93 protein-coding genes, 1 pseudogene and 1 riboswitch are annotated in these 101,543 nt (G+C 68.9%); of the genes and pseudogenes, 39 read left to right on the plus strand and 55 right to left on the minus strand.

Annotated features, from left to right (window positions below):
- Positions 1-29 precede the first annotated feature (29 nt).
- From ACODRX_RS14045 to ACODRX_RS14085, 9 genes are all read right to left on the minus strand, one after another.
- A complete protein-coding gene (locus tag ACODRX_RS14045) occupies positions 30-1,136 on the minus strand; it encodes a magnesium chelatase ATPase subunit I (protein ID WP_488872139.1) in 1,107 nt (368 codons plus the stop codon).
- Positions 1,133-4,942 (minus strand): cobaltochelatase subunit CobN, encoded by a 3,810-nt coding sequence (gene cobN / locus ACODRX_RS14050; protein WP_488872140.1) that lies wholly within the window; start codon positions 4,940-4,942, stop codon positions 1,133-1,135. The genes ACODRX_RS14045 and cobN overlap by 4 nt, the downstream gene beginning before the upstream one ends.
- 8 nt (positions 4,943-4,950) lie before the next feature.
- A complete protein-coding gene (gene cobW, locus ACODRX_RS14055; RefSeq protein WP_488872141.1) occupies positions 4,951-6,006 on the minus strand; it encodes a cobalamin biosynthesis protein CobW in 1,056 nt (351 codons plus the stop codon).
- Positions 6,007-6,108: 102 nt separating this feature from the next.
- Positions 6,109-6,879, minus strand: a complete 771-nt coding sequence (locus tag ACODRX_RS14060) for a CbiX/SirB N-terminal domain-containing protein (RefSeq protein ID WP_488872142.1) — start codon at positions 6,877-6,879, stop codon at positions 6,109-6,111.
- Positions 6,872-7,642: an ABC transporter ATP-binding protein gene (locus ACODRX_RS14065; RefSeq protein WP_488872229.1), complete on the minus strand. Its 771-nt coding sequence runs from the start codon at positions 7,640-7,642 to the stop codon at positions 6,872-6,874. Before ACODRX_RS14065 ends, ACODRX_RS14060 begins: the two co-directional genes overlap by 8 nt.
- Positions 7,639-8,676: a FecCD family ABC transporter permease gene (locus ACODRX_RS14070; protein WP_488872143.1), complete on the minus strand. Its 1,038-nt coding sequence runs from the start codon at positions 8,674-8,676 to the stop codon at positions 7,639-7,641. Before ACODRX_RS14070 ends, ACODRX_RS14065 begins: the two co-directional genes overlap by 4 nt.
- Positions 8,673-9,635: an ABC transporter substrate-binding protein gene (locus ACODRX_RS14075; protein ID WP_488872144.1), complete on the minus strand. Its 963-nt coding sequence runs from the start codon at positions 9,633-9,635 to the stop codon at positions 8,673-8,675. The genes ACODRX_RS14070 and ACODRX_RS14075 overlap by 4 nt, the downstream gene beginning before the upstream one ends.
- A 41-nt stretch (positions 9,636-9,676) precedes the next feature.
- On the minus strand, positions 9,677-11,731 hold the full coding sequence (locus tag ACODRX_RS14080; protein ID WP_488872145.1) for a TonB-dependent receptor: 2,055 nt from the start codon (positions 11,729-11,731) through the stop codon (positions 9,677-9,679).
- 250 nt (positions 11,732-11,981) lie between these two features.
- Positions 11,982-12,238: riboswitch (cobalamin riboswitch) on the minus strand.
- An 89-nt stretch (positions 12,239-12,327) separates the two neighbouring features.
- Positions 12,328-13,113 carry an IclR family transcriptional regulator domain-containing protein gene (locus ACODRX_RS14085; RefSeq protein WP_488872146.1) on the minus strand — a complete coding sequence of 262 codons (786 nt, stop codon included), beginning with the start codon at positions 13,111-13,113 and terminating at the stop codon, positions 12,328-12,330.
- 135 nt (positions 13,114-13,248) lie between these two features.
- Here ACODRX_RS14085 and ACODRX_RS14090 point away from each other — a divergent pair, with 135 nt between their 5' ends.
- The 3 genes from ACODRX_RS14090 to ACODRX_RS14100 are packed head-to-tail and all read left to right on the plus strand — an operon-like array spanning position 13,249 to position 16,039.
- Entirely contained in the window at positions 13,249-14,094 is an 846-nt protein-coding gene (locus ACODRX_RS14090) for a TauD/TfdA dioxygenase family protein (RefSeq protein ID WP_488872147.1), read from the plus strand.
- Positions 14,095-14,104: 10 nt separating this feature from the next.
- Positions 14,105-15,016 (plus strand): alpha/beta fold hydrolase, encoded by a 912-nt coding sequence (locus ACODRX_RS14095; protein ID WP_488872148.1) that lies wholly within the window; start codon positions 14,105-14,107, stop codon positions 15,014-15,016.
- 45 nt (positions 15,017-15,061) lie between these two features.
- Positions 15,062-16,039 (plus strand): tripartite tricarboxylate transporter substrate binding protein, encoded by a 978-nt coding sequence (locus tag ACODRX_RS14100; RefSeq protein ID WP_488872149.1) that lies wholly within the window; start codon positions 15,062-15,064, stop codon positions 16,037-16,039.
- On the opposite strand, the gene ACODRX_RS14105 is transcribed toward ACODRX_RS14100, so the two are convergent.
- The 12 genes from ACODRX_RS14105 to ACODRX_RS14160 form a co-directional block, all read right to left on the minus strand.
- Entirely contained in the window at positions 16,029-16,625 is a 597-nt protein-coding gene (locus ACODRX_RS14105; RefSeq protein WP_488872150.1) for a peroxidase-related enzyme, read from the minus strand. The two genes, ACODRX_RS14100 and ACODRX_RS14105, sit on opposite strands and share 11 nt — an antisense overlap.
- Positions 16,622-17,140, minus strand: coding sequence for a CMD domain protein (locus ACODRX_RS14110; protein WP_488872151.1), 519 nt, complete (start codon positions 17,138-17,140; stop codon positions 16,622-16,624). Before ACODRX_RS14110 ends, ACODRX_RS14105 begins: the two co-directional genes overlap by 4 nt.
- Positions 17,141-17,179: 39 nt before the next feature.
- Complete coding sequence (locus ACODRX_RS14115; protein WP_488872230.1) at positions 17,180-18,472, minus strand: acyl-CoA thioester hydrolase/BAAT C-terminal domain-containing protein; 1,293 nt, start codon at positions 18,470-18,472, stop codon at positions 17,180-17,182.
- Positions 18,472-20,040 (minus strand): ABC transporter substrate-binding protein, encoded by a 1,569-nt coding sequence (locus ACODRX_RS14120; RefSeq protein ID WP_488872152.1) that lies wholly within the window; start codon positions 20,038-20,040, stop codon positions 18,472-18,474. The genes ACODRX_RS14115 and ACODRX_RS14120 overlap by 1 nt, the downstream gene beginning before the upstream one ends.
- A 107-nt stretch (positions 20,041-20,147) precedes the next feature.
- Positions 20,148-21,143 (minus strand): ABC transporter ATP-binding protein, encoded by a 996-nt coding sequence (locus tag ACODRX_RS14125; RefSeq protein ID WP_488872153.1) that lies wholly within the window; start codon positions 21,141-21,143, stop codon positions 20,148-20,150.
- Complete coding sequence (locus ACODRX_RS14130) at positions 21,140-22,114, minus strand: ABC transporter ATP-binding protein (RefSeq protein WP_488872154.1); 975 nt, start codon at positions 22,112-22,114, stop codon at positions 21,140-21,142. The genes ACODRX_RS14125 and ACODRX_RS14130 overlap by 4 nt, the downstream gene beginning before the upstream one ends.
- Entirely contained in the window at positions 22,111-23,010 is a 900-nt protein-coding gene (locus ACODRX_RS14135) for an ABC transporter permease (protein WP_488872155.1), read from the minus strand. The genes ACODRX_RS14130 and ACODRX_RS14135 overlap by 4 nt, the downstream gene beginning before the upstream one ends.
- Positions 23,007-23,981, minus strand: coding sequence for an ABC transporter permease (locus ACODRX_RS14140; RefSeq protein ID WP_488872156.1), 975 nt, complete (start codon positions 23,979-23,981; stop codon positions 23,007-23,009). The genes ACODRX_RS14135 and ACODRX_RS14140 overlap by 4 nt, the downstream gene beginning before the upstream one ends.
- Entirely contained in the window at positions 23,978-25,435 is a 1,458-nt protein-coding gene (locus ACODRX_RS14145; RefSeq protein ID WP_488872157.1) for a SidA/IucD/PvdA family monooxygenase, read from the minus strand. Before ACODRX_RS14145 ends, ACODRX_RS14140 begins: the two co-directional genes overlap by 4 nt.
- On the minus strand, positions 25,432-26,445 hold the full coding sequence (locus ACODRX_RS14150) for a LysR family transcriptional regulator (protein WP_488872158.1): 1,014 nt from the start codon (positions 26,443-26,445) through the stop codon (positions 25,432-25,434). The genes ACODRX_RS14145 and ACODRX_RS14150 overlap by 4 nt, the downstream gene beginning before the upstream one ends.
- Positions 26,446-26,679: 234 nt before the next feature.
- Positions 26,680-27,714, minus strand: coding sequence for an MBL fold metallo-hydrolase (locus ACODRX_RS14155; protein WP_488872159.1), 1,035 nt, complete (start codon positions 27,712-27,714; stop codon positions 26,680-26,682).
- A 69-nt stretch (positions 27,715-27,783) separates the two neighbouring features.
- A complete protein-coding gene (locus ACODRX_RS14160) occupies positions 27,784-28,389 on the minus strand; it encodes a TIGR00645 family protein (RefSeq protein ID WP_488872160.1) in 606 nt (201 codons plus the stop codon).
- 171 nt (positions 28,390-28,560) lie between these two features.
- On the opposite strand from ACODRX_RS14160, the gene ACODRX_RS14165 reads away from it, so the two are divergent.
- The 3 genes from ACODRX_RS14165 (at position 28,561) to ACODRX_RS14175 (ending at position 31,245) form a co-directional block, all read left to right on the plus strand.
- The gene (locus tag ACODRX_RS14165) at positions 28,561-30,018 is read left to right on the plus strand and encodes a sensor histidine kinase (RefSeq protein WP_488872161.1); all 1,458 of its coding nucleotides are present in this window, start codon (positions 28,561-28,563) and stop codon (positions 30,016-30,018) included.
- A complete protein-coding gene (locus tag ACODRX_RS14170) occupies positions 30,015-30,665 on the plus strand; it encodes a response regulator transcription factor (RefSeq protein WP_488872162.1) in 651 nt (216 codons plus the stop codon). Before ACODRX_RS14165 ends, ACODRX_RS14170 begins: the two co-directional genes overlap by 4 nt.
- Before the next feature lie 91 nt (positions 30,666-30,756).
- A complete protein-coding gene (locus tag ACODRX_RS14175) occupies positions 30,757-31,245 on the plus strand; it encodes a GlcG/HbpS family heme-binding protein (protein ID WP_488872163.1) in 489 nt (162 codons plus the stop codon).
- A 51-nt stretch (positions 31,246-31,296) separates the two neighbouring features.
- Here ACODRX_RS14175 and ACODRX_RS14180 read toward each other — a convergent pair whose 3' ends face one another.
- Both ACODRX_RS14180 and ACODRX_RS14185 read right to left on the minus strand, forming a co-directional pair.
- Entirely contained in the window at positions 31,297-32,694 is a 1,398-nt protein-coding gene (locus ACODRX_RS14180) for an amidohydrolase (RefSeq protein ID WP_488872164.1), read from the minus strand.
- Between the two features lie 113 nt (positions 32,695-32,807).
- Positions 32,808-33,590 carry an IclR family transcriptional regulator gene (locus tag ACODRX_RS14185; RefSeq protein WP_488872165.1) on the minus strand — a complete coding sequence of 261 codons (783 nt, stop codon included), beginning with the start codon at positions 33,588-33,590 and terminating at the stop codon, positions 32,808-32,810.
- 199 nt (positions 33,591-33,789) lie between these two features.
- Between ACODRX_RS14185 and ACODRX_RS14190 the strand changes: the two genes are divergently transcribed.
- Genes ACODRX_RS14190 through ACODRX_RS14210 form a run of 5 tightly spaced genes read left to right on the plus strand, consistent with a single transcriptional unit; the run spans position 33,790 to position 38,861 of the window.
- A complete protein-coding gene (locus ACODRX_RS14190) occupies positions 33,790-34,797 on the plus strand; it encodes an amidohydrolase family protein (protein WP_488872166.1) in 1,008 nt (335 codons plus the stop codon).
- Between the two features lie 39 nt (positions 34,798-34,836).
- Entirely contained in the window at positions 34,837-35,817 is a 981-nt protein-coding gene (locus ACODRX_RS14195; protein ID WP_488872167.1) for a Bug family tripartite tricarboxylate transporter substrate binding protein, read from the plus strand.
- A 19-nt stretch (positions 35,818-35,836) separates the two neighbouring features.
- The gene (locus ACODRX_RS14200; protein ID WP_488872168.1) at positions 35,837-36,802 is read left to right on the plus strand and encodes a Bug family tripartite tricarboxylate transporter substrate binding protein; all 966 of its coding nucleotides are present in this window, start codon (positions 35,837-35,839) and stop codon (positions 36,800-36,802) included.
- Positions 36,803-36,804: 2 nt separating this feature from the next.
- Positions 36,805-38,007, plus strand: coding sequence for a CaiB/BaiF CoA transferase family protein (locus ACODRX_RS14205; RefSeq protein ID WP_488872169.1), 1,203 nt, complete (start codon positions 36,805-36,807; stop codon positions 38,005-38,007).
- Positions 38,004-38,861, plus strand: a complete 858-nt coding sequence (locus tag ACODRX_RS14210; RefSeq protein ID WP_488872170.1) for a citryl-CoA lyase — start codon at positions 38,004-38,006, stop codon at positions 38,859-38,861. The genes ACODRX_RS14205 and ACODRX_RS14210 overlap by 4 nt, the downstream gene beginning before the upstream one ends.
- Here the strand turns inward: ACODRX_RS14210 and serS are convergent.
- The 3 genes from serS to ACODRX_RS14225 form a co-directional block, all read right to left on the minus strand.
- Complete coding sequence (gene serS, locus ACODRX_RS14215) at positions 38,851-40,167, minus strand: serine--tRNA ligase (protein ID WP_488872171.1); 1,317 nt, start codon at positions 40,165-40,167, stop codon at positions 38,851-38,853. The two genes, ACODRX_RS14210 and serS, sit on opposite strands and share 11 nt — an antisense overlap.
- A gap of 122 nt (positions 40,168-40,289) precedes the next feature.
- Positions 40,290-41,273, minus strand: coding sequence for a 4-hydroxy-3-methylbut-2-enyl diphosphate reductase (gene ispH, locus ACODRX_RS14220; RefSeq protein WP_488872172.1), 984 nt, complete (start codon positions 41,271-41,273; stop codon positions 40,290-40,292).
- Positions 41,270-41,767: an FKBP-type peptidyl-prolyl cis-trans isomerase gene (locus tag ACODRX_RS14225; protein WP_488872173.1), complete on the minus strand. Its 498-nt coding sequence runs from the start codon at positions 41,765-41,767 to the stop codon at positions 41,270-41,272. Before ACODRX_RS14225 ends, ispH begins: the two co-directional genes overlap by 4 nt.
- Positions 41,768-41,852: 85 nt before the next feature.
- Here ACODRX_RS14225 and radC point away from each other — a divergent pair, with 85 nt between their 5' ends.
- Together radC and ACODRX_RS14235 are read left to right on the plus strand one after the other, a co-directional pair.
- Positions 41,853-42,548, plus strand: coding sequence for a RadC family protein (gene radC, locus ACODRX_RS14230; protein WP_488872174.1), 696 nt, complete (start codon positions 41,853-41,855; stop codon positions 42,546-42,548).
- Positions 42,545-43,189 (plus strand): annotated as a pseudogene (locus ACODRX_RS14235) (Smr/MutS family protein); the annotation flags it as partial. The gene radC and the pseudogene ACODRX_RS14235, both read left to right, overlap by 4 nt.
- A 213-nt stretch (positions 43,190-43,402) precedes the next feature.
- Here the strand turns inward: ACODRX_RS14235 and ACODRX_RS14240 are convergent.
- The 7 genes from ACODRX_RS14240 to pilM form a co-directional block, all read right to left on the minus strand.
- Entirely contained in the window at positions 43,403-43,930 is a 528-nt protein-coding gene (locus ACODRX_RS14240) for a shikimate kinase (protein ID WP_488872175.1), read from the minus strand.
- A gap of 104 nt (positions 43,931-44,034) precedes the next feature.
- Positions 44,035-44,376: an addiction module antidote protein gene (locus tag ACODRX_RS14245; RefSeq protein ID WP_488872176.1), complete on the minus strand. Its 342-nt coding sequence runs from the start codon at positions 44,374-44,376 to the stop codon at positions 44,035-44,037.
- A complete protein-coding gene (locus ACODRX_RS14250) occupies positions 44,373-44,702 on the minus strand; it encodes a type II toxin-antitoxin system RelE/ParE family toxin (RefSeq protein WP_488872177.1) in 330 nt (109 codons plus the stop codon). Before ACODRX_RS14250 ends, ACODRX_RS14245 begins: the two co-directional genes overlap by 4 nt.
- A 111-nt stretch (positions 44,703-44,813) precedes the next feature.
- A complete protein-coding gene (locus ACODRX_RS14255; protein ID WP_488872178.1) occupies positions 44,814-46,898 on the minus strand; it encodes a type IV pilus secretin PilQ in 2,085 nt (694 codons plus the stop codon).
- On the minus strand, positions 46,895-47,986 hold the full coding sequence (locus tag ACODRX_RS14260) for a pilus assembly protein PilP (protein ID WP_488872179.1): 1,092 nt from the start codon (positions 47,984-47,986) through the stop codon (positions 46,895-46,897). Before ACODRX_RS14260 ends, ACODRX_RS14255 begins: the two co-directional genes overlap by 4 nt.
- Positions 47,979-48,572, minus strand: coding sequence for a PilN domain-containing protein (locus ACODRX_RS14265; protein WP_488872180.1), 594 nt, complete (start codon positions 48,570-48,572; stop codon positions 47,979-47,981). Before ACODRX_RS14265 ends, ACODRX_RS14260 begins: the two co-directional genes overlap by 8 nt.
- Positions 48,569-49,639, minus strand: a complete 1,071-nt coding sequence (gene pilM / locus ACODRX_RS14270; protein ID WP_488872181.1) for a type IV pilus assembly protein PilM — start codon at positions 49,637-49,639, stop codon at positions 48,569-48,571. The genes ACODRX_RS14265 and pilM overlap by 4 nt, the downstream gene beginning before the upstream one ends.
- Positions 49,640-49,859: 220 nt before the next feature.
- Here pilM and ACODRX_RS14275 point away from each other — a divergent pair, with 220 nt between their 5' ends.
- Complete coding sequence (locus ACODRX_RS14275) at positions 49,860-52,220, plus strand: penicillin-binding protein 1A (RefSeq protein WP_488872182.1); 2,361 nt, start codon at positions 49,860-49,862, stop codon at positions 52,218-52,220.
- 70 nt (positions 52,221-52,290) lie between these two features.
- Here ACODRX_RS14275 and cyaY read toward each other — a convergent pair whose 3' ends face one another.
- Positions 52,291-52,623, minus strand: a complete 333-nt coding sequence (gene cyaY, locus ACODRX_RS14280; RefSeq protein ID WP_488872183.1) for an iron donor protein CyaY — start codon at positions 52,621-52,623, stop codon at positions 52,291-52,293.
- Between the two features lie 36 nt (positions 52,624-52,659).
- Between cyaY and lptM the strand changes: the two genes are divergently transcribed.
- Complete coding sequence (gene lptM, locus ACODRX_RS14285; RefSeq protein WP_488872184.1) at positions 52,660-52,833, plus strand: LPS translocon maturation chaperone LptM; 174 nt, start codon at positions 52,660-52,662, stop codon at positions 52,831-52,833.
- Between the two features lie 14 nt (positions 52,834-52,847).
- Here the strand turns inward: lptM and msrQ are convergent, their stop codons facing one another.
- The 10 genes from msrQ to ACODRX_RS14335 all read right to left on the minus strand — a co-directional run bounded on the left by msrQ (position 52,848) and on the right by ACODRX_RS14335 (position 63,507).
- Positions 52,848-53,447 (minus strand): protein-methionine-sulfoxide reductase heme-binding subunit MsrQ, encoded by a 600-nt coding sequence (msrQ, locus tag ACODRX_RS14290; RefSeq protein WP_488872231.1) that lies wholly within the window; start codon positions 53,445-53,447, stop codon positions 52,848-52,850.
- A 68-nt stretch (positions 53,448-53,515) separates the two neighbouring features.
- Positions 53,516-54,490 carry a protein-methionine-sulfoxide reductase catalytic subunit MsrP gene (gene msrP, locus ACODRX_RS14295; RefSeq protein ID WP_488872185.1) on the minus strand — a complete coding sequence of 325 codons (975 nt, stop codon included), beginning with the start codon at positions 54,488-54,490 and terminating at the stop codon, positions 53,516-53,518.
- Positions 54,491-54,846: 356 nt separating this feature from the next.
- A complete protein-coding gene (locus tag ACODRX_RS14300) occupies positions 54,847-56,613 on the minus strand; it encodes a family 2A encapsulin nanocompartment cargo protein cysteine desulfurase (RefSeq protein ID WP_488872186.1) in 1,767 nt (588 codons plus the stop codon).
- A gap of 9 nt (positions 56,614-56,622) precedes the next feature.
- Complete coding sequence (locus ACODRX_RS14305) at positions 56,623-57,570, minus strand: family 2A encapsulin nanocompartment shell protein (RefSeq protein ID WP_488872187.1); 948 nt, start codon at positions 57,568-57,570, stop codon at positions 56,623-56,625.
- Between the two features lie 33 nt (positions 57,571-57,603).
- Positions 57,604-58,548 (minus strand): serine O-acetyltransferase EpsC, encoded by a 945-nt coding sequence (epsC, locus tag ACODRX_RS14310; RefSeq protein WP_488872188.1) that lies wholly within the window; start codon positions 58,546-58,548, stop codon positions 57,604-57,606.
- Between the two features lie 15 nt (positions 58,549-58,563).
- On the minus strand, positions 58,564-59,043 hold the full coding sequence (locus tag ACODRX_RS14315; RefSeq protein WP_488872189.1) for a rhodanese-like domain-containing protein: 480 nt from the start codon (positions 59,041-59,043) through the stop codon (positions 58,564-58,566).
- Positions 59,044-59,205: 162 nt separating this feature from the next.
- Positions 59,206-59,985 (minus strand): amino acid ABC transporter ATP-binding protein, encoded by a 780-nt coding sequence (locus ACODRX_RS14320; protein ID WP_488872190.1) that lies wholly within the window; start codon positions 59,983-59,985, stop codon positions 59,206-59,208.
- The gene (locus ACODRX_RS14325; protein ID WP_488872191.1) at positions 59,966-60,619 is read right to left on the minus strand and encodes an amino acid ABC transporter permease; all 654 of its coding nucleotides are present in this window, start codon (positions 60,617-60,619) and stop codon (positions 59,966-59,968) included. Before ACODRX_RS14325 ends, ACODRX_RS14320 begins: the two co-directional genes overlap by 20 nt.
- Positions 60,620-60,689: 70 nt before the next feature.
- Positions 60,690-61,493, minus strand: a complete 804-nt coding sequence (locus ACODRX_RS14330; RefSeq protein WP_488872192.1) for an amino acid ABC transporter substrate-binding protein — start codon at positions 61,491-61,493, stop codon at positions 60,690-60,692.
- Positions 61,494-61,611: 118 nt separating this feature from the next.
- Complete coding sequence (locus ACODRX_RS14335; RefSeq protein ID WP_488872193.1) at positions 61,612-63,507, minus strand: serine hydrolase domain-containing protein; 1,896 nt, start codon at positions 63,505-63,507, stop codon at positions 61,612-61,614.
- 142 nt (positions 63,508-63,649) lie between these two features.
- Between ACODRX_RS14335 and ACODRX_RS14340 the strand changes: the two genes are divergently transcribed.
- Positions 63,650-64,063 (plus strand): DUF3293 domain-containing protein, encoded by a 414-nt coding sequence (locus tag ACODRX_RS14340; protein ID WP_488872194.1) that lies wholly within the window; start codon positions 63,650-63,652, stop codon positions 64,061-64,063.
- Between the two features lie 94 nt (positions 64,064-64,157).
- On the opposite strand, the gene ACODRX_RS14345 is transcribed toward ACODRX_RS14340, so the two are convergent.
- The 4 genes from ACODRX_RS14345 to ACODRX_RS14360 all read right to left on the minus strand — a co-directional run bounded on the left by ACODRX_RS14345 (position 64,158) and on the right by ACODRX_RS14360 (position 72,545).
- The gene (locus ACODRX_RS14345; RefSeq protein WP_488872195.1) at positions 64,158-65,633 is read right to left on the minus strand and encodes a glutamate synthase subunit beta; all 1,476 of its coding nucleotides are present in this window, start codon (positions 65,631-65,633) and stop codon (positions 64,158-64,160) included.
- 72 nt (positions 65,634-65,705) lie between these two features.
- On the minus strand, positions 65,706-70,484 hold the full coding sequence (locus ACODRX_RS14350; protein WP_488872196.1) for a glutamate synthase-related protein: 4,779 nt from the start codon (positions 70,482-70,484) through the stop codon (positions 65,706-65,708).
- 183 nt (positions 70,485-70,667) lie between these two features.
- The gene (locus ACODRX_RS14355) at positions 70,668-71,369 is read right to left on the minus strand and encodes a transposase (RefSeq protein ID WP_488872197.1); all 702 of its coding nucleotides are present in this window, start codon (positions 71,367-71,369) and stop codon (positions 70,668-70,670) included.
- Between the two features lie 114 nt (positions 71,370-71,483).
- A complete protein-coding gene (locus tag ACODRX_RS14360; RefSeq protein ID WP_488872198.1) occupies positions 71,484-72,545 on the minus strand; it encodes a porin in 1,062 nt (353 codons plus the stop codon).
- Between the two features lie 312 nt (positions 72,546-72,857).
- On the opposite strand from ACODRX_RS14360, the gene coq7 reads away from it, so the two are divergent.
- On the plus strand, positions 72,858-73,478 hold the full coding sequence (gene coq7, locus ACODRX_RS14365) for a 2-polyprenyl-3-methyl-6-methoxy-1,4-benzoquinone monooxygenase (protein WP_488872199.1): 621 nt from the start codon (positions 72,858-72,860) through the stop codon (positions 73,476-73,478).
- Between the two features lie 5 nt (positions 73,479-73,483).
- Here coq7 and ACODRX_RS14370 read toward each other — a convergent pair whose 3' ends face one another.
- Complete coding sequence (locus ACODRX_RS14370; RefSeq protein WP_488872200.1) at positions 73,484-73,933, minus strand: OsmC family protein; 450 nt, start codon at positions 73,931-73,933, stop codon at positions 73,484-73,486.
- A 296-nt stretch (positions 73,934-74,229) separates the two neighbouring features.
- Here ACODRX_RS14370 and ilvA point away from each other — a divergent pair, with 296 nt between their 5' ends.
- From ilvA to ACODRX_RS14385, 3 genes are read left to right on the plus strand one after another with little or no spacing between them, the layout of a single operon-like run.
- A complete protein-coding gene (gene ilvA, locus ACODRX_RS14375) occupies positions 74,230-75,807 on the plus strand; it encodes a threonine ammonia-lyase, biosynthetic (protein ID WP_488872201.1) in 1,578 nt (525 codons plus the stop codon).
- 21 nt (positions 75,808-75,828) lie between these two features.
- The gene (locus ACODRX_RS14380; RefSeq protein WP_488872202.1) at positions 75,829-76,662 is read left to right on the plus strand and encodes an adenosylcobinamide-GDP ribazoletransferase; all 834 of its coding nucleotides are present in this window, start codon (positions 75,829-75,831) and stop codon (positions 76,660-76,662) included.
- The gene (locus ACODRX_RS14385) at positions 76,659-77,249 is read left to right on the plus strand and encodes a histidine phosphatase family protein (RefSeq protein ID WP_488872203.1); all 591 of its coding nucleotides are present in this window, start codon (positions 76,659-76,661) and stop codon (positions 77,247-77,249) included. The genes ACODRX_RS14380 and ACODRX_RS14385 overlap by 4 nt, the downstream gene beginning before the upstream one ends.
- Here the strand turns inward: ACODRX_RS14385 and ACODRX_RS14390 are convergent.
- Complete coding sequence (locus ACODRX_RS14390) at positions 77,236-77,823, minus strand: type II secretion system protein N (RefSeq protein WP_488872204.1); 588 nt, start codon at positions 77,821-77,823, stop codon at positions 77,236-77,238. The genes ACODRX_RS14385 and ACODRX_RS14390 overlap by 14 nt on opposite strands.
- Positions 77,824-77,874: 51 nt before the next feature.
- Between ACODRX_RS14390 and gspG the strand changes: the two genes are divergently transcribed.
- The 15 genes from gspG to ACODRX_RS14465 all read left to right on the plus strand — a co-directional run bounded on the left by gspG (position 77,875) and on the right by ACODRX_RS14465 (position 90,608).
- Positions 77,875-78,315, plus strand: a complete 441-nt coding sequence (gene gspG, locus ACODRX_RS14395) for a type II secretion system major pseudopilin GspG (protein ID WP_488872205.1) — start codon at positions 77,875-77,877, stop codon at positions 78,313-78,315.
- Between the two features lies 1 nt (position 78,316).
- On the plus strand, positions 78,317-78,751 hold the full coding sequence (locus ACODRX_RS14400; protein ID WP_488872206.1) for a prepilin-type N-terminal cleavage/methylation domain-containing protein: 435 nt from the start codon (positions 78,317-78,319) through the stop codon (positions 78,749-78,751).
- Positions 78,752-78,762: 11 nt separating this feature from the next.
- Positions 78,763-79,128 carry a type II secretion system minor pseudopilin GspI gene (gspI, locus tag ACODRX_RS14405; RefSeq protein WP_488872207.1) on the plus strand — a complete coding sequence of 122 codons (366 nt, stop codon included), beginning with the start codon at positions 78,763-78,765 and terminating at the stop codon, positions 79,126-79,128.
- A gap of 12 nt (positions 79,129-79,140) precedes the next feature.
- Positions 79,141-79,836, plus strand: a complete 696-nt coding sequence (locus ACODRX_RS14410; RefSeq protein ID WP_488872208.1) for a PulJ/GspJ family protein — start codon at positions 79,141-79,143, stop codon at positions 79,834-79,836.
- Complete coding sequence (gene gspK / locus ACODRX_RS14415) at positions 79,833-80,825, plus strand: type II secretion system minor pseudopilin GspK (protein ID WP_488872209.1); 993 nt, start codon at positions 79,833-79,835, stop codon at positions 80,823-80,825. Before ACODRX_RS14410 ends, gspK begins: the two co-directional genes overlap by 4 nt.
- A gap of 58 nt (positions 80,826-80,883) precedes the next feature.
- Positions 80,884-82,113: a type II secretion system protein GspL gene (gspL, locus tag ACODRX_RS14420; protein WP_488872210.1), complete on the plus strand. Its 1,230-nt coding sequence runs from the start codon at positions 80,884-80,886 to the stop codon at positions 82,111-82,113.
- Positions 82,110-82,685 (plus strand): type II secretion system protein M, encoded by a 576-nt coding sequence (locus ACODRX_RS14425; protein ID WP_488872211.1) that lies wholly within the window; start codon positions 82,110-82,112, stop codon positions 82,683-82,685. Before gspL ends, ACODRX_RS14425 begins: the two co-directional genes overlap by 4 nt.
- A 7-nt stretch (positions 82,686-82,692) precedes the next feature.
- Positions 82,693-83,505: a type II secretion system protein N gene (locus ACODRX_RS14430; protein ID WP_488872212.1), complete on the plus strand. Its 813-nt coding sequence runs from the start codon at positions 82,693-82,695 to the stop codon at positions 83,503-83,505.
- Positions 83,506-83,507: 2 nt separating this feature from the next.
- Positions 83,508-85,847, plus strand: coding sequence for a type II secretion system secretin GspD (gene gspD / locus ACODRX_RS14435; protein ID WP_488872213.1), 2,340 nt, complete (start codon positions 83,508-83,510; stop codon positions 85,845-85,847).
- Between the two features lie 93 nt (positions 85,848-85,940).
- Positions 85,941-86,375, plus strand: a complete 435-nt coding sequence (locus tag ACODRX_RS14440) for a putative toxin-antitoxin system toxin component, PIN family (RefSeq protein WP_488872214.1) — start codon at positions 85,941-85,943, stop codon at positions 86,373-86,375.
- Positions 86,372-86,608, plus strand: a complete 237-nt coding sequence (locus tag ACODRX_RS14445; RefSeq protein ID WP_488872215.1) for a DUF6290 family protein — start codon at positions 86,372-86,374, stop codon at positions 86,606-86,608. Before ACODRX_RS14440 ends, ACODRX_RS14445 begins: the two co-directional genes overlap by 4 nt.
- A gap of 142 nt (positions 86,609-86,750) precedes the next feature.
- The gene (locus tag ACODRX_RS14450) at positions 86,751-88,112 is read left to right on the plus strand and encodes a GspE/PulE family protein (protein ID WP_488872216.1); all 1,362 of its coding nucleotides are present in this window, start codon (positions 86,751-86,753) and stop codon (positions 88,110-88,112) included.
- A 43-nt stretch (positions 88,113-88,155) separates the two neighbouring features.
- Positions 88,156-89,160 (plus strand): LLM class flavin-dependent oxidoreductase, encoded by a 1,005-nt coding sequence (locus ACODRX_RS14455; protein WP_488872217.1) that lies wholly within the window; start codon positions 88,156-88,158, stop codon positions 89,158-89,160.
- A gap of 4 nt (positions 89,161-89,164) precedes the next feature.
- Complete coding sequence (locus tag ACODRX_RS14460) at positions 89,165-89,854, plus strand: helix-turn-helix transcriptional regulator (protein ID WP_488872218.1); 690 nt, start codon at positions 89,165-89,167, stop codon at positions 89,852-89,854.
- 118 nt (positions 89,855-89,972) lie between these two features.
- Complete coding sequence (locus ACODRX_RS14465) at positions 89,973-90,608, plus strand: glutathione S-transferase family protein (RefSeq protein ID WP_488872219.1); 636 nt, start codon at positions 89,973-89,975, stop codon at positions 90,606-90,608.
- 12 nt (positions 90,609-90,620) lie between these two features.
- Here ACODRX_RS14465 and ccsB read toward each other — a convergent pair whose 3' ends face one another.
- The 3 genes from ccsB to ACODRX_RS14480 form a co-directional block, all read right to left on the minus strand.
- Positions 90,621-91,994, minus strand: a complete 1,374-nt coding sequence (gene ccsB, locus ACODRX_RS14470) for a c-type cytochrome biogenesis protein CcsB (protein WP_488872220.1) — start codon at positions 91,992-91,994, stop codon at positions 90,621-90,623.
- Entirely contained in the window at positions 91,994-94,150 is a 2,157-nt protein-coding gene (locus tag ACODRX_RS14475; protein WP_488872221.1) for a cytochrome c biogenesis protein ResB, read from the minus strand. Before ACODRX_RS14475 ends, ccsB begins: the two co-directional genes overlap by 1 nt.
- 107 nt (positions 94,151-94,257) lie before the next feature.
- A complete protein-coding gene (locus tag ACODRX_RS14480; protein WP_488872222.1) occupies positions 94,258-94,890 on the minus strand; it encodes a c-type cytochrome in 633 nt (210 codons plus the stop codon).
- Positions 94,891-94,975: 85 nt separating this feature from the next.
- Here ACODRX_RS14480 and yihA point away from each other — a divergent pair, with 85 nt between their 5' ends.
- The gene (gene yihA, locus ACODRX_RS14485) at positions 94,976-95,680 is read left to right on the plus strand and encodes a ribosome biogenesis GTP-binding protein YihA/YsxC (protein ID WP_488872223.1); all 705 of its coding nucleotides are present in this window, start codon (positions 94,976-94,978) and stop codon (positions 95,678-95,680) included.
- Positions 95,681-95,774: 94 nt separating this feature from the next.
- Here yihA and ACODRX_RS14490 read toward each other — a convergent pair whose 3' ends face one another.
- Together ACODRX_RS14490 and ACODRX_RS14495 are read right to left on the minus strand one after the other, a co-directional pair.
- Entirely contained in the window at positions 95,775-96,650 is an 876-nt protein-coding gene (locus ACODRX_RS14490) for a lysophospholipid acyltransferase family protein (RefSeq protein ID WP_488872224.1), read from the minus strand.
- On the minus strand, positions 96,647-97,486 hold the full coding sequence (locus tag ACODRX_RS14495; protein ID WP_488872225.1) for a lysophospholipid acyltransferase family protein: 840 nt from the start codon (positions 97,484-97,486) through the stop codon (positions 96,647-96,649). Before ACODRX_RS14495 ends, ACODRX_RS14490 begins: the two co-directional genes overlap by 4 nt.
- A 128-nt stretch (positions 97,487-97,614) precedes the next feature.
- On the opposite strand from ACODRX_RS14495, the gene metK reads away from it, so the two are divergent.
- The 3 genes from metK to ACODRX_RS14510 all read left to right on the plus strand — a co-directional run bounded on the left by metK (position 97,615) and on the right by ACODRX_RS14510 (position 101,330).
- On the plus strand, positions 97,615-98,799 hold the full coding sequence (gene metK, locus ACODRX_RS14500) for a methionine adenosyltransferase (RefSeq protein ID WP_488872226.1): 1,185 nt from the start codon (positions 97,615-97,617) through the stop codon (positions 98,797-98,799).
- A 223-nt stretch (positions 98,800-99,022) separates the two neighbouring features.
- A complete protein-coding gene (locus tag ACODRX_RS14505; protein ID WP_488872227.1) occupies positions 99,023-101,107 on the plus strand; it encodes a carbon starvation CstA family protein in 2,085 nt (694 codons plus the stop codon).
- A 10-nt stretch (positions 101,108-101,117) separates the two neighbouring features.
- A complete protein-coding gene (locus ACODRX_RS14510) occupies positions 101,118-101,330 on the plus strand; it encodes a YbdD/YjiX family protein (protein ID WP_488872228.1) in 213 nt (70 codons plus the stop codon).
- Positions 101,331-101,543: the final 213 nt, after the last annotated feature.

A 101,543-nucleotide genomic window follows, 5' to 3' on the forward strand; every position in this document is an offset into this window, starting at 1 on the left:
CCCCCGGCCGGGGCGGTGGGCCGATGGCCTCAGCGCGGCAGGCCGGGGGCGCGGGCTTTTTTTGCGGCCAGGGCCTCCATCGCGGCCTGCGCCAGGGCATCGGCCTGCGCCGCCGCCACCGGCGCGCTGGCCATGGGCTGCGGCTGGCCCCAGCCGGCGGGCGGCTGCTCCATGCCCTGGGCCGGAGCACCGGCCGGGCTGCAGCCGGCGCCGGGCTCCGGCAAAGGCGCCGATGGTGCTGGCGGCGGAGGTGGCGCCTGGGCCTGCTCGGCCTCGCCGGGTGCCTGGGTTGCGCGGTGCAGCAGCACCAGCGGGGCGACCTCGGCCACATGCTGCGTGCCAATGGCCTCGCTGCCCTCCCAGGCGGCCAGTGCACGCGCCGCGCGCAGCATCACCAGGTCGGCACGCAGGCCGTCCACCCGGGCCTCTATGCATTGCCGCGCCACCGCGTCGTGCACGGCATCGCTCCAGGGCAGCTGGCCGGCATCGGCACAGCGCTCACGCGCTTGCCGCAGGCGCTCGGCCATGCGGGCCTGCTCCCCTGCATGGGCCAGCAGAAAGCCGGCCGGGTCGAGATCGAAGCGCAGCCGCGCGCGCACGATGGCGCTGCGCAGCGCCGGCTCCTGCGCGTTGGCGAGCTGCACGCACAGGCCCAGCCGGTCCAGCAGCTGCGGGCGCAGCATGCCTTCCTCGGGGTTCATGGTGCCGATCAGCACGAAGCGCGCCGCATGACTGTGCGAGATGCCGTCGCGCTCCACGCGGTTCACGCCCGAGGCGGCCACGTCCAGCAGCACATCGACGATGGCGTCGGGCAGCAGGTTGATCTCATCGACGTAGAGCACGCCCCCATGCGCCTTGGCGACGATGCCGGGCGCGAAGGCCAGCTCGTGGCCCGCGAGCGCCTTGGCCAGGTCGAGGCTGCCGGCCACATGCTCGATGGATGCGCCCAGCGGCAGCGTAACGAACGGCGCGGGCGCGAGCACATCGGCCAGCGCGCGCGCCGCGGTGGATTTGGCGGTGCCGCGCGGGCCCTGGATGAGCACGCCGCCCAGCGCGGGCTCGATGGCGGCCAGCAGCAGCGCCTGTACCAATTGCGGCTGGCCCTGGATGGCCGCGAGCGGGAATGTCGGTGTCATTGCGGCGTTCGTCCTTCCATGAATTCCTCGTGCTCCAGCATCTGCGCCAGCAGCGTATCGTGCAGCGCGCCGGGCTGCTGCCACATGCCGCGGTCGATGGCCTCGAGCAGCCGGGCCACGATGTCGCCCAGGGCCCGGGGGTTGTGCTCGCGCAGGAAATGGCGCACGGCATCATCGCGCACATAGGCCTCGGTGACCAGCGCATAGTGCGTGTCGGACACGAGCTGCGTGGTGGCGTCGAAGCCGAACAGGTAGTCCACCGTGGCCGCCATCTCGAACCCGCCCTTGTAGCCATGGCGCATCGCGCCGGCGATCCACTTGGGGTTGGTGACGCGTGCGCGCACCACGCGGCCGATCTCTTCGGCCAGCGAGCGTATTTTGGCCGACTGCGGGTTGCCATGGTCGCCATGGTAGACGGCCGGTTCACCGCCGCCCAGGTGGCGCACCGCGGCCACCATGCCGCCCTGGTGCTGGTAGTACTCGCTGGAGTCGAGCAGGTCGTGCTCGCGGCTGTCCTGGTTCTGCAACACCACGTTGAGCGCCTGCATGCGCTGCTCCAGGGCCTGGCGCGCGGGCACGCCGTCGGCCTGGCGGCCGTAGGCAAACGCCCCCCAGTGCAGGTAGTGGCGCGCCAGGTCGCCGGCATCGCTCCACTGGCCCGAGCGCAGCAGCTCGTGCATGCTGGCGCCATAGCTGCCCGGCGGCGCGCCAAACACGCGCCACAGCGCCTGCTCGCGGGCCTGCTGTGGCGCCATGCCCTGCCGCGCCCAGGCGGCGGCATCGCGCAGCACGCGGGCGCGGATGGGGTTGTCGCCGGCATCCTCGTCCTGCTCGGCCACCGCGCGCACCGCGGCATCGAACATCTGCACCACGCCGGGAAACGCGTCGCGGAAAAAACCGCTGATGCGCAGCGTCACATCCACGCGCGGGCGGCGCAGGCCCACGCTGGGGATGACCTCGAAGTCCACCACGCGCTGGCTGCCCGGCGCCCACCTGGGGCGCACGCCCAGCAGCGCGAAGGCCTGGGCGATGTCGTCGCCGCCGGTGCGCATGGTGGCGGTGCCCCAGACCGAGATGCCGATGGCCGCCGGGTACTCGCCGTGCTCTTGCAGATAGCGCGCGATCAGCCGCTCGCTGGCCTGCTGGCCCAGCGCCCAGGCGGTCTGCGTGGGGATGGCGCGCGTGTCCACGGTGTAGAAATTGCGCCCGGTGGGCAGGGTGTCGCAGCGCCCGCGCGAGGGCGAGCCGCTGGGGCCCGGCGGCACGAAGCGCCCTTGCAGCGCGCGCGAGAACTGGCGCAGCTCTTCGCCGCCGCTGGCGTCGAGCGCGGGCGCGATCTGCTCGCGGATGCGCTGCAGCACCTGCCGCGTGCCGGCCCAGCCGCTGGCGATCCCGGGCTCGGCCAGCACGCGCAGCGCCAGCAGCTCCAGCCGCTCGCGGGTATCGCCGCCATGGCGCCAGGGGCCAGCGTCGATGTCGGCCAGCGCCTGCGGGCGCGGGCCGCTCCAGGCGGCGGCCGGGTCCATGTCGAGCGGGTTCCAGTCGCAGCCCGGCAGCAGGTCGGCGGCCAGCGCGTTCAACAGGCCCAGCTCGCCCACGGCCGGGTAGCGCGCCAGCGCCAGCAAGGTGCTGTCGCGCAGCCCGCCCGCGGGCGAGCTGCCGAAGATGTGCAGGCCGTCGCGGATCTGGGTTTCCTTGAGCTCGCACAGATAGGCATCGATGCGCTCCAGGATCTGCGCGTCCTGCGAGCGCCCGGCCTCCAGGCCCAGCTCGCGCAGCAGGTCCTGGTCCTTGGCGCAATCGAGGATCTGGCGGCGCAGCAGCGCGGCGCGGCGCAGATCCACCAGCAGCGCCTCGTAGTATTCGTCCACCAGCCGCTCCAGCTCCTGCATGGGGCCGTGGTTCTCGGCGCGCGCAAGCGGCGGCATCAGGTGGTCGATGATCACCGCCTGGCTGCGCCGCTTGGCCTGCGCGCCTTCGCCAGGGTCGTTGACGATGAAGGGGTAGACATGCGGCAGCGGCCCCAGGATGGCATCGGGCCAGCACTGCCGCGACAGCGCCAGGCTCTTGCCCGGCAGCCATTCGAGGTTGCCGTGCTTGCCCACGTGCACCACGGCATCGACGGCGAATACGTCGCGCAGCCAGAAGTAGAAGGCCAGGTAGTGGTGCGGCGGCACCAGCTCGGCGTCGTGGTACTGGGCGTAGTCGTTGCGGCCATCGAGGGAGCGCGCCGGCTGTATGCCAACGAAGACGTTGCCCAGCCGCAGCCCGGCCACCATGAACCAGCCTTCGCGCAGCATCGGGTCCTGCTCGGGCGCGCCCCACCGGGCGCCGATCGCCTCGGCCATGCCCGCCGGCAGCTGGGCCAGGCGCTGGCGGTAGGCCTGCAGCGAATAGCCTTGGCTGGCGGCGCGCAGCGGCCATTGCGCGGGGTCGTTGGCAATGCCCTGCTGCAGCCGCTGCATCAGCGCCTGGCCGTCGGCGGGGCGCTGGGCGGCGTCGCCCAGGCTCCAGCCGTCGTACTCCAGTTGCCCCAGCAGCGCGATCACCGAGGCCGGCGTATCCAGGCCTACGCCGCTGCCCATGCGCGCCTCGCTGCCGGGGTAGTTGGCCAGCACCAGCGCGGCGCGCTTGGCGGCCGCCGGCTTGCTGCGCAGCACGCACCAGCGCCGGGCCAGCTCGGCGATCCAGCGCACCCGGTCGGGCTCGGCCTGGTAGGCGACCACGTCGGTCTGCGTCAGCTCGCAGCGGTGCGCCAGGCCCTTGAAGCTCATGGCGCGCGTCATGATGCGGCCGTCCATCTCGGGCAGCACCACCTGCATCGCGATGTCGCGCGGGCGCAGGCCCTGGGTGTCGGCCAGCCAGTCGTCGCGGTTGGCGCCGCTGGCAATCACCTGCAGCACCGGCACATCGCCGGCCAGCGCCTCGGTGTCGCCGCCGGCGCGCGCATGCTCGCCCAGCGCGGCAAAGGCCGTGGTGTTGAGGATGAGCTGCACCCGGTGCGCCGCGCACAGCGCGCGCAGCGTCTGCAGGCACAGCGCATCCTTGAGCGATTCCAGCGCCAGCGGTAGCGGATTCAGGCCCTCGGCGAGCAGCGCCTCGGCCATGGCGTCGAAGGCCTCGGTGTTGGCCGCCAGCAGATGCGAGCGGTAGAACACCAGCATCACCACCGGCGCACCGGGCTGCCAGCGCGCCTGCAGGTCATCGAGGCCGGGGATGCGATCCGCGGACCCACTCCCCCAGGCCAGCGGCACATGCACGGCCACCGGCGGCAGCACGCGCACCGGCGCGCCTTCCACGGCCTGGCCCAGCCCCCAGGCGGCTGCCATGCGCAGAAACTCGCGCGCGTTGGCCAGGCCGCCGGCGCGCAGGTATTGCCACAGCGCGCGGCTGTGCGCGGGCGCCAGCGTGCCCTTGGCCAGCAGCTCGGCGTCTTCGTGGCTGTCGCCCGAGAACAGCGCCAGCTTCTGCCCCCGCTGCAGCGCCAGCCTGCGCAGCTGCTCTATGCCGTAGGGCCAGGCCGACTCGGCCCCCAGGTGATCGACGATGACCAGCCGGGCGTGCTGCAGCACCTCGTCGATGTACAGATCCAGCGACGCGCTCTGGCGCAGGTGCAGCAGGTTGGCCAGGCGCAGCGTGGGGGCATGGGGCTCGGCCTGGCGCCACAGCCGGTAGGCATCGGCCAGCAGCGACAGCGTGGTGTCGGCCGAGCTGAGCACCACCATCTCGGCGGGCGTCTGGTCGAGCCGGGTGATGATGCTGTCGTCTTCGACAAAGCCGCCGGGGCGGGTGCTGAGCAGGTGCATAACACGCTCTAGGCTTCCGCCACGGCCAGCGCCGCGCGCAGCGCCGCCGCGTCCAGCCCCTTGCCGATGAACACCAGCCGCGTGGCCTGGGGCTCGCCGTCTTTCCAGGCGCGGTCGAAGTAGGCGTCGAAGCGCCGCCCCACGCCCTGCACCAGCAGCCGCATCTTCTTGCCCGGCAAGGCGGCGAAGCCCTTGACGCGCAGCACCGCGTGCTGCTGCACGATGGCCTGCAGCGCCTGCATCAGGCGCTCGCGCTCCACCGCGCCCAGGTCGATGAAGAGCGAGTCGAATTCGTCATGGTCGTGGTCTTCATCATGGTCGTGGTTGGAGTGCCGCTGGTCGATATGCGCCTCGGCCGCGCGCTGCTGGCCCAGCAGCACGGCCAGCGGCACGCTGCCCTGCACCGCCTCGACCATCTTGACCGACGCCGGCACCTCTTCGGCCACCAGCGCGCGCACCTGGGCCAGCGCATCCGGATTCACCAGATCCGCCTTGGACAGCACCACCAGATCGGCGGCCGAGAGCTGGTCCTCGAACAGCTCGTGCAGGCTGGCCTCGTGGTCGAGGTTGGGGTCGGCCTGGCGCTGCTCGGCCACCGCCTGCGGGTCGTGGGCGAACTGCCCGGCCGCGGCGGCGGGCGTGTCGACCACGGTCACCACCGAATCCACGGTGAACACACTGGCGATCTCGGGCCACTGGAAGGCCTGCACCAGCGGCTTGGGCAGGGCCAGGCCGCTGGTCTCGATCAGCAGCACGTCGATGTCGGCGCGCCGCTCGGCCAGCGCCTTCATCACCGGAAAGAATTCTTCCTGCACCGTGCAGCACATGCAGCCGTTGGCCAGCTCGTAGATCCGGCCCTCGGGCGCATCGGCGCCGCCCTCTTCCTTGCAGCCGATGGCGCAGGTCCTGAGGATTTCGCCGTCGATGCCGAGCTCGCCGAATTCGTTGACGATGACGGCCACCCGCAGCCCCCGGGCCTGCTCAAGGATGTGGCGCATCAGCGTGGTCTTGCCGCTGCCCAAAAAGCCGGTGACGATGGTGGCGGGGATCTTGGTGGTTTGCATGAGGTGTTCTCTGTTGGTTGAAAATCAATAGCTACCAGCGCTTTTCAGCAAACGTTTTCCAATACATTTGTATATAAAACATTGCAATACAAGCGCTAGCAGCTATTCTTTTTGCGGTATGCGATCGGGTCCATGCACGCGCAGCGCGGCGTCGACCTCGCGCTGCAGCACATGCCGCACCAGCGTCTGGCGGATGCCTTCGGCATCGAGCGGCCCATACCACACGCCTTCGGGGTAGACGATCATCAGCGGCCCATGGTTGCACGGGTACTGGCAGCTGGTCTGCAGCGGGCGCACGCGCCGCTTGAGCTCGGGCGTGTCGTTGATGGCGCCGGTGAGCGCCGGCCACAGCGCCAGCGAGCCCACCGCCGCGCAGCGCGGGCCGGTGCACCACAGCGCATGGTGGCTGTGCTCGGGCACGCTGGACCAGCCCTTGGGATCGTGCTGCCAGTCGTCGTCGCCAACCACGCTGGGCACATCGGGCTGCCGCGCCAGCGCGGCGCGCACGGCATCGGCCAGCAGCCCGGCCAGCGGCACGGCCTGCGACAGCGGCTCGGCGAAGAACAGGCGCGGGCAGGCGGCGCCGCGCCCGGCCCGCCAGCGCATCGCCACCTTGTGCAGCCAGCGGCGCAGCGCGGCCTCGTCGGGCAGCATCAGCGGCACGATGGCGATGCGGCGCGCGCCGGCATCGGCGCAGGCGCTCAGCGCGGCGGGCAGATCGGGCTGCCAGCGGTCGACAAAGGCGGGCCGCACCTGCGCCGAGAGCTGCGTGGCAAGCCGCTCGGCCAGCCCCGCCAGCTCGGCGGTGGTGGAGCGCGCGACGCCGCCGCGCCCGAGCAGCACGACGGCGGTAGCGGATTCGCAATCAGTCATGGTCGATCCAATAGGCGATGCGCGGCCGCCCGGTGGCCGGATGGGCATCGACCGCGGCATGCACGCCGAAGACGCCGTGTATGGCCTCGGGCGTGAGCACTTCGCGCGGCGTGCCGCTGGCCACCAGCGCGCCCGCTTGCATCAGGTACAGCCGATCGCAGAACTGCGCGGCGATGTTCAGCTCGTGCAGCACCACGAGCACGGTGAGGCCCAGGCCACGCACCAGGCGCATCAGCTCCAGCTGGTAGCGCACGTCCAGGTGGTTGGTGGGCTCGTCGAGGAACAGCAGGCGCGGCTGCTGCGCCAGCGCCCGCGCCAGCAGCACGCGCTGGCGCTCGCCGCCGGAGAGCGTGGCCATGCCCTGCTGCGCCAGGCCCGCAGCGCCCACGCGCTCCAGGCTTTGCAGCACGATGCGCCGATCCTGCGCGCTGTCGGCGGCGAAGCGGCCCTGGTGCGGCAGCCGGCCCAGCGTCACCGCCTCGCGCACCGTGCTGTCGAAGGCCGGCGCGCTGTTCTGGGCCAGCACCGCGGCCTGCTGCGCGAAGGCGCGCGCGTCCATGCACCAGATGTCCCGGCCCTCGAACCAGACCTGGCCGCGCTGCGGCGCCAGCACGCGGTAGAGCAGGCGCAGCAGCGTGGATTTGCCGCAGCCGTTGGGGCCGATCAGGCCAACGCATTCACCCGCCCGCACGCTGAGCGCCGCATCGCGCACGATAGGCCGCCCGCCGGCGGCAAAGCACAGCGCTTGTGCCTGCAGCATCAGCCCTCCTCGCGCGCGGCGCCGCGCCACAGCATGGCGATGAAGAACGGCCCGCCGACAAAGGCGGTGATGACGCCGACCGGGATCTCCATCGGCGCGAACCAGGTGCGCGCCGCGCCATCGACCAGCACCAGGAAGAGCGCGCCCATCAGCGCCGCCACCGGCAGCACGCGCCGGTGGTCGCTGCCCACCAGCATGCGGGTGACATGCGGAATCACCAGCCCGACGAAGCCGATCGCGCCGCTGACCGCCACCATGGTGCCGGTGAGCAGCGACACCACCACGAACAGCTGCCGGCGCAGCCGCTCGGCCGCCACGCCCAGCGTGGCCGCGGCTTCGTCGCCCGCGAGCAGCGCATTGAGCGGCCGCGCCTGCGCCAGCAGCCAGGCCATGCCCGCCAGCAGCAGTGCGGCGGGCAGGCCGAGCGCGGGCCACTGCGTGCCCGCGAGGCTGCCCATGATCCAGACCAGCAGCGCATTCGCCAGGTCGCGCTGGCCGCTGGCGAGCATGATCAGGCTGGTGAGCCCGGTGCACATATAGCCCACCGCCACGCCGCTCAGGATCAGCCGCGCCGCCGGTATGCGCCCGCGCTGCTGCGCCAGCAGATAGACCAGCACGGTGGCCGCCAGCGCGCCGATGAACGCCCCCGCCGCGATCGCATACAGCCCCGCTGCCGCGAACACGCCCCAGGCCAGCACCGACACCGCGCCCACCGAGGCGCCCGACGACACGCCCAGCATGTACGGATCGGCCAACGGATTGCGCACCATGGCCTGCATCACCACGCCGACGATGGCCAGCCCCGCGCCCACCAGCGCCGCCATCAGCACGCGCGGCAGGCGGATCATCCAGACGATCTGGTACTGCGCCAGCGCGCGGTCCGGCTCCGCGGCCAGGCCCGCCAGCTGCAGCAGCTGCGCGCGCACGACGGCCCAGACCTGCCCCATGCCCAGCTGCGCCGAGCCCCAGCCCACGCCGGCCAGCACCGCCAGCGCCAGCAGCGCGAGCAGCACCAGCCCCCAGGGCAGCGCCTTCATGGCTCGAAGCGCACCGGCGTGATGCCGATGTGCCGCTGCGGGTGCAGCGCGGCCGCCAGGCGCTGGGCGGTCTCCACATTGCGCGGGCCGGGCGTGGCCTCGGCATAGCTCATCACGAAAAAGCGCCGGTTGCGGATGGCGCTCACCGCCTGCAACTCCGGTTTGCGCAGCAGGAAATCGATCTTGCCCTGGGCGCTGGGCTGGCCGTAGTCGATGATGACGATCCACTCGGGGTCGCGCAGCACCACATCCTCCCAGTTGCCCTTGGGCCAGTTGCTGGCGATGTCGTCGAAGATATTGCGCGCGCCCGCCGCCTCCATCATGGCCTGGGGCATGCCGTAGCGGCCGACGGTGGTGGGCGCCTTCTCGCCGCTGTCGAACACGAACACGCGCGGCGTGTGGCTGCTGCCCGCCATCTGCCGGCGCAACCCGGCCAGATCATCGCGCAGCCGCTGGATGCGCGGCGCCGCCTGCTGCTGCACGCCGAAGATGCGGGCCACGTTGTCCAGGTCGGTGAAGCTGTCTTCCATCGCCACGCTGGCGCGCTTTTGCACGCGGATGCACGACTCGGTCAGCACGTACGAGGCGATGCCGTAGCGCGCCAGCAGCTCGGGCGTGACGCCGCCCGGGCGAAAGCCGTAGCTCCAGCCGCCGAACACGAAGTCGGCGCGCGCGGCGACGATGTTCTCCAGGTTCATCTCGCGCGACAGATTGGGCACGCGCGCCAGCACCGGCGCCAGCTGCGGGCTGGCCTCCTTGCTGGCATAGACGCCCGAATAGCCTACCAGCTTGTGCGCCAGGCCGAGGAACAGGAACATCTCGGTGATGTTCACATCGTGCGTGATCGCGCGCTGCGGCACGCGCTCGTAGGTCTGCGGCTGGCCACAGACGTTCAGCGTCACCGGCTGCGCCGCGGCGGCCGCCAGGCGGGGCGCGGCGCATAGGACGACAGATAGCACGGCACACGCCGTCAGCAACCCCGGGGTGGCGCGGCGCATGCTCAAAAGCGCGTCTGCGCCATCAGCTCGACGCGGCGGCCCGCGCCCAGCAGCCACTGGTTGTTGTAGGCCGCGCCCGCGTAGACGCGATTGCCCAGGTTGCGGCCGATCAGGCTCAGCGTGGTCTGCGGGCTCAGGCTCCAGCCCAGCACCGCATCGAACACGGTATAGCCGGGCATGCGCTTGGCGGCGCTGTTGGCATTGTCGCCAAAGCGCGCGCCCACGTAGCGCAGGCCCAGCGAGGCGCGCCAGTCGCCCGCGCGGTAGTGGCCCCAGAGATTGGCCGTCACCTTGGGCACGTTGGCCGGGCGGTTGCCGGCGCGGTCGGCGCCGCCGGCCTCGATCAGCTCGTCGAACCTGGCCTTGGTGTAGGCCGCATTGGCCTCCAGGCGCAAGGACCTGCCCAGGTTGTAGGCGCCGCTCAGCTCCAGCCCGCGCGAGGACTGCTTGCCGCCCTGGATGGACAGCGCGGAGTTGTTCGGGTCGCGCGTGATGATGTCATCCTTGGCGATGTGGAACAGCGCGGCCGTCCACTCGCCGCGGCCGCCGGCCAGCTGCTGCTTGAAGCCGACCTCCTGCTGCCGGCCCTGGCTGAGCGTGAAGCCGGTCTGCGAGGCGGCGATCGACAGCAGGCTGGTCACCGGGTCGTGCCCGGTGGTCATCTGCGCGTAGACGCTGGCATGCTCGCCCAGCTTGCGCGTCAGGCCCAGGCGCCACGAGGTGCCGTTCAGATCCTTGTCGAAGCCCGCGCTGCTGAGCAGATCCAGGCGCGAGAACCGGTACCAGTCGCGCCGGATGCCGGCCATCAGCAGCCACTGCTCGCCGATCTTCCAGGCATCCTCGATGAACAGCGCGTTCTGCCGCAGCTCGGACGCCATGCGCGGCAGGTAGGGATCGGGGCTGATCCACGAGCCCAGCACCGGATCGAAGGCCGAGACGGTGGAGCTGCCGCTGTACGGCGAATTGCTGGAGTTGCGAAACCGCGCCTGCGACGCGTCCCAGCCCAGCGCCACCTGGTGCGCGCCGCCCTTCCAGTCGAGCGCCAGGCGGTTGCCGTTTTGCTGCAGCGCATGGCCGATCTCCAGGTAGTCCGAGCGCGCCACCGTGCCCGCGGCGGGGTCGTAGCGGTAATCCTCGATGTTCTTCCAGTGCCGGTCGGCGACGAAGTGGTAGAGCTCGTCGCGCACGGTCAGCGCATCGTTCACCTGCCAGCTGGCCTTGGCCTTGAAGCGGCGGTCGCGGTAGTGGACATCGCTGTCTTCGGTGTTGTAGCCGATGCCGATCAGCTCGCGCGCCAGGCGGCCGTTGGCCACCGGCGTGCCGAAATAGCGCGACGGCGCCTGGTTGCTGATGTCGGCCGTCAGGTCCAGCGTGAAGTCGCTGCGCGGCTGCCAGCGCAGCGCGCTCATCAGCTTGCCGCTTCGGGCATCGTCGAGCGCGCGCTGGCCATCGGTGTGCGCGCCATAGGCGTCGAGCCGGTAGGTCAGCGTATCGCTGAGCGCGCCGGTGGTGCCCAGGCCAATGCGCGCGGTGCCGTGGTTGCCGCCCGAGACCATCAGCTCGGTGGCGCGCTCGCGGCTGGGCTGCTTGCGGATCGCGTTGACCGTGGCGCCCATGCTGCCGCTGCCATACATCAGCGAGGCCGGGCCGCGCAGCACCTCGAAGCGCTCGTAGCCCCAGGTGTCCGCCGGATAGTTGATCGTGCCGGAGCCCACGCCCAGCGAGATGCCGTCCTCGGCCACGCCGACCGAGTTCACACCATAAAAGCCCCGGCTGGCGAACGACAGGCCGCCGTTGCCCGGCGTTGCCGCCGCCGACAGGCCGACGGTGCGGGTGACCGCATCCACCGCGCCGCGGTCGGCGCGCTCGTCGATCTGCTCGGCCGACACGCCGCTGACGCTGGCCGGCAGCTCCAGCACCGGCACGTCCAGCCGGGTGGCGCTGGTGGCGCGGCGCGCGCTATCGAGCGGCGGCGGCGCATCGCGGCTGTCGCTGACCACCACCTCGGGCAGGGTCTGCTGCGCCAGCACCACGGCCGGGCACAACAACAGGTTCAAGGCCGCGCAGCGCGCGGCATGGGGAAGAAGAGAAGCAGGCTTACGAACGCAGCGCATATCCACACCAGATGCAACTGCCTGAAGCGATGGCCACGGCAACAGCCGGACCAGGCGATGGCCACGGCATCGGCCGGGCCAGGCGATGGCCACGGCACCAGCCGCGCCAGGCGATGGCCGCCGCGGCGGCCTTCGCCAAGATCGCCATCCGCACCCCGCAGACAGTTGGAAGCGAGCACCCCCTGGGGGAGCGCTCCGAGATCATCGGCGGGCCGGTCTCCGGGCTCGCAGGCGGCTCGCTGAACGAGCCCCCACCCCACCTTCCCGGGCGGCGCATGGTGTTCGAGCTGGGATCGAATGCGCCTGCCCAGTGGTCGCGGGCGCGCTCGGCGCCTCCCTGGGGTGTTTTCCTGCATACCGTTGCGGGGGCAGCCAAGGCTTGGACCTTGTTCCCGTTTCACCCGCCGCGAACCCATGTCCACGGCAGGCACCTTCCGATACGAAGCACGCCCAGCCTGCAGCAGGCGGGGCGCGCGCGGCGGATTTTAGCAGCTGCTCACACGGCTTGGCCAACGGGAAACATGCCGGCGCGGTCCAGCTCAGCCCAGCGACTCGGTGATCGGCCGCAACGCCTGCGCGCACTCCAGCAGCGCCGGCATGATGCGCTGCTCGATCTCGGCCGTCGACCATGGCTCGCCGATCGAGGTCACGTTCAGCCCCAGCGCGCCGGAACCGGTGGCCCCCGGCAATGCAATCGCGACGCCGAACAGGCCGTTGACCAGCTCCGAGTTCACGAAGCTCCAGCCCCGCGCGCGGATCTGCGCGAGCTCCCGGGCCAGTTCGCGCCTTTCGGTGACGGTTCGCCGCGCCAGCTGCGACATTGCGCCCTGCGGCAAATGCGCCTGCAGCTGGTCTGCGGGCAGCTGCGCGAGCAGCACCCGGCCCAGCGAATGCGCATAGGCCGGCAGTCGGTCGCCCGCGCGCAAGTCCAGCTTGATCGGCCGATCCGCCTCCACGCGCTCGACGAACAGCACGTCGCTGTCGCAAAGCACGCCCAAGGCAGCGCCCACGCCCAGGCTGCGCGAGAGATTGCGCAGATGCGGTTTGGCCGCCCCCGCCAGCCCGAGCGAGCGGAAATAGCGGTAGCCCAGCTCAATGCACCGCGGCGCCAGCATGAACTGGCGCTCGCTTTGATGCAGATAGCCCAGCTCCACCAGCGTCAGCAGGATGCGCCTCGAAGCTGGCCGGGTGACGCCGAGCAGCTCCGCGGCCGACTGGATCGTGACGCTGTGCGTCTCCTCGTCGAAGGCCTCCATCAGCCGCAGCCCGTTGGCGAGGGCATCGAGGAATTCCTTCTTTCCTTCGGGCTCCGCAGCAGCGGGCATGGGGTTGTTTGGCATCTCTTCCTTGGTGGTGGCAACGACTGCGCCAAGGATAAATGCTCCGGGTAGTGACATGGCAGGAGATTTGATCTACATTAAATAGCGAACATATGTTCGCCAATTAAAGGAGACAACAGCATGCAGATATCCCCGCTTTCGCAGCGATTCGGCGTGGCCATCAGCGGCATCGATCTGGAGCAGCCGCTGGATGACACCGAGTTTTCCCGGCTGCACGAGATCTTCGTGGACAGCAAACTGGTGTGCTTCAAGGACCAGTCGCTGTCCGCCAGGGGACAGATCGAGTTCAGCCGCCGCTTCGGGCCGCTGGAAGTGCACCTGCTCACCCAGTACAACCATCCGGACCATCCGGAGATCTTCCGCCTGTCGAACCGGGTGGTCGATGGCAAGCCCATGGGCATAGCGGACGGCGGCTCCTACTGGCATTCCGACTTCGCCTTCCAGGAGCAGCCCGCCAAGGCGACCATCCTGAACGCACAGGAAATCCCGCCCGAAGGCGGCGACACGCTTTTCGTGGACATGGAGGCCGCCTACGAGGCCTTGTCTCCCGAGTGGAAGCAGCGCCTGGACGGCCTGCGCGCGGTGCACCGCTACCGCCGCAAGCCCGCCACCGACGGCCAGAGCACCAGCGTCGTGCTGAACGAAGCGCAAAAGGCGCAGACGCCGGACGTGGTGCATCCGCTGATCCGCACCAACCCCGACACCGGCCGCAAGTCGATCTTTGCGCACAAGGGCATGACCGCAGAGATCGTCGGCCTGCCAATCCAGCAGAGCGAGGAAATCCTGGACTTTCTGTTCGAACACACGCTGCAGCCGCAATTCCGCTACGACTTCCGTTGGAGCCCCGGCGATGTGGTGATGTGGGACAACCGCTCCACCATGCACAGCGCCACCACGCGCCACCTGCCGCCCGGGCAGCACCGCTCGCTGTACCGCACCACGGTGCGGGGCGAGCGCCCGGTCTGAGGCCGCCCAGGTGGACGCCACCCGCGTGCTGAGCGCACACACCAAGCTGGACGGCTTTCGCCTGGCGGATGGGCAGGCGGTCAGCCTGGCCCTGGCCTATACCCGATGCGGGCCGCGCGCCGCCCCCGCCTATCTGCTGCTGCATGGCTATACCGGCAGCCATTTCGCCCTGGCCGCGCATCCGGGCGCGGCAGATGCCGGCTGGGCCAGCCCCTGGGCAGGCGATGCCAAGGCGCTGGACACCACGCAGGTGCAAATCATCACCGTGAACCTGCCCGGCTCTTCCTACGGATCGCGGTGGCATGGCGCGGAGCATGGCCACGCCTCGGTGCGCGGCATGGCCGCCGCCATCGCCGCGCTGCTCGACCAGCTGGGCATCGGCGCTCTCGCAGGAGCGATCGGCTATTCCTTTGGCGGCTATGTGGCCCTGCAGCTCAAGGCGGACCATCCCCATCGGGTCAAGCGCGTGCTCGGCCTGTGCACCGCGCCCAGGGGCCGCGGCAGCGCCGGCGAGCTGCCCGCGCTACGCGCCCTCGTGCAGCCCAGCCAGCGCGCGGCCTTCCGGCTGGGCGTGCTGCAGCGCTCGGGCCTGAAGGAATGGGTGCGCGACCAGGGCGCTGCAGCACGGCAGGCCGAATACGGCCGCGTGCAGCAATGGGCGCAGGAGTTCAGCGCCGATTCGCTGTGGCGCCTGCGGGCCGCGGCGATTGGCTTCGACGTGGGCGACTGCCCTGCCGGCGCCACGCTGCTGTATGCGTCTTCCGACACCTTGTTCCCACCACCGCCGCCGCCGCACGGCAAGCCCATGCATGTGGTGCACACCCCGTACGGCCATCAGGCCCTGCTCTACCAGCCCGGGCCCTGGATCGCCCCGATCCGGTCATGGCTGCGGCAGGAGCCGCTCCCGACAAGCATCTGCTGATGCATCGGCCGCAAGCCGTTGCCCCAGCCACCAGAAAGAGACAATATGACATTCCCACGCCGAACCCTGATCCGCGCGCTGCTCGCCGCCGCTGTGGCCGCCCCGCTGCCCAACGCCGCCATGGCCGAGTCCACGAAATGGCCCAGCCGCCCGGTGCGGCTCATCGTCGCCTACCCGCCCGGTGGCGCCACCGACATCCAGGCCCGCGTCGTCGGCCAGTACCTGTCGGACAAATGGAAGCGGCCTGTGATCGTCGAGAACAAGCCCGGCGGCAACACCGTCATCGCCACCGAGACGGTCAGCAAGTCCCCGCCTGACGGGCATACGCTGCTGCTGACCGCCATGCCGTTCATGCTCAATGGCTTCTTGATGGACAAGCTACCCTACAGCCCCGCCAAGGACTTCATCCCGGTCACCGCGCTGACCACGATCTCCAACATCCTCGTCGCCGCGCCCGGCCTGGGCGTCAAGAACGTACGGGAATTGATCGCCAAGGCCAAGGCATCGCCCGGCGCGATCTCGTTTGCATCCACCGGCACCGCGACCTCGACCCACCTGTCCGGCGAACTGTTTTCCAAGGCCGCAGGCGTGCAGCTGATGCATGTGCCCTACAAGGGCAGCGCCGCCGCGCAGCAGGATCTGCTGTCGGGCCGCGTGGACATCATGTTCGACAACGGCGTGCTGCAGCAGATCAAGGCGGGGCGCGTGGTGCCGCTGGCGGTGACCTCGTCGCAGCGCCTGCCCTGGCTGCCCGAGGTACCCACCGTGGCGGAGCAGGGCCTGCCCGGCTTTGAGGCCTCGGCCTGGTACGGCATCTTCGTGCCGGCGGGAACCCCCGGGGAGATCGTGCACCAGCTCGCGGCCGATATCATCGAAGCCGTGCGCAGCCCCGGCCTCCAACCCAAGTGGGAGTCGATCGGCGCCACCGCGGGCGGCGGCACCCCCGAGGAATTTGCCCGCTACCTGGCCAAGGACACCGAGCGCTGGGGCCAGCTGATCCGGGAGCGCAATATCAGGTATTGACCGGCGCCGCAAACACCGGCTCGCCCAGGTTCAGCATCAGCCGGTTGGCCCAGGCGAAGATCGCGTCGGAATGCAGCAGGTCGAGGATCTCGGCCTCGTTCAGGCCCACGTCCTTGAGCGCCTGGATGTCTTGCGCGCCCAGCCCGGCGGGCTGCTCGGTGAGCTTGATCGAGAAGCGCGCAATGGCGCGCTCGCGCTCGCTGGTGCCGGCGGTGGCCGGGTTGTCGAAGACCTGGGCCACCACGTCGGTGCGCTTGGCCAGCTGCTCGAAGCGCTGCGCATGCACCGAGCCGCAGTACACGCAGCCGTTGACGCGCGAGACCACGGTGGCGCCCAGCTCGCGCTCGGCGCGCGGCAGGCCGCCGGGCGCATACATGATGGCGTTGTAGGCGGTGGAGCGCTGGCGCAGGATCTCGGGCTGATGCGCCAGGAAGCGGTAGTAGTCCGAGGTCTTGGCCTTGGGGTGGCTTTCCTCCAGGATGGCGATCTGCTCGGGCGTGGCCTGGGCCACGTCGATCACGTCCAGCCAGGCCTTCCATTCCAGCGTCTCGTTGGTGAAGCCGTTCACTTCGATGATGATGCTCATGCTGCCTCCTCCAGTGCTTTCATGGCCTTGAGGCCGGCCACCAGGCGCACCTGGTACGACAGGAAGGCGATCAGCTGCGACAGCGCCACCACCGCCGGCGTGCTGAGGCCCGCGGCGGGCAGCGCCTTGAGGGCGGACTCGTCGCCTTCGACCGGCTTTTCGATCAGCTTGCGCGTGAATTCCAGCATCGCGGCCAGGCGCGGCTCCGCGGCCTTGCCGGATTCGGCGGCCGCGATCTGCGCGGCATCGGCGCCGGCGGCCTGCAGGCGCTCGCGGTAGTGTGCGGCCAGCTCGGGCGCCGGCGTGAGCTGGCAGGCGTGCAGCGCCACCTGCAGGCGCTCCTGCAGCGACAGGCCCTGCAGGCCGGGGGCGAACAAGGCCTCGTAGCTGCCCTGCGTGGCCGCGGCCACCTTGTCGCGCTGGTGGCGCACGGCGTAGGTATTGCTGCCGGGGCTGAGGCCGGCGATGCGGTCGATCAGGTCTTGATCGGGTTGGTAGCTGAATGCTTCTGCCATGGGGGCGTCTCCTGCTGGATGGAAGGCGAATGGGTACGTTCAGCCCCGCGCGGCCACGGCGTTGCGCAGGAACTGCAGCACGCCGGCCCACGACTGCTCGTCGGCGCGCGCGTTGTCCGCCGCATGGCCGCCGCTGGTGCTGACCTTGCCCGACACCGGATGCGCGTAGACGAGCTGGGTGGTCGGCACGTAGGGAAAGAGGATGGAGTGGCCGGCGTTCTCGAAATCGAGCCACTGCACCGCGTGCGGGTGCCGCGCCTCGGCCAGCCGGTCGCGCACGATGCGCGAGTAGATGCTCGACGGCCAGGAGCCATCGTCGGTGGCGGACAGCAGCATCACCGGGCCCTGGATGGCTTCGACGCGGATGCGCGCCCGCGCCAGCGCCTCGGGATCCTGCAGCGCGGTGCGCATGGCGCGGTCGTGGCGGCGCGGCTCGGGGCCGTCGTCGTACGGCGCCCAGCTGGCGCTGCGGTTGTTCTCCCACAGGTGGGTGAGCGGCTTGCCGCCGAGCAGCCAGGTCGGGCCTTCGCGGCCGATCTTCGGGTCGCAGGCGTTCTGGCCGCTGTGCACGAAGGCGCTGGGCACATAGGCCACGACGGCGGAGACTTCCTGCGCAAAGCTCGCGCCCAGCAGCAGCGCCAGTTCGCCACCGCGCGACTGGCCGCTCACGGCGACGAAGCCGTGCAGCGGCTGCAGCTCGCGGCGCATCCAGCGCAGGCCTTGCTGGAAATACTCCAGCGGCGTGTTCGAGATGTAGTCGGACAGGCCGGGCGCCTTGAAATACGCCAGCGCCAGCGCGGCAAAGCCGCGCGATGCATAGAGCGCCGCACGCGGCTCGTTGATGCCGCCGCCCGAGCCGTTGAGCACCATCACCGCCGGGTGCGGGCCGGGGCCCGGCGGCAGGTACAGCGTGCCGACCAGCCCGTCCTCTCGCAGCTCGCGGCGCGTCACGCCCTCGGCCGCCAGGCGCTGCACCAGCGTGGCCGTGGCCTGGGCTCCATCCACGCTGGCCGTGACCTCGGTCAGCAGCGGCTCGGCCACCGGCTGGTTGAAGGCCTCGCGGCTGCTGGAGCCCAGCGGCGCTTGCGACCAGACCAGGCCCATGGGGCTGATGCCGGCATAGTCGCCAGACACAGGCGCATCGCGCTCCAGGTCCACCACGCCGTCGGCGCCGGCCACAAACGTGGCCTCGCTGCACCACTGCACGCCGTTGCGCGACGTGCGGGTGGCGATCACCACCTGCCGGCCCGGCGCCAGCCGCTCCACGCGGATGCGGCGCGGCACATCGATCAGCCCGTCCGCCGGCGTCACCGATAGCACCGGGGTGGCCATCACTTGCCGTCCCTGGTGACCATCATCGCGGCGGTGCGGTCGCTGGTCATGGGCGTGACCTTCAGGCCTTTCTTCGCGGCCCAGACGTTGCGGTAGTGGAACAGCGGGATCACGCCCACGTCGTCGCTCACCACCTTGGCCGAGGCGCGCAATATGGCCTCGCGCCTGGCGGTGTCGAACTCGGCGGTGGAGTCGGCCAGCGCCTTGTCCACCGCCGGGTTGCTGTAGTGGCCCCAGTTCGAGGCGCCCAGGCCCTTCTTGGCATCGACCGTGGCCAGCACGTTCACCAGCGCGTAGCTGGCCTCGCCGGTGCCGTTGCCCCAGGCCAGCATGCTCATCGCGTATTCGTTCTTGTTGGCCTTGCCGGAGTACACCGACCATGGCACCACCTCGACCTGGGTCTTGACGCCGATGCGGCTCCAGAACTGCGCCACCGCCTGCGCGGTCTCGGGGCCCTGCGGGTAGCGGTCGTTGGGCACGTGCATGGTCAGCTTGAAGCCCTCGGGAAAGCCGGCGTCGGCCAGCAGCTTCTTGGCGCGCGCGGCATCGAAGGCGATGTTCTTGATCTCGGGGTTGTAGCCGAAGGTGTTCCTGGGCATCCACTGGTTGGCCTCGGTGGCCGTGTCCTGCAGGATGCGGTCGGTGATGGCCTTGCGGTTGATGGCGATGCTCAGCGCCTCGCGCACGCGCTGGTCCAGCAGCGGGTTCTTCGCCAAGGGCTTGCCGGTGTTGTCGGCGAGGAACGGGGTCGGCGCCGGGTTGAAGCTGGGCTGCAGCAGCATCACGCGCAGGCCGTCGTACGGGAAGACGGAGACGCTGGGCGACTGCTTGAGCCTGGCAAGGTCGGACACCGAGACCTTGTCGATCACATCCACATCGCCGGCCAGCAGCGCGGCGGTGCGCGCAGCGGCATTGTTGATGTAGCGGTAGTTCACCTTCTCCCAGGCGGGCTTGCCGCCCCAGTAGGCGTCGTTGCGCGCCATCACCACCCGGTCGCCCGGCGTGTACGAGACGAACTTGTACGGCCCCGTGCCGATCACCGCCTTGCCCGAGTTGTAGTCGTCGGTCGTGGCCTTCTCGCCCACATGCTTGCTGACGATGTGCACCGAGGCCAGGTTCAGCGGCAGGTCGGGGTTGGGGATGTTGGTCTTGATGACGAGGGTGTGCGGGTCCTTGGCGGCAACCGACTCCACGGTGCGCAGGTAGCCGGCGAAGGTGGCCACGCTGCCGGGCACGCTGCGCGCGCGCTGGTACGAGAAGATCACGTCGTCGGCGCTGAAGGGCTTGCCGTCCTGCCACTTCACGTCCTTGCGCAGCTTGAACTCCCAGGTCTTGGGATCGAGGTTCTTCCAGCTCTCGGCCAGGCCGGGCTGCAGCTGGTTGGCCTTGTTCTCCACCAGCAGGTCCCAGAAATGCAGGTCCACCGAGCGGTCGCCCGCGTGGTTGTTGAGCTGCGGGTCGAGCGACGACAGCGGGTCGGCGAAGCCGATGCTCAGCGTCTGCGCATGGGCGGCCATGCCGGCGGTGAGCAGCGCGGCGCTCAGGGAGGAAAGCATCAAGCGTTTCATGGCGATCTCCTTATCAAAAACAATAGCTGCCAGCGCCTATCGCCAGCCAATTTCAAAAATAAAACCATCTAAAACCAAGCAATGGCAAGCGCCAGCAGCTCACTTTTTCAAGATCCATCGTTCAGATGGCAAGCACTGAAATGCCCGATGGCAATGCCCTTGAGCTGCGGCGCCTCGGCCCTGCAGCGCGGCATGGCATGCGGGCAGCGCGGGTGGAAGTGGCAGCCCGGCGGCGGGTGCAGCGGGCTCGGTATCTCGCCCTGGATGGCGGTATAGGTCTTGTGGCGCGCGCCCAGCTTGGGCACCTCGGCCAGCAGCGCCTGGGTGTAGGGATGGTTGGGGCGGCTGAACAGCTCCTCCACCGGCGCGGTCTCGATCACCCGGCCCAGGTACATCACCACCACGCGGTCGGACAGGTGTTCGACCACGCCCAGGTCGTGGCTGATGAACAAATAGGTCAGCTTCAGCTCTTCGCGCAGGTCCATGAACAGGTTCAGGATCTGCGCCTGGATGGACACGTCGAGCGCGGCCACCGCCTCGTCGCAGACCAGCACCCGCGGCTGCACCGCCAGCGCGCGCGCAATGCCGATGCGCTGGCGCTGGCCGCCGCTGAACTGGTGCGGGTAGCGGTGGCGCAGCGCCGGGTCGAGCCCGGCGCGCCGCAGCTGCGCGCACACATAGTCGTCGAAGCCGGCGGCATCGACCAGGCCGTGGATGCGCGCTGCCTCGCCGACGATCTCGTCGACCCGCAGGCGCGGGTTCAGGCTGGCGTACGGGTCCTGGAAGATCATCTGCACCTGCAGGCGCGCCGCATGGCGCTGGCGCGCATCCATGTCGGCCATGCGCTGCCCGCCGACCAGCACCTCGCCGTCCGAGGGCGCGAGCAGGCCGGTGGCCAGGCGGCCCAGCGTGGACTTGCCGCAGCCCGACTCGCCCACCAGGCCCACGACCTCGCCCGGCGCCACGGCCAGGTCAACCCGGTCCACCGCGCGCGTCACCGCCGGCGGCCGAGCCAGCCCCAGCCTGTCGAGCAGGCCCGGCCTGCGCTCGCCAAAGCGCTTGCTGACCTGGCGCAGCGCTATCGCTGCGGGTGTATCGGTCATGCCGCCTCCATCGGATAGAAGCAGCGCACCAGGCGCTGCGGTTTGGGCTGCGTCAAATCCGGCCGCTGCGCGCAGGCCTCGCCCACGCGCGGGCAGCGCGCGGCAAAGGCGCAGCCCGCGGGCAGCTGCAGCAGGTTGGGCGTCATGCCGGGGATCTGCCGCAGGCGCTCGCCGCGGCGGTTGTTGCTTGGCAGGCTGCCGATCAACCCTGCGGTGTAGGGGTGCAGCGGCGCGTCCAGCACCGCGTCCACCGGGCCGTGCTCGACGATGCGGCCGGCATACATCACCGCCACCTCGTCGGCCAGGCCGGCCACCACCGACAGGTCGTGGGTGATCCAGATCAGCGCGGTACCCTGCTGGCGCGCGAGCTTTTGCACCTCGGACAGGATCTGCGCCTGGATGGTCACATCGAGCGCCGTCGTGGGCTCGTCGGCGATGATCAGCTCGGGCCGGTGCAGCATGGCGATGGCGATCGCCACCCGCTGGCGCATGCCGCCCGAGAGCTGGTGCGGGTAGGCCAGCAGCCGCTCGTCGGGGCTGGGTATGCCCATCAGGCCCAGCGTGTCGCGGGCGCGCTCGCGCGCCTGGGCGTGGCTCACCCGCTGGTGCGCGCGCACCGCCTCGATCATCTGCGTGTCGATGCGCAGCACGGGGTTGAGCGTCATCATCGGATCCTGGAAGATCATCGCGATGCGGCTGCCCTGCAGCGCGCGCATCTCGCGCGGCGGCATTTTCGTAAGCTCGCGGCCCTGGAACAGCACCTCGCCGCCCACCACCCGGCCCGGCGGATCAAGCAGCCCCATGATGGAAAAGCCGGTGACCGACTTGCCCGAGCCGGACTCGCCCACCAGGCCCAGGATGCGGCCGCGCGCCAGCGAAAACGACACGCCGTCGACCGCGCGCAACACGCCGGCGCGGGTGTGGAAATGGGTTTGCAGGTTGCTGACCTGCAGCGTGGGGACGGTCGTCATTGTTGGCGCGTCCTGGGATTGAGCACATCGCGCAGCCGGTCGCCCACCAGGTTGATGGCCACGATGGTGACGAGCAGCGCGATGCCGGGGTAGAAGCTGATCCAGTACTCGCCCGAGAGCATGTACTGGTAGCCGTTGGAAATCAGCAGGCCCAGCGACGGCTCGGTCACCGGCACGCCCAGGCCCAGAAAGCTCAGCGTGGCCTCGAGCGTGATGGCGCGCGCGATCTGCAGGGTGCCGATCACGATCAGCGGCGGCAGGCAGTTGGGCAGGATGTGGCGCAGCATGATGCGCCAGCTCGGGATGTCCAGGCAGCGCGCCGCCTCCACATACTCGCGCCGCCGCTCCACCAGCGCCTGGCCGCGCGCGGTGCGGGCGTAGTAGGCCCACTCCAGCACCACCAGGGTCAGCACCACGTTGCCCACGCCCTTGCCCAGGTAGGCCAGGATCATCATCGCCACCAGGATAGACGGGAACGACAGCAGCAGGTCGACCACGCGCATGATGAGCGCATCGGTCTTGCCGCCGGCATAGGCGGCCAGCAGCCCGAGCAAGGTGCCCAGCACGCCGGCGATCAGCGCCGAGCCCACGCCCACCAGCAGGCTGATGCGCAGGCCGTACAGAATGCCTGAATACAGGTCGCGCCCCTGCCCGTCCGAGCCCAACCAGTAGTGGAACCTGCCCTCGCCGCTCGGCGCGCCCGGCGCCAGGCGCGCGTCCATCACGTCGAGCTGGTTCAGGTCGTAGGGGTTCTGCGGCGTGATCCACGGCGCCAGCAGCGCGGCCAGGATCAGCAGCAGCGCGATGGCCAGCCCCAGCACCGCCGTCTTCGAGGCGAAGAATTCGCTGGCGTTGCGGCGCCAGGGCGATTCGTATTTCAACGCTGCGCTGCTCATGCCGCGCCCTCCAGCCGCACCCGCGGGTCCAGCACCTTGTACAGGATGTCCACGATCAGGTTCAGCGTGACGAACAGGCACACCACCACCACCAGGTAGGCGACGATGACCGGCCGGTCCAGCGCATTGATGCTGTCCAGGATCAGCTTGCCCGCGCCGGGCCAGGCGAAGATGCTCTCGGTGACCACCGCGAAGGCGATGGTCGAGCCCAGCTCCAGGCCCAGCACCGTCACCAGCGGGATCAGCGTGTTGCGCAGCACATGCACCAGCACCACGCGCAGGGGCGACAAGCCCTTGGCGCGCGCGAACTTGACGAACTCCATCGGCATCACCTCGCGCACGTTGGCGCGCGTGAGCCGCATCACCAGCGAGGTCTTGAACAGCGACAGATTGACCGCCGGCAGCAGCATGTGGCGCAGGCCGTCGAGCGTGGGCCACGACCACTGCGCGCCCAGCAGCTGCACCGTCTCGCCGCGGCCGCTGGCCGGCAGCCAGCCCAGGCCCACGCTGAAGGCCATGATCAGCATCAGGCCGACCCAGAAGGTGGGCAGCGAAAAGCCCACGATGCTGCCCGCCATCAGCAGCTTGGACAGCGGATGCTCAGGGAACAGCCCGGCGAACAGGCCCAGCGGCACGCCCACCAGCACCGCGATGATCAGCGCGGCGATCGCCAGCTCCAGCGTGGCCGGCAGGCGCTGCAGTATCAGCGTGACCGCCGGCACGTTGTAGACGAAGCTGGTGCCCAGGTTGCCGTGCAGCGCGCCATTGACGAAGCCCAGGTACTGGCGCCACAGCGGCTGGTCCAGCCCCAGCTCGGCGATGATGCGGGCGCGCTCCAGCTGGTCCACGTCCTGGCCGATCAGGATGTCCACCGGATTGCCGATGGCGTGCAGGCCCACGAAGACGATGATGGTCATCAGCACCACCACCACTGCGGCCTGGGCCAGGCGGCGCAGCAGCCAGCCGGTCATGCGGCGGCTCCCGGCGGCTCGGCCGGCACCCATTCGTCGCCGAACACCTCGGGCTCGCTGAAGGCCTGCAGGTTGGCGTAGTGCTGCTCCACGTCCTCGGCATAGAGCTGGGCCGCCAGGCCCTGCGCCAGGCGCTCGGCGCCCACGCTGATGGCCGGGATGTCGCCCGAGACGGTGCCGTGCGTCAGCGCCGCCGGGTAGGAGAAGCAGTGCACGCGCGCCAGCCCCGGGCAGGCGCCGGCCACCTTCTCCCGCAGCTCGAAGGCCGGGCCCAGGTCGGGCGAATCCTCCAGCTCCTGGTCGGCCTCGCCCAGCGGGCCCTGGCAGCGGTCCCGCCACGAGCGCACATGCGGCGCCAGCGCGGCGAACTCGGGCCGGGCATTCCAGTCGATGCGAAAGCCGGTGGAGCACACCAGGAAGTCGAGCGCGAACACGCCGCGCGAGGTGTGCACGCGAATCTCGTCGCCGCTCCAGCGCACGTCCTCGATGGCGCAGCCCAGGTTGAAGCGCGCGTTCGGATGGCGCGACACGCGCAGCGTGCTGCCGCGCGGCGGCGGCACCTGCTGCTGGTTGATGTAGTGGCGGATCTGCCACTTCCACGCATCGGGCAGCGCGAGGTGGCCATGGGTGAGCCCCGGGTTGCCCGCGCCCTTGCCCTTGTTCACGCGCGGTATGTCGGTGCGGCGGATGATCAGGTCCACGCTCGCGGCGCCGGCTTCGAGCGCGGTGGCGGCACTGTCCATCGCCGAGGCGCCGGCGCCGATCACGCCCACGCGGCGGCCGGCAAGCGTGGCGTAGTCCATCACGTCGGACGAATGCGCCCAGCGCTCGCGCGGCAGCGCCTGCACGAAGGCCGGCACATGGGCGCCGCCCAGCCCGTCGCGGCCGGTGGCCAGCACCACATGGCGCGCCAGCACGCTCTGCGCTCCGGCGGGCGTATGCATGTCGAGCTGCACCACGCCGTCGGCGCGCGGCAGCACCGCCCGCACCTCGTGCAGGTTGCGCACATCCAGCGCCAGCGCCTGGCGGTACCAGCGCAGGTAGTCCATCCACTGCAGGCGCGGGATCTTGTCCAGCGCATCCCAGGCCTGCAGGCCGAACTGGGCCTCGAACCAGGCGCGGAAAGTCAGCGACGGCATGCCCAGCGCCGGGCCGGTGAGCTGCTTGGGCGAGCGCAGCGTCTCCATGCGCGCGGTCGTGGCCCAGGGGCCCTCGAAGCCTGCGGGCGAGCGGTCGAACAGCGGCGCGGGCACGCCCAGGAACTTGAGCGCGGCCGCGGCCGCGAGGCCCGCCATGCCGCCGCCGATGATCGCGACCGGCAGCACGGGCTGGCCATCCAGCTGGCGCTCGGGCACCCAGTTCTTGGCGGGCAGCTCGAGCCAGGCCATGTCCTGGCGCAGGCGCGCCTCCAGATGGGCCAGGCCCTGCAAGGTGGTGAGAGGTTCGGTGTTCATGGGTGCTTGTCCATATCGCTGGTGCCGGCGGATGCCTCCTGCGCGGCCTGCTGCAGCAGCGCAGCGTGCGCGGCCGCGTCGTGCAGCACGAAGCCGGGCAGCAGCGCGGCGGCGGCATCGGCCAGCGCCGCCATCAGCGCATCCGCGCAAGGCAGGGTTGGCGCGGCCTGCCGGGTGACCACGCCAAACAGAAAGGGAATATCGGTGTCGAGCGCGCGCGTGACCACGCCTTGCAGCGGCACGCCATGGGCGGTGACCGGCTCCAGCACCGCCACACCCAGGCCGGCGCGCACCATCATCATCGCGTTCAGCGACGAATTGGTCTCGATCATGCGGGGCATGGCCTGGGCCTGGCCCTCCGAGCCCGAGTCAAGGCTTGCATTGGCGAACGCGGCGTCGAGCCGGTGGCGCAGCCGGTAGGGGTTGGCCATGGTCACGATCTGCCGCCCGGCCAGCGCCGCCAGCGGCACAGGGTCCAGCCGGGCCAGCGGGTCGGACGCCGGCAGCACCGCCACGCAGGCAGCCTGGCCGATCCAGTGCACCTGCAGGCCGCGGTGCTCCAGCGGCAGGCTGGTGACGCCCAGGTGGGCCGCGCCGCACAGCACATCGTGCACCACGCGCTCGGGCGCGGCACTGCGCAGCTGGATCGCGCCGGCGGGCTCGCTGCCCTCGATGCGGGCCAGCGCCTGCGGCACCAGGCCCGCGGCCAGCGCCGTGGTGGCCACCACGCGCAGCGGCCGGCGCAGGCCCCGCTCGATCTCCTTGGCGCGGCGGCGGATCTGCTGCAGCCCGGTGAGCGCATGCTCCACATCCTCGAACAGCAAGAAGCCCTGCTCGGTGGGCGTGACGCGCGGGCCATTGCGCGCGAACAGCTCATAGCCGATCTCGGCCTCCAGCTCCTGCACCAGGCGGCTGACCGCAGGCTGCGAACGCCCGAGCAGGCGCCCGGCGGCGGTGACGCTGCCGGTGGACATCACGGCGGCAAAGGCTTCCAGCTGACGCAGTTCCATGGGTTATCTATGCAAAGCACGCATTCTCTGCGATAGATCATACGTTCTGCAAATACTGAATGGGCATAAGTTAATACCCTTGCAGCGCCCGCCTGGCGCCGCTGCCGATAAGCGCAGGCATTGGCCGCCACCGGTGTGGAGACCTCATCGATATCAAAAAAATAGCTGCCAGCGCTTTATGCATCAGCGCTGGCAGCCATTTCGGCCATAGATCTATTGCACAACCGCGCCGGCTCAACTCCCCAGCCGGTACCAGGCCACCCCGTCACGCAGCTCCTTCACCACCTCGCCCTGCTGCATCAGGTAGTTGAGGCAGGCAATCGTCTCGCCGGTCGCCAGGTGGAAGTTCGGCGAGCTCGGATCGATGGGCCGCGAGAACAGGCTGCCAAACACATCCACCACCCGCTGCGGCTGCTGCAGCGCGCCGCGCAGGCGCGCGAAGGCCTCCATCTGGCCGTCGTGCAGGCGCTTGAGGCGCGCATGCAGGCCGCGAAAGCAGTTGTCGTGCGCCGGCAGCACCAGCACATCGTCGGGAATGCGCGCGTGCAGCTTCTCGATCGACGCCAGCCAGTCGGCCATGGGGTTGGCCTCGGGCTCGATCGGGTGCACCGAGACGTTGGACGAGATCTTGGCCAGCACCTGGTCGCCCGAGATCAGCAGCTTCTGCTCGGCGCAGTACAGGCAGGCATGCTCGGGCGAATGGCCGTTGCCGGTCACCACCTCCCACTCGTGCGCGCCGATGGCGATGCGCTGGCCATCCTGCAGGCGGCGATAGCTGTCGGGCAGGGTGTAGATCAGCTTGCCGAAGCCGCCGAAGCGCATGCGGTACTTCTCGATGGCCGCGGCCGGCCAGCCCGCCTCGGTGTAGAAGCGCAGCGCATCGGGCGGGGCCTCGCGATGCGAGTCGGACACCAGCGCCCGGCACGACAGGTATTCGAGTGCCGAGATCCACAGCTGCACATCGAAGCGGCGCGTGAGCCAGCCGGCCATGCCCACATGGTCCGGGTGCATGTGGGTGACGAAGACCCGGGTCAGCGGCCGGTCGAAAGGCGCGCTCGCCAGCAGCGACTCCCAGGTCTCGACCACCTGGTCGGTGCGCACGCCGGTGTCCACCAGGGCCCAGCCGTCGCCATCATCCAGGGCCCAGATATTGATGTGGTCCAGGCTGAAGGGCATGGGCAGCCGTATCCAGCGCACGCCGTGCGCCACGGCCTTCCACTGGCCCATGGCCGGGGGTTCGATGGGGTAAGTCAGGTTTGCAGCGGGCATATGGACGGAAACGATAGCACCAATTGCACCGGCAGGCCTGTCGCCAAAAGGCAAGGACCCGGGGCGCGCTCAGTGGCCGTGGCCGGGCCCGCCGCCGTGCGCAGGCGCCAGCAGCCGGTCGGTCAGCGCGATCGCCAGCGCGGAGGTCAGGAAGACCACATGGATGATGGTCTGCCACATCAGCACCTTCTCGTCGTAGTTGCCGGCGTTGATGAAGGTCTTGAGCAGGTGGATCGAGCTGATGCCGATGATGGACAGGCCGAGCTTGACCTTGAGCACCGAGGCGTTCACATGGCCCAGCCACTCGGGCTGGTCGGGGTGGCGCTCCAGGTTCATGCGGCTGACGAAGGTTTCGTAGCCGCCGACGATGACCATGATCAGCAGGTTGGAGATCATCACCACGTCGATCAGCCCCAGCACCACCAGCATGATCACCGTCTCGTTCAGCGACTGGACCGCCGCGTCCGGCGCATAGCCGATGCTGGTGCTCAGGATGCGCAAGGCCTCCTCGCTGCCGAAGGCCGCCTCCACCAGGTGCAGCAGCTCGATCAGGAAATGCCAGACATAGACGCCCTGGGCCACGATCAGGCCGAGGTACAGGGGCAGCTGCAGCCAGCGGCTGGCGAAAATCAGGGACGGCAAAGGGCGCAGGGGCGCGTTCGAAGGCAGGGACATGGCAGTAAGAGATGGATGGAAAGCCCGCTGCGGCAGCTGCGCCAGTGTGATTCGTGCTTATGCGGCGCATGCGCTGTGCGGGGCCTCGGCAAAAATGCGCGGCGGGTGATTTTAGTGGCGCCAGCGCGCCCGGCAGCGCAGGCAAACGTAAAAAGCCGTACCATCCGCGCCATGAAGCAATGGCTGCGCACTCAGGGCGTCTGGTGGCTGGGGTGGCTGGCGCTCGCGCTCGCCGCGGCCGGCGCGCTGGTGCGCGCCGAGCTGGCCCGGCTGCACGAGGATTTCGACACCCAGGCCCGCATCGCCCACCGGCTGATGAGCCAGCAGGTGGTGCAGTACGACGCGGTGCTGGCCACGCTGGCGCTGCTGGACGTGGGCGGTGGCGGCGCGCGCGCCGAGCAGCGGCTGTCTGGCGTCTACCCCGCCATCCTCGGCATTGCGCGGCGCGATGCGGCCCGGCAATGGCCCAGCCCGGCGCTGGCGCAGGCCGAGGCCCGCTCGCGCAGCGCCCACCGGGCGGAGCTGGCGGCGGTCGACCTGCCCGCGGGGCGCTACCAGCTGGTCATCGGCGCCGATCCGGCCAGCTATGCGCTCAGCATCGACCTGGCGGCCAGCGTGCCCTGGCCCGACTGGCCCATGGATGCGCGGCGCAGCCCGGTGCGCGTGGCGCTGGAGCGCGGCGGCCGGCAGTACCTGATCCAGCCCGGGCGCGGCGGCGCCGGCCCCTGGCATTTCGAGATGCGCAAGACCCTGGCCTCGGCCAGCCAGGATTTCGACCTGCTCGCCTCGCGCAGCGTGGGCATCGCCGACCTGCCGTGGGGGCACATCGCCGCCGCGGCGCTGGCCCTGGCCGCCCTGCTGTGCAGCGCCCGCTGGCTGCTGCGCCAGCGCGCTGCGCGGCGGCGCGCCGAGGAGCTGCTGCGCCTGGGCCAGGTGGCGCGGCTCAATGCCCTGGGCGAGCTGGCCGCCGGCATGGCGCACGAGCTGAACCAGCCGCTGACCGCGGTGGTGGCCAACACCCAGGCCGCGCGCCGCCTGCTGGACGACGATGAACCCGATCTGGACACCGCGCGCGGCGCCATGGGCCAGGCCGTGGCCCAGGCGCGCCGCGCCGCCGAGGTGGTGGGCCGGCTGCGCCGCGCCATCGAGCGGCCCGGCGGCGGTATCCAGCCCGTGGTGCTGCAAGAGGCGGTCTCCGCCACGCTGCACCTGCTGGAGCCCGACTGCGCGCGGCGCGGAGTGGCCGTCGCTCTCGACGCCGGCGCGCCGGTGCGCGTGCTCGCCGACCCGGTGGCGCTGGAGCAGATCGTGCACAACCTGCTGCTCAACGCGCTGCAGGCGCTGGACGGCATGCCCGCCGGCGAGCGCCGCATCGCGCTGCAGGCCTCGGCCTCGGGGCGCCATGGCCGGCTGCAGGTCTGCGACAGCGGCCCGGGCATCGCGCCCGAGCTGCTGCCGCGCCTGTTCGAGCCCTTCTCCAGCACCCGCGCCGGCGGGCTCGGCCTGGGCCTGAGCCTGTGCGAAACCCTGGCCGGCGAGATGAACGGCACGCTGCGCCTGCGCGGCCACGCGCTGCGCAGCGAGACGCGCGGCGCCTGCTTTGAACTCGAACTACCGCTTGCCCCATGAACCAGCCGCAATCCCCGCTGATCCAGCTCATCGACGACGACGAAGCCGTGCGCGACAGCCTGGCGCTGCTGATAGGCACCGTGGGCCTGCGCGTGCAGGCCTGGGCCGATCCGCAGGCGTTCCTGGACGGTTTCGATCGCCGCGCCGTCGGCGCCATCGTGCTCGATGTACGCATGCCCGGCCTGGGCGGGCTGGCGGTGCTCGATGCGCTGGCGGCCCAGGGCGTGGACCAGCCGGTCATCATGCTCACCGGCCATGGCACGGTGGACATGTGCCGCCGCGCCTTCAAGGCCGGCGCGGCCGAATTCCTGGAAAAGCCGGTGGACGACGAGCAACTGCTCGAAGCCCTGCAGCACGCGGTGCGCCAGCATGTGCGCACGCGCGAGCGCAGCCAGGCCGACCAGGCGGCGCGCGAGCGCCATGCCCAGCTGTCCGAGCGCGAGCGCGAGGTGCTGGCCTATATCGTCGAAGGCTTCACCAACAAGGAGATCGCGCGCGAGCTGGCGCTGTCGCCGCGCACCGTGGAAAGCCACCGCGCCAGCCTGTTCGCCAAGCTCGCCTGCGACTCGCTGGCGCAGCTGATCCGCGGCTATGCGGCCCTGGTGGCGGAAGGCCCGCTCCGTATTTCTACGCAGCCGCGCGCGTAGCCGTACGAATGGCGCGCGGGCGGCGCAATTTCTACAGTGGCGCTACCGCCTGGCCAGCGCCGGGCGCCCGACCAACCACTGGAGATTCTTGATGAAAGCCTTTGCCGCCGCCGCCCTGCTCGCCGCATCCACCCTGGCCGCCCACGCCGACACCGCCGTGCGCACCGAGAAGAACATGACGCTGGAGCTGGCCAACCAGATCGCCGCCGGCGCGGTGGCCGCCTGCGCCGCCAATGGCTATGCGGTGGCCGCCACCGTGGTGGACCGCGCCGGCACCGTGCGCGTGGTGCAGCGCGCCGACAACGCCGGCCCGCACACGCTGGGCGCCAGCGAGCGCAAGGCCTTCACCTCGGCCTCGGCCAAGGCCCCCACGCAGGCCATGATGGAGAACGCCCAGAAGAACGCCGGCGCCGCCAACCTGGTGCACATCCCCGGCTTCCTGCTGCTGGGCGGCGGCGTGCCGGTCAAGGCCGGCAACGAAGTCATCGGCGCCGTGGGCGTGGGCGGCGCGCCCGGCGGCCACCTGGACGAGCAGTGCGCCAACGCCGCGCTCGAGAAGCTCAAGGGCCTGCTGGGCTGATCCAGCCCCTTCCTCCGCCCGCAAGCCCGCCGCCCGGCGGGCTTTGCCTTTTTACCGCTGCGCGGCCAGCATGTAGTCCAGCGCCATGTTCGACAGCGCACGCACGCCGTAGATCAGCGCCGACTCATCCGCGTAGAACAGCGGCGAGTGGTTGTTGGGCGCGGTGTTCGGGTCCTTGTCCCGGGGCGTCACGCCCAGGTAGAAGAACATGCCGGGCGCTTCCTGCTGGTAGAACGAGAAATCCTCCGAGGCCGAGGACTTGGGCTGCAGGCCGAAGTTGCCCGGGCCGGCCACGCGCTCGAGCGTGGGCGCCATCTTCGCCACCAGCGCGGGCGGGTTGACCACGGCGTTGTACAGCTCGACCACCCTGACCTGGGCCTTGGCGCCCGAGCTTTCGGCGATGTGCTCGGCGGTGTTGGCCAGGCGCTTGTGGATGTCCTTCTTCATGCCTTCGTCATAGGTGCGGATGGTGCCGATCATCGAGACCTTGTCGGGAATGATGTTCATGCGGTTGCCGCCGTGGATGGCGCCCACCGTCACCACGGCCGGCTCCAGCGCGATGTTGGACTGGCGGCTGATGATGCTCTGGATGCCGGTGACGATCTGCGCGCTGGCCACGATCGGGTCGATGCCCGACCAGGGGCGTGCGCCGTGCGTCTGCTTGCCCGTCACATCAATCCAGAACTGGTCCACCGCCGACATGGCCGGGCCCGGGCGCCAGGCGATCCAGCCCGCGGGATAGGCGCTCGACACATGCAGGCCAAAGACCGCATCGACCTTGGGGTTCTGCATCACGCCTTCCTTGACCATCTGCTTGGCGCCCCAGATCTTCTCGCCGTCGGGCTCGAAGGTGGCGGGCGATTCCTCGGCCGGCTGGAAGATGAACTTCACGCTGCCGGGCAGCTGCTCCTTCATGCCGGCCAGCACCTCGGCGGTGGCCATGAGCATGGCGGTGTGGGTGTCGTGGCCGCAGGCGTGCATCACATCCACCTCCTTGCCCAGGTACATGCCCTTGGCCTTGGAGGCGAAGGGCAGGTCCACCTGCTCCTTGACCGGCAGCGCATCCATGTCGGCGCGCAGCGCCACCACCGGGCCGGGCCTGCCGCCCTTGAGCAGGCCGACCACGCCGGTCACCGCCACGCCGGTCTTCACCTCCATGCCCAGCTTGCGCAGGTGCTCGGCCACCAGCGCGGAGGTGCGGCTCTCGAGGTTGCCCAGCTCGGGGTGCTCGTGGATGTCGCGGCGCCAGGCGATGAGCTTTTGCTCGATGGCCTTGGCACGCTCGTCGATCTGCGCATGCAGGGCCTGGGCAGCCTGCGCCGGGGCGATCGTGGCGGATGCGGCAGGCGTTGCAGGTGCGGCCGGCGTGGCCGGGACTTGCGCGTGCGCCGTGCCGGCCGCGAGCGCGGCGGCCAGCGCCAGCTGCTTGAGATGGGGGACGATTGCCATGGTGCGGGTTCTCCTCGAAAAACAAAGGCGGCGATGCTAGCAAGCATTGCCTGCCAGCCGTGCCGCATCGGAGACTGCGCCCAGCGCTCGGCGAAACGGGCCCGGCGCCGCGCTCAGGCCGGGCGTTCGAAGTCGCCTCGCACGAGCCCGCGCAGGCTGGCCTCGTAGCGGCCGGGGTCGCTGCCCAGGCCCTGCGAGGCATCGCGGGCGGCCCGCAGCACGCTTTGGCAGGCGGCCTGCATCGCGTCGGGCGATGACAGCCTTTCCCTCGGGCCGGACAAGGCGATCGCGCCCTGCAGCTCGCCGGTCACCGCGAACACCGGCGCGGACACCGAGGCCGTGTCCGGATCGCGCTCGCCGTAGGAGACGGCCCAGAGCCGCTCGCGGATGCGCTGGCCCACCTCGCCAGCAAGCGCCGCGGACGCGCTGAAGGCGCTCAGCACCTTGCCGGATGCGCCCTGGGCGATCGGGTATTCCTGGCCGATGGCGACCGAGGCCCGGATGGAGCGGGCCGGCTCCACCCGGAACAAGGCAATGCGCGCCGCGCCATGGCGCACGTAGAACGACGCGGTCTCGCCGCTTTCGCTGCTCAAGGCCTTCAGCACGGGCTCGATCACGTGGCCGACCTGGAAGGAGCGCTGGTAGATGGTGGCCAGGCGCAGCGGCTGCGGCCCGATGGCGTACTGCCCATCGGCCAGGCGGCGCACGAAGCCGCCATGCTCCAGCGCCGACAGCAGCCTGAGCACCGTGCTCTTGTACAGGCCGGTGCGGCGCGACAGCTCGGCCATGGACAGCCGCTCGTCCATCGGGCCGAAGGCGGCCAGCAGCGCGAAGGCGCGGTCAAGTACGGCCACTCCACTCGATTCGGGAGATGCGGGTTCTGGTGCTGCGGGCATGGCTTGCGAAATCAATCAGGGAAACGAGCACGCAGTGTGGCATGGCGCCCGGGCGCGGCAGCCCAACCCGCCCACAAGCCGGCCGCCGCACCAGGGTTAGTACCCATTTTTCTGGAAAAAAATCTCTTTATAGTTCCACTTGACAGATCAGAGTTCTATTAGATAGAACAACAAAGAGACATCGACCCTGAAATCGCCCATGAGCAACTACCTGCCGGTACGCAATGCATGGCTTGCCCTGCAACAGGAGGACATCCTGGAGCCGGACCTGCCCATCGTCGACGCCCACCACCACTTCTACGACCGCCCGGGCTGGACCTACCTGGTAGATGAATACCTCGCCGACATGCGCAGCGGCCACAACCTGCGTGCCTCGGTCTATATGCAGGCGCTGACGCGCTATCGTCCCGGGGGCGCCGAGGCGTTCAAGCCGGTGGGCGAAACCGAATTCGTGCTGGCCTCGGCCCGCGCCCTCGATGGCTCGGCGCCCCGGGTGGCGCAGGCCATCGTGGGCCATGCCGACCTGCGCCTCGGCGCCGCGGTGCGCGAGGTGCTGCAGGCGCATCTGGATGCGGGGCAGGGGCGCTTTCGGGGCATTCGCCACCTGAGCGCCTGGGATGCGCAGCCCGCGCTCGTCAACCCGCTGTCGGCCGCGCCGCGCGGGCTGCTGCTGGAGCCGGCCTACCGCGAAGGCGTGGCGCAACTCGCCGCGTTGGGCCTGTCGTACGACGCCTGGCTGTTCTTTGCGCAGCTGCCCGAGCTGCTGGAGCTGGCCCGGCGCTTCCCCGGCCTGCCCATCATCGTCAACCACTGCGGCGGCATCGTGCGCATCGGCGCCTATGCGCAACACCAGCCCGAAGTCTTCGCCACCTGGTCGCGGTCCATGCGCGAGCTGGCCGCCTTGCCCAACGTCTACGTCAAGCTGGGCGGGCTGGGCATGCGCATCAACGGCTTCGGCTTCGAGCAGGGCGAGCTGCCCCCGAGCTCCCGGCAGCTGGCCGACACCTGGAAGCCCTGGATGCACACGCTGATCGAAGCCTTCGGCGCCGAGCGCTGCATGTTCGAGAGCAATTTCCCGGTGGACAAGGGCTCGTACAGCTATGCCACCGGCTGGAACGCATTCAAGCGCCTGGCCGCCGGCGCCAGCGCCAGCGAGCGCCAGGCGCTTTTCTCAGGCACCGCCAGCCGCGTCTACCGGCTCGGCTGATCTTCACCACCCCGGCTTCAACTTCCCCAGGAGACAAGCATGCAGATCCGATCCATCCTCGCGCACGGCGCCATCGCGCTCGGCGTCGGCCTTGGCCTCGCGGCCACGGGCAGCGGCGCCCAGGCGGCCTATCCGGACCACCCGATCAAGCTGGTCGTGCCCTTTCCCCCCGCGGGCGGCACCGACGTGCTGACGCGGCTGGTCGCCAACGAGGTGACGCTCAAGCAGCAGTGGAGCTTCGTGGTCGACAACAAGCCCGGCGCGGGCGGCAACATCGGCCTGGAGGCGGTTGCCAAGGCCAAAAAGGACGGCTACACCCTGGGCGCAGGCCAGACCGCCAACCTGGCCATCAACCCGGCGCTGTACACCAGGATGCCCTTCGATGCCGGCAAGGATTTCGCGCCCGTGATCCTGCTGGCCTCGCAGCCCGTGGTGCTGGTGGTCAAGGCTGGCTCGCCCATCAAGACGCTGGCCGATCTCAAGTCCCAGGCGCAGGCCCGGCAGCTGACGATGGCGTCCGCCGGAACCGGCACGGTGGGCCATGTGGGCGGCGAGATGTTCGCCAAGCGCGCCGGCATCAAGGTGCTGCATGTGCCCTACAAGGGGGCGGGCCCGGCCACCACCGACCTGCTGGGCGGCAACACCGACATCTATTTCGCCACGCCGCCCAGCGTGCTTTCCCTGATCAAGGCCGGCAAGCTGCGGGCGGTGGCGGTCACCTCGCCCGGGCGGCTGGAGGTGCTGCCCGAGGTGCCCACGGTTGCCGAATCGGGCTATCCGGGCTTCGTGGCGGAAGACTGGAAGGCGCTGGTCGCCCCCGCCGGCACTCCTGCCGAGGTGATTGCACAACTCAACCAGGCCATGAACGACGCCCTCGCGCGCCCCGATGTCATTGCCCGCCTGCGCGACGAAGGCAGCGTGGCGCGCGGCGGCACGCCCGCCGAACTCGGCGCCCTGCTCAAGAGCGAGCAGGCCCGCTGGGGTGCGGCCGTACGCGATTCCGGCGCCAAGCTCGATTGATCCCACTGGAGACACTTCCATGCCATTGCATACCACCCGCCGCCGCCTTCTCCTGGCCGGCTGCGCCTGCGCATTCGGCGCCCCCGCCCTGGCACAGGGCAGGCCCATCAGCATCATCGTGCCCTACTCCCCGGGCGGCAGCGCAGACATCGCCACCCGGGTGATTGCCCAGTTCGCGGCACCCGGCGTCGGCGCGCCCATGGTCGTGGAAAACCGCACCGGCGGCGGCGGCGTGGTCGGCTGGAGCGCGGCCTCGCGCGCCGCCCCCGACGGGCACACGCTGCTGGCGCTCGAGCTGTCATACGCGATTGCCGCCGGCCTGCTGCCGAACCTGCCTTTCGATCCGCGCAAGGCCTTTGTCCAGGTGACGACCGCGGTCAAGGTACCCCATGTGCTGGTGGTCAATCCCGCGGTGCCGGCCAAGAGCGTGCAGGAGTTCATTGCCCTGGCCAGGGCCCGGCCCGGCAAGCTGAACTATGGCTCGGGCGGCAATGGCACCAATACCCACCTGGCCGGCGAGCTGTTCAAGAGCGTGACCGGCACCGACATCGTGCATGTGCCCTACAAGGGCGCGGGCGCGGTGCTCGCCGACCTGATGAGCAACCAGGTGCAGGCGCTGATCACCTCGGTGCCGACCGCGCTGGCGCACATCCGGGGCGGCAAGCTCAGGGCGCTGATGGTGACGGGCGCCGAGCGCAACCCGCTGCTGCCCGGTGTGCCAAGCGCCAAGGAGGCCGGCATTCCCCAGATGGACATGGACTACTGGATCGGCATCGGCGCGCCGGCGGGCACGCCCCAGGCGGTCGTCGACAGGCTCAGCCAGGCCATCGACGCATCGCTGCTGCAGCCCGAGGCCCGCAAGAAGATCGCGGACATGGGTTTTACCGTGGTTGCCAACACCCCCGCCCAGGCCGCACAGTTCGTGGCCAGCGAAATCCAGCGCTGGAGCGCTGTCATCCAACAGGCAGGCATCAAGCCTGAATAAGCATGGCCATCCAACCTCTGAAAGGCGTGCGCGTCCTCGATCTCACCAATGTGCTCGCCGGCCCGTTCTGCTGCCACCAGCTGGCGCACATGGGCGCCGACGTGATCAAGGTCGAGGCCCGGCTGTGCGGCGACCTGGCGCGGCAGCTGGGTGCGGACGTGGAGCTCAACCGCGGCAACATGGGGGTTTCCTTCCTGGCGCAGAACCCAGGCAAGCGCTCGATCACCCTGGACCTGAAGAAGCCCCGGGCCAAGGAGGTGTTCCGCCGCCTGGTGCGCACGGCCGACGTGGTGGTGGAGAACTTCCGCCCCGGCGTGATGGACCGGCTGGGCCTGGGCTACGAGGCGCTGCGCGAGGCCAATCCCCGGCTGGTCTACTGCGCGATCTCGGGCTTCGGCCAGTCGGGCCCGCTGCGCGACCTGCCGGCCTACGACCAGATCATCCAGGGCATGGCGGGCGTGATGAGCATCACCGGCACCGAGGACTGCGCCCCGCTGCGCGTGGGCTATCCGATAGCCGACACCATCGGCGGCATGACCGCCGCCTTCGCGGTGGCCGCCGCGCTGGCCGACCGCCAGCGCAGCGCAGGCGTGTTCATCGACGTGTCGATGCTGGAGGCCACCATGGCGACCATGGGCTGGGCGGTGTCCAACTACCTGGTCGCGGGCCGCGAGCCGGCCCCCATGGGCAACGACAACGTCACCGCCAGCCCCTCGGGCACCTTCAGGACGGGCGACGGGCTGCTCAACATCGCGGCCAACAAGCAGGAGCAGTTCGAGGCCGTCTGCCAGGTGCTGGGCCATCCCGAGTGGGCCGGCGACGAGCGCTTCGCCGACCGCTTCGCGCGCCTGAAAAACCGCGACGCGCTCAAGGCCCTGCTGGAGCAGGCGATGCAGCAGGGCTCGACCGAGCACTGGTGGCAGGCGCTCAACGCCGCGGGCGTGCCGGCCGGCCCGGTCTATTCGGTGCCGCAGGTGCTGCAGACGCCGCAGATCGCCACGCGCGGCATGGTAGCCACCTACGAGAACGTGCCGGGCGTGGGGCGCGACGTGCGCCTGCTGCGCACCGGCTTCAAGCTCAACGGCGAGGCCCCCTCGGTCGCCTCGCCGCCGCCGCAGCTGGGCCAGCATACCGACGAGGTCCTCGCGGACCTGGGCTATGGCGCGGCAGACATCGACTCGTTGAAACAGGAGCAGGCAGTATGACTGGCAGGACCGTAGAAGCAGTGCAGCAGGGCGTGAGCGACTGGTGGCGCACCTCGATCATCGAGATGCGCCCGGGCATGATCCGCTACCGCGGCTATGCCATCGAGGAGCTGATCGGCAAGCTGAGCTTCGCGCAGATGATCTGGCTGATGACGCGCGGCGAGCTGCCGACCGAGGGCCAGGGCCGGCTGCTCGATGCGGCGCTGATGGCGGCGGTCGACCACGGCCCGCAGGCGCCCAGCATCGCGATCGCGCGCATGGCCGCGACCTGCGGCGTGGGGCTGAACAATGCCATGGCCTCGGCGGTGAACGTGCTAGGCGACGTGCACGGCGGCGCCGGCGAGCAGGCCGTGGCCATGTACGAGCACATTGCCGCGCTGCAGGACGGGGGCGCGGCGCTGCCGGATGCGGTGCGCGCCGGCCTGGAGCAGGCCGTCGAGCTGCATGGCAAGTTCGTCTCGGGCTTCGGCCACCGCTTCCACCCGGTGGACCCGCGCGCGCCGCGCCTGCTGGAGCTGGTCGACGCGGCGGCGCGCCAGGGCGTGGTCGGCGGCCGCTTCGCGGCCATCGGGCGCGCGGTGGAGGATGAGCTGGCGGCGCGCAAGGGCGGGCGGCGCATCCCGATGAACATCGACGGCGCGACCGCGGTGATCTATGCGGAGCTGGGCTTTGCGGCCCCGCTGGCGCGCGGGCTGTTCTGCCTGTCGCGCTCCGTGGGTATCCTGGCCCATGCCTGGGAGCAAAGCGGCCAGGGCGGGCGCAACAAAGGGCCGATCCCGCGCGAATACCTCTGGAGCTACGACGGCCCGGGCCCGCGCGAGCTGCCCGGGCGCGGCACGCCCGCTACGCCTTGAGCACCGCCTGGCCGCCCATGTAGCGGCGCAGCGGCTCGGGCACGGTCACCGAGCCGTCGGCGTTCTGGTAGTTCTCCAGCACCGCCACCAGGCAGCGGCCCACCGCCAGGCCCGAACCGTTGAGCGTGTGCACCAGCTCGTTCTTGCCCTGCGCATTCTTGAAGCGCGCCTGCATGCGCCGGGCCTGGAAGGCCTCGCAGTTGCTGACCGAGCTGATCTCGCGATAGGTGTTCTGCGCCGGCAGCCACACTTCCAGGTCATAGGTCTTGGCGGCGCCAAAGCCCATGTCGCCGGTGGACAGCAGCACCACGCGGTACGGCAGGCCGAGCTTTTGCAGCACCTGCTCGGCATGGCGGGTCATCTCCTCCAGCGCCTCGTAGCTGCGCTCGGGGTGCACCACCTGCACCATCTCGACCTTGTCGAACTGGTGCTGGCGGATCATGCCGCGGGTGTCGCGGCCGTAGCTGCCGGCCTCGGAGCGAAAGCACGGGCTGTGGGCGGTGAGCTTGATGGGCAGCTCGTCCTCCGCCAGCACGGTGTCGCGCACCAGGTTGGTGAGCGGCACCTCGGCCGTGGGAATCAGGTACAGCGCCGCGTTGTCGGGCACCGGCTCGGCGTCCTGCCCGCCCTTCTTGGCCGCGAACAAATCGCCCTCGAACTTGGGCAGCTGGCCCGTGCCCTTGAGCGAATCGCTGTTGACGATATAGGGCACGTAGCACTCGGTATAGCCGTGCGCCTCGGTCTGCAGGTCGAGCATGAGCTGGGCCAGTGCCCGGTGCAGGCGCGCGATCTGGTGCTTCATGACCGTGAAGCGCGAGCCGGTGATCTTGGTGCCGGCGTCGAAATCCAGCCCCAGCGGCGCGCCCACGTCCACATGGTCCTTGACCTCGAAGTCGAACTGGCGCGGCGTGCCCCACTGGCGCACCTCGACGTTGGCCGCCTCGTCGGCCCCCACCGGCACGCTCTCGTGCGGCAGGTTGGGCACGGCGGCCAGCATCGCGGCCAGCTCGGCCTGGATCTGCTCCAGCCGCGCGGCGGAGCCATCGAGCTCGGCCTTCATCTGGTTGACCTCGGCCTTGGCGGCCTCGGCGGCGTCTTTCTCGCCCTTGCCCATCAGCGCGCCGATCTGCTTGGACAGTTGGTTGCGCCGGCTTTGCAGCTCCTCGGTGCGGGTCTGGATGGTCTTGCGCTCGGCCTCCAGCGCCGTGAACGCCGCCACATCCAGGAAGGACTGGGGATTCTTGCGCGTTTGCAGGCGCGCGACCACCGAATCCAGGTCTTTGCGAAGCAACAGAATATCGAGCATGGAGAAAGCCTTTGAAGTTTTTTATAGCATCTGGCGCATGGTATACGCCATTTTCAATATGAAATCACCTGCATTTGCTTGTATACCAAGCGCCAGCAGCTATCAAAATAGGGTTTATCGATTCAGCGCCCCGTCTCCGGGGATCGGGCCGCGATCTGCAGCCCGCCGACATCGATCTTCAAGCCCTTGGGCAGCGGGAACTTGACGGTTTCCTGGATGCCGTCCATCTTGCGCACCGACACCGCGCCCAGCGCCTTGAGCCGGTCGATCACCTGCTGCACCAGCACCTCGGGCGCCGAGGCGCCGGCGGTGAGCCCCACGCGCGCGGCGCCCTCGAACCACTGCGGCTTTATCTCGTCGGCGCTGTCCACCATATAGCCCGGCGTGCCCAGCTTGACCGCCAGCTCGCGCAGCCGGTTGCTGTTGGAGCTGGTGGGGCTGCCGACCACGATCACCAGGTCGACCTGCGGGCTCATCAGCTTGACCGCGTCCTGGCGGTTCTGCGTGGCATAGCAGATATCCTGCTGCTTGGGCTCGCGGATGCGCGGAAAGCGCGCCTTCACCGCGGCGGTGATCTCGGCCGCGTCGTCCACGCTCAAGGTGGTCTGCGTCACCACGGCCAGCCGCTCGGTCTGCGCGGGCAGCACGCGGGCCACGTCGGCCACGTCCTCGACCAGGTGGATGCCGGCGGAAAGCTGCCCCATCGTGCCCTCGACCTCGGGATGGCCCTTGTGGCCGATCATGATGAACTCGTAGCCCTCCTTGGCCAGCTTGGCGACCTCGACATGCACCTTGGTCACCAGCGGGCAGGTGGCGTCGAACACCTGAAAGCCGCGCGCTGCCGCCTCGGCCTGTACCGCCTTGCTCACGCCGTGGGCCGAGAAGATCAGCGTCGCGCCGGGCGGCACCTCGGCCAGGTCCTCGATGAAGATCGCGCCCTTGGCCTTGAGATCGTTGACCACGAAGGTGTTGTGCACGATCTCGTGGCGCACGTAGATCGGCGCGCCGAACTTCTCTATCGCCCGCTCGACGATCTCGATCGCCCGGTCCACCCCCGCGCAGAAACCGCGCGGCTCGGCCAGCACGATGTCCTGGGGCTCGCTCATAGCACCCCGATCAGCTTGACCTCGAAGGTCACCGGCTGGCCGGCCAGCGGGTGGTTGAAGTCGAACAGCACCGCGCCGTCGCCCCCTGCCCCATTGCGCACCTGCTGCACCACGCCCGCATAGGTGCCCGTGCCGTCAGGCGTGGGAAACTGCACCACGTCGCCGGCCAGGTACTGCTCGTGCGGATCGCCCAGCTCGTCGAGCAGCTTGCGCGCCACCCACTGCTGCATGTCGGGGTTGCGCTCGCCGAAGGCCTGGCCCGCGGGAATCTCGAAACTGGTATGCGCGCCCTCGGGCAGGCCGATCAGGCACTGCTCCACCGCGGGCGACAGCTCGCCCGCGCCCAGCGACAGCGTGGCCGGCTTGCCCTCAAAGGTGTTGATCACATCGCCGGCCGGCCCGGCCATGCGGTAGTGCAGCGTGAGGAACGAGCCGGCTTGCACCACCGGCGCGTCGGGCGAAACGGGCGAAACAAAGGCCGTCGAGCTTGTCATGAAAATCCCTATAAACTGGCCGCTATTGTAAAAAGCCTGGGCATTCCCCTACGCATTGCCTCTGCGATAGGCCCAAGACGTTTCCATGAAGCAACTCCCCCCGCAAGCCCGCCCGCGCGAAAAGCTGCTGGCCCGCGGCCCCGGCGCGCTCAGCGATGCCGAGCTGCTGGCCATCCTGCTGCGCACCGGCATGGCCGGCAAGGGCGTGCTGCAGCTGGCCGCCGAGCTGCTGGCGCCGCGCGGCGAGGCCCAGGGCAGCGCGGGCTTTGGCGGCATCGCCGGGCTGCTGCAGGCCAGCCTGGCGGATCTCAGCAGCATCAAGGGCCTGGGCCCGGCCAAGCGCGCCGAGCTCATGGCCGTGCTAGAGCTGGCCCGCCGCGCCATGGCCGAGCAGTTGCGCCAGCGCCCGGTGCTGGACGGCGTCGACACCGTCAAGACCTATGTGCAGCTGCACCTGGCGCACCGCGCGCACGAAGTATTCGCGGTGCTGTTCCTCGATGCGCAGCACCGGCTGATCGCGCTCGAAGAGCTGTTTCGCGGCACGCTCACCCACACCAGCGTCTACCCGCGCGAAGTCGTCCTGCGCGCGCTGCACCACCACAGCGCGGCCCTGATCCTGGCCCACAACCACCCCAGCGGCCAGGTGCAGCCCAGCGCGGCCGACCGGCAGCTGACCCAGACCCTGCGCTCGGCGCTGGCGCTGGTGGATGTGCGCGTGCTCGACCATGTGATCGTCGCGCCGGGCGCCGCGCTGTCGATGGCGCAGGAAGGCCTGCTGTGAGCCGGCCCGCCACGCTGCGCGACCTGCGCCAGCTGCGCCAGGCCCTGGGCGCCCAGCAGCAGCGCGCCGCCGCCGAGAAAAAGCTGCGCCAGCAGCAGCGCGAGGCCGCGCTGGCCCAGGCCGAGCGCGACCGCCAGCTGTTTCGCCGCGCGGTCGGCGCGGTGCGCCCGCTGCGCCACGCCAACCGGGCGCGGCTGGCCGCCGAGCCGCCCGAGCCCCTGCCGCTGCAGCACTGGCTGGACGAGGAGCGCGCGCTGCAGGAAAGCATGAGCGACGCCTTCGACGCCAGCACCCTGCTCGACACCGACGACCAGCTCAGCTTTCGCCGCCCCGGCATAGGCCGCGACGTGGTGCACAAGCTGCGCGCCGGGCACTGGAGCATCCAGCGCCAGATCGACCTGCACGGCCTGCGCACCGACGAGGCCCGCGACCAGCTCGGCGCCTTCATCCGCCAGGCCCACCGCCACGGGCTGCGCTGCGTGCGCGTGGTGCACGGCAAGGGCCTGGGCTCGCCCGGCCGCACGCCGGTGCTCAAGAGCCGCGTGCACGGCTGGCTGGTGCAGAAAAACGAGGTGCTGGCCTTTGTGCAGGCCCGCCCGGCCGAAGGCGGCGCCGGCGCGCTGGTGGTCCTGCTGCGCCCGGCACTGCCGGCCGGCGAAGCCGCGCGGCGCCTGGCCGAAAGCAGCGGCGAGCCGCCGGATACGCCCAGCGCCACGGCCACTGCAGCCACCGATGCGGCCCAAGCCCGCCTGGCCAGCCAGGCCCGGGCCCTGGCCCGGCAGCTGGCATCCGCCCGGCGCAAGCCCGGCGCGGCGCATTGAGCGCAGGCCCGCCCCGGCCTTGGCGGCTGCTGCCTACGGCAGCATTCCCGCCAGCTCGGCCTGCATCGCCACCTTGCGCACCGTCTGCGAGGTATTCAGGCGCCCGGTGTCGATCACGAAGTGCGCGGTCTCCTGGTACAGCGGCGCGCGCTGCGCCAGCAGCTCCTTCAGCCGGACGAGCGGGTCGGCGCCCTGCATCAGCGGCCGCGTCGTATCGTGGCGCAGGCGCCGGGCGATGTCTTCCGGCGCGGCCTGCAGGTAGAACACCGTGCTTTGCTCGTGCAGCAGGCGCCGGTTCTCCTCGCGCAGCACCGCGCCGCCGCCGGTCGACAGCACGCAGCCCTGCTGCTGCAGCAGCAGGCTGCGCAGCACATCGGTCTCCACATCGCGGAAGGCGCTCTCGCCATGGCTCTCGAAATAGCTGCGGATCGAGCCCCCCAGCGCATCCTCGATCGCGTGGTCCGAATCGACGAATGGCAGCCGCCACTTGCGGGCCAGCTGGCGTCCGACGGTGGACTTGCCGCAGCCCGGCAGGCCGATGAGGGTGATGATGGGAAGCATGGGGATTCGAGAAAAGGCCAAGCCCCGATGATAGGGGCTATGCGGGCCGGCCCGGGAAAAGCCGGCACGGCCGGGGCCCGCGAGGGGTCGTGCTGCACCCCTACTCAGGCTTGCGGCACTGCGGGCTCAGCCGGCGCAACGGACAAGCGCATGCCCAGCGCATGCAGCACAGCAAGCAGCGTCTTGAGCGTCGGGTTCCCCGTTGGCGACAGGGCCTTGTAGAGCGCTTCGCGGGCGATGCCCGCCTCCTGGGCGACCGCCGCCAACCCGCCATAGGCCTCGGCCACATCGCGCAGCGCGAGCAGGCCGACGGCGCGATGCTCCGGGCCGTCCAGCGCTTCGAGCGCGGATTTCAGGTACTCCAGCGCAAAGCCTCGATCGGCACGCAGCTCGGCAATGGTAGCTTCGCTATGGGAGACCGAGGCAGCATGCCTGCGATTGCTCATGTGCTTCTCCGTTTCCAATCAAGCCAATATTCCTTGGCCCGTTTGATGTCTGCATCCTGCGAGCGTTTGTCGCCGCCACACAGCAGGATGACCAGCTCCGCGCCATGCCGGCCGAGATACACGCGATAGCCGGGGCCAATGTCCTCACGCAACTCCAGAACGCCTTCGCCAACCGCCTTGATGTCCCCCAGGATGCCCAAGGACACTCGACGAAATCGGATTTCGAGCTTGGCCCGAACCCGGGCATCCCGCAGATTGGCCAGCCATTCGGTCAGAGGAACCGCCCCATCCACTTGCTGGTATCGCCGTACATGGATCAGCATCATGGCTCACACCCATTGTAACTTATAAATCACAATCATGTGATTGCAGCGTAGTGGGCGCATGTGCCAGGGTCGGCACCGCCTGTCGTGTCTTATGCTCTCTCATGCCCCCTCCTATTCAAGACTCCCCCGCTCGGAAATCATCTTGGGCGTGATGAACACCAGCATCTCCCGCTTTTCCGATTCGCGGGTCTCGCTCCTGAACAAATGGCCGAGCACTGGCAAGTCGCCCAGCAGCGGTATCTTGTTGCTGGACTGGGTTTCCTGCATCTCGAAGATGCCGCCGATCACCACGGTGCCGCCGTTTTCCACCAGCACCTGGGTCTTGATGTGCTTGGTGTCGATGGCGGGCACGCCCATTGCGGTATCCGTGCCCCTGGAGTCCTTGGCCACGTCCAGCTCGAGGATGATGCCGCCCTCGGGCGTGATCTGCGGCGTCACCTCCAGCTTCAGCACCGCCTTCTTGAACTCCACGGTCGTGGCGCCGTTCTGGGCGGACGAGGTATAGGGAATTTCCGTGCCCTGCTCGATCAAGGCCTTGGTCTGGTCGGCGGTGATCAGGCGCGGGCTGGAGATGATCTTGCCCTTGCCATCCGCCTCCATGGCCGACAGCTCCAGCGACAGGAAGCGGTTGGCCGCCGCATTGAAGATGGACAGGGCAAAGGTTCCGGCGGCGGGCGCGCCCGACAGCATCGCCGGCAGGTTCACGAAATGGCCGCTGCTGCTGGTGCTGCCGCCCATGCCGCTGCTGGCCACCGCATTGTCGTAGCTGGTGCCGAAGGCGATGCGGTTGCCGCCGCCGATGCCATGGCCGCCTTCGCCGCCGCGGTTGGCCCGCAGGTCGGCACCGCCCAGGCGCACGCCCAGGGCGCGGCCGAAGGTGTCGCGGGCCTCGACGATGCGCGCCTCTATCATCACCTGGCGCACCGGGATGTCCAGCCTGGCGAGCAGCTTCCTGAACTCCTCGATCTTCGGCGCGATATCGGTGACGAAGATCTGGTTCGTCCGGGGCTCGGCCATGACCGAGCCCCGCGGCGAAAGAAAGCGGCCGCGGCCGGCCGCGCCCTCGCCCGCCAGCTGCCGCGCCAGCGCCGCCGCCTTGGCATAGTTCAGCTGGAACGCCTCGGTCTGCAGCGGCTGCTTCTCGGCGACCTTGGCGGCGGCGTCCAGCTCTTTCTGCAGGCGCGCGTCGATCTCGTCCCTGGGCGCAATCCACAGCACGTTGCCCGATCTGCGCATGCCCAGGCTTTTCGCATCGAGCACGATCTGCAGCGCCTGGTCCCAGGGAACCTGCTTGAGCCGCAGCGTCAGCGAGCCGCCGACCGTATCCGAGGCCACGATGTTGAAGCCTGTGAAATCGGCGATCACCTGCAGCAGCGCGCGGACCTCGATGTCCTGGAAGTTCAGCGACAGCCTCTCGCCGCTGAACGAGCCGCCCGCCTCCAGGCGATGGGGGTCGACGCGCCGCTGGCGCACCTCCACCACGAACTGTGCATCGCGCTGGTAGGCGCTGTGCTCCCATTCGCCGCTGTTGTCCAGCTCGATGCGCGTGCCCGCTGCACCCCGGGTGGCACTGACCATGCGCACCGGCGTGCCGAAATCCCCCACGTCGAGCCGGCGCCGCAGGCGCTGCGGCAGCGCGACCTGCGGCAGATCCAGCACCAGGCCGCCGGCCTGCCGGGCGATGCTCACGGCGGCGCGGTCATGGGGCAGCGCCAGGATCAGCCGGCCGGCGCCGTCGGCGCCGCGCCGGAAATCCAGGCCGGCGAGCTCGTCCACCGGCGGTGCGTCGGGGCTGGCGCTTTCCGCGCCCTGCAGCGAGACCAGCAGATCGCCGCCCTCGATGCCGATGGCAAAGCCGGCGCTGTTCTTCAGGTTGAGCACGATGCGCGCCCTAGAGCCGGCCTGCGCCACCTGGATGGAGCGCAGATTGCCCCGGTTGACCTCGATCCTGCCGGCCCCCAGCGCATTGCGGTAACCCGGCAGGTCCAGCACCACCCGGGGCGGGTCGTCGATGAAAAAGCCCTGCGGCTTTTCCAGCAACCGGCCGTCGGTTTCGATCCTGACCAGGTCCACGCCATCGCGCAGGCTGGCGGCAATGCGGGTGATCTCCGCCGCCAGCGCCTGGGCCGGCAACAGCGGCATGGCCAGCAAGGCCATCCAGGCCACGCGGGTCCGCAGCTTGGCACGCTTCGTCATCTGGCCTCCTGCAGCGGCAGCACTGCCTCCCGGTGCACCCATTCGCCCAGGCTATTCTGCACGGTCTCGCGCAGGCTCAGCGCGTGCTCGGCAATCTGGATCACCTTGCCGTGGTTCTGGCCCATGTGCATGCCCTCGGCCACCTGGTGGATCAGCCCGCCGTGCCGCACCAGGGCCACGCGGCTGCCGCGCTTGTCCAGATAGCCCACCATGGAGAAGCTGTCCAGCGGATAGGCTTCCAGCGGCTGCGCTTTGCGCGGACGCGGCGCGGCCGGCAACCCCGCGGCTGCGCGGCCGTGCGGCGGCCCCGCCAGGCGCTGTGGGCTGAAAGGGTCCGGCGCCTGCGCGGCCCGATAGTCTTGCGGCCGGAATTCCCTGGGTGGATCGATAGGCGGGATGGATGAAGTGGGCAGGACAGGCATGGCCGGCCCGGTGGAGCTTGCGGCGGCGGCCTGCTGGCGGGCGCGCTCTTGCTCGTCCAGATGGCGAAAAGCGCGCACCGAGGCTTCCATGGTGAGCATGCCGCTGTCCCTGGCGCCCGGCGCCAGGGACAGATCGGCGAGGGCGACGATGCGGGGCAGCCTGGCGATATCCGCCGCGAACCCTGCGAGATCGTGGTATTTGCCGTGGACCCGGATGGCGATCGGCAGCTCTGCATGGTGCTGCCCGAGCAGCTCCTGCCCCGGCCGGAAAAGCTCGAACTGCAGGCCGCGCCCCCTGCCGGCCTGGGTGATGCCGGACAGCAGCGCGGCCATTTCCGCCCTGCCCGGCAGCTGCTCCTCCAGCTGCCGCACCTGGCGCCAGGCCTGCTCGCGCTGCGCTTGCAGCGCTTCGAGCGGCGCGGCCTGGCGTGCGTGCTCGCGACAGCGTTGCTGCAGCTCGGCTGCCTGCGCCCGCCCGGCCTGCAGGCTGGCCGCAAGATCGCCCAGGTGCGCCAGCCAGGCCAGGGCGATAACCGCGGCGGCCGTCAGCGCCAGCACCAGCGCCCGGGGCAGCGCCGGCCAGGCCGAGGGATCGTTGCGGTCCAGCCTGGCGAACTGCTGCTGGACCAGCCACGCCCAGCGCTGGGCAGGCCCGCCGCTAGCCACGGGAGTCCTCCGGCTTGCGAAGCGGCCCGGATTCGCCGGCGCGCAACAGCTGCATGCGCAGGCTGAAGCCGGCCCGCGCCGTCCCCCGCTCTAGCTTCTCCACCTCCACCAGCTCCACCAGCTCGGGCCGGGACAGCCAGGGCGCGCCGCTGGCCAGCCCGTCCAGCAGCTGCGACACCCGTTCGCTGGATTGCGCCACGCCGCGGATCTGCACGGTTTGCCCGGCCTGCTTCACGCTGTCCAGGTAGATGCCTTCGGGCAGCCGCAGCGCCAGCTGGTTGAGCAGCTGCACGGGCAGGTTGCGCTCGGCCTGCACATCCTCCACCGCTTGCTGGCGGGCGCGCAGCGCGGCGATCTCCTGGCCGATCCGGGCGATGCCGGCCACCCTGGCATCCAGCGCCTCGATTTCCGCGCCCAGATGCGCGTTGCGCGCCTGCTGCCGGCCAATCTGGTGCCGGTAGGCGAGATCCATGCCCGCGCTGCCCAGCAGGCCGCCCAAGGCGGCGCCCGCCAGGGCCAGCTTGAAGGCTTGCTGGCGCCTGCGCCGGGCCCGCTCGCGGTGGGGCAGCAGATTGATGAGGATCATGCGGCAAACCTGCGCAAGGCCAGGCCGCAGGCCGTCAGATAGCTGGCGCTGCCCGCATCGCCGCGGCGATTGCCCGGCGCGCCGCGCAGCGCCATGCCGTCGAACGGATTGGCCACCGCGGCGGGCAGCCCGGTGGCCCGGGCGATGGCCGGCGCCAGGCCGCCGAGTGCGGCGCCGCCGCCCGCGAGCAGGACCTGGTCGATCCGGCGGTAGGGCGTGCCGCTGAAGAAGAGCCGCAGCGCGCGCCGCAGCTGCTCGGCAACGGTCTCGACGAACGGGCGCAGCACGGCCGCCCCATAGTCCGGCGGCAGGCCGGCGCCGCGCTTTCTTTGCTCCGCCTCCTGCTCGGACCAGCCGTAGCGGCGCATGATCATGCGCGTCAGCTGGCCGCCGCTGAACGCCTGGTCGCGCTCGTGGAGCAGCTCGCCGTTGCGCAGCACCTGCAGGGAAGCGGCCCGCCCGCCGATATCCACCAGCGCCACCAGCGCATCGCGGCCCTGGTGCGGCAGCCGGCCGATCAGGCGCTGCGCGGCCAGGGCCGAGGCATTGGATTCGAGTTCGATCGCGACCGGCCGCAGCCCCGCGGCCTCGGCCAGGCCCTGGCGGTCCTCGACCATCTCCTTGCGGGCGGCGGCGATCAACACCTCCACCTCGCCCGCCACGCCTGCGGCAGGCCCGATGACGCAGTAGTCGAGCGCCACCTCGTCCAGCGAAAACGGCAGGTATTGGCTGGCCTCGGACTCGGCCTGGAACTCCATTTCCAGCTCGGACAGGCCAGCGGGCAGCGTGGCCCGCCGCTGGATGACCGCCGAGCGCGGCAGCGCCAGCGCCGCCCGCCGAGTGCGGCTGCCGCTTTTGCCGACCAGCCGGCGCAAGGCATCCGCCACCTCGTCGAAGCGCTCGATGCCGGCGCCGCTCACCCAGCCCGGCTCCAGCGGCGCCTGCGCGCAATGCAGCACGGTGCAGCGGCCGCCAGTGCCGCGCGCAAGCTCCACCAGCTTGATGCTGGTGGTGCCCACATCGATGCCAAGCAACGCCGGTGGCTGCCGCTGAAACAGCGACATCATGGTCTCCCCCTCTCTATCTATCTGTTTTTATTGAAAACCCCACTCCAGCGGCATGCTATCAGCATGCCTGGCCGCAAGCAAAGCAATACGCTACGATCTGTATCTGCGCCGGGCGGCTAAATTGGTAAGAATCATTGGGTTACGCCGCGCCGGGCTCGCAATTCATGCCGACGTGATAGCATGCGCCCCTTATGCACGCATCCCCAGACGGCCTGACACGATGACCACCGACAAGGCCAATCCCCGCAAGTCCTCCAAGCCCAGCGCATCGCTCGGGGGCAAGATTCTCAAATTCTTCGCAACACTGGCCGGCCTGCTGGCCGGCTGCGCGCTGGCCGCGGTGCTGGTCGTGGGCGTGGGGCTGGCCATGGCCTACCCGAACCTGCCCGACGTATCGCAGCTGGCCGACTACCGCCCCAAGCTGCCGATGCGGGTCTACTCGTCCGAAGGCGCGCTGCTGGGCGAGTTTGGCGAAGAGCGCCGCAACCTCACGCCGATCGCCGAGATCCCCAAGGTGATGGTCGATGCGGTGCTGGCCATCGAGGACACGCGCTTCTTCGAGCACAGCGGCGTGGACTACAAGGGCATGCTGCGCGCGGTGCTGGCCAACCTGGGCCGGGTCAAGAGCCAGGGCGCATCCACCATCACCATGCAGGTGGCGCGCAACGTCTACCTGTCGTCGGAGAAGACCTATACCCGCAAGATCTACGAAATCCTGCTGACGCTCAAGCTCGAACACTCGCTGACCAAGAACCAGATCCTGGAAATCTACATGAACCAGATCTACCTGGGCAACCGCGCCTACGGCTTCTCGGCGGCCTCGGAAACCTATTTCGGCAAGCCGCTCAAGGACATCTCGGTGGCCGAAGCCGCCATGCTGGCCGGCCTGCCCAAGGCCCCCTCGGCCTACAACCCCATCAGCAACCCCAAGCGCGCCCGCATCCGCCAGCTGTACATCATCGAGCGCATGGAGGAAAACGGCTTCATCTCGCACGCCGAGGCCGAAAAGGCCCGCGGCGAGCCGCTGCACCTGCGCTCCAGCTATGCCGACAACCAGGTGCATGCCGAATACGTGGCCGAGATGGCGCGCCAGCTGATCTTTGCCCAGTACGGCAGCGAGGCCTACACCCGCGGCCTCAACGTCTACACCACCCTGGTCGCCAGCGACCAGAACGCGGCCTACGATGCGCTGCGCGACGGCATCATGAACTATGAGAAGCGCCAGCACTACCGCGGGCCGGAAAAGTTCATCAACCTGCCCCAGGACCCGCAGGAGCGCGACGATGCCATCGACGAGGTGCTGGCGCAGCGCCCCGACAACGGCAACATCCTGTCCGCCGTGGTGCTGTCGGCCACGCCGCGCAAGCTGGTGGTCACCCGCTCGGACGGCGACCCGATCGAGATCACCGGCGATGGGCTCAAGCCCGCGCAGTCGGGCCTGAGCGACAAGGCCCCGCCCAACCTGAAGCTGCGCCCCGGCGCGGTGGTGCGCATCATGGAGACCGCGAAGAAGACCTGGGAAATCACCCAGCTGCCCGAGGTGGAGGGCGCCTTCGTGGCCATGGACCCGGCCACCGGCGCGATCAAGGCCCTGGTCGGCGGCTTCGACTTCGACAAGAACAAGTTCAACCATGTGACGCAGGCCTGGCGCCAGCCGGGATCGAGCTTCAAGCCCTTCATCTACTCGGCGGCGCTGGAAAAAGGCTTCACCCCGGCCACCATCATCAACGACGCGCCCATCTCCTTCCCCGGCTCCACCGGCAGCCAGCCCTGGGAGCCCAAGAACTACGACGGCCGCTTCGACGGCCCGATGACCATGCGCACCGCGCTGGCCAAGTCCAAGAACCTGGCCACCGTGCGCATCATGCAGGCCGTGGGGCCCAAGCGCGCGCAGGAATGGATCACCCGCTTCGGCTTCGATGCCGACAAGCACCCGCCCTACCTGCCGATGGCGCTGGGCGCGGGCTCGGTCACCCCGATGCAGATGGCGGCGGCATATTCGGTGTTCGCCAACGGCGGCTTGCGGGTCAACCCGTACCTGATCGCCAAGATCACCGACTACCGCGGCCGGGTGCTGTCCGAATTCACCGCGCCACCCCCAAGCGAGCTGCCCCGCGCGATCGATGCGCGCAACGCCTTCATCATGGGCTCGATGCTGCAGGAAGTGGCCCGCAGCGGCACCGCGGCGCGGGCCCAGGCCATGCTCAAGCGCCCCGACATCTACGGCAAGACCGGCACCACCAACGATGCGATGGACGCCTGGTTCGCCGGCTACCAGCCTACGCTGGTGGCCATCACCTGGATCGGCTACGACACGCCGCGCAACCTGGGCAGCCGCGAGACCGGCGGCGGGCTGAGCCTGCCGGTGTGGATCAGCTTCATGAGCCATGCGCTCAAGGGCGTGCCGGTCACCCAGCCCACGGCGCCGCCCGGCGTGGTCAATGCCGGCGGCGAGTGGTACTACGAGGAATACGCCCGCGGCGGCGTGGCCAGCGTGGGGCTGGACAGTGCCCCCGCCTCGTCGGTGCCGCCACCCGCGCCCGAGGAGCGCAACAAGATCCTGGACCTGTTCAGGAACTGATACCGCTTCGTCTGCAAAGCGCCAACGACCAAGCCGGGCCCTGCCCGGCTTTGCTTTGGCCTGGCGCAGCTCAGGCGGCGGTGAACTCCAGGCGCTGCCCCGCCTGCCTGGAGGCATCGCGCGTCAGATCGGCGAAGAACTCGCTGCCGGCCTTGGTGTCGCGCCAGCACTGGCCGTCGTATTTGTAGTGGTAGCCGCCGGACTGGGCCGCCATCCACACCTCGTGCAGCGGCTTTTGCAGGTTCACCACGATCTGGCTGCGGTTGGCGAAGGTCAACGTCACCATGCCGCCCACGCGCTGGCTGTCGATGTCCGCATCGGTGTCCTCGTTGATGCGGTCGCAGCACTGCTCCACTGCGAGCAGGAGCTTTTCCGCGGCGTCCAGGTAGTCCAAATCGTTCATTACAATGCGCTGATGTTGAGAATGCCCCAAATTCTAGTGAGAACCATTGCCCTTGGTGGCATTGCGGCAGTGCTGGCCGGCTGCGGGCAGAAAGGCCCGCTGTACCATCCCACCGAGCCCGCAGCGGCCAGCCGCGCCAGCCTGCCGCAGACGCTGGACCCCAGCGCCGACCGGCCCGAGCCGGATCTCGCCCCCGCGCCGCAGCGCTGAGCCGGCGCCAACGGTTAGCGTCCGCGAAAGCGCTGCACCACGCGCCACAGCAGCAGCGCGGCAACGATGGCCGCATAGAACCATACGTCCGCGAGGTTGTTCTTGCCCTCGCGCATCCACAGGAAATGCACCAGCGCCAGCACCGCCATGCCATAGACGGCGCGGTGCAGGCGCTGCCAGCGCTTGCCGCCCATGGCGCGGATCAGCCGCGGGATCGAGGTGACGGCCAGCACCAGCAACACCAGCCAGGCCAGCGTGCCCAGCAGGATGAAGGGGCGCTTGCCCAGGTCGGCCAGGATATCGCCCCAGTCCAGCCCCATGTCGAACACCACATAGGCCAGCCAGTGCGCGCTGGCATAGGCAAACGCATACAGGCCCAGCATGCGCCGGTAGCGCGCCAGCAGGTTCCAGTGCAGCAGCTGGCGCAGCGGCGTCACTGCCAGCGCGATGCACACGAAGCGCAGCGCCCACAGGCCCAGGCCGCGGATCAGGGCCTCAGCCGGGTTCGCACCCAGGCCGTCGCTCGCCGCCAGCCAGACCAGCCAGGCCAGCGGCAGGCAGCACAGCAGGTGCAGGGCCAGCCGCAGCGCGGACTGGCGCCGCAGCCCGGGCAGCAGGGATGATTTGCCATTGATGGCAGAACTGTTCGCGCTTGCCACGACGATTCCCCCAGCCGTTTCCGCTAGTAGTTCTTGCGCAGGTCCATGCCCGCGTACAGCTGCCCCACCTGGGCCTCGTAGCCGTTGAACAGCAAGGTCTTGCGCTTCTTCGCGAACAGGCCGCCCTCGCCGATGCGGCGCTCGCTCTCCTGGCTCCAGCGCGGGTGCGGCACGTCGGGGTTCACATTCGAATAAAAGCCGTATTCATTGCGCGCGGCCTTGTTCCAGGCGGTGGGCGGCTGCTTGTCGAGCAGCCTGATCTTGACGATGCTCTTGGCGCTCTTGAAGCCATACTTCCACGGCACCACCATGCGCACCGGCGCGCCGTTTTGCTTGGGCAGCTCGCTGCCGTACATGCCGAACGCGAGCAGCGTGAGCGGGTGCATGGCCTCGTCCATGCGCAGCCCCTCGGTGTAGGGCCAGTCCAGCACCGAGCTGCGGATGCCGGGCATGGCCTTGGCATCGGCCAGCGTGACGAACTCCACATACTTGGCGCTGCCCATGGGCTCGACCTGGGCCAGCAGCCTGGACAGTGAATAGCCGATCCACGGAATCACCATCGACCAGCCTTCCACGCAGCGCAGGCGGTAGATGCGCTCCTCCTGCGGGCTGAGCTTGAGCAGCTCTTCGAGGCTGAATACCCGGGGCTTGTGCGCCAGCCCCTCCACCGCCACCGCCCAGGGCGTGGTGGGCAGCGTGTGCGCATAGCGGGCCGGGTCGGACTTGTCCAGGCCGAACTCGTAGAAGTTGTTGTAGCTGGTCGCGTCCTTGAGCGCGGTGGCGGGCTCCATGGTGAGCGCGCCGGGCAGCGCCGACTTCACCGCCGCCAGGGGCCTCGGCGCCTCGCCCTCCTTGGCCCAGGCGCCGCCGGCCGCCGCCAGCAGCCCGGCGCCAGCCATGGCCTGCAAATAGGCCCGGCGGCGCAGGTAGACGGCCTGCGGCGTGATTTCGCTGGAGCGGGGATGCACGAAGCCCGACGACGATGTCTGTATCAGCATGATGGTCCTTTACACCGGCGACCGCCGGAACACCATCACCATAAGATACCCGCACCGGCACAGGATTCAACTTTTTATAACAAAAGCTTCGCTAGGGCCTGTTCACACCAATACGGGGTCGCGCAAGCCCGACAGGGCTGTCAATGCTAGGCACGCGACGCCGTGCGTGTGCCCACCCGCACAAGGAGCGCAACGACGCAGTGGCGGCCCTGCCGCACTTGCCCGAAGGGTTGAGCCCTCTTGGGCGCTCTGCTGCGTTGCTGTCCCTTGCAAGCTGCCTAGCTTGCTGCGGGCCAGCGCCTTGCAGCCCATCCCAAGAGGACTCAACGCGATCCCCGTATTGGTGTGAACAGGCCCTAGCCCTTGCGCGCGTAGGCCAGGCGCCGCACCACCGCCACCAGCTGGTCGATCTCGTCGAAGGTGTTGTAGAACGCGAGCGACGGGCGCACCGCGGTCTCCACGCCGAAGCGGCGCAGAATGGGCTGGGCGCAGTGGTGGCCGGTGCGCACCGCGATGCCCTCGGCATTGAGCGCCTGCCCCACCTCGTCGGTGCTGTAGCCATCGAGCGTGAACGACAGCACGCTGGCCTTGCCCGGCACGGTGCCAATCAGCCTCAGCCCGGGCAGCGCGCCGAGCTGCTGCATGCCGTAGTCCACCAGCGCATGCTCGTAGCGGCTGATGTTCCCGATGCCGATGCGCTCCACATACTCCAGCGCCGCGCCCAGGCCGACCGCGTCGGCGATGTTGCCGGTGCCGGCCTCGAAGGTGTTGGGCAGCGGCTGGTACCGGGTCTTCTCGAAGGTCACATCGGCGATCATGTTGCCGCCGCCCTGCCAGGGCGGCATCGCCTCCAGCACCTCGCGGCGGCCCCAGAGCACGCCGATGCCGGTGGGCGCGAAGATCTTGTGGCCCGAGAAGACGAAGAAGTCGGCCCCGATGTCCTGCACGTCCACCGGCGTGTGGGCGATGGACTGCGCGCCATCCACCAGGGTGGCGATGCCGCGGCCCCGGGCGATGGAGACGATCTCCTTGACCGGCACCACGGTGCCGAGCACGTTGGAGACATGGCCGATGGCGACGATCTTCGTGCGCTCGTTCAGCAGCTTGTGGTATTCATCGAGCCGCACCTGGCCCTGGTCGTCGACCGGAATCACGCGCAGCTTCGCCCCCTTGGCCTGCGCCAGCTGCTGCCACGGCACGATGTTGGCATGGTGCTCCAGGTGACTGACGATGATCTCGTCGCCCGCGCCCAGGTTGTGCCCGCCCCAGCTCTGCGCCACCAGGTTGATCGCCTCGGTGGTGCCGCGCACGAAGATCACCTCGCGCGCCTCGGGCGCGTTGATGAAGCGGCGCACCACCTCGCGTGCATGCTCGTAGGCATCGGTGGCGCGCGCCGCCAGTTCGTGCGCGGCGCGGTGGATGTTGGAGTTCTCGTGCTCGTAGAAGTGGCGGATGCGCTCTATCACCTGGCGCGGCTTGTGCGTGGTGGCGGCATTGTCCAGCCACACCAGCGGCTTGCCGTTGACGCGCTCGGCCAGGATGGGAAAGTCGCGCCGCACCGCATGCACGTCGAAGCCGGCGGCGCGCCCGCGCTCGGCCGCTGGCTGCGCACCCGGCGGATAGGCCTTGGCCGGCGTGACATGGCCATCGGGCAGCCGCACCGCATCGACGAAGTAGAACTGCGGCGCGCCGGAGGTGGGCAGCGCCTGGCCCCACACTCCAGGCGCCCCAGCTCCCCCCGGCCCCCCCTGCGTCAGCCCGCCCAGGCGCGGCTCGTAGCCCGGCAGCGTGGAAAATGCCTTGTCGGGCACGCCGTTGCCGGCCACCGCATCGGGCACGGCCAGCGGCGCGCGGTTGCCCAGCGCCAGCACCGGCGCATGCGAGCTGGGCAGCAGGTTGGCGCCCGGCACCTGGCCCAGGGGAATGGGGTTGCCCGGCACGTTGGGCGCCAGCCCCACGGGGCTGGCCAGCGGCGAGCCGGGCGGCGCCAGCTGGCTGGGCGGCTGCACGCCCGCCGGAGCCTCGCCCGGCAGGGCGCGCAGGAGTGCATTGGCCAGTTGCGCCAGCTCGGCGGGGTTGATCGGCGCGCTGGGCTGCAGCGGCTCGGATGCGATGGCGGTCAAGGCGGCTCCTTACTTGTAGGTATCGAGGGCGGAATAGTCGTGGTAGCGGTTGACCTCCACCTCGTCCAGCACCGCGATGGCATCGGGCGTGAGCACCGCCAGCGAGCAGTACAGCGAGATCAGGTACGACGCGATCGCATGGTTGTTGATGCCCATGAAGCGCACCGACAGTCCGGGGCTTTGCTCGCCCGGCAGCCCTGGCTGGAACAGGCCCACCACGCCCTGGCGGCGGTCGCCCACGCGCAGCAGCAGGATCTTGCTCTTGCCGTCGGCCACCGGCACCTTGTTGCTGGGGATCAGCGGAATGCCGCGCCAGGTGATGAACTGCGAGCCGAACAGGCTCACCGTGGGCGGCGGCGTACCGCGGCGCGTGGCCTCGCGGCCGAAGGCGGCAATCGCCAGCGGATGCGCGAGGAAGAAGGCCGGCTCCTTCCAGACCTTGGTGAGCAGCTCGTCCAGGTCGTCGGGCGTGGGCGCGCCATTGGAGGTATTGAGCGGGAAGATGCGCTGCTCTTCCGCCACCTGGGCCAGCAGGCCGTAGTCGGGGTTGTTGATCAGCTCGCTTTCCTGGTTCTCCTTGATGGTCTCGATGGTCAGGCGCAGCTGCTCCTTGATCTGGTCGTGCGGGCTGCTGTAGAGGTCGGAGATGCGCGTGTGCACGTCAAGCACCGTGGAGACCGCGTTCAGGAAGTATTCGCGCGGCTTCTCGTCGTAGTCGACGAAGGTGCGCGGCAGCTGGTTCTCGGACTCCTTGGCGGTGCAGGTGACCTTGATGGCCTCGGGGTTCCTGACCTGGTTGACCCGGTAGATGCCCGCCTCCACCGGCACCCATTGCAGCAGGTGCGTGAGCCAGCGCGGGCTGATCGTGGCCAGCTGGGGCGCCGTCTTGGTGGCATTCGCCAACTGCCGCGCCGCGTTGTCGCCCAATGCGGTGGTACCGCCTACCGTTGCACTCATAAAGACTCCGTTTTCTGTGGTGGATGGAAAAACTCAGTGGCTGGGCGCCAGCGCCGGTGCGAGCGGGCTGGCCGGCTTGCGCACCTCGTGGCGCAGCGAGGCCTGCGATACGCTGGCGCCGGGCGGCACGCTCTCGGTCACCCAGACGTTGCCGCCGATCACCGCGCCCCGGCCCAGCGTGACGCGGCCCAGGATGGTGGCGCCCGCATAGATGACCACCTCGTCCTCGACGATGGGGTGGCGGGGCTCGCCCTTGCGCAGGTTGCCGGCCTCGTCGGTCTCGAAACGCCGCGCGCCCAGCGTGACCGCCTGGTAGATGCGCACGTCGCGGCCGATGCGGCAGGTCTCGCCGATCACCACGCCAGTGCCATGGTCGATGAAGAAGCCGGCGCCGATCTCCGCGCCGGGATGGATGTCGATGCCCGTGCCGCTGTGCGCCAGCTCCGCGATCAGCCGCGCCAGCAGGCGCAGGCCATGCAGGTAGAGCACATGCGCGATGCGGTGGTGCACCATGGCGTGCACGCCGGGGTAGGACAGCAGGATCTCGTCCACCCCCTGCGCGGCCGGATCGCCGCGGTAGGCGGCCAGCACATCGCTGTCCAGCAGCCGGCGAATCTGCGGCAGCTGCCGCGCCAGCGCCTGCACCGCCGCGTCGGCGCGGGCATGCAGCTCCTGCTCGTTCAGGCCCTGGTGGCGCGCATGGAAGGCGATCTCCAGCCGCGCCTGGCGGTACAGGCTGCGCAGCGCGGCGCCGAGCGTGGCGCCCACGTAGAAATCCTCGCTCTCGGGGTGCAGGTCTTCCGGCCCCAGCCGCATGGGAAACAGCGCCCCCGCCAGCTGCCGGGTGATGGTGCGCACCGCCTCCTTGGACGGCAGCTCGCGCGCCGCGGGGTCGCGGGCGCGGCCCTGGGCGTCGCGCCATTCGTGGCGCGCCGCGCGCAGCTCGCCCACGATGTGGTCGATATGGTAGTCCGACATGGCATCGCCCCCGGATCAGCCCTGCACCCAGGGCAGGCCGCGCAAGCGCCAACCGTCGATGCCGCCGCGGTGCTGCAGCTCGTCCAGCTCGCCCTCGAAGCCTTCGAGCACATTGAAGACATGCGCGAACCCGGCTTGCGCGGCAGCCTTGGCCGCTGCCACCGAGCGCTTGCCCGAGCGGCACAGCAGCAGCGCCACCGCCTCCTTGCCGCCCCAGGCGGCGAGCTTGGCCTCGAGCTCGCGCACGAAGCGCGGGTTGCGCGTGAGCGCGGTGCCGGTGGCCCAGGCCACGTGCAGGCTCTGCGGCACATGGCCGACGAAGCTGCGCTCCTCGGCGGTGCGCACGTCGACCAGCACCGCGTCGCCCGCCTGCACCAGTGCCCAGGCCTGCTGCGGCGACACTCCCCCCGCATAGCCCAGCTGGTGCTCCTGGGCCTGGCTCCAGGCCTGTTCCAGCGCGGGGGCGAGCTTGACTTCGGTGGCTTCGGCTGACATCGGTACTCCTTTTTTGCGGTGGCGGCGGCACATGCCGTCCATGGACACCACTGTAGAAAGGAGCAACCCGCCGGCGAAGGAAGAAAAACCGGCTTAGGTATTACAAAAACAGATATGGCCGCCCCGTCTGCGGTGGCGGCCAGGGGCGCGGAGCGCTGGCGATCAGAGCATGTTGTTCAAAAACGCCTGGATGCGCGGATGGCTGCACTGCGCAAAAAAAGCCTGCGCCGGCCGGGCCTCGATCAGCTCGCCCTGGTCCATGAAGGCCACGGTGTGGGCCACCTCGCGCGCGAAGCCCATCTCGTGGGTCACCACCACCATGGTCATGCGCTCCTCGGCCAGCTGGCGCATGGTGCGCAGCACCTCGCCGGTCAGCTCGGGGTCGAGCGCCGAGGTGGGCTCGTCGAACAGCATGATGTCGGGCTCCATCGCCAGCGCCCGGGCAATCGCCACGCGCTGCTTCTGGCCGCCCGACAGGCGCGCGGGATAGCTGTTCGCCTTCTCCAGCAGGCCCACCTTGCGCAGCAGCTCCTCGGCCCGGGGCACGATGGCGTCGCGCCGCAAGCCCTTGACGACCATCGGCGCCTCGATGATGTTCTGCAGCACCGTCAGGTGCGGGAACAGGTTGAACGACTGGAACACCATGCCCATGCGGCGCAGGATGGCGCGCAGCTCGGCATCCGGCGCGTACTGGCAGACGCCCTGCGCATCGGTGCTGGCCAGCGCCGCGCCCTCGACCAGCACCGAGCCGGAGTCGATCACCTCCAGATGGTTCAGGCAGCGCAGGAAGGTGCTCTTGCCCGAGCCCGAGGGGCCGATCACCGCCACCACCTCGCCCCTGGCCACGCGCAGCGACACGCCCTTGAGCACCTCATGGCCGCCGAAGGACTTGCGGATGTCCCGCGCCTGGATCATCGCGTCGTCAGGCGTCGTATTTTGCATAGCGTTTTTCCAGGCGGTGGAAGCCCCAGGTCAGCACCAGGGTCATCACCAGATAAAAGGCTGCCGCCACCACGAACGGCGTGGTGGTGAAATCGCGCTGCACGATGCCGCGCGCGGCGCGCAGCAGGTCGTTGAGCGCCAGCACGTAGATCAGCGAGGTGTCCTTGACCAGCGTGATGGTTTCGTTGCTCATCGGCGGCAATATGGTGCGCACCATCTGCGGCAGCACGATGCGGCGCATGGTCTGGCCATAGCTGAAGCCCAGCACCTTGGCGCCCTCGTACTGGCCCCGGTCCACCGACTGGATGCCGGCGCGGAAGATCTCGGCGAAGTAGGCCGCATAGTTGAGCGCGAAGGCCACCACCGCCGCCGGAAAGTCCGGCAGGCGCACGCCGACCACCGGCACGAAGGGCAGCGCGAAGTAGATGAACAGCATCTGCAGCATCAGCGGCGTGCCGCGCATCAGCCAGATATAGCCGCCCACCGCCTGGCTCAGCACGCGCGCGCGCGAGATGCGCGCCAATGCCAGCGCCAGGCCCAGCGGCACCGACAGCGCCAGCGTGATGACGAAGAGCTTGAGCGTGACCAGCGCACCCTGCGCCAGCGGCCCGAGAAGGGAGAGTATGTAGTCCATACTTCAAAAACAATAGCTGTCGGCGCCTTCAGAATAAGCGCCAACAGCCATTTTTAGTGGAAACGAGCGATTACTTGGTCACGTCCTTGCCGAACCACTTGGTGGAAATCGTGCCGGCGGTGCCATCCTTCTTCATGTCGGCCAATGCGCCGTCGAGCTTGGCATGCAGCTCGGTGTCTTCCTTGCGCAGGCCCACGCCGTATTCCTCGGTGCCGAAGTTGTCGTCGAGCACGAGGTATTCGTCGGGCTTCTTGGCCACCTGGTAGCGGCCCACCACCTCGTCGAGCACCACCGCGTCGAGGCGGCCGGCGGACAGGTCCATCAGCGCGGTGATGTTGTCGCCGAAGGTCTTGAACTCCTTGAAGCTCTTGAGCACCGCGTCTTCCTTCTTCACCGCGTCCACCGCGCTGGAGCCCTCTTGCGCGCCCACCACCTTGCCGGCCAGCTCGGCCTTGGACTTGATGCCGGACTTGGCCGCCACCACGATGATCTGGTGGTTTTCCATGTAGGGCGCGGTGAAGGCGATCTTCTCCTTGCGCTCGGGGGTGATGGTCAGGCCGTTCCACAGCATGTCCACGCGCTTGCCCGACAGCTCGGCCTCCTTGGCGCTCCAGTCGATGGGCTTGAACTCGACCTGCAGGTTCAGGCGCTTGGCCGCCTCGCGGGCCATGTCGATGTCAAAGCCCACGATCTCGTTCTTGTCGTCGCGAAAGCCCATGGGCGGGAAGTTGTCGTCCAGGCCCACCACCACCTTGGCGGCCGCCGCCGGCGCGGGCGCAACCTCGGCCGTGGGCTTGGGCGCCTCGGTCTTGCCGCAGGCGGCCAGCAGCGCGGACAGCGCCAGCGCCGCCAGGAGAGTGCGTTTGTTCGTCATGAGGTATTCCCTGTATCGATGCATGAAAGCCGGCATGCGTCCACGGACGGCGCACGCCGGCAAAACACGTATTGTCGCCGATCGCTGCGGGAGCGCGGCCCGACTCCCGCCGCGCGGCTCACGCCGGCGCGCAGATCAGGCTGCCGACCGTCAGCACTTCGGCGCCGTTGACCGTGGCCAGGCGGATCTCGCTGAGGTCGCGCCCATGGTTGACCGGCACCTTGACCGACGGGCCGCCGCGATCGTCGGCGAGCGGGGTGAGCAATTGCAGCCCCATGTCGCTGCCGCCAAACAGGATGTAGCCGGGCAGCTCGGCCAGGCTGTCGATGCTGACCCGGGTGTCGGCCGTCACCGTCCACAAGACCGAGTCGGCCGACTCGTTGAGCAGCTTCCAGGTGGATTTCATGCGCGCCTGCCAGGCCGCCGAAAGCGCGGCCCGCGGTGCCAGCTGCTGGCCGATCGGCAGCGTGATGCGCTCAAAGCCCGCGCCGGCCACCACGCGCTCCATCAGGTAGCGGTAGCGGTAGGCGTTGCCGGCGGCGTCGATTCCGGCGGCCTCGGTGAAGCGGAAGTTCGGCAGCGCGGGGTTGTCGCTCCACCACCAGCCGTCGCTGCGGTACTGGTAGCTGGCCGCGCCGCCCACCAGCGGGGTCCAGGCCTGGCCGCTCCACTCATCGAGCGCCAGGCTGCCGTCGGCGCCGAACGCCACCCGCACCGGCGCCTTGTAGTTGCCGTAGATGCCCGCGGCATCCGCCATATCCGCCATGCCGGGCGGCGTGGCCAGCGGCGGCACTGCGCTGCCGACCGTGGCGGGCAGCGCGGCGATGCTGCCCTCTTCCTGCAGCGCGCGCACCAGGATGCCCTCGGCAATCGCCAGCGCCTGGCCGCCATAGGCCGAATTGCCACTCAGCGCCAGCCCCATCCGCGCGCCCGGCAGGACAAAGAACTCGCTGGAGAAAAAGGCGGTGCCGCCGTTCTTTTCCCAGGCCAGCACATTCGCCTGCGCCAGGCCCGGCTGCCGCACGCTGTCCCAGCCCAGGCCCCAGCGCCATTCGGGCGAGGGATTGATGCGCAGGCCCGTGGTCTGGTCCGTCGCCATGGCGGCAATGCCGGCGGCGGATACGATGCGCCTGCCCTGGAAAACCCCGCCGTCCAGGAACATCCGGGCCAGGTTCATCATGTCGACGGGCGTGGCGCAAAGCCCCCCGGTGGCATAGGCATTGACGAATTCCTGCGGGTAGGTCTTGCCGCGGTACTGCGGATGGGCGAAGTCGCCGGCCGGCGCCGCGCTGCGCAGAAAGCCCGAATCGCGCATGCCCAGGGGCTGGAGGATATTCTGCTCGACGAAATCCGGGTATTCCAGCCCGCTCACCGCGAGCACCACCCGCTCGAACAGGGTGAAGCCATCGTTGCAATACACGGCCAGTTCCCCCGGCGCATGCTTGAGGTGCGACTGCATCAGCTCGCTTTCGGTGTCGGCCGAATAGCCGGGTATGGGCGCGAAGGTGAAGAGATTGCAGCCATCCGTTCCCGGCAGGCCCGAGGCATGCGACAGCAGGTGGCGGCAGGTGATGCGCGCATAGTCCGGCGACAGCATGCTGAACGCGGGCAGGTAGCTGACGATGGGCGTATCCAGGTCGATCAGCTTGCGGTCCTGCAGGATCACGCCGGCCAGGCCGGCCAGCACCTTGGAGACGGAGCCGAAGTTGAAGCGGGTGCGCACGGTGGCCGGCTGGTTGCCGGCCACGGACGCCTTGCCGAACGCCTGCTGCCACACGATGGCGTCGCCCTTGAACAGCGCCACCGAAATGGCGGCCGCGTCGGGCAGCTCGCCCATCGCCTTTTCAATCGCGCGCCGCCCCCAGTCGATGGTCTGGCCATAGGCCGCGGCGGAGCCGCCCGAGCCGCAGCCCGGCAAGCTCGCGGCCAGCAGGCCGGCGCCAGCCATGCCAAGAAACTGCCGGCGGCCGGCAGGGGCCGCGGCGGGGCGGGGCGGAGTGCTGTCTCGGGTCATAGGTCGCTCCGGAGAAACCTGCGCACGCCAGGGGCGCGCACAGCGATCACGGCCATCCAGGACGGAAAGAAAGCCGGACGATGGCATTATGCGGGCACTATGTGGAGATCACGCAGCGGACAGCTGCGCCGCACCCGAAACCATGCCTTCCGACCTGCACGCCGCCTTTGCGCAAACCCACTACCATGTGCTGCACAGCACGCCCTTCAGCCTGCGCATCGGCGCTCCCTGCGCGGCGCTGGCGCCCTGGCTGCAGCGCCACCAGACCGACTGCGCCTGCGTGATCACCGCCTTCAACCCCATGGGCCAGCCCTGCGGCCGGGCCGGCAACATCGCCCGCCACCGCCGCCTGCAACTCGCGCTGGAGGCCGCGCGCTACGCCACCCTGCCCACGCTGGCGCAGCATCCCAGCAATGGCTGGCCCGCGGAGCCGGGCTGGCTCGTGCTGGGCATGGGCCGCGACGACGCGCTGCGCTGGGCGCGCGAATGGCAGCAGCTGGCGGTGGTGTGGTGCGGCGCCGATACGGTAGCTGAACTGTGCTACACAAAACAATAGCTGCCAGTGCTTGTCACACAATGATTTCAGATAGTTTTATATCCGAAAACCTTGCCCACCAAGCGCTGGCAGCTATCAATTCATGGGTTAGCGATCAACGCGGCAGATCGCTGAACCCCATCAGGAACTCGTCCACCGCGCGGGCGGCCTGGCGGCCTTCCCTGATCGCCCAGACGACCAGCGACTGGCCGCGGCGGATGTCGCCGGCGGCAAACACCTTGTCCACATTGGTGGCGTAGCCGCCGTGGAATTCGGTGCTGGCCTTGGCGTTGCCGCGCGCATCGCGGTCCACGCCGAAGGCTTCGAGCACGGTGGCAACGGGGTGCACGAAACCCATGGCCAGCAGCACCAGGTCGGCAGCCCAGGTCTTCTCGGTGCCGGGCACCTCGGCCAGCTTGCCGTCCTTGAACTCGACCTGCACCGTGGTCAGGCTCTTGACCTTGCCTTTTTCGCCGTTGAAGCTCTTGGTGGAGATCGCGAACTCGCGCTCGCAGCCCTCTTCGTGGCTGGAGCTGGTGCGCAGCTTGATCGGCCAGTAGGGCCAGACCAGCGGCTTGTTCTCCTCTTCGGGCGGCATGGGCATGACCTCGAACTGGGTCACGCTCTTGGCGCCGTGGCGGTTGCTGGTGCCCACGCAGTCGGAGCCGGTGTCGCCGCCGCCGATCACGATGACGTGCTTGCCCTCGGCACGGATCTGGCCCTTGAGCTTGTCGCCGGCATTGATCTTGTTTTGCTGCGGCAGGAACTCCATCGCGAAGTGGATGCCGTCGAGGTCGCGGCCGGTCACCGGCAGGTCGCGCGACTGCTCGGAGCCGCCGGTCAGCAGCACCGCGTCGAACTCGGCCCTGAGCTGTTCGGGCGAGACGGTTTCCTTGGCCCAGTTGGTGACCTTGGAGTCCTTGCCCAGCCCGTCCTTGCCGGCCACCAGCACGCCGGTGCGGATCGTCACGCCCTCGGCCTCCAACTGCTTGGCGCGGCGGTCGATATGGTGCTTGTCGAGCTTGAAGTCGGGAATGCCGTAGCGCAGCAGGCCGCCGATGCGGTCGTTCTTCTCGAACAGCGTCACATCATGGCCGGCGCGCGCCAGCTGCTGGGCCGCGGCCATGCCGGCGGGGCCGGAGCCGACCACGGCGACCTTCTTGCCGCTCCTGGCCTGGGCCACGCGGGGCTGCACCCAGCCCTCTTCCCAGGCACGGTCGATGATGGCGTGCTCCAGCGACTTGATGCCGATGGGGTCGTTGTTGATGTTCAGCACGCAAGCGGCCTCGCAGGGCGCGGGGCAGATGCGGCCGGTGAATTCCGGAAAGTTGTTGGTCGAATCGAGCACCGCGAAGGCATTCGCCCAGTCGCCGCGGTACACGAGGTCGTTGAAGTCCGGAATGATGTTGTTGACCGGGCAGCCGTTGTTGCAGAACGGCGTGCCGCAGTCCATGCAGCGCGCGCCCTGCTGCTTGGCCTGTGCCGAGTTCAGGCCGACGACGAATTCGCCGTAGTCCTTGAGGCGCTCGACGACGGGCTTGTAGCCCTCTTCAATGCGCGCGAATTCCATGAAGCCGGTGACTTTTCCCATGATCGTATCTCTTGTTTGGCGCATGCGGTGCCAGGCATCCGCATGCGATCGTGGTAGGTGGTGGCGCTGTGCTTACTTGGCTGCGGCCGTGGTTTTCTTGGCCGCTGCCTGGGCCTTGCCCACCTGGGCCTTGGCTTCGGCGCGGGCATGCATCTCGCCCAGCGCGCGCTTGTATTCGCTCGGGAAGACCTTCACGAACTTGCCGCGCGCCTCGGCCCAGTGGTCGAGCAGCTCGCGGGCGCGCTTGCTGCCCGTCCAGCGGATGTGGTCCGCCAGCAGCTGCTTGAGCTGGGCCTCATCGGTCTGGCCGCGATGCCACACCGCCTTGTCCCCCGCGGCCTCCTGCTCGGCCTGCGGCAGCACCTTGTCCAGCGCCACCATGGCGGTGTTGCAGCGGCTGGCGAACTGGCCGTCCTCGTCGTAGACGTAGGCCACGCCGCCGCTCATGCCGGCGGCGAAGTTGCGGCCGGTCTTGCCCAGCACCAGCACGGTGCCGCCGGTCATGTATTCGCAGCCATGGTCGCCGGTGCCTTCCACCACTGCGGTGGCGCCCGACAGGCGCACCGCGAAACGCTCGCCGGCCACGCCGCTGAAGAAGGCTTCGCCGGTGGTCGCGCCGTACATCACGGTGTTGCCCACCACGATGTTGTGGTGCGCATCGCCGCGGAAGTCCAGGCTCGGGCGCACCACCACGCGGCCGCCCGACAGGCCCTTGCCGGTGTAGTCGTTGGCGTCGCCGACCAGGTACAACGTGATGCCGTTGCACAGGAAGGCGCCGAAGGACTGGCCGCCCGTGCCTTCCACGCGGATGTGGATGGTGTCGTCCGGCAGGCCTTCGGGATGGGCCTTGGTGACCGCGCCCGACAGCATGGCGCCAACCGAGCGGTTCACGTTGCGCACCGTCTCCAGGATCTTGACCGGTTGGCCCTTGTCGATGGCGGGGCGCGACTTCTCGATCAGCACATTGTCGAACGCCTTCTCCAGGCCGTGCTCCTGCGACTCGGTGTGGTACAGCGGCGTGCCGGCAGGAGACTCCGCCTTCATCAGCAGGCGGCTGAAGTCCAGGCCCTTGGCCTTCCAGTGGCTGACGCCCTGCTTCATGTCGAGCAGGTCGCTGCGGCCGATCAGCTCATCGAAGCTGGCGATGCCCAGCTGCGCCATGATCTGGCGGGCTTCCTCGGCGACGAAGAAGAAGTAGTTCACCACATGCTCGGGCTTGCCCGAGAACTTGGCGCGCAGCACCGGATCCTGCGTGGCCACGCCCACCGGGCAGGTGTTGAGGTGGCACTTGCGCATCATGATGCAGCCCTCGACCACCAGCGGCGCGGTGGCGAAGCCGAACTCGTCGGCGCCCAGCAGCGCGCCGATCACCACGTCGCGGCCGGTCTTCATCTGGCCGTCGGCCTGCACGCGGATGCGGTTGCGCAGGCCGTTGAGCACCAGGGTCTGCTGGGTTTCGGCCAAGCCGATTTCCCAGGGCGAGCCGGCGTGCTTGATCGACGACCAGGGCGAGGCGCCGGTGCCGCCGTCATGGCCGGCGATCACCACGTGGTCGCTCTTGCACTTGGCCACGCCGGCCGCGATCGTGCCCACGCCCAACTCGGACACCAGCTTGACGCTGACGCTGGCATGCGGCGCCACGTTCTTCAGGTCGTGGATCAGCTGCGCCAGATCCTCGATGGAATAGATGTCGTGGTGCGGCGGCGGCGAGATCAGGCCCACGCCGGGCACCGAGTAGCGCTGCTTGCCGATGTATTCGGACACCTTGCCGCCGGGCAGCTGGCCGCCCTCGCCGGGCTTGGCGCCCTGGGCCATCTTGATCTGGATCTGGTCGGACGAGGCCAGGTATTCGGCCGTGACGCCGAAACGGCCCGAAGCCACCTGCTTGATGCGCGAGCGCAGCGAGTCGCCGTCCTTGAGCGGCAGGTCGACCTCGACGTTCTCCACGCCGATCACGCTTTGCAGCGTGTCGCCCAGCTTGATCGGAATGCCCTTGAGCTCGTTGCGGTAGCGGGCCGGGTCCTCGCCGCCCTCGCCGGTGTTGCTCTTGCCGCCGATGCGGTTCATCGCAATCGCCAGCGTGGCATGCGCCTCGGTGCTGATCGAGCCCAGCGACATCGCGCCGGTGGCAAAGCGCTTGACGATCTCGGCCGCGGGCTCGACCTGCTCCAGCGGGATGGCCTTGGCGGGATCGAGCTTGAACTCGAACAGGCCGCGCAGCGTCATGTGGCGGCGGCTCTGGTCGTTGATGATCTGCGCGTATTCCTTGTAGGTGCCGAAGCTGTTGGCGCGGGTGCTGTGCTGCAGCTTGGCGATCGCGTCGGGGCTCCACATGTGCTCTTCGCCGCGGCTGCGCCAGGCGTACTCGCCGCCGGCATCCAGCATGTTGGCCAGCACCGGATCGTCGCCGTAGGCCGCCTTGTGGCGGCGGATGGCCTCCTCGCCGATCTCGAACACGCCCAGGCCGCCCACGCGGCTCGGTGTGCCGGTGAAATACTTGCCAATCGTGTCGCTGTTGATGCCGATGGCCTCGAACAGCTGGGCGCCGCAATAGCTCATGTAGGTGGACACGCCCATCTTCGACATGATCTTGGACAGGCCCTTGCCGATCGCCTTGGTGTAGTTGTAGATCGCCTTGTCGGCCGACAGGTCGCCCGGCAGGTGCTTGTGGATGGCGCACAGCGTCTCCAGCGCCAGGTAGGGATGCACGGCCTCGGCGCCGTAGCCGGCCAGCACCGCGAAGTGGTGTACCTCGCGGGCGCTGCCAGTCTCCACCACCAGGCCGCAGGCGGTGCGCAGGCCCTCGCGGATCAGGTGCTGGTGAATGGCCGACAGCGCCAGCAGCGCCTGGATCGCCACCCGGTCCTTGGCAACGCCGCGGTCACTGATGATCAGGATGTTGTGGCCGCTCTTGATCGCATCCACCGCCTGCGCGCACAGCGAGGCCAGGCGCGCCTCGACGCCTTCCGAGCCCCATTGCAGCGGGTAGGTGATGTCAAGCGCCGCCGAGCTGAACTTGCCGGCCGTGTGCTGCTTGATGTCGCGCAGCTTGGCCATGTCGGCAAAGTTGAGCACCGGCTGGCTCACTTCCAGGCGCATCGGCGGGTTGACCTGGTTGATGTCCAGCAGATTGGGCCGCGGGCCGACGAAGGACACCAGGCTCATCACGATGGCTTCGCGGATCGGGTCGATCGGCGGATTCGTCACCTGGGCGAACAGCTGCTTGAAGTAGTTGTACAGCGGCTTGTCCTTGTTCGACAGCACGGCCAGCGGGCTGTCGTTGCCCATCGAGCCGATGCCCTCTTCGCCGCTGGCGGCCATCGGGCTCATCAGGAACTTGATGTCTTCCTGCGTGTAGCCAAAGGCCTGCTGCCGGTCCAGCAGCTCGGACTGGTGCACCGTGTCGCCGATGGCGCCGTACTCGGCCAGCGCGCCGGCCTGCTCGGTAGGCGACTCGCCCGCCTCGGGCACGGCCACATCGTCCAGGCGGATGCGCAGGTCTTCGATCCAGCGCATATAGGGCTTGGCGTTGGACAGCGACGACTTGACTTCCTCATCGTCGATCAGGCGGCCCTGGTCGAGGTCGATCAGGAACATCTTGCCCGGCTGCAGGCGCCACTTCTTGACGATCTTGTGCTCGGGCACCGGCAGCACGCCGGACTCGGAGCCCATGATCACGAAGTCGTCGTCGGTCACGCAGTAGCGCGCCGGACGCAGGCCGTTGCGGTCCAGCGTGGCGCCGATCTGGCGGCCGTCGGTGAACACGATCGAGGCCGGGCCGTCCCAGGGCTCGATCATCGAGGCATGGTATTCATAGAACGCGCGGCGGCGCGTGTCCATGGTGGTGTGCTGCTCCCAAGGCTCGGGAATCATCATCATCACCGCCTGGGCCAGCGGGTAGCCCGCCATGGTCAGCAGCTCCAGGCAGTTGTCGAAGGTGGCGGTGTCGGACTGGTGCGCGAAGCTGATCGGGTAGAGCTTTTGCAGGTCTGCGCCCAGCACCGGCGAGCTCATCACGCCTTCGCGGGCGCGCATCCAGTTGTAGTTGCCCTTGACGGTGTTGATCTCGCCGTTGTGCGCCACATAGCGGTACGGGTGGGCCAGCGGCCACTCGGGGAAGGTGTTGGTCGAGAAGCGCTGGTGCACCAGGCCCAGCGCGGAGACGCAGCGCGCATCCTGCAGATCGCGGTAATAGGTACCCACCTGGTCGGCCAGCAGCAGGCCCTTGTAGATCACCGTGCGGCTGCTCATGCTGGGCACGTAGTATTCCTTGCTGTATTTCAGCTGCAGGTTCTGGATGGCGGCGCTGGCCGTCTTGCGGATCACGTACAGCTTGCGCTCCAGCGCATCCTGCACGATCACGTCGGTGCCACGGCCGATGAACACCTGGCGGATGATCGGCTCCTTCTCGCGCACCGTGGGCGACATGGGCATGTCCAGGTTCACGGGCACGTCGCGCCAGCCCAGCAGCACCTGGCCCTCGGCCTTGATGGCGCGCTCCATCTCTTCCTCGCAGGCCAGGCGCGAAGCATGCTCCTTGGGCAGGAAGATCATGCCCACGCCATACTCGCCCAGCGGCGGCAGGGCCACCCCTTGCGCCGCCATCTCCTCACGGTACAGCGCATCGGGAATCTGGATCAGGATGCCGGCGCCGTCGCCCATCAGCTTGTCCGCGCCCACGGCGCCGCGGTGGTCGAGGTTCTCCAGGATCTTCAGTGCCTGGGTAACGATGGCATGGCTCTTGTGGCCCTTGATATGGGCCACGAAGCCAACGCCGCAGGCGTCGTGTTCATTCGCCGGGTCGTACAGACCCGCATGTTGCAACTGTTGTTTTGCGGCAGCCGTGGACATGGCGCATTCCTTCAATATCGATCGCAGGGAACGCTATTGTGCGGCGCATTAAATACCCGAGCAAATAATTTATTTGGGGTCAGATATCAATTTTAAATACAATATACAATCAAAAATTAAATTGGGGACACATTAAAAAAGATAGCTACAGACCATTTATTAAAAAGGCATTACCCCCCTTTTCTACTCGTCGGCCAAAGGGCTTTTCCGCGGCCGTCCAGCCGTCTTCTTCACCACCCGGCGGCTCACCGTCTTTTGCAAAGCCGCAACAAAATCCTCACTCCCCAGCACCCATCCACTCTCAACTGCCCGCGCAAAACTCTCGGCCAGCCTCATGCCGACCCCCTCCGACAGCAGGCGCGCATATTCGGCCTCGCGCGCAAACGGCGTATTGCCCAGGCCCCACCACATGGCATGCGGCCGCAGCCACGGCATCTGGGCCATGCCCAGGTAGTGCCGGCAGCTGGACCAGCCATAGCCCGCCGGCTCCTGCGCCAGGCCCAGGCGGACCGGCAGGCTGTCGAGATACACCATGCACTGCAGCAGATGCGCCTCGGCCTGCACCACGGTCGAGCGATAGCGCCCTTCCCACAAGGTGCCGCTGCGCCGGTGCCGCTGGTTGAAATAGCGCACATAGCTGCGCCCCAGCGCCTGCATGAACGCAGGCAGGCCGGGCGCCTCGGCCGGACTCAGCAGCAGCTGGAAGTCTGCCGGCATCAATACGAACGCATGCAGCTCCACCCGGGCTTGCCGCGCACAAGCCTGCAGCAGCTCCACGAAGCATGCGCGGTCCTCATCGTCGAGGAAAACACTTTGCCGGTTATTGCCGCGATGCAGCACATGGTGCGGCACCCCCGGCAGCGTCAGGCGAGGCAGTCTGGCCATACAAACCCATCAGCGAAAAGCAAGCATCCTGCACGGAAAGAGCATGGACCATAAAAAAAGCCCATCTTTCGATGGGCTTTTCGCTATCCAGAGCTGGGTTACCCCAGCAGCTGATTAGAAAGCGTGGCGGATACCAACGCTGATAGCGTTTTCGTTCTTGCCAGCACCGGGGATGTAGGTGGACAGGCCGGTGGTGTTCAGGTTGTAGGTTTCGTTACCCTTGTTCTTCAGGTAAGCGTAGGTGCCGTACAGAGCGGTACGCTTGGACAGGTTGTGCACGTAGCCCAGAGCCAGCTGGTGAGCCTTGCCGTCCACACCCTTCACGTCGTAGAAGTTGTACGAAGCCTTGACTTCGCCAGCAGCACCCACGGGAGCGCTCACACCCAGACCAGCGGTGTTGACCTTGGTCGTGCCGCCGCCCAGCAGCTTTTGGCGCTCTTGGCGAGCGTAGCCCATCAGCTTGGCTGCGCCGAAGTTGTACGAAGCGCCCAGCGAGTAGGAACGCACGGTGTCCAGCGTGTTGCCCAGCAGGGTGTAGTCGGCGTTTTGCTGGTCAGCAGCCAGGGTCACGCTCAGGGGGCCGTTGTCGTAGCCAACGGAACCGCCGAAGTAACGGCTAGCCGAATTGTCGCCAGCCTTCTCGCCGAAACCGTAGTTCACAGCAGCCTTGAAGCCGGACAGGCCAGGCGTGTAGTAGCTGATCATGTTGCCCACGCGGGTGGGGGAGCCAGACTTGCTCGACAGGTAGGCTTGGCTTTGGCCGATGCCGACCTGGCCGAACACGTCGTACTTGATGATGGTGTCGTTGTAGGCAGCCACCAGTTCGCGGCCCAGACGCACTTCACCGAAGTTGCCCATCAGGCTCACGGTCGAACGACGCTTGAATTCGAAGCCAGGGCCCGAAGCGCCGCCACCAGCACCGGTGCCGACGTCGTTCTGGATCGCGCCTTCCAGCCAGAAGCCAGCCTTCAGGCCGCCACCCAGGTCTTCCACGCCGCGGAAGCCCAGACGGCTGGTTGCGTTGCCGCTGTTGGACAGGCCGTAGATGGAGCTTTGGCCGCTGGCCTTGGCGTAGGTCACGCCGGCGTCAACAACACCGAACAGGGTCACGGAAGACTGAGCCATTGCGGCGCCGGAAGCGGCCAGCACTGCCAAGGCAACAAGAGATTTTTTCATTGCGAGTTACTCCAAGGTTTAACAGACGGCGCTGGTACGGGGGGGTTGATGTCAGCCTCACGGTTCTGCACAACTTCTACCTGCTCCCGCGCCAACCTCCTAGTGTGGAAGTTAGTGGTATTTCAACAGACCGCTGCCGGTTGCGCAAACAAAATCCCGCAGATACCGGCCAATTCGACGGATTCCGTTGCATGATTGCAACGGCCACCCCCTGCTTGCCACGCCGGCATTTTCACATGGTTTTGATAGCAATCAGACAAGCAAAACTCTGATCATCCAAGTGGTTTGCCCACGGGCGTACCATTGGCCCCCATGCAAGACCGACTCTTCCAGGCAGCGGACACCGCGCTGCGTACCCTGTTCGCAACACCTCGCTCCGTCCAGCCCTCGCCAGCCGCCGGCATTGCCGAGGCCGAGCTGTCGGCGCAGGAGAAACGCCTGTCGGGCGCCTATATGCGCGTGAACCATGTGGGCGAGGTGTGCGCGCAGGCCTTGTACACCGCCCAGGCCATGGTGACCCGCGACGAGGGCCTGCGCCGCCAGCTGCTGGATGCGGCGCAGGAGGAGATGGACCACCTGGCCTGGACGCGGGAGCGGCTGACTGCGCTGGGCGAGCGCCCCAGCCTGCTCAATCCACTGTGGTTCGGCGGCGCATTCCTGATCGGCCTGGCCGCCGCCAAGGTCAGCGACCAGGCCAGCCTGGGCTTCGTCGAGGAGACGGAGAACCAGGTCTCCGCCCACCTGCAGTCGCACCTGCACCGCCTGCCGCCGCAGGACGCGGCCTCGCTGGCGGTGGTGGCGCGGATGAAGGCGGACGAGGAACGCCATGCCGAGGCCGCCGCCGCGGCCGGCGCCATCGAGCTGCCGCCGCCGGCCAAGGCGCTGATGACCGCCGCCGCCAAGGTGATGACGGCGACGGCGCACTATCTATAGAGCCTTCACACCTCGACCAGCTCGAAGCCGGTGGTGATCTCGGCCGTCTTGCCCAGCATGATGCTGGCGGAGCAGTACTTGTCGTGGCTCATCGCGATCGCGCGCTCCACCGCCGTGGCGGGAATGCCACGGCCGGTCACGGTGAACTGCATGTGGATCTTGGTGAACACCTTGGGGTCGGTGTCGGCGCGCTCGGACGTCAGCGTGACCGAGCAGCCGCGCACATCGTGGCGCCCGCGCTTGAGGATCAGCACCACGTCGTAGGCCGTGCAGCCGCCGGTGCCGGCCAGCACCGTCTCCATGGGGCGCGGCGCCAGGTTGCGGCCGCCGTTGGCGGGATTGCCCGCATCCGGCGCACCGTCCATCGCCAGCACGTGGCCGCTGCCGGTCTCCGCCACAAAGCCCATGCCGGAGCGGGTACCGCTCGCGCCCGTCCAGCTTACCGTGCATTCCATTTGCTACTCCCGTGTGATTCCAGGCCTGGCCTGAAGAAATTCAAAAAATTGTCAGTTGCGCCATCAATTTTGTTGCATCGCAACAAACCTGGGACTATACTGTGCCCATCTGCTCTTCGAAGCCCAGTTCCACCAGCCCGGCGGGGCGTCGAATGTAGCATGCAAGTTGTCTCCTCCACCTCTCAAAGGTGGTTCCAGCCCCTGATGCAAGTCAGGGGCTTTTTTTTCGCCCGGGCCGCGCTCCGGTTGGGCCTATGATCGGCCTTCGCCCTTTACTGCTTAGCTTTTCCCGTCGTATGCCGAAATCCCCTGCCACTCCAGTCCTGACCCCTGCCGACTACCTGAAGAAGATCGTGACCGCCCGCGTCTACGACGTGGCCATCGAGTCGGACCTGGATGCAGCCAAGAACCTGAGCCGCCGCCTGCACAACAAGGTGCTGCTCAAGCGCGAAGACCAGCAGCCGGTGTTCAGCTTCAAGCTGCGCGGCGCCTACAACAAGATGGCGCACCTGACGCCCGAGCAGTTGCAAAAGGGCGTGATCTGCGCCTCGGCCGGCAACCATGCCCAGGGCGTGGCGCTGGCGGCCAACCGGCTGGGCGCGCGCGCGGTGATCGTGATGCCCGCGACGACGCCGCAGATCAAGGTCGACGCCGTCAAGGGCCTGGGTGGCGAGGTGGTGCTGGCGGGCGAGAGCTTCAGCGACGCCTATGAGCACTCCGTGCGCCTGCAGCAGGAGCAGGGGCTGACCTTCGTGCACCCCTTCGATGACCCGGACGTGATCGCCGGCCAGGGCACGGTGGCGATGGAGATCATGCGCCAGGTGCAGAAGATCGGCTCGGCCCAGCTGCACGCGGTGTTCGTGGCCATCGGCGGCGGCGGGCTGATCAGCGGCGTGGCCAACTACATCAAGGCGGTGAATCCCTCGATCCGGGTGATCGGCGTGCAGATGAACGACTCCGACGCCATGGTGCAGTCGGTGCGGGGCGGTGGCCGGGTGACCCTGCCCGACGTGGGCCTGTTCGCCGACGGCACCGCCGTCAAGCTGGTGGGCGAGGAGACCTTCCGCGTGGCCCAGGGCCTGGTGGACGAGTACATCGTGGTCGATACCGACGCGGTCTGCGCCGCGATCAAGGACATCTTCGTCGACACCCGCTCGATCGTGGAGCCGTCGGGCGCGATGGCGGTGGCAGCCGTCAAGCAGTATGTGGCCAAGCACAAGACCAAGGGCGAGACCTATGCCGCCATCCTGAGCGGCGCGAACATGAACTTCGACCGCCTGCGCTTCGTGGCCGAGCGCGCCGACGTGGGCGAGGAGAAGGAGGCGCTGCTCGCGGTCACCATCCCCGAGGAGCGCGGCAGCTTCAAGCGCTTTTGCGAAGTCGTGGGCAACCTGCCCGGCGGGCCGCGCAGCGTGACCGAGTTCAACTACCGCATCAGCGACGAAAGCCGCGCCCATGTGTTCGTGGGCGTGTCCACCCACAGCCGGGGCGAGTCGGAGAAGATCGCCAGGAACTTCCAGAAGCACGGCTTCGACGCGCTGGACCTGACCTTCGACGAACTGGCCAAGGAGCACCTGCGCCACCTGGTCGGCGGCAGCTCGCCGCTGGCGCGCGACGAGCGCCTGCTGCGCTTCGTCTTCCCCGAGCGGCCGGGCGCGCTGTTCAAGTTCCTCAGCCTGATGGCGCCGGCCTGGAACATCAGCCTGTTCCACTACCGCAACCAGGGCGCGGACTACGGCCGCATCCTGGTCGGCATGCAGGTGCCACCCGAGGATGCGCAGGCCTTCGAGGCCTTCCTGGACACCCTGGGCTGCCCCTGGGTGGAGGAAACCGGCAACCCGGCCTACAAGCTGTTCCTGCGGGCCGGGCAGTAAGCCCCGTCCCGCCGCGCCCCCATGCAAGCGGTTCGCCATTTCCTGCTGGCGCTGCAGTTCTTCACCCGCATTCCGGTCACCGGCCGGCTCGCCGGCTGGGTGGGCTACAGCCCGGCGCTGCTGCGGGCCAGTGCCGGGCATTTTCCGGGCGTGGGCTGGATCGTGGGCGCGGCTGCGGCCGGCACGCTGGCGGCGGTGCAGCTGCTGCTGCCCCGGGGCAACCCCTATGCGCCGCTCGCGGCCGCCATCTTCAGCACGCTGGCCACGGTGCTGCTGACCGGGTGCTTCCATGAGGACGGGCTGAGCGACGTGGTCGACGGCCTGGGCGGCAGCCATGAGCGCGACAAGGCCCTGGCCATCATGAAGGATTCGCGCATCGGCGCCTACGGCGCGATGGCCATGGTGCTGGCGGTGGCCGGCAAGACCGCGCTGCTCGCGCTGCTGGCCAGCCACGGCCTGGGCCTGGCCATGGCCGCGCTGCTGTCGGCGCATGTGATCGCCCGGCTCTGGCCGCTGTATGTGGTGCACAGCCTGCCCCATGTGGGCGACAGCGCCCAGTCCAAAAGCAAGCCGCTGGCCGAATTCATCAGCCGGCGCGGCCTTGCCAGCGCCACGCTGTGGGCCCTGCCCGCCGCCGCGCTGCTGGCCTGGTGGCAGGGCTGGCCGGTGCTGGTGCTGGCGCTGCTGCCCAGCGCCGCCGCCGCGCTGTGGATGCGCCAGTGGCTGCAGCGCCGCCTGCAGGGTTTCACCGGCGACGGGCTGGGCGCCACCGAACAGGTGGCCGAGATCGGGTTCTACCTGGGCATGGCCGCATCGCTGGGCCCGCTGGGAGCGTGGCTGGGCCCAGCGGCATGACGGCCATCTGGCTGCAGCGCCATGCCCAGCCGCAGATTGCGCGCGGCATCTGCTACGGCGCCACCGACATGCCCGCCGATGCCAAGGCCACCGAGGCCGCGGCCCGCTCCCTGCTGCGCGAATGGCGCGAAGCCGGCCTGCCCGCCGGCATGCTCTGGCACTCTCCGCTACAAAGATGCGAGCAACTGGCACTTGCCATTCGGGCTCTGGAGCCTGGTTTCGCGCTGCAGCGCTGCGACGCGCTGCGTGAAATGGACTTCGGCGCCTGGGAAGGCCGGCGCTGGGACGACATCGCCCGCACCGAGCTGAAGGCCTGGACCGACGACTTCTGGCACTACGCGCCCGGCGGCGGCGAGCCGCTGTCGAGCATGCTGCAGCGCATCGCCAGCGCGCTGCGTGCGGCGCAGCAGCAGGCGCTGCAGACGCAGGCGCCGGCGCTGTGGATCACCCACGCGGGCGTCATCCAGGGCCTGCACTGGCTGCTGACCCGTTGCGGCCGGCAGCCGGCAGCCCATGAATGGCCGTCGGTCAGGCCAGGCTATGGCGAGTGGCTGCGCCTGCCCCTGCCAGCCCTCAGTGATCGGTAAATGTGCTGTTGGGATCGACGATCGGCGCCGGCGTGGCCGGCCGCGCCGCGGCAGGCGCAGCGGCGGTACTGGCCCCGGGCACCGGAATTGCCGCGCTCGCCGGGCTGGCGGGCGCGCCCAGCGACTTGACCGCCGGCAGGCTGATGGTCACGCTGGCCGGGCCGCCCGCACTGGCGCCCAGCGTGACCGCGCGGGGCGCATCCGACTGCATGGCCTGCAGCACCAGCCCATCGGCCACCGTGGCGCCCACGCGGTAGACCTTGGGCGGCTTGCCGTCCAGCGAGATCACCGCGGCGCCGCCGCCGCTGGACTTGCCGGCCAGCACGCCCAGCAGCTTCCAGCGGTCGCCGGCGGGCGCCGCCGCGGCCTCGGTGCCGTCGCTGCGGGCGCCGAAGATGCGCGCCAGCCCCTGCGGATCGGCCTGGGCCAGCGGGCCCGCGCCGGCCAGCGGAGCGGTGGCCACGGCACCGGGCGCCGACAGCCGCAGGCCCCAGAAGACGGCCAGGGCTGCGGCGCCCGCCCACAAAATGCCGGCAGCGAGCCGCGGAGACCAAGGATTGCGCGAGAGTGTCATGGTTCGCGGATTATGATGCAGGGTCGTGGCAATTTGAATACAGACACCGTAATGACTCTCTCTTCCTCCCGCCTGCGGCGCAGCGTGCAGCAAGGCTTCACCCTGATCGAGCTGATGGTGGTGCTGGTCATCATCGGCGTGCTGGCCGCGCTGATCGTGCCCAACGTGATCGGCGCCGCAGACGAGGCCCGCGTCACCGCCGCGCGCACCGACATCACCAACATCATGGGTGCGCTCAAGCGCTACCGGCTGGACAACCAGCGCTACCCCACCGCCGAGCAAGGCCTGCAGGCGCTGATCAACCGCCCCGGCAGCGGCCCCCAGCCCATCAACTGGAAGCCCTATCTGGAAAAGCTGCCCAACGACCCCTGGGGCCACCCCTACCAGTACCTGAATCCCGGCATCAAGGGCGAGGTAGATGTGATGAGCTTCGGCGCCGACGGCCAGTCGGGCGGCGAAGGCAACAATGCCGACCTTGGCAGTTGGCAGTAGCTTGGACTCACAGCAGCACGGCTTTACGCTGATCGAGATGCTGGTGGTGATCTCGATCATGGCGCTGGCCAGCATCGGCGTGGTGTTTGCCATCGGCGACGGCAGCGGCGAGCACCTGCAGCGCGAAGGCCAGCGGCTGGCGGCGCAGCTGGAGGCGGCCCGCGCCCAGTCGCGCGCCAGCGGCCTGCCCGTGCGCTGGCGCGCCGACAGCCGGGGCTTCGCGATCGACGGCCTGCTGGGCGGCACCCGGCAGCTGCCCTGGCTGTACCCGCCGGTAGCCGTGCGCACCATCACCGGCGGCCAGGGCGACGTGGTGCTCGGCCCCGAGCCGCTGATCGGCCCGCAGGCCATCTGGCTCAGCCAGCCCGGCAGCCCGGCCGCCGCGGTGGCGGTGGCCACCGACGGCGCGCGCCCCTTTGCCGTCCTGCCCCCATGATGCCCATGCCTATGCCCATGCCAACACGCGCGCGCGGGTTCACGCTGATCGAGGTGCTGGTGGCGCTGGCCATCGTCGCCATCGCGCTGCTGGCGGGCGGCAAGGCCATGCAGGCGCTGACCCAGACCGCCGACCGGCAAAGCGATGTGATGCTGGCGCAGATCTGCGCCGAGAACCAGCTGGTGGCCGCGCGCCTGTCCAACCAGCTGCCGGGGCTGGGCAATACCACCGTGCCCTGCGAGCAGGCGGGCCGCGCCTACGAGGTGCGGGTGGATGTGTTCCCCACGCCCAACCCGCTGTTTCGCCGCATCGATGCACAGACGCTGCGCGGCGGCAGCCCCATCGTGCGCGTGTCCACCGTGGTCGGCCGCGGCTGAGCCGGCAGCAGCATGCGCCACACCCACCAAGGCTTCACGCTGATCGAGCTGCTGATCGCGATTGCGATCCTGGCCGGCATGACGGTGCTCAGCTGGCGCGGCATCGACGGCATGGTGGCCGCCCAGCAGCAGGCCCGCGCCTACAGCGACGAGGTGATGGTGGCGCAGGCGGCGCTGGCGCAGTGGAGCACCGACCTGAATGCGATCGAGCGCGTGGCGCAGACCACGCCGCTGGAGTGGGACGGGCGCCTGCTGCGCATGACGCGGCGCGGCAGCGACATCGAGGAACAGGGCCTGCGCGTGGTGGCCTGGAGCCAGCAGGAGCGCAGCGGCCCCGCCGGCAGCTTCACCTATTGGCTGCGCTGGCAATCGCCGCCGGTGCGCACCGTCGACGAATGGCGCCAGGCCTGGGCCAGCGCCGCCGTCTGGTCCGGCAGCCCCGGGGCCGAGCTGCAGCGCGGCGAGACGCGGCTGATGCCAGTGCAGGGCTGGCAGCTGCTGTACTTTCGCGACAACAGCTGGACGAACCCGCTGTCGGCCGGCAACGTCAACGCCCCGGCCGATGTGAACGACCCCACCACGCGCACCTCGCGGCAGCCGCTGCCCGACGGCATCCGCCTGACCCTGCTGCTGCCCGCGCCCGGCGCGCTGGCCGGCACCATCACGCAGGATTGGTTCAATCCGCTGCTGGGGAACAACAAGCCATGAGGCACCAGCCCTCACCCCGGCAACGCGGCGTCGCGCTGCTGGCGGCCATGCTCACCGTCACCCTGGTGGCGGCCATCGCCGCGGCCGCGGTCTGGCAGCAATGGCGCAATCTCGAGGTCGAGGGAGCCGAACGCACCCGCGTGCAGGCCGGCTGGCTGCTGCTGGCGGGACTGGATTTCTCGCGCCTGATCCTGCGCGAGGACGCGCGCCTGAGCAATGTGGACGCGCTCTCCGAGCCCTGGGCCGTGCCGCTGGCCGAGGCACGCCTGTCCACCTTCCTGCAGGCGCAGAACAACCAGAGCCAGGTGGGCGACGACACCATCGACGCGCAGGCCGCCTTTCTCTCGGGCATGATCGTCGATGCCCAATCGCGCCTGAACCTGCGCAACCTGGTCAACGCCAACCAGATCGACCCGTTCGCGCTGCAGCAGTTCTCGCGCCTGTTCAGCCGCCTGGGCCTGCCAAGCTCGGAACTCACCCTGCTGACGCAGGCCGCCCTGCCCGCGCTGCGCGAAGACAAGGTCGAAGGCACGGCCCCGCTGCTGCCGCGCACCTGGAAGGAGCTCGCCTGGTGGGGCCTGTCGCCGGCCACGCTGCAGGCGCTGGAACCCTATGCCACCATCCTGCCGCAGAAAACCCCGGTCAACATCAACACCGCGTCGGCCACCGTGCTCTATGCGGCCATAGACAAGCTCGACGCCGCCACCGCGCAGCAGATCACCCAGCTGCGCCAGAGCATGCCGTTCAAGGACACGGCGGACCTGCTCAAGCGCCTGCCCAAGCCGGCGCTGCAAGAGGCGGTGAGCCACAGCAGCAGCACCCTGTCCGCCAACACCAACTACTTCGATGTCTGGGCGCGGCTGCGCTTCGACGACCTGGTGGTGCAGGAGCGCTCGCTGGTCTACCGCCAGGGGCTGGCGCTGAGCGTGGTGCTGCGCGAGCGCGGCGGTGCCATGCCCAGCAATCCAGGCGGCGGCGAGCGATCATGACAAACCTGTTGCATCTGCATGAAGCCCTGGCCCCTACAATGCGGCGCACGACATTTCCATGAGCACCTTATTCATCACCCTGCCCATGCCGGACGGCGCCGATGCGCTGTACGGCTACGCGCTGTCGCCCGACGGGCGCAGCCTGGCCCAGCATGGCAACACCACGGCCGCGCTGCTGCCCAACCCCGGGCGGGCCGGCGAAGCCGTGGCCGTGGTGCCGGCGCAGCTGCTGTCGTGGCACCGGCTCACGCTGCCGCAAGGCGTTTCCGCACAGTCCCCGCGCCTGCGCGCGGTGCTGGAGGGCCTGCTCGAAGAGCGGCTGCTCGACGAACCCGGCCAGCTGCATTTTGCGCTGCAGCCGCAGGCACGCGCCGGCGAGCCGGTCTGGGTGGCGGCCTGCTCGCGCCCCTGGCTGCGCGAGCACCTGCAGGCGCTTGAGGCCGCGGGCCGTGCGATCGCCCGCATCGTGCCCAGCCACACGCCCGGTGCGGCCTCGCCCGACGGCGCCTGCGTGCTGGTCAGCGGCACGCCCGAAGCGGCCCAGGCGCTGTGCTACGGCCTGGGCCAGGCCGTCGTGGCGCTGCCGCTCACACGCGACACCGCCGCGCTGCTGCCCAGCCCGGATGCCGACACGCCCAATGCACCGCCCATCCATGCCGAGCCCGCCGTGGTGGCGGTGGCCGAGCAACTGCTCGGCCGGCCGGTGCAGCTGTACAGCGCAGCGCAGACCATGCTGGACGCCGGCGCCAGCGATTGGGACCTGGCGCAGCTGGAGTTTGCCAACTCGGGCCGCCAGCGCATGCAGCGGCGCCTGGGCAGCGGCCTCAACGGCCTGCTGCATGCGCCCGCCTGGCGGCCGGCGCGCTGGGGCGCGCTGGCGCTGGCCGCGGTGGCGCTGATCGGCATCAACGCCCGCGCCTGGCAAGAGCGCCAGCAGCTCCAGGCCAAGCAGGCCATGGTGCGCAACATACTGAAGACCAGCTTTCCCAAGGTGCAGGTGGTAGTCGACGCGCCCATGCAGATGGCGCGCGAGGTCGCGCTGCTGCGCCAGGCCTCGGGCGGGCTCACGCCGGGCGATCTGGAGCCGCTGCTGGCTGCCGCCGGCGAAGCGCTGACCGCGCTGCCGCCCGGCAGCATGCCCAGCCAGATCGAATACAGCGGCCGCGAGCTGCGGCTGCGCGGCCTGCCCGCCGCCAGCCTCGATGCCTTTCGCGGCCGGCTGCAGACACAGGGTGCGCAGGTGGATGCGCAGAATGACCAATGGGTGATCCGGGAGGCCCGGCAATGAAGCGTACGGCCATGCCAAACGGCGCCTTGAACAGCGCCTCGAATGCCACCGCCCTGCTGCGCCGCCGCTGGCAGGCGCTGGCGCCGCGCGAGCGCCGCCTGCTGTCCATCGCCGCGCTGGTGATCGTGCTGGCGCTGCTGTGGTGGCTGCTGCTGGCACCGGCCATCGCCACGCTGCGCAGCGCCCCCGCCGAGCACCAGCGGCTGGAGCGGCAGCTCGCCGAGATGCAGGCCCTGGAAACCCAGGCCCGCCAGCTGCAGGGCGGCACCCGGCTGTCGGCCACGCAAGCGCTGCAGCAGCTGGAAACCTCGCTCGCCCAGCAACTGGGCAAGAGCGCCACGCTGGCGCGGCAGGGCGACCGCGCCACCGTCACGCTGACCAACGCCGCCGCCGCGCCGCTGCAGCAGTGGCTGGCCCAGGTGCGCGCCAACGCGCATGCGGTACCGATAGACCTGCGGATCACCCGCGGCAGCGCCGCCGGCAAACCGGATGCCAAAACCACTGACAAAGCCGATGCCGCAGCGCCATCGCACTGGTCGGGCAGCCTGGTCCTGAGCCTGCCCTCGCCCTGAGAAGCCGATGGCCAAGCGTACCGCCTCCCCCACACCGCGCAACAGCGCCCCGCCCTGGCGCTGGGCGGCCTGGGGCGCGCTGCTGGGCGCGGCCACGGCCGCGCTGCTGTGGGCGCCGGCGCACTGGCTGGCCAGCGCGGTGGCCTGGGCCAGCCAGGGCCAGCTGCAGTTCGCCGAGCCGCGCGGCACCGTCTGGAACGGCTCGGCCCAGTGGGTGCTGACCGGCGGCGCGCACAGCCGCGACCGCATGGCCCTGCCCGGCCGCGTGCAGTGGCAGCTGCGTCCGGCCTGGACAGGCGCGCTGCTGCGCTGGCATGCCGACTGCTGCATGCGCACGGCCTGGCCCATCGCCATTGAGCCGCGCTGGGGCGGCGTCACGCTGGCATTGGCGGCGCATGAAAGCCAGTGGCCCGCCGCGCTGCTCACGGGCCTGGGCACGCCATGGAATACCCTGGAGCCGCAAGGCCAGCTGCGGCTGCGCAGCAACGGCCTGCAGCTGCAGCTCAATGCCGGCCGCCTGCAGCTCAGCGGCGATGCCACGCTGGATGCGCTGGCGGTCACCTCGCGCCTGTCCACCGTGCGCCCGCTGGGCAGCTACCAGGCGCTGCTGCAGGGAGCGCCGGACGGCGGCCTGGCATCGCTCTCGATCAAGACCCTGCAGGGGCCATTCTTCGTGCAGGGCAGCGGCCAGTGGGTTGGCCAGCGCCTGCGCTTTACCGGCGAAGCCTGGGCTGCGGATGGCAGCGAGGCCGCGCTCGGCAATCTGTTGAATATCATTGGGCAGCGCCGCGGCACCCGCTCGCTGCTCTCGGTTGGTTGACTATGAAATCCTTGACACAGCACAGCGTTCGATTCGCCCTGCACTCCATCGCCGCCTGCGCTTTCCTGGCCTGCGCCGCCGGCCCGGCCCAGGCGCAGACGGCGGTCGATGCCACCACCACCAGCGTGCGCCCCGGCGAGCCGGTGACCCTGAACTTCGCCAACGCCGACATCGAATCGGTGGCCCGCGCCATGGCCACCATCACCGGCAAGAACGTGGTGGTGGACCCGCGCGTCAAGGGCACGATGAACCTGGTGACCGACAAGGCGGTGACGCCTGCCGCCGCGTTCGAGCAGTTCCTGGCGGCGCTGCGGCTGCAGAGCTACACCGTGGTCGAGGCCGCGGGCCTGTACAAGGTGGTGCCCGAGGCCGACGCCAAGCTGCAAGGCAGCGCGGTGCGCATCACCCAGGGCGGCAGCACGCGCAGCGCCCAGGGCGGCGGGCAAGGCGGCGGCCAGATCGTGACGCAGATCTTCAAGCTCAACTTCGAGAACGCCAACAACCTGGTGCCGGTGCTGCGCCCGCTGATCAGCCCCAACAACACCATCAACGTCAACCCGGGCAACAACACGCTGGTCATCACCGACTATGCCGACAACCTGCAGCGCATGGCGCGCATCATCGCCAGCATGGACGTGGCCAATGCCAGCGACGTGGAGATCATTCCGCTGCAAAACGCCATCGCCACCGACGTGGTGCCGCTGCTGCAGCGCCTGATCGACGGCGGCGGCTCCGGCCCCGCGAGCGCCACCACCGGCCAGGCCGATAGCTCCTACCGCACCACGCTGCTGGCCGAGCCGCGCACCAACACCATCCTGCTGCGCGCGGCCAACCCGGCGCGCGTGGCCCAGGTCAAGGCCCTGGTGGCCAAGCTCGACCTGCCCTCGCGCGGCGGCGCGGGCAACGAGGCCGCCGGCAACATCCATGTGGTCTACCTCAAGAACGCCGATGCCACGACACTGGCGGGCACGCTGCGCGCCGCGCTGACGGGGCAGGATGGCGGCAGCGGCGCCAGCCTCAACCTCGGCGGGCTCTCGTCCGGCGGCCTGTCTGCGGGCAACCGCGGCAGCAGCCTGTCCTCGGGCACCAGCAGCATCGGCGGCAGTACCAGCAACAGCAGCAGTAGCAGCAGCTCTGGCCTGGGCGGGATGGGCCTGGGCGGCGGCACCCGCGCCAGCAACGCCTCGCTGTCCGGCGGCAGCGGCAATGCCAGCACCACCGGCGGCATCGTCCAGGCCGACGTGGCGACCAATTCGCTGATCATCACCGCGCCCGAGCCGCTGTACCGCCAGATCCGCGCGGTGATCGACCAGCTCGACGGCCGCCGCGCCCAGGTGCTGGTGGAAAGCCTGATCGCCGAAGTCAACGTCGATAAAGCCGCACAGTTCGGCGTGCAGTGGCAAAGCCTGATCGGCCAGGGCAGCAGCGTGGTCGGCCTGCTGGGCAGCAATTTCACCGTGGGCGGCACCAACCTGTTCGATCTGGCGGCGGGCATCGCGACCGCCAATGCTTCCGGTGACTATTCCAACCTGAACAAGCCCTCGGCCGGCATGAACCTGGGCCTTGGCATCAAGCACAACGGCGAATATGTGCTGGGTGCGCTCGCCAACCTGCTGCAGGCCAGCGGCGACGGCAACGCACTCGCCACCCCGAACCTGCTGACGCTGGACAACCAGGAGGCGCAGATCCTGATCGGCGAGAACGTGCCCTTCGTGACCGGTTCCTACGCCAATACCAGCGGCTCCAACACGGTCAATCCCTTTACTACCGTGCAGCGCCAAGACGTAGGCCTGACGCTGCGCGTGCGCCCGCAGATCAATGCCAACGGCACCATCAAGCTCTCCATCTACCAGGAGACCTCCAACGTCAAGGACGGCACCGCTGACAAGGCGAACGGCCCCACCACGACGAAACGCTCGATCGAATCGACCGTGCTGGTGGAGGATGGCTCCATCATCGTGCTCGGCGGCCTGCTGCAGGACCAGTACACCGGCTCGGTGCAGAAGGTGCCATGGCTGGGCGACATCCCGGGCGTGGGGGCGCTGTTCCGCAGCGACACACGCACTCGCAAGAAAACCAACCTGATGGTCTTCCTGCGCCCGGTGGTGGTGCGCGATGCGAATGCCAGCCAGCAACTCAGCCTCGACCGCTACGAGCTGATGCGCGGCCTGCAGCAGGCCAACCAGCCGGAGCGCAGCAGCACCGTGCCGATCAATGACTCACCCATCATGACCCCGCTGCAGCAGCAGACCATAGGCGCGCCGCTGGGCTACTCGGAGACGCCGGTGGTACAGGCCGCGCCGCTGGTGGTGACGCCGCAGGGCATGCAGCTTGAGCACTGAGCGGCTCGCGCCTCTGGGCTACTTGCGCCCAAGCGCTAAAGCGCATGGCATGCATTGGATATGCGGCAACGCAAAGGTATCATTGGCAATACCATGAAGGCCTTGCCGCGCATCGTCATCGACACCAATGTACTGGTTGCCGCCTTGCGCTCGCGCGCAGGCTGGTCGTTCGATCTGCTGTCGCAGCTGGGCCAACAGCGTTTCCAGCACATAGTCTCGGTGCCTTTGGTGATGGAGTACGAGGATGTGCTGCTGCGGCCGGGCATGGTGCGCGTTGGTGCCAGTGCCGTGCACGGCATCCTCGACTACCTTTGCTCCACTGCGATTCGCCAGCCGATCCATTTTCTGTGGCGGCCGCAACTGTCCGACCCCAAGGACGACATGGTGCTGGAAACCGCGGTCAATGGACAATGCCCATACATCGTCACTTGGAATACGCGTGATTTTGCGGCGGCCGCCCGCTTCGGGATCAAGATCGTCAATCCGCAGCAATTTCTGCACTTGCCATCCGGAGGAAAACCTTCATGAGCACCCTCAGCATCCGCCTGCCCGAATCCCTGCACAAGAATGCCAAGGCCTATGCCAGCCAAGAAGGCGTTTCCATCAACCAGCTCATCAGCACCGCGCTGGCTGAAAAACTCGCCGCGCTGGGCGCGCAGGACTACCTGGAACAACGCGCAGCCCGTGGCAGCCGCGAGCAGTTTGACGCCGCGCTGGCAAGCGTGCCAGACGTCGATCCAGAACCATGTGACCGCCGCTGACATGGCATTGCCAAACTCCAACACCAGCTCCCAAAACCATAGCTTCCAGCGCATGCCATTCATGATCCTTAAAGCAAAAAGCATTTGAAATCGATGAATATCAAGCGCCAAAAGCTCATTTTTTCATAGCAACATCCACTCCATGCGCCACCCGCTCCCCTACGCCTTTGCCCGCGGCAGCCAGTTGCTGCTGGAGGAAGATGCCGGCCAGGCCGTGCTGTGGCACGGGCCGCAGCCCGATGCCGGCGCGCTGTCCGAAGTGCTGCGCAAATACCCTGTGCAGCACCTGGCGCGGCTGGAGGCCGAGCAGATCGCCCAGCGCATCAGCCAGGCCTATTCGCACAGCGAGTCGAATGCCGCCACGGTGATCAGCGAGGTCGAGTCGGATGCCGACCTCTCGCGCATGATGCAGGACATACCGGCGGTGGAAGACCTGCTCGAATCCGCCGGCGACGCGCCCATCATCCGCATGCTCAACGCCCTGCTCACGCAGGCCGCGCGCGACGGCGCCAGCGACATCCACATCGAGCCCTACGAGCGCCACTCCAGCGTGCGCTTTCGCATCGACGGCGCGCTGCGCGAAGTGGTGCAGCCGCACCGCGCGCTGCACGCGGCGCTGATCTCGCGCCTGAAGATCATGGCCGACCTGGACATCTCCGAAAAACGCCTGCCGCAGGACGGCCGCATCAGCCTGCGCCTGGGCACGCGCGCCATCGACGTGCGCGTCTCCACCCTGCCCAGCGCCCACGGCGAGCGCGCGGTGCTGCGCCTGCTGGACAAGAGCGAGAGCAAGCTCACGCTGGCGGCCGTCGGCATGCAGGGCGCGACGCTGGCGCGCTTCAACCAGCTCGTCGCCCAGCCGCACGGCATCGTGCTCGTCACCGGCCCCACCGGCTCGGGCAAGACCACCACGCTGTATGCCGCGCTGGGCCAGATGGATGCCACGCAAGGCAACATCATGACGGTGGAAGACCCCATCGAGTACGAGCTGCCCGGCATCGGCCAGACCCAGGTCAACCCCAAGATCGACCTCACGTTCGCCAAGGCGCTACGCGCCATCCTGCGCCAGGACCCGGACGTGATCATGATCGGCGAGATCCGCGACTTCGAGACCGCGCAGATCGCCATCCAGGCCTCGCTCACCGGCCACCTGGTGCTGGCCACGCTGCACACCAACGACGCCACCAGCGCCATCACCCGGCTGACCGACATGGGCGTGGAGCCGTTCCTACTGTCATCCTCGCTGCTGGGCGTGCTGGCCCAGCGCCTGGTGCGCAAGATCGACGCCAGCGAGCCCAGCGGCTACAAGGGCCGCACCGGCATCTTCGAGCTGCTGGTGGTGGACGACACCATCCGCCAGCAGATCCACAACCAGGCGCCCGAGTCCGAGATCCGCGCGGCCGCGCAGGCCGGCGGCATGCAGCTGATGCGCGACGACGGCGAACGCCTGGTGCGCGAGGGCATCACCACGGCGCAAGAGGTCATGCGGGTGACGCGGGATTGACCACAGCCTGCATGGGATATCGCAGCCGGCAAGAATCTCAGGCATGACAAAGACTCCATCCTCACCCGCGCTCTCCATGCTCGACCTGGTTGCCGTGCGCGAAGGCGGCACGGTCGCCCAGGCGCTGCAGCTGGCGGTGCGCACCGCCCGGCATGTCGAATCGCTGGGCTTTTCACGCTACTGGCTGGCCGAGCACCACAACATGCCGGGCATCGCCAGCTCGTCCACCGCGGTGCTGATCGGCCACATCGCCCAGGCCACGCAGCGCATCCGCGTGGGCTCGGGCGGCATCATGCTGCCCAACCATGCGCCGCTGGTGGTGGCCGAGGCCTTCGGCACCCTGGCCGAGCTGCACCCCGGCCGCATCGACCTGGGCCTGGGCCGCGCGCCCGGCACCGACGGCATGACCATGCGCGCGCTGCGCCGCGACCGCGTGGAGACCGAGGACGACTTTCCCCGCGACGTGCAGGAGCTGCAGCGCCTGCTCGCCCCCGCGCAGCCCGGCCAGCGGCTGGTGGCCACGCCGGGCGCCGGCACCAAGGTGCCGATCTGGCTGCTGGGCTCGAGCCTGTTCTCGGCCCAGCTGGCAGCGCACCTGGGCCTGCCGTATGCGTTTGCCTCGCATTTCGCGCCGCGCATGCTGCACCAGGCGGTGCAGCTGTACCGCGACCTATTCAAGCCCTCGGCCCAGCTGGCCAGGCCCTATGTGATGGTAGGCGCTCCGGTGATCGCCGCGCCCACCGACGACGAGGCCGAATACCTGGCCAGCAGCACCTACCAGCGGGTGCTGGGCATCATCACCGGCCAGCGCGGCCTTCTGCAGCGCCCGGTGGAGAACTATGCGGCCCGGCTCGGCGAGCCGGAGCGCCATGCGATCGGCGACTTCCTGGCGGTGGCCTCCATCGGCGGCCCCGACCGGGTGCGGGCGCGGCTGCGCCAGCTGCAGGCCGACACCGGGGCCGACGAGCTGATCCTGGTGAGCGACGTCTACGACGGCGATCTGCGCCTGCGCTCGCTGGAGATCACCGCCCAGGTGATGGGCGGCTGAGGCCGTGAGCCGCTCCGCCCGGCTGCTGCAATTGCTGGACCAGCTGCGGCGCGCGCGCCAGCCCGCCAGCGGGCCCGCGCTGGCCCAGGCCCTGGGCGTGAGCCTGCGCACCATCTACCGCGACATCGCCACGCTGCGCACGCAGGGCGCACTGATCGAGGGCGACCCCGGCATAGGCTACGAGATGCGGCCCGGCTTCGTGCTGCCGCCGCTGATGTTCACGCCCGACGAGCTCGAAGCCCTGCTGCTGGGCGTGCGCTGGGCCAGCCGCCAGGCCGATCCGCAGCTGGCCGGCGCGGCCGCCACCGCGATGGACCGCATCCGCAGCGCGCTGCCGCTGGACCTGCGCATCGCGGTGGACACCAGCGGGCTGCTGGTGCCGGCCATCCACGGCGATCCCGCGCCCGAACCCTGGCAGGCCGCGCTGCGCATTGCCATCCGGCGCCAGCACAAGGTACTGCTGCAGTACACCGACCAGCAGGGGCGCGATACCGAGCGGCTGGTGTGGCCCTTCGCGATGGCCTTCTTCGAGCACAGCCGCATCGTGGCCGCCTGGTGCGAGCTGCGCCAGGATTTCCGCCATTTCCGCGCCGACCGGGTGCGCGGCGTGCTCGACCAGCAGCAGCGCTACCCCGACCAGCGGCAAAGCCTGATCGAGCGCTGGTCGCGGGAGACGGGCCACTGCATCGGCTGAGGTGCAGACTCGGCACTGCTGACAAAAATTGTCAGCATACCCTCCTAGAGTCGCTCCATGGCAGCTTCGCCATGCGATACGGAGTCCCACCGTGCTGGGTATCTACAGGAGAGCTTCGATGACATCTTCCACGCTGCGCTTTTACTTCAACCCCCTGTCCCGCGCCCGCGTGGTGCGCTGGATGCTGGAGGAATGCGGTGCCGAATATGAGAGCGTGCTGCTCGAATACGGCACTACGATGAAGTCGCCCGACTACCTGGCCATCAACCCCATGGGCCAGGTGCCCGCCATCGTCGACGGCGGCACCGTCGTCACCGAGACCGGCGCCATACTCGCCTACCTGGCCGACAAGTACCCGCACAAGCAGCTGGCGCCGGCGGTGGGCAGCGCGGCGCGCGGCGAATACTACCGCTGGCTGTTCTTCGTGGCAGGCGCCTCGGAAACCACCACGGCCCGGCTGCATGGCTGGCTGCAAGAGCAGGCGCAGTGGCGCTCGGCGAGCTCGGGCTTTGGCCAGCTCGACACCGTGGTGCGCACCATGGAGAACGCCGTGGCCGAAAAGCGCTACCTCTGCGGCGACCACTTCACTGCGGCCGACCTGTTCATGGCCGGCTACCTGAGCTGGGGCATGATGGTGGGCGTGCTGCCGCGCAAGAAGGCTTTCGAAACCTATGCGCAGCAGCTGTGCAGCCGCCCCGCCGCGCTGCGGGCCGAAGCACTGGACACAGTACCCGGGCAGGCGCAGCAGGGCTGATGCGCCCGAGCGTCACAGCGCTCCGTAGCTGTGCAGGCCCGACAGGAACATGTTCACGCCCAGGAAGGCGAAGGTGGTCACCGCCAGCCCCACCAGCGCCCACCAGGCGGACACGGTGCCGCGCAGGCCCTTGATGAGCCGCATGTGCAGCCAGGCGGCGTAGTTCAGCCAGACGATCAGCGCCCAGGTTTCCTTGGGGTCCCAGCTCCAGTAGCCGCCCCAGGCCTCGGCGGCCCACAGCGCGCCCAGCACGGTGGCGATGGTGAAGAAGGCAAAGCCCACCGCGATCGCCTTGTACATCAGGTCGTCGAGCACTTCGAGCGCGGGCAGGCGCTGGGCGATGCGCTTGCGGCCCAGCAAAATGCCGGCGACGATCAGCGCCGAGATGCCGAAGTACACGATCCAGTAGCTGCTGCCCTTGCCGTCGGTAGCGGTCTGGCGGAACACGATGGGCTCGAAGCACAGCACCACGCCCAGCAGCCACAGCGGCGCGAGCTTGTACCAGCGCTGTTCAGCGGAAGACAGGCTGGCCTGCTGCTTGATGAGGTAGGCAAACGCCACCATGGCCGACAGCGCGAAGGTGCCATAGCCCACGAAGTTGGCGGGCACATGCAGCTTCATCCACCAGCTCTTGAGGGCCGGCACCAGCGGCTGGATCTCGTGCGCCTGGCGCACCAGCGTGTACCACAGCAGAAAGCCCACCGCCGCGCTCACCACCAGCATCACGAAGCCGCCCAGCGCCCGCGTGCCGTAGTGCTGCTCGTAGTACAGGTAGAACAGCGCGGTCATCCAGCTGAACAGCACGAACACCTCGTACAGGTTGCTGACGGGGATGTGGCCGATATCGGGGCCGATCAGGTAGCTTTCGTACCAGCGCACCATGGTGCCGACCAGCGCCATGGTGATGGCCACCCAGGCGACGCGGGTGCCCATGGCCGACATGGCCATGCCCTCGCCGCGCGAGAACATGCCCACCCAGTAGAAGATGGTGCTCATGAAGAACAGCACGCTCATCCACAGGATGGCCGACTGGCTGGACAGGAAGTACTTGAGCCCGAACACCGCCTCCGAGCGCGCCAGCGAGCCCGCGCCGTCCACCTGGTACAGCGATAGCGCCAGCAGCGACAGCGCGGCCACCGCCGCCATCAGCAGCTGCAGCGGCCGCCAGAACCAACCCAGCGCGATGGCGCACGGCACGGTGCCGATGAGGATGCCCTTCTCGTACACGTCCATCGCCTGGCCGTAGCGCTGGAAGGCGAATGCTCCGCCCACCAGCACGGCGAGCGCGAACAGCCAGTCGAGCGGCTTGCGGCGGGCGAAATAGCCGGGGTTCAATGTCACCGTCTGGCCGCGCGGCTGCGGCGACGGGGTCACGATGGTATTCATCACAATCCTTGCGCGGGCCTGGGGCCCGGAGAATGGTTCGGGGCGACGCCAAGCAGCTGCTGCGCGAGCCGTTCAAATTCGCGGTCGGTGTCCAGCAGCTTGCGGTTCGACGACAGCGCCATCTTAGCGAGCGCGCCGCCGGATGCGCAGGGTGATATCCATACCCAAACGCGCCGCTCGCGTACATACAGCATGCCGAAAACGCCCAGGATCAGCAGCAGGCAGCCCAGGTACACCACCTTCTTGCCGGGCGCGCGGGCCACCTGGAACACGCTGGCCTGCACCTGCTGGAAGTCCGCCAGCTCGAATACCATGGGCTCGGGGTAGAGCTGGATGTCGCTGAGCGAGAGCACGGCCTGCGTCATGAAGCGCTGGGTCGCCTCGTCCTGTGCCAGCGGCTGCTTGCCGGCCTGGCTGCGGCTCATCTGCGCCAGCTCGAACAGCACGCCGTTGAGAATGCGCACCAGCACTTCGCTGGCCTTGGAGCGCTCGGCCTCGGGTACGTTGGTCTCCATGAAGTCGGACACCGCCTGCAGCCCGCCCACGCGCTCGCCCTTGTCGCTCACATGGCCGGCGAACATCGACACCGCCTTCAGCGCCGACTGGCGCAGCTGCTCGCGCAGGTCGGCGCGCTCGGCCGCGACCGACATGTCCACATAGCGGCGCACCGCCTCTTCGCGCAACCTGGGGTCGTCAAGCGCGGCCTTCAGCGCGAAGAAGCCGCGCCAGCTGTGCTCGTCGTCGGCCGGGATGCGCAGGTAGCGGAACTGCGCGTCCACCGCCTCGCGCACGCCCCACAGGAAGACGGGCTGGCCGTCGCCGGTGTCCACCGGCAGCATGTAGTTGTTGAACTCGCGCGCCTGGCCCGAGGCGTCGCGCAGCTTGTAGCTCACGCTCGGGCCCACGTTGCGCAGGTCCTTGCCGGCGGTGGTCTTGTTGCCCGCGCCCAGGTGCGATTCGATGGTGGTCTTGATGTCCACCTTGCGCACGTCGGCGCCGCTGGCGCCGCTGGCGCCGGCCAGGTTCTCGACGTTGATGGTGCGCAGCCCGGTGAACTCCAGCGTCAGCGGCGGCTGGCCTTCGCCGGTGGAGATGCGGGTGGAGCCGCCGACCTCGCCGCTCACGTCGAAGGGCTTCATGCCGTCGACCAGCGGCAGCGCATGCAGCTTGAGCCGGGAGCCGCCGTCGTCGAAGCTCGACTGGTAGATCTCCACGCCTTTGTAGCTGGCGGGGTGGTTGACCTCGATGCGCGCCGCTTGCTGCGCGCCGGTTTCCTTGTCGTGGATGATCACGTCGCTGGCGAACAGCTTGGGCATGCCGGTGGAGTAGTACTCGACGATGAACTTCTTGAGCTCCACCGCGAAAGGCAGCTCCTGCACCAGGATGCCGTCGGACTGAGTGAGGATGGCCGAGCTCGACTGCGTACCCTCGGCCACCAGCAGGTTGCCGCGGAAGGTGGGGTTGCGCGCCGACAGCCGGTGCTCGGGCGCCACCTCGGAGATCAGCCCGCCGCCGCTGTAGCTGCTCTTGCCGCCCAGCAGCATCTGCGCGCGCACGATCAGGTCGCCGTCAAGCAGGCCGCCCAGGCAGATCAGCACGATGGCGCTGTGCGCCGCCAGGTAGCCGATCTTGTGGACGCCGCCGGCCTTGGCCGCCACCATCCAGCCGGCTCCGGCCGGGGTTGCGCGCTGCTGCAGCCGCACCCGCCAGCCGCCGCCGGCCATGGCCTGGCCGATGCGCTCGGCCACCTGCCCGGGCGCCTCGGCCAGCGCGGCCTCGGCCTTGTGGTGGAAAGCCTGCAGGCTTTGCTCGCGGATGTTTTCCTTGTAGCTGCGCAGGTCTGCCAGGTACTTGGGCGCATGCTTGGCGATGCACAGCGAGGTGCTGGTGACCAGGAACGCCAGGATCAGCAGGAACCACCAGGCGCTGTACACCGTGTTCAGCCTGAGCGACAGGAACAGCTGCGCCCAGAACGGCCCGAACTGGTTCACGTAGTTGACCGCCGGCTCGCCCTGCTTGAGCACGGTGCCGATCACCGAGGCGATGCAGATCACCGTCAGCAGGGAGATGGCGAACCGCATCGAGGACAGCAGCTCCACCAGCGAGCGCCGCGACACGGCGCCTCCCCTGGGCAGGCTGCCGGAGATTTCCGACATAGACGACCTACTAGTTCACAAGCAACACAAAAGGCGAATCATCCCAGAAGATGGATTCGCCCTGTCGAATATCACACATGCCCGGCACGACGACCGGATCGCGCCGATCAACGCAGGCCGGCGATATAGTCGGAGACCGCCTTGATCTCCTTGTCGTTCATCTTCGCGGCCACCTGGGTCATCGGGATGCTGTTGCCGCGCTTGCCGTCGCGGAAGTCGTGCAGCTGCTTGACGGTGTAGTCCGCATTCTGGCCCGACAGGCGCGGGTACTGGGCCGGCACGCCGGCGCCGTTGGGGCTGTGGCAGCCGGCGCAGGCGGCGATCTGGCGGTCGGGAATGCCGCCGCGGAAGATGCGCTCGCCCATGGCCACCGTGTCCTTGTCCTTGGCGAAGCCGGTCTTGGCGCTCTTGCTGGCCAGCCAGTAGGAGATGTTGCGCATGTCGGCATCCGACAGCGCGGCCACCATGCCCTTCATCACCGGATCGTTGCGCTTGCCCGACTTGAACTCCTGCAGCTGCTTGATCAGGTATTCGGGGTGCTGCTGCGCCAGCTTGGGGTTGATCGCGATCGACGCGTTGCCGTCTGCGTTGTGGCAGGCGGCACACACCGCGGTGTAGCTGGCTTCTCCCTTGGCCAGGTCCGGCTTGGCTGCCGCGGCAGGCGCCTCCGATGCGGAAAATGCAGAAAACGCAGGGACGGCCAGAGCAGCAGCAGTCAGCAGGGAGGCTAGCAACTTCATATCGGGGTCTTTGTCTAGTGTTTATTGGTTATCCGGCTAAATCGGCGCGATTCTACAATGATGCCTGATTTGAGCTCAACTGCACATGACGACAACACCTAGTACCGCGCCGGCGCTTGACCCAGCACAAACCATCGACGGCAAGTCCGCGCTGGGCTGGATGCACACCGCCCGCTTCCTCACCACCGCGGCCCAGCTGCACCAGCTGCCCGAGGTGGGCGTGCCGGAGTTCGCCTTCGTGGGCCGCTCCAACGCCGGCAAGTCCACCTGCATCAACACCCTCACCCAGCAAAAGCAGCTGGCCTTCGCCTCGAAGAAGCCGGGCCGCACCCAGCACATCAACCTGTTCGCGCTGGGCAAGCAGGGCGCCACCGACGCCGTGCTGGCCGACCTGCCCGGCTACGGCTACGCCGCCGTCTCGCGCGACGACAAGCTGCGCTGGCAGCAGGTGATGGTGAACTACCTGGTCAGCCGCCCGGGCCTCACCGGCATCGTGCTGCTGTGCGACCCGCGCCTGGGCCTGACCGAGCTGGACGAGGCGCTGCTGGAGATCATCCGCCCCCGCGTGGAGCAGGGCCTGAAGTTCCTGGTGCTGCTGACCAAGGCCGACAAGCTCACCCGCGCCGAACAGGCCAAGGTGCTGTCCATTACGCGACTCAACGCCGGCGGCGGCGAGGTGATGCTGTTCTCGGCGCTCAAGAAACAGGGCGTGGAGCAGGTGGCGCAGCTGCTGTGGCGCTGGAGCCACCCGCCGGTGGAGCCGGCAGAAGGCGATACCCCAAAAGCATAGCTGCTAGCGCCTTCTGACTATAGGTTTCCAATAGTTTTATATCTGAAAATCAATACTGGAAAGCGCCAAAAGCTATGGTTTTTAATTAAGCGCTTCAATCGTACAGCGACGCCTGCCCGTCAGGCCGGGTCTTGAAGCGCTTGTGCACCCAGTAGTACTGGGCCGGCATGGTCATGATCGCGGCCTGCAGCTCGCGGTTCATGCGCGCGGTGTCGGCCACATGGTCGTCGGTGGGAAAGTTCTCCCACGCGGGCGTCAGCTCGGCCACGTAGCCCTCGGGCGTCATGCGGTTGTACAGCGCCACCACCTTGGCCTTGCCCAGCCGGGCAAAGCGCGACAGCGACGGGATGGTGGCCGTCTGCTGCACCGCGAAGAACGGCACGAACACCGAATCGCCCTTGCCATAGTCCATATCGGGCAGCAAATACAGCAGGCCGCCCTTGCGCAGGCAGGAGATGATGGGCTTGACGCCGTCGGCCCGGTTGAGCATGCGCACATGGCCGAAGCGCTGGCGCCCGGCCATGAACCAGGCATCCAGCGCCGGATCGGGATTGGTCGCGTAGATGGAGGTGAACTCGCGGCTGGTGTTGAGCGGCAGCGCCAGCCCGCCGGCATCCATGCTGTAGAAATGCGGCGCGAACACAATGGTGGCCTCGCCGCCTTCCAGCTCCTGGGTGGCGCCCACCAGCTTCACCCGGCTGCGCACCAGCGCCTGCGAGCCAAACCACAGCCAGCTGCGGTCGAGAAAGGTCTGGCAGAACACCTCGAAGCTCTCGCGCGCCCAGGCCTTGCGCCGGGCCTCGGGCAGCTCGGGGAAACTCAGCTCCAGGTTGCGCAGCGCAATCCGCCGGCGCTGGCGCGCCAGCACGAAAAGCGCGCGCCCGATCCACTTGCCCAGGCCTCGCAGCACCGGCAGCGGCAACCTGGCCAGCACATGCATGCAGCCAATGGCGATACGGCTGGCGCTCATGGCTGTTCACGCTCCACGCGCGGCTGCTTGTAGCGGCCATAGCCCCAAAGGTACTGCTGCGGGCATTGGCGGATGGTGTTTTCCATAGCCGCGTTGATCTGCCGCACGGCAGACTCCAACGATTGCGATGTGGGCACTGACAGCTCCTCCAGATACAGCCTATAGCCCTGCCCCCGGGGCAGGCGTTCACAGCGGGCCACGATCACCGCCGCGCCGGTTTGCAGCACCAGGCGTGCCGCCAGCGTCATCGTATAGGCATCGCGGCCGAAGAAAGGCGACCAGATGCCCAGCCCGTCGGGCGGCACCTGGTCGGGCAGCAGGCCCACGGCCGAGCCCTGGCGCAGCGCCTTGATCATCTGGCGCACGCCCGACAGCGTGGTGGGCACCGCCTGCACGCCGGGGCGGTTGCGCGCGGTCTCCAGGATCTGGGCCAGCCAGCCCTGGCGGGCCGGGCGGTACAACACCGTGATGTCGCCATGCGCATGCGCCCAGCGCCGCGCCGCATCCTGCACCGACATCTCGAAGCAGCCGATATGCGGCGTGAGGAAGACGATGCCCTTGCCGCGGCCAAACGCCTGCAAGGCGCACTCCTCGTTCACCATGGTGCAGGGCGGCAGCCGGCCCAGCCAGATGCGCGGCATCTCGAACACCATGCGCCCGGCATGGCCCACCGCCGCCCGCAGCTGCGCGAAGCCATAGCCGGCCTGGCGCGCATTGGCGCCGAAGCGGCGCCGGTAGGTGGGCGACAGCAGGAACACCAGCCATCCCATGGCCGCGCCCAGCGCGTGCAACAACCACAACGGCGCTGCGGACAAGATACGAAACACAACAGGCATTAGAATACGCGGGTCGCTGAGTTAAAGAGCAACTTGCAGGGCGACGTTAAAACAAAACTGCTAAAGCGTTCGCCAGGCTCCTTCTAGCTCGGGCAACGCATTGCCTGCATTGAAGGAGTTTTTCATTTATGGCGAACAGCGATTTTCTCTTCACCTCGGAGTCCGTGTCGGAAGGCCACCCCGACAAGGTGGCGGATCAGATCTCCGATGCGATTCTGGACGCTATTTTCACCCAGGATCCGTACAGCCGCGTGGCTGCCGAGACCTTGACCAACACCGGCCTGGTGGTGCTGGCCGGTGAAATCACCACCGGCGCCAATGTCGACTACATCCAGGTGGCGCGCGACACCATCAAGCGCATCGGCTACGACAACACCGAATACGGTATCGACTACAAGGGCTGCGCGGTACTCGTGGCCTACGACAAGCAGAGCCAGGACATCGCCCAGGGCGTGGACAAGGCCAGCGACGATGAGCTCAACACCGGCGCCGGCGACCAGGGCCTGATGTTCGGCTACGCCTGCGACGAAACCCCCGAGCTGATGCCCGCGCCGATCTACTACGCGCACCGCCTGGTCGAGCGCCAGGCCCAGCTGCGCAAGGACGGCCGCCTGCCCTTCCTGCGCCCCGACGCCAAGAGCCAGGTGACCATGCGCTACGTGGACGGCAAGCCCCACAGCATCGACACCGTGGTGCTGTCCACCCAGCACAGCCCCGACCAGTCGGAGACCGCCACCCGGATGAAGGCCTCGTTCACCGAGGCCATCATCGAGGAGATCATCAAGCCGGTGCTGCCCCAGGAGTGGCTGCAGGACACCAAGTACCTGATCAACCCCACCGGCCGCTTCGTGGTCGGCGGCCCGCAGGGCGACTGCGGCCTGACCGGGCGCAAGATCATCGTCGACACCTACGGCGGCGCCTGCCCGCACGGCGGCGGCGCGTTTTCGGGCAAGGACCCAACCAAGGTCGACCGCTCGGCCGCCTACGCCGCGCGCTACGTGGCCAAGAACGTCGTGGCCGCCGGCCTGGCGCGCCAATGCCAGGTGCAGGTGGCCTACGCCATCGGCGTGGCCCGCCCGATGAACATCACGGTCTACACCGAAGGCACGGGCGTGATCCCCGACGCCGAGATCGCCAAGCTGGTGGCCGCGCACTTCGACCTGCGCCCCAAGGGCATCATCCAGATGCTGGACCTGCTGCGCCCGATCTACAGCAAGACCGCGGCCTACGGCCACTTCGGCCGCGAAGAGCCCGAGTTCACCTGGGAGAAGACGGATAAGGCCGCCGCCCTGCGGGCGGCAGCCGGGCTGTAAGCCCCAGGCGTGCAATGCACGCCTTATCCGTCTTCGGGCGGAGTTCATATCGCGCAGCGATGTGAACGCAGACCATAAGGCCGCCGCCCTGCGGGCGGCAGCCGGGCTGTAAGCCAAGCTCCCTTCTACGTAGCAACCACCGGGTACACACCCGGTGGTTTTTTTTGGGCGCTTGCCATCAAAATGGCCGGGGTAATGCCAAATTCAAAGGAGGAACTTCCGCATGCAACAACAAGCATCCAAAGGGGGAGTCAGCCATCTCGGCTGGATCCTGCTGGCCGTGGTCGGCGCCGCCTGCCTGGGCGTTGTCGCCCTGCGGCGCGGCGAGCCGGTCAACGCGATCTGGCTGGTGGCCGCCGCCGTCAGCATCTACCTGGTGGCCTATCGCTACTACAGCCTGTTCATCGCCAACAAGGTGATGGGGCTCGATCCGCGGCGCGCCACGCCGGCGGTGCTCAACAACGACGGCATGGACTACGTGCCCACCAACAAGCATGTGCTGTTCGGCCACCACTTCGCCGCCATTGCCGGCGCCGGCCCGCTGGTCGGCCCGGTGCTGGCCGCGCAGATGGGCTACCTGCCCGGCACGCTGTGGCTGATCGCCGGCGTGGTGCTGGCCGGCGCGGTGCAGGACTTCATGGTGCTGTTCATCTCCACGCGCCGCAACGGCCGCTCGCTGGGCGAGCTGGTGCGCGAGGAGATGGGTCAGGTGCCCGGCACCATCGCCCTCTTCGGCGCCTACATGATCATGATCATCATCCTCGCCGTGCTGGCGCTGATCGTGGTCAAGGCCCTGGCCGAGAGCCCCTGGGGCATGTTCACCGTGATGGCGACGATGCCGATCGCACTGTTCATGGGTGTCTACATGCGCTACATCCGCCCGGGGCGCATCGGCGAGATCTCGGTCGCCAGCCTGCTGCTGTTGCTGCTGTCCATCTGGGGCGGCGGCAAGGTGGCGGCCAACCCCGAATGGGCGGCGGCCTTCACCTTCACCGGCGTGCAGATCACCTGGATGCTGATCGCCTACGGCGCCATCGCCTCGCTGCTGCCGGTATGGCTGCTGCTGGCGCCGCGCGACTACCTGTCCACCTTTCTCAAGATCGGCACCATCGTCGCGCTGGCGCTGGGCATACTGATCGTGGCGCCGCAGTTCAAGATGCCGGCGCTCACCCAGTTCGTCGACGGCACCGGCCCGGTCTGGAAGGGCAGCATGTTCCCCTTCCTGTTCATCACCATCGCCTGCGGCGCGGTGTCGGGCTTCCATGCCTTGATCTCGTCGGGCACCACGCCCAAGCTGCTCGACAACGAGGCCAACGCCCGCTATATCGGCTATGGCGGCATGCTGATGGAGTCCTTCGTGGCCATCATGGCGATGGTGGGCGCCTGCGTGATCGAGCCCGGTGTCTACTTCGCGATGAACAGCCCGCCGGCCATCGTGGGCGGCGATGTGCAGGCGGTGGCGGCCACGGTGAGCCAGTGGGGCTTCCACATCACGCCCGAGCAGCTCAACCAGGTTGCCAAGGACGTGGGCGAGCACACCATCTTGGCGCGCGCCGGCGGCGCGCCCACGCTGGCGGTGGGCATCGCCTTCATCCTGCACCATGTGCTGCCGGGCGAGGACACCATGGCCTTCTGGTACCACTTCGCCATCCTGTTCGAGGCGCTGTTCATCCTGACGGCGGTGGACGCCGGCACGCGCGCCGGGCGCTTCATGCTGCAGGACCTGCTGGGCAACTTCGTGCCGGCGATGAAGAAGACCGACTCGCTGCCTGCCAACCTGGTGGGCACCGCCGGCTGCGTGGCCATGTGGGGCTGGCTGCTGTACCAGGGCGTGGTCGACCCGCTGGGCGGCGTGAACACGCTGTGGCCGCTGTTCGGCATCTCCAACCAGATGCTGGCCGCGATCGCGCTGATGCTGGGTACCGTGGTGCTGATCAAGATGAAGCGCGGCAAGTACGCCTGGGTCACCGCCCTGCCCGCGGCCTGGCTGGTGCTGTGCACCTCGGCGGCCGGCCTGATCAAGCTGTTCGACCCCAACCCGGCGGTGGGCTTTGCCAGCCTGGGGCGCAAGTACAGCGACGCGGTGGCCGCGGGCCAGCTGATCGCGCCGGCCAAGAGCATGGAGCAGATGAAGGCCATCGCCTTCAACGCCTACACCAATGCCACATTGACGGCGATATTTCTGCTGGTGGTCTTCAGCGTTCTGGTCTACGCTGTGAAGGTGTCGCTGCAGGCCAGCCGCGCGGCGGGCCGCACCGACCGGGAAACCCCGTTCCAGCCCATGCCCGCCGCCGCGGGCGGGCGATAAGGAGCTAGCCATGTTCAATCTGCAGCAGCTCAAGGAGGCCGGCAGCTACCTGGGGCAAGCCGCGCGCCTGATGGTCGGCATGCCGGACTACGGCACCTATGTGCGCCACATGGAGCAGACCCACCCCGGCCAGCCCTACATGAGCTATGAGGAGTTCTTCAGGAACCGCCTGGATGCGCGCTACGGCGCCAACGGCTCGGGCCGCCCGATGCGCTGCTGCTGACCCCAGCCGCACCGCCCCAAAAGCATGCCTGGCGCATGCTTTTTTTTGCCGCCGGGCCGCCCCAAGGCAAAAAGCGCCCCCGTGGGGGTAATGCCGTTCACTTAAGCCAGTGAACCGCATGAGCCCCTCAGGAGCCCGAGCGTAGCGGGCAAGCATGGAGCCTTGTTTTGAGGCCAGAGGCCGGGTCTCGCCCCGGCGGGCGAGGTACTTTCT

Source organism: Comamonas sp. FG99 (genome assembly GCF_057808605.1).

Excerpts from the sequence above, each read along its gene's own strand:
- ACODRX_RS14355 (WP_488872197.1), bottom strand. The coding sequence starts at position 71,369 with ATGGCCAGACTGCCTCGCCTGACGCTGCCGGGGGTGCCGCACCATGTG.
- ACODRX_RS14150 (WP_488872158.1), bottom strand. The coding sequence starts at position 26,445 with ATGGAACTGCGTCAGCTGGAAGCCTTTGCCGCCGTGATGTCCACCGGC.
- ACODRX_RS14320 (WP_488872190.1), bottom strand. The coding sequence starts at position 59,985 with ATGCAAAATACGACGCCTGACGACGCGATGATCCAGGCGCGGGACATC.
- ACODRX_RS14455 (WP_488872217.1), top strand. The coding sequence starts at position 88,156 with ATGACAAAGACTCCATCCTCACCCGCGCTCTCCATGCTCGACCTGGTT.
- ACODRX_RS14465 (WP_488872219.1), top strand. The coding sequence starts at position 89,973 with ATGACATCTTCCACGCTGCGCTTTTACTTCAACCCCCTGTCCCGCGCC.
- ACODRX_RS14200 (WP_488872168.1), top strand. The coding sequence starts at position 35,837 with ATGCCATTGCATACCACCCGCCGCCGCCTTCTCCTGGCCGGCTGCGCC.
- ACODRX_RS14345 (WP_488872195.1), bottom strand. The coding sequence starts at position 65,633 with ATGGGAAAAGTCACCGGCTTCATGGAATTCGCGCGCATTGAAGAGGGC.
- ACODRX_RS14165 (WP_488872161.1), top strand. The coding sequence starts at position 28,561 with ATGAAGCAATGGCTGCGCACTCAGGGCGTCTGGTGGCTGGGGTGGCTG.
- ACODRX_RS14045 (WP_488872139.1), bottom strand. The coding sequence starts at position 1,136 with ATGACACCGACATTCCCGCTCGCGGCCATCCAGGGCCAGCCGCAATTG.
- ACODRX_RS14480 (WP_488872222.1), bottom strand. The coding sequence starts at position 94,890 with ATGAAGTTGCTAGCCTCCCTGCTGACTGCTGCTGCTCTGGCCGTCCCT.
- ACODRX_RS14140 (WP_488872156.1), bottom strand. The coding sequence starts at position 23,981 with ATGACCGGCTGGCTGCTGCGCCGCCTGGCCCAGGCCGCAGTGGTGGTG.
- ACODRX_RS14250 (WP_488872177.1), bottom strand. The coding sequence starts at position 44,702 with ATGATGCTGATCCATGTACGGCGATACCAGCAAGTGGATGGGGCGGTT.
- ACODRX_RS14430 (WP_488872212.1), top strand. The coding sequence starts at position 82,693 with ATGGCCAAGCGTACCGCCTCCCCCACACCGCGCAACAGCGCCCCGCCC.
- ACODRX_RS14170 (WP_488872162.1), top strand. The coding sequence starts at position 30,015 with ATGAACCAGCCGCAATCCCCGCTGATCCAGCTCATCGACGACGACGAA.
- ACODRX_RS14120 (WP_488872152.1), bottom strand. The coding sequence starts at position 20,040 with ATGAAACGCTTGATGCTTTCCTCCCTGAGCGCCGCGCTGCTCACCGCC.
- ccsB (WP_488872220.1), bottom strand. The coding sequence starts at position 91,994 with ATGAATACCATCGTGACCCCGTCGCCGCAGCCGCGCGGCCAGACGGTG.
- ACODRX_RS14100 (WP_488872149.1), top strand. The coding sequence starts at position 15,062 with ATGACATTCCCACGCCGAACCCTGATCCGCGCGCTGCTCGCCGCCGCT.
- ACODRX_RS14475 (WP_488872221.1), bottom strand. The coding sequence starts at position 94,150 with ATGTCGGAAATCTCCGGCAGCCTGCCCAGGGGAGGCGCCGTGTCGCGG.
- yihA (WP_488872223.1), top strand. The coding sequence starts at position 94,976 with ATGACGACAACACCTAGTACCGCGCCGGCGCTTGACCCAGCACAAACC.
- ACODRX_RS14180 (WP_488872164.1), bottom strand. The coding sequence starts at position 32,694 with ATGGCAATCGTCCCCCATCTCAAGCAGCTGGCGCTGGCCGCCGCGCTC.
- ACODRX_RS14130 (WP_488872154.1), bottom strand. The coding sequence starts at position 22,114 with ATGACGACCGTCCCCACGCTGCAGGTCAGCAACCTGCAAACCCATTTC.
- ispH (WP_488872172.1), bottom strand. The coding sequence starts at position 41,273 with ATGAGCGAGCCCCAGGACATCGTGCTGGCCGAGCCGCGCGGTTTCTGC.
- cobN (WP_488872140.1), bottom strand. The coding sequence starts at position 4,942 with ATGCACCTGCTCAGCACCCGCCCCGGCGGCTTTGTCGAAGACGACAGC.
- radC (WP_488872174.1), top strand. The coding sequence starts at position 41,853 with ATGAAGCAACTCCCCCCGCAAGCCCGCCCGCGCGAAAAGCTGCTGGCC.
- ACODRX_RS14225 (WP_488872173.1), bottom strand. The coding sequence starts at position 41,767 with ATGACAAGCTCGACGGCCTTTGTTTCGCCCGTTTCGCCCGACGCGCCG.
- ACODRX_RS14265 (WP_488872180.1), bottom strand. The coding sequence starts at position 48,572 with ATGATCCTCATCAATCTGCTGCCCCACCGCGAGCGGGCCCGGCGCAGG.
- ACODRX_RS14445 (WP_488872215.1), top strand. The coding sequence starts at position 86,372 with ATGAGCACCCTCAGCATCCGCCTGCCCGAATCCCTGCACAAGAATGCC.
- gspG (WP_488872205.1), top strand. The coding sequence starts at position 77,875 with ATGACTCTCTCTTCCTCCCGCCTGCGGCGCAGCGTGCAGCAAGGCTTC.
- ACODRX_RS14205 (WP_488872169.1), top strand. The coding sequence starts at position 36,805 with ATGGCCATCCAACCTCTGAAAGGCGTGCGCGTCCTCGATCTCACCAAT.
- ACODRX_RS14135 (WP_488872155.1), bottom strand. The coding sequence starts at position 23,010 with ATGAGCAGCGCAGCGTTGAAATACGAATCGCCCTGGCGCCGCAACGCC.
- ACODRX_RS14305 (WP_488872187.1), bottom strand. The coding sequence starts at position 57,570 with ATGAGTGCAACGGTAGGCGGTACCACCGCATTGGGCGACAACGCGGCG.
- cyaY (WP_488872183.1), bottom strand. The coding sequence starts at position 52,623 with ATGAACGATTTGGACTACCTGGACGCCGCGGAAAAGCTCCTGCTCGCA.
- ACODRX_RS14450 (WP_488872216.1), top strand. The coding sequence starts at position 86,751 with ATGCGCCACCCGCTCCCCTACGCCTTTGCCCGCGGCAGCCAGTTGCTG.
- ACODRX_RS14370 (WP_488872200.1), bottom strand. The coding sequence starts at position 73,933 with ATGGAATGCACGGTAAGCTGGACGGGCGCGAGCGGTACCCGCTCCGGC.
- serS (WP_488872171.1), bottom strand. The coding sequence starts at position 40,167 with ATGCTCGATATTCTGTTGCTTCGCAAAGACCTGGATTCGGTGGTCGCG.
- ACODRX_RS14145 (WP_488872157.1), bottom strand. The coding sequence starts at position 25,435 with ATGAACACCGAACCTCTCACCACCTTGCAGGGCCTGGCCCATCTGGAG.
- ACODRX_RS14110 (WP_488872151.1), bottom strand. The coding sequence starts at position 17,140 with ATGGCAGAAGCATTCAGCTACCAACCCGATCAAGACCTGATCGACCGC.
- ACODRX_RS14340 (WP_488872194.1), top strand. The coding sequence starts at position 63,650 with ATGCCTTCCGACCTGCACGCCGCCTTTGCGCAAACCCACTACCATGTG.
- ACODRX_RS14510 (WP_488872228.1), top strand. The coding sequence starts at position 101,118 with ATGTTCAATCTGCAGCAGCTCAAGGAGGCCGGCAGCTACCTGGGGCAA.
- ACODRX_RS14330 (WP_488872192.1), bottom strand. The coding sequence starts at position 61,493 with ATGACGAACAAACGCACTCTCCTGGCGGCGCTGGCGCTGTCCGCGCTG.
- ACODRX_RS14360 (WP_488872198.1), bottom strand. The coding sequence starts at position 72,545 with ATGAAAAAATCTCTTGTTGCCTTGGCAGTGCTGGCCGCTTCCGGCGCC.
- coq7 (WP_488872199.1), top strand. The coding sequence starts at position 72,858 with ATGCAAGACCGACTCTTCCAGGCAGCGGACACCGCGCTGCGTACCCTG.
- ACODRX_RS14490 (WP_488872224.1), bottom strand. The coding sequence starts at position 96,650 with ATGAGCGCCAGCCGTATCGCCATTGGCTGCATGCATGTGCTGGCCAGG.
- ACODRX_RS14070 (WP_488872143.1), bottom strand. The coding sequence starts at position 8,676 with ATGAAGGCGCTGCCCTGGGGGCTGGTGCTGCTCGCGCTGCTGGCGCTG.
- ACODRX_RS14385 (WP_488872203.1), top strand. The coding sequence starts at position 76,659 with ATGACGGCCATCTGGCTGCAGCGCCATGCCCAGCCGCAGATTGCGCGC.
- cobW (WP_488872141.1), bottom strand. The coding sequence starts at position 6,006 with ATGCAAACCACCAAGATCCCCGCCACCATCGTCACCGGCTTTTTGGGC.
- msrP (WP_488872185.1), bottom strand. The coding sequence starts at position 54,490 with ATGCTGATACAGACATCGTCGTCGGGCTTCGTGCATCCCCGCTCCAGC.
- ACODRX_RS14105 (WP_488872150.1), bottom strand. The coding sequence starts at position 16,625 with ATGAGCATCATCATCGAAGTGAACGGCTTCACCAACGAGACGCTGGAA.
- ACODRX_RS14255 (WP_488872178.1), bottom strand. The coding sequence starts at position 46,898 with ATGACGAAGCGTGCCAAGCTGCGGACCCGCGTGGCCTGGATGGCCTTG.
- ACODRX_RS14380 (WP_488872202.1), top strand. The coding sequence starts at position 75,829 with ATGCAAGCGGTTCGCCATTTCCTGCTGGCGCTGCAGTTCTTCACCCGC.
- ACODRX_RS14390 (WP_488872204.1), bottom strand. The coding sequence starts at position 77,823 with ATGACACTCTCGCGCAATCCTTGGTCTCCGCGGCTCGCTGCCGGCATT.
- ACODRX_RS14275 (WP_488872182.1), top strand. The coding sequence starts at position 49,860 with ATGACCACCGACAAGGCCAATCCCCGCAAGTCCTCCAAGCCCAGCGCA.
- ACODRX_RS14245 (WP_488872176.1), bottom strand. The coding sequence starts at position 44,376 with ATGAGCAATCGCAGGCATGCTGCCTCGGTCTCCCATAGCGAAGCTACC.
- metK (WP_488872226.1), top strand. The coding sequence starts at position 97,615 with ATGGCGAACAGCGATTTTCTCTTCACCTCGGAGTCCGTGTCGGAAGGC.
- ACODRX_RS14325 (WP_488872191.1), bottom strand. The coding sequence starts at position 60,619 with ATGGACTACATACTCTCCCTTCTCGGGCCGCTGGCGCAGGGTGCGCTG.
- ACODRX_RS14175 (WP_488872163.1), top strand. The coding sequence starts at position 30,757 with ATGAAAGCCTTTGCCGCCGCCGCCCTGCTCGCCGCATCCACCCTGGCC.
- ACODRX_RS14195 (WP_488872167.1), top strand. The coding sequence starts at position 34,837 with ATGCAGATCCGATCCATCCTCGCGCACGGCGCCATCGCGCTCGGCGTC.
- ACODRX_RS14505 (WP_488872227.1), top strand. The coding sequence starts at position 99,023 with ATGCAACAACAAGCATCCAAAGGGGGAGTCAGCCATCTCGGCTGGATC.
- ACODRX_RS14240 (WP_488872175.1), bottom strand. The coding sequence starts at position 43,930 with ATGCTTCCCATCATCACCCTCATCGGCCTGCCGGGCTGCGGCAAGTCC.
- ACODRX_RS14495 (WP_488872225.1), bottom strand. The coding sequence starts at position 97,486 with ATGCCTGTTGTGTTTCGTATCTTGTCCGCAGCGCCGTTGTGGTTGTTG.
- ACODRX_RS14410 (WP_488872208.1), top strand. The coding sequence starts at position 79,141 with ATGCGCCACACCCACCAAGGCTTCACGCTGATCGAGCTGCTGATCGCG.
- ACODRX_RS14440 (WP_488872214.1), top strand. The coding sequence starts at position 85,941 with ATGAAGGCCTTGCCGCGCATCGTCATCGACACCAATGTACTGGTTGCC.
- gspL (WP_488872210.1), top strand. The coding sequence starts at position 80,884 with ATGAGCACCTTATTCATCACCCTGCCCATGCCGGACGGCGCCGATGCG.
- gspK (WP_488872209.1), top strand. The coding sequence starts at position 79,833 with ATGAGGCACCAGCCCTCACCCCGGCAACGCGGCGTCGCGCTGCTGGCG.
- ACODRX_RS14085 (WP_488872146.1), bottom strand. The coding sequence starts at position 13,113 with ATGCCCGCTGCTGCGGAGCCCGAAGGAAAGAAGGAATTCCTCGATGCC.
- ACODRX_RS14160 (WP_488872160.1), bottom strand. The coding sequence starts at position 28,389 with ATGTCCCTGCCTTCGAACGCGCCCCTGCGCCCTTTGCCGTCCCTGATT.
- ACODRX_RS14350 (WP_488872196.1), bottom strand. The coding sequence starts at position 70,484 with ATGTCCACGGCTGCCGCAAAACAACAGTTGCAACATGCGGGTCTGTAC.
- gspI (WP_488872207.1), top strand. The coding sequence starts at position 78,763 with ATGCCCATGCCAACACGCGCGCGCGGGTTCACGCTGATCGAGGTGCTG.
- ACODRX_RS14335 (WP_488872193.1), bottom strand. The coding sequence starts at position 63,507 with ATGACCCGAGACAGCACTCCGCCCCGCCCCGCCGCGGCCCCTGCCGGC.
- ACODRX_RS14090 (WP_488872147.1), top strand. The coding sequence starts at position 13,249 with ATGCAGATATCCCCGCTTTCGCAGCGATTCGGCGTGGCCATCAGCGGC.
- epsC (WP_488872188.1), bottom strand. The coding sequence starts at position 58,548 with ATGTCGGACTACCATATCGACCACATCGTGGGCGAGCTGCGCGCGGCG.
- ACODRX_RS14190 (WP_488872166.1), top strand. The coding sequence starts at position 33,790 with ATGAGCAACTACCTGCCGGTACGCAATGCATGGCTTGCCCTGCAACAG.
- ACODRX_RS14315 (WP_488872189.1), bottom strand. The coding sequence starts at position 59,043 with ATGTCAGCCGAAGCCACCGAAGTCAAGCTCGCCCCCGCGCTGGAACAG.
- ACODRX_RS14060 (WP_488872142.1), bottom strand. The coding sequence starts at position 6,879 with ATGACTGATTGCGAATCCGCTACCGCCGTCGTGCTGCTCGGGCGCGGC.
- gspD (WP_488872213.1), top strand. The coding sequence starts at position 83,508 with ATGAAATCCTTGACACAGCACAGCGTTCGATTCGCCCTGCACTCCATC.
- pilM (WP_488872181.1), bottom strand. The coding sequence starts at position 49,639 with ATGATGTCGCTGTTTCAGCGGCAGCCACCGGCGTTGCTTGGCATCGAT.
- ACODRX_RS14125 (WP_488872153.1), bottom strand. The coding sequence starts at position 21,143 with ATGACCGATACACCCGCAGCGATAGCGCTGCGCCAGGTCAGCAAGCGC.
- ACODRX_RS14210 (WP_488872170.1), top strand. The coding sequence starts at position 38,004 with ATGACTGGCAGGACCGTAGAAGCAGTGCAGCAGGGCGTGAGCGACTGG.
- ACODRX_RS14155 (WP_488872159.1), bottom strand. The coding sequence starts at position 27,714 with ATGCCCGCTGCAAACCTGACTTACCCCATCGAACCCCCGGCCATGGGC.
- ilvA (WP_488872201.1), top strand. The coding sequence starts at position 74,230 with ATGCCGAAATCCCCTGCCACTCCAGTCCTGACCCCTGCCGACTACCTG.
- ACODRX_RS14115 (WP_488872230.1), bottom strand. The coding sequence starts at position 18,472 with ATGGCCACCCCGGTGCTATCGGTGACGCCGGCGGACGGGCTGATCGAT.
- ACODRX_RS14185 (WP_488872165.1), bottom strand. The coding sequence starts at position 33,590 with ATGCCCGCAGCACCAGAACCCGCATCTCCCGAATCGAGTGGAGTGGCC.
- ACODRX_RS14425 (WP_488872211.1), top strand. The coding sequence starts at position 82,110 with ATGAAGCGTACGGCCATGCCAAACGGCGCCTTGAACAGCGCCTCGAAT.